This is a genomic window from Flavobacterium sp. Leaf82 (genome assembly GCF_001422725.1).
Classification (GTDB): Bacteria; Bacteroidota; Bacteroidia; order Flavobacteriales; family Flavobacteriaceae; genus Flavobacterium.
In genome coordinates this window covers 115,343-230,685 of sequence record NZ_LMMA01000033.1, presented here as the reverse complement: position 1 = coordinate 230,685, position 115,343 = coordinate 115,343, and the positions used below count along the sequence as shown (strand labels likewise).

Sequence of the window (115,343 nt, the reverse complement as noted above, 5' to 3'; positions counted from 1 at the left end):
ATATCGCCATAATTCAATTGCTGTAAACACAATTAAATAAAAGTGATAGTTCCTGAACGTTATCAGGATAATAAAAAACAAATCAAGATACATATGAATAAATTACCATTAATTAACGGACAACAACACAGCTGGTCATCTATCGAAGTAAGTATTGCAGGTAACATCGTTACCGGAATTACAGCTGTAAACTATAGTGACTCAGTATCTAAAGAAAACCATTACGGTGCGGGAGATATGCCGGTACACAGAGGTAGAGGAAAATATGAAGCAAAAGCTTCGATTACTTTATACAACTATGAGGTTGAAGCAATTTTAGCAGCTTTACCAAAAGGACAAAGATTGCAGGATATCAATCCGTTTAGCATCATTGTTAGTTATTTAGACGACAGCAACGAAGTAATTACACATACGGTTAGAAACTGCGAATTCAACTCAAACAGCAGAGGAATTAGCCAGGGAGATACTAAAATTGCGGTTTCTTTTGACTTGATCTGTTCTCACGTTGAATGGAATTAATCAGCCGATAAATTCCTAAAATTATAATGCCCCTTTCCCTGTCTTAAAAGCCGACTTAAAAGAGAAACCCAATATTACATGCGTTATGCAAAAAAGGAGTTCAAAGAACATGATTATTGCCAGCAAACTTATTTTACAAGCTCTTTATTAGTCCGTTTTTAGGCAGGAACCTACTTCAAGAGGCTGTTTTGAGATTATTTAACTCAAAAAAAATAACTCAGGCAGCCTCTTTTTTTTAAAATACACTTACACAAAATCCAATTTCTTTAAATAAAAGTCAATCAGTTATTAAAACCGAAATGACATTTTATTTGTGTCCGGCACTATTATCTATCGCCATTGTTTTTAATAAATAATTTAAAAACAAAAGACATCACTAAATCAGACATCAATTTACTCAATCATACAACCAAAAATTAAGTCTAAAATGGAAATAAAAAACTCAAAATCAATAGATATTCTTGACGGAAACATTACTCAGGCACAATTAAACCAATGGAAATACAAACATAAAAAAGTAGTCAAACTTAGCATTGCAGATGATGACGAAACGACTTTGTTTGCCTATTTCAAAAAACCGGATATCGCCATTCGTTCTGCCGTATTGCAAGCTTCAAAAATGGATGAATTTAAAGCACTCGAAGTATTATTTAAAAATTGCTATTTGGGAGGTGATGGCAAAATTGAGCAAGAAGACGATTTACGCCTCAATATTACCACAGCATTCTCAGATCATATCCAGCCAAAACCTGTTAAAGTAGAAATACTATAAAAACACCTTTTTCTCTCCAGTAAAAACTATCCTAATGAGTACCAGAAAACATATTATAGAACTTGAAAATACCAGTGCTTCTGAAATGGCCCGTTTTAGACGAATTATGCTTGGTATTTGGCGTCAGCAGATCGAAGATGATAAAAATGCTGGTGAGATGGAGAAGTTTGTAAAAATGAATAATTCAGTAAAAAGAAAACCTCAGAAAAAAGTATCTAAAAAATCTTATAAAAATGATCTTTTTTATGTAGACGAAGATGGAAATATTACCAAAGTTGAAATTAATAAATCACGTTATATTACGGTAGTTTTATCTGGCAGAAAAAAAGTTTTATTATCAGATTTATATATTTCAGGAAGTACTTTTAGCTGGAATAACACTAATAGACAAATAGTAGCAAACATAGCTGGTTACTATGGTAAACAAGTAAATGTCAAAAACATTGGAGCCAATTATGATAGGAATGATAAAAGTCTGGCTTACACAGACAGCAAAAATAAAATATGGTTTCATCCAACTTCAAAAGGTGGGATAGATCCTGACTTTAATGATAAATACAATTTACAAAGTACTATTATTCACGAACATAACCATCAAAAAGAATTACAAGTAAAAACATATACGTATTCTGCACATGCTAAAGTTTATTTAAAACAATTTCAGCATCCTACTTTTAAAATGACAAGTAAAAGTTATTATGAAGGCCAAATGGGTAGTTTTATTAAATATTTGGATTATGCATCAGGACATGATGAAAAAGGTTGGGAAAATATACTAAAAAAATTTAATGACTTAAAAATTTTAGGAGGTTACCAGATTAAGTATCGGGAATCTGGAGGAACTCAATTATTTAATAATAAAGGAACTGAAGTTATATTTCAACCAGGGATGGCATTAGATGGTCCACATTAAATTAAGTTTATGAAAGGAAAGTTTAAATAATCCCTATTAAAATTCCGTTTTTCAAATCTGAAAGGCGGATTTTTTTTATAATTTATCTTCATTTTAAACCAGAAAACAAAACCAAAAACACCACAATATTACCCACTGAAACTACTGACTTACAACATGATAAAGCTTTTAAAACGCATTATTTTTGCGTATTTTTATACTATTATTAAAAGCACTTATTCCATTAAAATCAAATTTTAAAAAGGAACATTTACAGAATTTTTTTAAGAGATTTTTTTTATCACAAATAAATTTCAAAACACAAATAATCTTACCGAATACTAAAAATCCAGATTGTCTTCAAACAATCAGAAAAGCTTTTTATTCTCAAAATTTAAAATCATTAATACATATAAATATGGATCAAACAACAAAAAAACACATTGATTTGCTTCATCCTTCGGTTAGGGAAGAAGTTACTAAAATCATCGAGGAATGCGATCTTGCCTTAACAGGAAAAGCAAAAGTTCGCATTACGCAAGGACTTCGTTCTTTTCAGGAGCAAGAAGATCTTTATGCTTTTGGAAGAACAAAACCCGGAAAAAAAGTCACAAATGCAAAAGGCGGACAATCCATTCATAATTATGGATTTGCGGTAGACATTTGTTTAATTATAGATGGCAAAGTGGCTTCTTGGGATACAGCAAAAGACTGGGATAATGATCAAATCTCGGATTGGCAGGAATGTGTCAAAATTTTTGCTAAATATAATTGGAACTGGGGTGGCGACTGGAAAACTTTTAAGGATCTTCCGCATTTTGACAAAAAAGGATACAGCGACTGGAAAGTGCTAAGCAAGCTAAAACGCGACAAAAAAAACTATGTAATCTTATACAAATAATCAGATGAAATATTTAAAACTAAAACTCACTTTTTTAATTGCCATTTCTCTGGTAATTAGCTCTTGCACCTCAACCAGAACGGCGTTATTTGATCCTTATTCATATCAAAAAACAACTGAGATAAAAGTAGAAGCTTCTAAATTAATGAATAAAGCCAACACACCTTATAATACTCATAAAGAAGAAGTTGAAATTTTGCAACTTAACATCGAAAAATTGGTCGAATATGAAAAAAATAAGCCGAATAACGAAATCTCTTCTGAGATGTGGAAAATTCTAACCGATAAGGAAAAAAATCTTTTCGCTGGATTTTTCAAACGCTGGGAAATGAAAGGTTTTTTATCCCCGCTTTTTTTAGAAGAATCAAAAAAACAAGTTTTAGATGCTTTGGATTTGCTGATTCAATATGAAATCAAAAAAGACAAAGAGTCAAAAGATGCCCTTTTAGATTTAATAAACAGCAATACCTAAACTATGAATAACGAGCAACTTATAGAAGAGCTAAAAAGCAAATTGAAAACTATTATAACAAAAAGTTATAAAGACAACAAAGCTGAATTAGAAAAAGATCTCAATACGTTTTTAGAAACATCCAAGGAAAAACTGGAACGCTGGACGATTCTTTTCGCTTCCGGAAATCTGACCGAAGAAGAATTAGAATGGCTGTTAAAAAGTCAACTTGATTTAGTAGCATTACAAGCGCTTCAATCTACCGGAATTTCAAAAATAAAACTGAATACTTTAAAAAATAATATCATAAAAATAATTTTTAAAGTGATTATTGACCTGATTATTCCGGGCGTTTAATATCTGGTTTCCATGTTGAAAAAACAAAACAAAAACCGGAGTTAAAAAACTGAAATTCAATATAGTTATAACAATATTTAACTTACTGAAACTACTGATTCCTAATGCTTAAAATCTTGGTTAAAGGCAAATCATGGCGTATTTTTACAGTATCAAATAAAACATCATCTTTTGGGTATGGCGCGCAAATTCAAAGGAGATATTAATTAATAAAAACAACAAATAATAACGACATATGAAAGATTTTATCATAGATGAAGACTTGTTAATTACAAATGGAGATTTCGCCATTAAAGAGGCAGATCAGCAAAATATAGAACATCTATTGTTAAGCCAGAAAGGAAGTTATAAAGAGTTTCCTATTCTGGGAGTAGGAATAAAAAAATACATTAACAGTCCGGACGCAACCTCCAGGCTTAGACTAGAAAACGAAATAGATAAACAATTATCGTATGACAACTTTTATGTAAAAACATTAGATGTCAACGATTTACAAAACATTAAAATCGATGGGAACTATTAAACCACAAGAAAACCAAAACATTTTTGACATCTCTTTGCAAGAATACGGAAGTATCGAAAAAGTATTCGACCTTTTAGAAGATAATGATCAATTTAATATTACAGATGACATTTCTGTTTACGAAGATTTAAAAATAGGCAGAGAAGCCTTTAAAAAGGATATTGTCGAATATTATAATTCGAGAAACCTAAAACCCGCAACGGCTATTTCAGAAGAAGAGCAATATTTACTGGATAACTTCTCGGGAATTGATTACATGATTATTGAAGATGATTTTATCATTTATTAATAAATAATTTCTCCTTTAAATTTCTCCTTTTTAGAAATTTCTTAAAACCTAAACTACATCTCTGTAGTATTTACAAAAAAACATAAACAATTATCTATAAGCATATTACACATATCTTACAGGCTAATCTATATTAAAAAATTAAAATATGGCACGTACAATTGCTGAAATACAGAATGAAATTCTGATTGAGAAAGGAAAACAATCCTCTCTAAACGGCTTGACAGATTCCTTATCAAACTCAAAAACTGCGATTTGGAAACTTTGGATTAATATCGTCGCAACTGCGATTTGGGTTCACGAAAAAGTAGTAGAAAAAAATGCTTTGATTTCCAGGCCTCATACCTTAAACTGGTATCGCGAACAGGCTTTAAATTTTCATTACGGAATGCCTTTAGATCCGGATTCGAGTAACGGAATGTCGCTTGTCTGGAAAGACGGTTCGTATCAATTTGATACTACAGCGCTCTCTGAAGACGAAATTGAACAGGCAAAAATAATAAAACATTGTGCTGTAAGCGAAATTGACTTAGAAACAGTGCTTAGGCCCAATACCGATATAAAAGAAATTTTCTCTGATTATTTCCACAATAAAGTTGGGGTTGTTTTTATAAAAGTAGCAACTTTAAAAGAAGACAAAATCTCGAGAATCGATGTGCCAAATGAACTTTTTGCATTTAAGGAATACATCGCAAAAATTAAAGATGCAGGAAATCAGGTTTTTATTACATCTGATCAGGGTGATAATCTTAAATTAAGTTTGAATGTTTATATCGATCCCCTGACTATTTATATCAATCCAAAAGATATTGAATATTATCAGCTCAAAAGTTTAAGCAGGGATTTAAGTGATGAAGAACAAATCAAATTAGCCGCTTACGAATTAGCTTTATCAGAAGAACCATTAGATACAAGAAACGGTTCATTAATATTAGAAAGTGAAGTATTTCCGGTATTGGATGCAGCAAAAGATCATTTAAAAAACATTGAGTTTAATGGTGCTTTTGTAAAAACATATCTGGTTGATGCGGTTCAGAAAGCAGCGGGAGTTAAAATTCCGATACTGAAAAAGGTTGAAACTGCCTGGGCAACAAATCCTAGCGACGAGCCTGAAAATCTTAAAGACGTAACCAATATTGAATATTTTATTCCAAACGCAGGATATTTTGATATGGATAAACTTCAGGTTGAGGTAAACTACATTCCTTATACTTTCTACCGAGATAAACAATAGTCTAATATATATATACAATGAATAAATACACCGTTTTAAAATGGGAAAAGCTGTTGTTATGGCTCATCCCTCCTATTCTTAGAAAAAAAACACATTTTGACTGGCTCGATGTTTTACTGACTCCGCTTCATACCATTTACGAGGAAGTTCTTTATAAAATGCAACATACAGGTCAGGTCATTTATCTGGAAAAAGTACTAAACGAAACTTATAATCCAACTAAAAATTATAATCCTAATTTAAGTACAGAGCAAAAACGATCAGAGGAGTTAATTTATATAGACGAATCGGTCAAGCCTACTTTACAGTATGTATATCTGCATAAGGAATATTATGAGCCAAATGGTACTTTAATGATTCCGCAACTAAAAGTTTTTACATACGAAGAATATAAAAACAGAAACAACAAACCTGTTTATCTGGCTCATCGTGAAGATTATACCACAATAGCTTATGCCAATTTCAGAGTATTTATTCCGGAAAGCTTAATCGCAAATCAAACCATAATTGTCGAACCCCGCAAAGACGGATCTGTACAAACTGAAGCTATTAAAGTAGCAAATATCGAATACCACAATCTGCTTAACTTTTATAAACTGGCGGGAAAAAGTTATGAAAGCTACGCGTATAGATCAGAAAAAATAATATTACCACTGCCAATAAAATAGTTTAAAACAACAGACATTTAAATACATAAAAATGAAACAAGTAAATTTTAGTCATTCAGGAGGATTTCCTCTCGAGCAAGAAACTTTAGAAAGACTTCAAACCGCATACAGGTCTGAGTTATTTGAAGCTTTAAAAAGTCATTTAAGCATTACGACAAATGAAAATTATATCGTAGCCATGTCAACCGCAGATAAGCAAGGCTGGGCTGTTATACATCAATACGAAAAAGATCCTAAAGATGCTGATGCATTACTTGTATTACAGGGAATTTTATATCCTATTGCCAAAGGTGATTATACAGGTTATCTAAAAACCACAACAACAGGTGTAAATCTGGTATATGGAACCGGAATATCTCAAACTGCTTATTTTGATTATGAAGCAGAATACATTAGTGAATTTGATTATGTTAACGGGATTTCTGAAAATAGCGACGCATTAAGGATAGAATATTATGATTTGGCAAATTTTAAAATCGTAAAAGATATCCAGTCGATACAAGATGATATTGATACTATTAATCAAACTTATTTGCCTTTGGATGGCTCAAAGGCAATGAAAGGCGATCTGGATTTAGACATTTATCAATTGTCTAAATTAGATATAAAAGAAACACCTACAGCCAATGTAAGAGTTACAGATTTTAGATTGGGATCAAACTTAGGCAGAGCATTAGTAAACAATAACACAAAACTTACATTAAATTATAATTCAGATTGGCAAAATACTTCTATTGGAGGAAAAGTATACTTAGAGAATCTAAATACATCAAATTCTATTGGCTCTTTCTTAGCAATAGACAGCTCAAATCAAGTTACTAAAAACAACATGGTAATAGATTTACTGGATCGTATCACGGTCTTAGAAAGTAAAATTACAACGGCTACAGCTGTAGTCCCCCTAGGAATGATCGCTATTTGGGGCAAGCCGGCGCCGTTTCCTGAAGGCTGGGAAGAATATGTGCCTTTGAGAGGAAGAATGCCTGTTGGTTTTGACAGTAGTCAATCAGAGTTTAATAATTGGAATGCAAGAGATGGTGGAGCTAAAAATAAAACACTGACAAAAGAAAACATTCCTCAACTAGATATAACATTACCTATTTCTGAAAGCGATAACAGTGGAGGTGATGCTCGATATGTAAATGCTACAGATGTAGAAAATGCAGGTACAAAAAAATATTTAAATGCTGTAAATAACGGAAACATAGCTACAGCTATAAATATTCTAAGTCCTTACAGAGTTGTTCATTTCATAGAATATACGGGAGGATCCAGCGATACAATTCCACCAACAGCTCCAAATTTAATAGTATCAAATATAGGGGTTACAAATATAACTTTAGAATGGACGGCTTCAAGCGATAATGTAGGTGTTACTAATTATATTTTATATAGAAGCGGTGCTTTACCAATTCCGTTAGGCAACGTTCTTTCCTATGATGTTAACGGATTATCAACAGGAACATATTACAGTTTTTATATTACTGCACAAGACGCAGCCGGAAATATATCAACTTCCAATACTGTAAAAGAAACTACAAAGTCAATTGTAGAACCAACAACTCCGAATAATTTCACTGCTGCGTTAATAGGTGTTAATAGAATAGACCTTTCATGGACCATAAATACAAACAATAACATTGGGGTAGTTTATGAGATTTATAGAAAAGAGACTTTTCCTGATAAATTTGAACCAATTCATCAAACGACTGAAACATACTATTCTGATAGAGCCATAAACAGTGATTTAAATTACACCTATTACGTAGTAGTATTAGATGCTGATGGAAAACCCACTTCTCATACTACAAATGCCATTGAAGTAAAAGGAGACCCTAATATAAAAGATGAATAAAAAAATTAACCGATACTATTAACGTCTAGACTTTGGATTGAAAAATTCAAAAAAAATATCTAACAATCTTTTGGGGCTTAAAACCCCAAAAGATTATCTACCTAAATCACTAAACCCAAAAAAATATATATGAAAATTGTAAAATTTATTTTTACAGCTTTAGCACTGTTATGGCTTTTGATAACAATTCTAACAATGCTTCCAATAGCAATCTTATTACTTACAACCCGCTTTATTTCGAAAAAACATTACATAGAATGGATACTTTTTTTATTTGCATTAATTTGTTCGTTAGGCATTTATCCTATTTGTTTTATATATGCCGCAATCAAATGGAAAGGATTTTTAGGCTATTTAAGAAAAATTAGTTTATCCATTGACATAAGCGGAAACATGATAGGCGGAGCATTACTAAATGATAATTTTATTATGGAATCTTCAACAAATAAGTTTGGCGCTGTTCAGGAAACCATAAGCGATAATTTAGGCGAAAATGAAAGAGACAAAACACTATCGATTTTAGGAAAGAGATTTACCAACTTACTTGGCGTAATTGATTTTGATCATGCCCAAAAATCTATAATAGAAGATTAATAACCTACAAAAACCGATGATGCATAAAATTTCAGAATACTCAAACGAAATGAAACTATTGCTTTACGGAATTTTTATTTACTTAGAAATGGATATAGAAATTGTTAAAGTACTGTTTTACCTGATGGTAATTGATACTTTTTTAGGCATTATCAAAACCATAGTATTAAGTAACGCTTTTAGTTTTAAAAAATTGGCTTTGGGATTTGTATCCAAATTAGCCGTATTGTTAATTCCTACTGCATTGGCATTAATGAGTATAGGACTCAATTACAACTTTAAATGGTTTGTAACCGTAGTAATGGACTTATTAATAGTGAGTGACGGAATTTCGATAATCAGCAATATTATTGCAATAAAGACAAAAAAAGAAGTAGAAAATTTCGACGCAATGACACTGATCCTCAAATCGATAAGAGATCGATTAATACAACTCTTTAAAAGACTTTTAATTACGATAGATCCAAAATTTCATATAGAAAAATAAAAAAAAACGGGAAGGTATTTTAATATCTTCCCGTTTTTTATACACTAATTAAAATAATACAAATTAAGAAACCAAATATTGTAACATAATGTGTTTTTAAACCGCTACATTTGAAGAATAATAATTTAAAAATTTCATTATGAATACTTTAAATAACAAAAACAATGTTTCAAGTGCCAGAACATCCGATAAAAAAGCAATAACAAAATCGATTTCATCGAGGGCAAATGAAAAGAACAGCATTGAAATAAATAAAAGCAAACAAAATCTAAACACCTTATAAAACGAATTCTCTATTTCATAAACGCTAAAAAAAGCCTGTAAATATTAATCTTACAGGCTTTTTTATTTTTTATATATTTAGATCCAAGTATTAGAATCAATCCGGATTTGCCAGTATTTTATACAACTCAGCATTCGAAATATAAAACTGATTCTCGATACTAATCTGAGAAAGTTTTGCACTAACCAGATTATTTTCGCGTGAATTGATCAGGAAAATAGAACTTTCGCCAAACGAAAATAGTTTTTCTTCTGAATTTAGCATCGTCATATAATCTTTGACCAGATTATCTATAACCGCTTTTTGTCTTTTTAGTGATGCAATTTCAGTTTGCTGTGCTTTGATTTTGTTTTTAAGCTCCAGTCTCTGCTGATCGATATCAAACTTTAAATCCTGAATTTTCAATTTTGCCAGTTTCAAACCTCCGCGTTCCTTTCTTAGAAAAATTGGAATACTAAAATCAATATTAAACTTGTAATCATCGGCATTAAAAGAATCAAAATAAGAGGGCTCAGAAATATAATTGTATCCCACGTTTATCTTTGGCAGCAATGAATTTGCTTTTAACTGTCGGTTAATTTCAAGCATAGACATTTTAGTTTCCAGAGCCTGAATTTTAGGATGTGTTTCCAATGTTTCTGAATTTACCATCATTGCTGAGGTTTTTAGCGTTTCTTCAAGTGTCTGAATTAAATTTTGTTCCGGTTTTACATTATCTTCCAATTCAACCGGAACACTTTCGATCCATAAATAATTAGAAAGATTAAGTTTAGCTTTTGCCAGTTTCAGATTTCCGTTTTCTACATTCAGTTCCCTGTTTCTAACCGTAATTCCGGCTTCGACGCTATCTATTGCAGGAGAATCTCCATATTCTATCAGCTTTTTTACACCTGCAAAACGCGTACTGGCAAACCCCAGATAACTTTTATAAAGTTCTGCTTCGTTGTAACTTTTTCTCCATTCAAAATAAGCTTCGCTCGCTTTGTACAAAACTTCGATTGCTCGTAGTTTTCGCTGCGCGTCACTTAATTTTATCTGCAATTTTCCTTCTCTGACATCAGCCATTCGCTGGTTGATAAACATTCCCTGACCTAAGGCAACGTTAACTCCCAAAGAAGTTAATCCTGCTTCAGGAGTACGATTTTGTGGGTTATAATATTGTCCGTCCGTTTGGTCAAAACCCGCTTTAATTTCGACACCATACCAGGTTGGAATCTTAAAACTGCTGTTTAATAACGAATAATATTCAGTTCCTTTAAACTCTTTTTTATTATAATCTACTTCAATTTTTGGATCAAATCCGCCACGTGCAGCCATAAGCATTGCCTGAGCGCTGCTTACTTCAAGATTGGCTTGTTTTACCAGCGGATGATACTTTTTTACATATCCCAAAAATTCGCTGTAACTTAATTCCTCTTTATTAAAATCCTGACTATAAGATGTAGAAAATCCAAATAGAAATAAAAAGGAAAACAATTTTACTATGTTTTTCATCTTATTTTTTCTCCTTTCCTTTTTCTTCTTTCGCTTCAGACTTGTAATAATTAGGCGGAAAACCATTTAAGTTACGCCATATTTCATACCAAACTGATACGGTTTCCAGCAAGGCAATACTTTGCGCACCGGCTCCTATGCTCAGTTCTTTTGGCCATTTTTCTTCTTTATTACCATCCGGGGCAATTAGAACCCTGTACTTTCCGTTGGCACTTATAAAGTTCTCGATAGCCACAACTTTACCTCCAAAAGTTCCGTACGACAATCCCGGCCATCCAGAAAATACAATTCTTGGCCATCCGTCAAACCAAACCCTAACTCCTGCACCACGATGTACCAGAGGAAGATCGATTGGATCCACATAAGTTTCTACCGCAATATCATAATCTGCAGGCATTATGCTAACTATTGGCGTTCCTTCTTTTATTGTTTCACCAAGACCGGTCAATAAAGCACGATTTATGTAGCCGCTTTGTGGTGCTGTAATATAATACATTCCATTTCGCATGCTATAATTTACATATTGGTTCTGTAATTTATTAACCTGGGCTTCCGTATCATATTGTGTACTTAAAGCGGTGAACTTATCACTTCTTGATTTCGAAATTTTCTCAGAGTATTCAGCCGTAATTCGGTTAATTTCAACTCTGGCATTTATAAGCTCATTTTTACTGCTTAACAATTTATTTTGCTGTGTGATGATATAAGCTTCAGATTCCTGCAGTTTTAGTTTTTTCTGCTCGACATCTGTAAGTGGTTTTAAACCTTCTTTGTTAAGTGCAGTCGAACGGGTAAATTGTGTTTGGGCGATTCTTAACTGCGTTTTAATCGCTTCAAGATCCATACTGTCACTTTTTATTTTCAGCTGGGCTTGCTTTATTTTATTCTGCGCCTGTTGCAGCTTTAATTCCCTTTCAGTATTTAGCGATTTTGCCTGAACATCCAGCGAACTTACTTTATCTCCATACGATTCAACAGCCATTTTTTTGGCATCGACCTGATCTTTCGTATTTCCTACCAAATTAGGATCCAGATAATCTTCTTTAGTTTCTGAAATAAAAAGAATCGTATCGCCTTTTTTTACATAATCACCTTCTTTTACAAACCATTTTTCGACTCTTCCTGCAATAGCATTATGAACCGTTTGTGGTCTTTGGTCCGGTTTTAAAGTCGTAACAGATCCGCTTCCTGAAATATTCTGAGTCCACGGAAGAAAAAGACAGGCAAAAGCAAATATTAAAAATCCGACAATAATCCTGTTTAAAATTTTATAGTGTGGTCTTCTGGCCACGCTGGTAATAGATTTGTATTGTCCGGGCGTTATAAGTATATTATTATCTTTAGATATGTTGAGCATGATTAAAGCTTTATGTCGTTAATAATTTTTCCATCATCAATCGTTATCATACGGTCGCATTTATTCTTCCAGATATCATTTTTAGAAGTAATAATTACCGTCCAGTTATTTTCTTCAGAAAGTAAAAAATCAACTATTTTATTCGAAGTCAGTTCGTCCATTTTATCAACAGGATCTTCCAGGAATAATATATTAGGTTTATGGACAATACTTCGCGCCAACAGAATTTTTTGAATATCTGATGCCGAAAGTTCACTTCCGCCCGGATGAATCTGATTTTCAAGTCCGTTAGGAAAAGTTTTGATATACGGCGTAAGACATACATTATCAAGCGCCCATTTTAGATCATCATTATTAATGGTTTGATTGCCAAATAGAATATTTTCTCTAATCGTACCCGCAAAAAGTGTATCACCCTGCAAAAATGTTCCCGCCTGTTCTCTGTAAGTATCTTCGTTAAGGCGGTTCATATAATTATCAGTAACATACATGTCACCACTTTCCGGTTCAAGCAAGCCTGAAAGTAAACGCAACAACGTACTTTTTCCTGCACCGTTTGTTCCTTTTAATATAATTTTCTCTCCCTGAGATATTTTAAGGTTGATGTTTTTAAGTGACTTTTTATTGTGATTAGGATAATTATAAGCAATGCTTTCTGTCTCGATATTAATTCCGGTATTGCTTACGGCTGAGGTTTGCGGAATACCAGAAATCTCCATATCTGTAACCTGACCAATTTTCTCTACCGAAGTCAGAACATCATAAAAAGATTCTAACCCAAAGATTATTTTTTCTACCGAATTGATCAGTAATACAATAACAATTTCTGCTGCCACAAACTGCCCAATGTTCATTTGATGGTGAATTACCAGAAAACCACCAATCGACAAAAGAGCAGCCGTAACAATAACTTTAAAAATAGTAAGCTGAATGTATTGCTTTTTCATTACCTGAAAATGCTTTTCACGATTATTTACATATTCGCTGGCATAACCGTCATTTCTATTTAAGGCATATTCGAACCCGCCTTTTCTACGGAAACTTTCGCGGTTACGTGCAATTTCCTGAATCCAGGCAGCAACTTTATATTTGAACTTAGATTCGTTAAGACTTGTTTCTAAACCATCTTTATACGAAAATTTAAAAATGATATATAAAATAACGATAAACAAAAGACCAATTACCGTAAAAAAGGAATGGTATAAAACCAATAAAATTATCCCCAGACCTACTTGCAAAAAAGCAGTACAAAAGTCTAAAAGCAGTTTTGCAGTTCCTTTTTGAACCATTAGCGTATCAAAAAATCGGTTGGCTTTTTCAGGCGCATATTCAGAATACATTTCTTTAAATTTAATTAAAGGCATTCTGTAAGCGAATTCAAATGAAGATCGCACAAAAATTCGCTGCTGCAGGTTTTCAACAATTCGGAGTTGTAAAATAGTCAGAACACCGCCAAAACCAACACCCACAGTTACCAGAAAAACCAGTACAACCCAGGAAACGCTGACTTGACCGCTTTGAATAAAATTAATAATCGCCTGAATTCCCAAAGGCAGAGAAAGATTTACAATACCGCCAAATGCGGCGTAAAATATAATTTGATATACGTCACGCTTATCAAGCGCAAGTAAATTAAAAAAACGTTTTAATGGTGTCATGAATTTATAGTATAAATACAAGATTAATATTAGACATTAATATACGGTAAATACCATACAAAGGATTATAGATTTTATCTACTCCTATCAAAATTAAGCATTTATAAAATAGTACGAGGTGGTCTTAAATGTATTTTTCCGTAAAATCCAAACGAAAAAACAGGGTTGCCAATATGGTTTTTCCCTTTTGAACTTATTAAAAAGTATAATGGCGTTATCGAAGCATGATGTGGAATTAAATAATCTAACAAAAAACTTCCTTTTGCCAGTTTTGCAGTTTTAGTGTCTTTAGTTTGATAGTCATCCAGTTCTTCGGGAATACCATCGCATTTGAAGATTTTTTTAAGCAAATTGCAGGTAATTCCCTTAACGGAATGCGTTTCTGAATTATCATTTATTATTCGGCTAACACTACTTGATATATTAATACTGCTCATTAGAAAGTAGCCAATTAGTAACACCTGAAGGCATTTACAAAAAAGACTATTTTTAATTTTATTCAGCATGATCAAAAGTTATATAATTAGATAAAATCAAAGAAAAAAAGGATTGTTTAATTCTATTTTTTGTTATAGAAAACCATCATGATTTTAAGTGATTCTTCTCTAAAAAATGTACAAGCGCGCAATTTAAATTTAAATTTTCGCTGCTACATTAGAATAACATTAGAATTTCAATACACTACATTAAAACACTTAATGTCAAAAAGTTACAAAACAATCAAGCGCCTCAATTCAGACTTTTTTTTAATTAATTACTTATTTATAAAAAAAAAGAGACAGTTTATAAAAACGATCTCTTTTAAAATCTAAAACTAAACGGAACATTTTTTATAAAAGCACAAACCTTCTTTACAAGTTAAATAAATGAAAAGGTCCGGTTTTTAATATTCACAAATTATATGTTTAAAAAACGGATTGTGAATGCTATTCTATTCAAAAAAAATAAAAACTTCAGGCTAAAATTAGTTTACAAAATCAAACTTATTTTCGAATATTTTTCCAATTACCGGAATTGGCTTTTTTTGCTCATTTGCAGCATTAATTATTCCGAAAATCCATAAAATTAAAATCGCATATCCCACATATGACAGAAAAAATAATGCAGGCACTATTGATACTACTACAGAAAGGATAATGTTTGTGATTAATGAAAGTAAAAAAATGCCGAAGCCTTGTTTTAAATGATAGATTACAAGATCGCTTTTTGGAGTTACATCTTTGCTTTTTACGAAGGCTACAATCCAGCCAATAATGGTGATGTAGCTCAGGATTGATAAGGTTTTGTTGTTCATGGTGCTTTTTATTTATATGCCCCAAAAATATACACTAACAAATAATCCGCCAATATAGACTTTGTCGTTAGCGACTTTAAATTGGTATTTGTTGCACTTGAGTACTTATCTTGTAATGTGCTTGTAAAAAATCACAATTCGTCTTTCATTAATTTAAAAAAATGTTCTTTTTTGCCTCTGGAAATGGGTACAACTGATTTATCGTTCATATGAATCATTCCTTCCCTCGAATAACTTAAAATGGCATTTACATTGATGAGGTGCGATTGGTGAACCCTAAAAAATACAGGCGGTAATAAAATGTCTTCATAATTTTTTAAAGGTTTAGAAACCATTATTTTCCTACCATCTTTGAGAAAAAAAGTAGTATATGACCCTGAAGTTTCACACCTGATGATTTGCTCTAATTTAACCACATACATCGCTTCGAGTGTAGGCAATACAATCCTGTCCGATGTTTTAGAAAGATTAGTATGCAGTTCGCTAATTTGTTCTTTTTCCAGCATTCTTGCCTTTAAAACAGCTATGCGATCGATTGCGGTTTTAAGTTCCTGCGCATCGATTGGTTTTAGCAAATAATCTACAGCGCTGTATTTAAAAGCATTTACGGCATGTTGTTCATAAGCTGTGGTAAAAATAAGATGAAAAGAATTGAAGGTAATTTGCTGTAAAACTTCAAATCCGGTTCCGTCCTTGAGCATAATGTCCATAAAAACCAAATCAGGTTTGAGCCTGTCTATCATTTTTTTAGCTTCTTCAACGCTTTCAGCATATCCAATGATTTGTATCGTATCTCCAGCTACCATTTCCAGCATAATCGATAAGGCTTCTCTCAGCCTGTTTTCGTCTTCAATAATTATCGTTTTATATATCATTATAGTATCGGGATATTTAAAATTACTATGCAACCCTGCCCGTCTGTCTCCGGATCACGCTCTTTTACCTGAAAACCTGCATCCGGATTTTCTTTTTGCATTTTACTCAGTCTTTCATTGGTAATAGTCGTCGAAAGTGATTGATGTGTATTATCCGTTTTTAGTTTTCTTGATGCCGTCAGCCCAATTCCGTTGTCCTTTATTGTACAAATTAAACTTTCCCGGGTTTCATCATATTTAAAATAAATTTCGATTAAACCTCTTGTATTATTTTCCATTGGTTTTAAACCATGTTCTACGGCATTTTCTATAAAAGGCTGAATCAGTAAAGGTGGTATCGATATATGGTTTTCTACCGTTTCATCACATTCAATACAATAATCAAAACCATTATTTAAACGGAGCTGCTGCAATTCGATATAATTTTTTAAGGTATTAATTTCTTCTTCCAGAGAGATTGTTTCTTTTCTGGATTGCTCTAAAACCTGCCGTGTTAACCTGGCAAATTTATTAAGATATGAAACTGCCGGAATGGTATCTTTTTGCAAAATCATACTTTGAATATTTCCCAAAGCATTAAAAATAAAATGCGGGTCCATTTGCGATCGCAGCAATCGGCGTTCGAGAGATAATCTTGCAGAGAGATTCTCGATTGTCTCCTTCTCCATAAGCTGCATTTTAAGTTCGCTGTTTGCCTGCTCCTGTTTTAAAAAATCTTCGCGATTTTGATAATACCGCTGGCGATAATAATAAGAACGATACATAAAAACCAGTCCAATTAATAATACTCCGGCAATAATATAGCCCAGTAATTTATTTTTTTGCTGCAATTCATTTTCAAGTTCGAGCTTTTTAATACGCTCTGCTTTTTGCGATGATTCGTATCTGGCATCGGCATTTTGCAACATCGATTGTGTTGATTCTTTATACTTTAACTGATTGTATTTTGTAAAAAGCGTATCATATGCATAATAAGCTTTAAAATCATTACGCTTGACAGAAACATCTTTTAAACAACTGTAAAAAGTAGCCAGAAGATAATTATCAGTATATGGCAAACTTTTTTGGTATTTGATTCCATCTGCAAATACAACTTCAGCCTGGGCATAATTTCCTTTTTGAGTCAGATAATATCCTTTAAGACCAATAGCGCTGCGGTAAATAATTTTGATATTATATTTTTTTGCAATGACAGTTGCTTTTTCAAGATTTTTAAGAAATTCTTTTTCGTTAAGAGGCTGCGGTCCTTTTGTATAAAGATCTGCCAGATTAATGTAGGCAACTCCAATATTACTTTTACTTACTATTTTTTTCTCATTTTTTTCGGCTATTGAAACCGTTTTTTCAAAAAAACCAACAGCTTTTTTCCAATCGGCCTCAGTACCAGTTTCCAGATTATCTGTCAGGTAACTTCCCAAGGCAAGCCTTGCATACATCTGACTTTCTGGATCGCCTGCTTTATTTGCATGCGCCATAGCTTCTCTGGCATATTTCCCGACTTTTGTAGGAGATGCAGGCGAAAAAAGATACGATATATCTGAGGCTATTTTAGCACACTGATCATGTGCATTAACTTTAGAAAATAATTTATACGCTTCTAATAAATAATTTAACGCCTGCGGTTTATCCTCTATATATGATTTTAAAGATCCCATGGCATAAGCAGCATAAGCGTTTGCCCTTATTTTATTTACTTTTTTCGAAAGATAATATGCCGTATCAGCATAATGAATATATTCTTTGAGATTAATCAAACGTCTTTGTGTCAATGCTAAATAAGCATAACAAATTATCTCATCTTCTTTACTGTTATTTTTTATAGCTAATGCAAGAGCTTTTTTCTGAATTTTTATACTAACGATGGTGTCATAAAAACGTTTATTGTAACCCTGACCCGCCATTTTTTCGATGGCAGAAATACTTTGTGCCTGACTATTTATTGTAAATAAGACTAAAAATAAAACCAGAATGAATAATCCTGTTTTCTTTTGTTTTGAGTGATCTATGGAGAAAATTTGGCGCATAAATAGAGTTAAATGTCGGCAAAATACAAATTGTGATCTGACTTACCAAACATTTTTACCCAGTTTATCACCACATAAAATACTTGATTACAACCATTTAAACAACAACCTTAAATACCATTTTTCATAATATATTTCATAATTAACCAAATAAAAATGTAAACGCACCATTTACCAATTCGCAATTGTTATTGGTTGAGGTATGAAGTAATCTTGCCTGAATAAATTAATTTAAAATCAATTTTATTATGAATAAGAAAAGTCTTTCATTACTACTAATTATCTTTTGTTTTATAACCGGATTTACTCACGCTCAGCAACTTGAAGAAAGACGTGTAAAAATAGAAATCACCTTAATAGAGGGCAATAAATCTATAACAGCAGTTGCGCGTACCGTTGCTTTTTCTTTTACCAGACCTACTGCTATTGCTGATGGTCCTCAAAAAAATTATTATTTGTCTATTGATTTTGAAAAACTAGATGTGAATCTATTACGTGCCTTTGCCAGGAACAAAAATGGTATTGACGGACAATTGACGATGGTTGATCTTAACGGAAAAACACCTTCGCGTAAATACGAATTTAAGGCTGCAACATTAGATGCTTTGAGCGATCAGTTAAATGGCGATTATTCGAGCACTTATTTTTCATTAAACTGCGCTTCATTAATAATCGATGGTGTAACAATCGAATAATCTAAGTATGACAGCGCTTAAATATTTTACCCAGGATAGAAATCGATATATTATGAAAAAGGAATATGTTTTTGGTTTCATTGTAAGTTTTGGGCTTGCAGCTATTGCTATTGCCGGAATCTGGATAAATGAGCTTAGTATTACCTGGATTTTGGGTATTTTATCTGTTCTTTGTTTTATTTCGATTTGGCTAAAACAGGTAATTATTGATCTTGATAAAAAAGAATTTGTTATCAAAAGCGGTCTTATTAATGCTCCCGTTCATATTCCGTTAAAAGATTTTCAAAATTTTGAACTCATCCGTACCAAACAATATTTAATAACTATAAATACTTCATTAAATATTTGTTACTTAAAAAATGGAGAAGAAAAATATGCTATTCTATCACAAGGTTTTACAAGCAGTAAGATGCAAAATATCGCAAATGAAATAGATGAAATATTAAGCAGTTATGAATATCCGGGAAAAATATAATCTAAAAGAAAGTGCCCATTCACTTTCGTTGCAGCCTACAAAACCATTGCAGAAATTATCGCAATGGTTTTTGGCAGGCATTCTTTTGGCTGCTATAATTTTACCATTGTTTAAGCAGTTTTTAAGCGAAGTATTATTTTATTCTATTTATATTTTATTAGGATATTGTATACTTCATAGTTTATATGATATTTTTATAAGAGCCAGGATTTGTTACATTTTTGATGCTGCAAACAATACTATTTTAAGAGTTAGTCCTCTAACTTTGAGAAAAAAAATAATGAAACTCGAAGAAGCCGTTATTTTTGTCAGTTCAGAAATGGGAAGCTGGCATTACAGTCTTGGCGCTAAAAAAAGCCACTTTATTAAAAGTTATGCCATAAGCGAAAATTTTAGTTCGGGAAAAAAAAGTGAAGAAAAGCAAACTCAATACGAAGATCAAATTCTTATAAAAATTACGAGATTAATAGAAACAGCTCAAATAATAAAACCCTAAAAAAATTATATGAAATTAAAAAACATCTTTATTTTATCCTTTTTAATGACATTATTTTATTCCTGCAATCTTATTAATGATACTCCTGACACGGTTTTTCAATTGGTTGGATTAAATGCAAATAAAATCCCCAGGAGTTTTGAACGTGTTTTTAAAGAGTATCGCGAACAAAAGATAAACGGAAAACTTAAAATTCCGGCAAGCGACAACAAAACCATGAAACCTGCAACTTGTGTCGAGGCTGTAAACTATTTTTATTCGAATACTTTTACGGCTGATATTGAGAAAATAAAAAAACTAAATGTTACAGATGATGCAAAACCTATTATTGCAGCCGGTTTAGAATTGTTTGAATATGCTCAGGAAATTCAGAAAAATGATTTTCCTAAAATAGCCAAAATGATCGATGATGGAAAAAGCGAAGAAGAAATTAATCTTGCTGCAAAAAATCTGGACGATACAAAAGGAATAGAACTAGATAAAAAACAGGAAAAAATGATGAAGTTGCTTTTGCCGTATGCCAATGAAAATGGAGTTGAGTACAAACAATTGTAATGCTACTTAATAAGCAGATTTTTTAGCATTAAAAGTAAAAACATTTAAAAGGTGATAGTAAAAAAACTATCACCTTTTTTGTTTTACAGCATTTTCAATCGCCCTTGTTTTTAGTAGTAATTTAGAAGAAAACAGCAATTGTATACCCAAAAAATGATAAAATATTTTTTTTCTTAACAAATTAAAACAGCATTTTTCTGTCAATATTCTTGTTTTTAATAATGATATTGATAGTTTTGCGTTTCATAAACAAACCTCAAATTTTACCTACAAAACCTATGAAAAAAATCCTTTATTACGTATTATCCTTTGTTATTCTCGCCAGCATATTTACCAGCTGCAGCGATGATGACTCAAAAGGCGACGGTTACAAACCAAACTATCTGGCTATTATTGATGCTACAAATTTACCGGCAGATAACAAGCCAATGACGATGTTTCAGGACGATGAAAGTGCATCAAAAATGTATGACAATAAAGACCGCTGGTTTCGCGTAAACCAACCGATGCAAATCCTTCAGAAAGGAAAAGATTCTGTACAGGTTTCTCTTTATTCTCCAGTTGGTCTAAGCGATGTAAAAGTCTATGCAAAATTAGCTAACTACGATAAGCGTTTTCTGATTTATGAGTTTTCTAAAATTCCTGCTTTTCACCGTTCTTTCCATCAACTTCCTTTAGTAGAAGGAAAACATGATTATATGTTAGAAAACGGAAAAACAGTTACTATCGATAAAATCGACGGTTTTTCTACCGGAGCAATAGAATTTTCTGTAGAATCAACAGATCCTTTGTTTGCTAAATTCAAAAAAATTAAATCGGCCAGATTAGTTCAGTTCAGCGATCAGTACCATAAAAACGAATATGGTAAATACCTGCCTATGAATCCTGTTTTGGCAAAAGAAGCGATTACGATGATTATCAATTTTTCTTATGCCATAAGTCATCCTATATATTACGATACTTTCATGAATTTTGACTTGTACAAAAGAGAACAGGCAGCCGCAGCAGGAACTGCAGTAAACGGTGCATTAAACTGGCACGGCAACGCTGATGATGCAGACGGAGTTTATGATTATTTTACCAAAGCACAAATCGATCAGGCATACAATACTTATATCGACAGCCGAAATTTGAATATGGCAATGGTTGGCGGAGATTCTGCCTGGGGAGGCGGTCCGCTGGCATCACAATGGGAATCTGGATATGTAACCGGACACTGGGTTGGCGAAATGTCGGTTTGGTCACACGAATACTCCCATCATAGTGGTTATAATCATAGCAGTAATTTAGCCAATAGCGGCGAAGGTGGCGGTCAGCAGGAAATGTTAACCAACTTTTATAAATACCTGATTCATTTAAATGATCTTCCATTTACGGATCCTGATGTATTAAAAGGGTATTCGAAAACGGGATATTTAACAGGGACTTATAAAAAGCCTGTATTTACTATAAATCCTAAAAATCCATTTTTAGTAAAATATAAAGAAGAAGGAAAATGGAAATAACCTACAGAACTATCATGAACAAAATACCGTTTTTATTATTATTACTTTGTCTGTTTACCAATTGCAGCAAAGACTCATCAGATGGAAATCCAACTACTTACGATTATTTATATCCAACAGACGAAGCTTCGATAACGGCTGCTCAAATTGGCAACGGAACGGGAACTTTAGATCCTAAGGGAATCACGATTGCGAACGAAAAATTATACGTAGCGAATGGCAATGTGCTTGAAGTTTTTAATGCTGTAACCCTGGCACATATTAAAACAATTACCGAATATAAAAAAGGAACAACTACAATTGCTTTAAGCGAAATTACGTCGGTTGCTGTTGATAATGGCAGGATTTATATTGGTAGTCGTGAGTCGAGACTTTTTGTTATTGACGAGAATACGAATGCCGGAATCAGCACTGTTGGTAACGGACAATGGTGGCAAACTTTTGTACACGTTTTTGGCGTTGTGGTAAAGGATGGATTAGTTTTCGTTAAAGAAAAAGAAACGTCGATTAAAGTTTTTGAAACTTCTCAAATTACGGAAACCAGCGAATGGAATTTAAAACCTATTGCGAAACTAAATACTTTAAACGGTTTTGATCAGGTTTATGCTCTGGATGTTGAAGCTGGAAATCTGGTTGTTGCAGGACGTGATGCAAAAAGCTATTTGTATTATGATATTGCTGGTATTAAGGCAAATGCGGCAGCTTCTCTTACTGAACCGTTAAAACCGGTTGTGTCTGTATTTGATGCTAAACCTATTGCAGTTTCTTTTAGTAAAGATTGGGCGGTTACGTCAGAAAATTTAGGAAGCACAAATTATTTACGCATATATCCTAAAGCTCAGTTTATGGCGCGCAACTTTACGGCAAGCTTAAATGTTTCTGATGTTTTGGGAGCAAATCCTTTTGGAAGCATTGTAAGCGTTGCACAACTTAACGATCGTTTATTTTTATCTGATAACACTAATAAAAAGATCAGAGTTCTTAAACTTAATAAAGCTACAATTGCTGAGCAGGATTAAATTAATCTAGTTTTATAATTCAATAATAAAAGGGAATAGTGTTTAGCTATTCCCTTTATTTTTTTTAGCACATATTCAGGGATTATACTTTTGTATTCGTGATGTACTTTGTCTGTTTCACGCAGACATACGGATTCGCTAAAGCGAAAACGCGGATTTAAACGGATTTTTTTATTTTGGATTTGAAGCTTAAGTAAACCCGACAGGTTTTAATCCCGAGGCTTCGGGACTGTCGGGTTTGTCTTGTGGATGTCTCGTCCTGAAAAAAATAATCTAAAAACCAATCAATTCATTTTAAATTTCTAATTTTAGAAAGTATATTTCAATACATTTTAGAAAACATATGCTAAAAAAATATAATGCTTTAATTATTTTTATTGCAATTGAAATCGCGATCGCATTAGTCAGTTTTAATACTCATATCAAAAATAATTCGACCTCATTATCAGTCTTCACAGCTCTGTTTTTGATTGTGACACCGGCATTATATTATATCACAAATAAAAAACAAACTGAATTTACTTTTTGGTTTATTTTTTATTCTGTTTTCAAGATTACTCCTTATATATTCGAAATGGAAAATAACTTTTTTCAAGTCGTTTTTCAATTTAAAATCTATTTAAATATCGCGTTTCTGATGTTTTTACTTTGGAAAGCTTTTCAATTTATTAGGGACTTTAGAAAAGCTGTAAAACAAAGTAATAATATCGAAGAAGATGAATATTCTATTATTTCGGATTCTTTAAAAAAATCAATTGCGTTTAAAAAAATGGGAAAAATGATCGCTTTTGAAGTTTGTTCTTTCTATTATTGTTTTATAAAATGGACAGGGAATAAAATGTCCGAAAGTAATTTTTCAGGTTATCGCGAAAGTGGTGTTAGTGCGCTTTATATTGGTTTAATGTTAGCTTCGGTTTTTGAAGCAATTGCTTTGCATGCTTATTTAATTTCACGAATCAGATTTGTCGCTATTGTTGTTCTGATTCTTCATGTGTATTTATTAATTAATTTGATTGGACATTTAAAAGCGATTTTTTTTAGAAGTCATCTTGTTTTGTCTCAAAAAATTGTAATTCGTTATGGGCTTTTCGATACTTTAGAAATACCAGTTGATTCAATTAAAAGCATACAAAAATTCGAAGGCGATTATGAAAAAAGCAATGATCTCGTAAAATTTGCATTGCTGGGTAAATTAGAACCGCATAATATTTCGATTGTATTAAAACAGAAAATTAAAGTTAGTTTACCTTTTGGCATTAAAAAAGAACCTGAAAAAATATTCCTTTATATCGATAATGCTGCAGATTTTCTTAAAACCGTTACTGATAGAATAGAAGAATTACAGAACTCTGATTCTATATCTCTGGAACTAAATAAAAGTAATAATGTTTTTGTTGTTTAAGATTTAGAAATCTAGCCAAATAAACCGATAATCTTATTTTTTTCATTTCGATCCCGAAGCTTCGGGATCGAAATGAAAATTATTGTGAATAAATTATAATACCAAAAAAAAAGACTGCCTTCTCAGACAGTCTTTTATATTCTTAAAACAAGAATGTATTATAACTTAATTTCTTTTGCAACGACTTCTCTTTTTTTCGCTAACTGATTTACTCTCCATATTAAAAGTACGGTAAAAGCGGTAATCACAGCAATTACATATCCTAGTATGTCATAATTTTCTAAAGGAGAAGATTTCGTTTTTTGATGTACAATAAATCCGGCACAAACTGCAGCTATTCCGCCTGCAATTTGTTGTAAAGACGAAGATATCGACATATAAGCACCACGATCTTCTAATCCTGGAATAGCAGTATTTAAAGTAGTTGCCGGAATCATTCGGCTCATGATTCCCATAAACAAAATCATATTGATCACTACGATTTCCCATAGCGGAATAGGATTTAAGTTGGTATAAATTAAAATCATAATCACAGAAATTATAGATCCTGCGGCAAACAATTTAAACTTACTTACTTTATCACTTAATTTTCCGATTAGAGGCATAATAAAAAGTACTGAAAGTCCGGTAAAGAAGAATACCATTGGCAATTCGAGCTGGCTTATTTTAATATTATTGACTAAAAAAGCACTCCCGAAAGGCTGCAACATAAAACCTCCTACAGACAAAAATGCAATCGAAGCAAAACCTATCTGGTATTGTTTGTTGCTTATTGTATGCCAAAGATGTACAAAAGGACTTTTATCTGACTGTACTTCTAAATGTTTGGTAATAGGCTGCATTTGTGTTATAATCGCTATAAGAATTAATACTCCCAGAGCGGCAATCATAATAAAAGCCGAATGCCATCCCCAGTGATTCGCAAAGTATAAACCAACGGGAATTCCTAAAATCTGACTTGTTGCAAAGGCCATTTGTATGAATCCCATAACGCGGCCTCTTTGATGAATGACGAATAAATCGGTTACGATTGCTAGTGAAACAGAGCCTATAACACCACCAAAAAGTCCGGTAACGATTCTTGCAATCAGCAGCATTAAATAACTTGATGACAATGCACAGAAAACCGTACCAATGATAAATCCTGTATAAAAGAAGATCAGCAATTTTTTGCGATCAAACCGATCTGCAAAACCTGCCGCGAGCAATCCCGAAATTCCGGCACTAAATGCATAAGCTGAAACGGCAAACCCAAAGTTTGACGTTGTCATATCAAGGGTTTTCATTAAGATATCTCCTAACGGAGAAATTACCATAAAATCAAGTATTACAGTAAACTGCAAAAGCGCCAGAATGGCAATAATGATTTTTTGGTGAGATGTAAAAGCGGGGCTTTCCCCTATTGTTTTTTCCATATAAACTGGTTATTTTTTATTAATTTAATTCCTGGCATTCGTGACCAAATTCGTTGATCATACCAATAATTGTTTCGGGTTTCAGTACATCCGAAACAACGCGAAGTACACAATCGACATCTTCATGATCGATACTCCATTGTTTTATATCAGAATGATCGTCGAGCGTTTTGCGCATCTCGCAAGCGGGATCGATAGTCTTGATATTCGTTTTAAAAACGTGTATTGAGTTTAATTCTGTTTCCATATTTTTTCATGGTGTTAAAGCTTTTATGGTTCGGCTAAAAGCTTCTTTCATAATTTCTTCGGTAAGCTTAAATGGCTTCCCTCCCATACTCTTACCTTCAGTATGCAAGTTCAAAAGTGTGTACAAAGGCCCGTAGGCAACAGCCCAAAAAGATTCAAAAGTCATCGGGACAAGCTCTTTGTTACGGAGTCCGTTATCGATAAAATCCTTCATAATCATTCTAAAATCTGCAAACTCTTTAATAGAATCAAGAATGGTTTCTGAATGGGGCGAATGTTTGACGATTTCAAAAAAAGCAACTTCCTTTGGGTATTTCATGGTAAACGCCGCGCGGTTTTCCCATTGCTTCCATAATCCTTCTTCAAACGACATTTCGGGCGAAAAGTCTTTTACTGTACCGGTAAAAAACTTGAGGGCAATTACGGCCCCTATTTTTTGTATTAAATCATCTTTGTCTTTGTAGTATATATATAAAGTCCCAACAGAAATCGAACAGGCTTTTGCCAGTTTGTTCATGCTGAAACCCTGAAATCCGTCTCGTACGATTTGATCTATGGCAGTCGCAATTACCAGTTTCTCTTTATCAACATCACGTATTCTCATTGCGTTTTTTTTGACAAAGATAAAATAATAAATGAATGAACATTCTTTTATTAATGTTTTTTTTAATTTATTTTAGGCAATAAACCTAACAGTCCAGAAGCCTCGGGATAAAAACCTATCGGGTTTGAAATTTGATTTTATGTAATCCTGGAGTGAAAAAAACATAGTAAACGGTTTCAACCGTTTGGACATAATATATTTTTGATATGTTATTATGATTCGTTTCCCGTGGTTGAAACCACGGGCTATGTTTGAAAATATGATGTAATTATGATGTGAATTTTAAATAGATGAAATTATTTTGTTTTGGATTATAACAAAATGTGTTATTTGATTTTGATAATGATTAATTCTTGATGTAGATATAATTCGTGAAAATTGGACGAAAATAGTATTATGAAAATCAGTGTCCTAGCCCCGATAGAAGTGGAAATCCTTTTGTGCTAGTCCCGATAGCTATCGGGAGGCACAAAAGATTGGAACGTATAGCGGGATTAGCTTCTGAAAAAAAAATATAAATAAAAAAAAACTCCTGCTCAAATGAACAGGAGTTTTAAAACAAATCTAATTTCTATTTCTAATCTACTTCTACTATTTTTATTTATGCTAAACCACGTGTTAACCAACCTCTTTTATTGGCTGTAACGATGGCGTAAGGTGTAATCCAGAATAAGGTAAAGGTGTAAAAAACGCTGTATGAATAGGCCCAAAGCGAATCAGACAAATTGTATCTTTTAGCGTAAAACAAAACAGGGAAACTCGATACGATTAAGATTCCTAAAAGTGTTGAACTTAAAAACAATAACGGATGCATGATGATAAAAAAGAACATAAAAAGCATGAACGGATATGCCATAACGATTTTTGTTGCTTGGTTCAACCATAAAAGTCGGGCACCAAATTTAGATTCTTTTCTAAAATCTGTAAACACATATTTTGCCATTGCGATGTTTTCACGCACATTACTTCTACTCCATCTAATAAACATTTTGTACAATCCTGTGTATTCTTCCGGAACGTTTGTCAATACATAAGCATTTCTTTGAAACAATACATGCTGACCTTGTTTCAGGATCATATTGGTCATCGCACGATCTTCGCCAATGTCTGATGGTTGTCCCATAAAAGTCTGGTTGATCCATTCGTCAAGACAAGCAAAAACAGCTGTTTTACGATATGCTGCCGCTGCTCCGGGAGTACAAAGTACAGATCCTAGTTTACTTTCGGCAGAACGCATGAATTCAAAACTCATTACAAAACTTACATTCAGCATTTTTGGTAAGATTGCTTTTTTGCTGTTCAAAACATGAACATTTCCTGCAACTGCTCCACATTTTTCGTCTACCACAAACGGGCTTACTAAATTACGTAACGTATCTTTTTTCACGATTGAATCACTATCAACCGTCACAAAAATTTCTCCTTTTCCTAATTCGAATCCACGGTATAAAGCGTGACGTTTTCCTGCATTTGCCGGTTGTTGAAAAATCGTTAGACGATCTCCTAATTTTATTTTGGCTTGTTGCATCCAGTACCAAGTATCATCTTTACTTCCGTCATCAACGGCTAATATTTCTAATTTATGTGCCGGGAAATCACTTTCTGCCAAACTCAATAAAGTATCCCAAACCAGTTTTCCCTCGTTATACGCAGGAACGATTACGGTAACGGTTGGCAACATTTCGTCAGAAACGGATTCGATTGGCTTGTATTTTATATATAAGTATGCGTTGTACAGGAAAACTCCTGTCTGAAAGAAAAACAAAATTCCTGCAACTATCAGGAACGGAAATCCCCAAGATGAGTTCATTCTGTCGATTTGAAACTGATCAAAGTCATCTTGCAAATAATATACAGAATATGCTCCGGCAAACATTAAGATAAAGGTACTCACCAGTACAAATAACCCAGACTTGCTTTTGGTGCGTTCGCTTATTTTTTTTGATGTTACATTGTCATTACTAATACGAAAAATGGAACTGTTTAAGGCTTGTTCGTTACTAAGATCTGATTTCGACGTATAAAATTGTTCTGTTGTTAAGGTTTCACTTTTCATATGACACTACTTTTGATTGCTTTGTATGGCTTTTATTTAATTTGTTTTCCTCCCGATGCGTAATTTTCTTTATCGAAAAGGAATTTACATTATCCCATTTTGCAAGCGTTGTGCCATTATCAGTTTTTACTGGTTTTGAGTTGTTTAGCTATTTTGAGTGTTTTTGATGTGTGTAATTATTATACGTTTTTAGGATACAGTATACAGTTTTTGTTGGGGTTTTGGAAGATTTTGGGTGGAGGTTTCGGTGTCTTTGAGTGTGACGAAGTTTAGTAAAAACGGTTTTTGGAGTTTATTATTGTAGTTGAAGGTTTTTATGGAATTTTAGACTTGATGGATAGCGAGCACTTGGAATTTGGAATTTTAAAATTTTGGAATTTATTTTTCTGGAGCTATTTCCAGCCATTCACTATATCTTTCCTTGCTAAAGGAGCAAGAAAAAGGATGCCGCTTCTGTCTGGGCTAGGAAACATTTTCACACATTTTGAAGAAGAAAAAGAAGAATTGAATGCAGATTCAGTTGTTCGGAAATTCCGAACAACTGAATCTGATGGTAAAAATTACCAAACTTTTTTTTTACAATACTGATGTTCAATATTTTGTACCGAACGCCGGCATCAAAGCATTTTCACTTCTATTGGGCTAGGAATTTTGAGATTATAGAACTTTTTTAAAATTCGAAAACTCAGGTATAAATACGCATTGTCTTGTTTTTAATTATTGGTATTCTTGTTGGAAATAATTTTAGGGGATTATGGTTTTCCGTAAAGAGATTAGTTTTTAAATAGTAATATTTGTTATAGATAAATGATTACAGATATGAAGCCTTCAATTTTACTTTATCGTCAATAACAAAATTGAAAGATCTATTCCATTTCATCTGAATTTAAAATTAGATAAAGAATTATAGATTAAAAAACATTAAAACAAGATGAAAGAATGCACTTATTTACTGAATCAACATTTTAATAGAATATTATCTTTCAATGAATTAAAGGATGTCACGGCTATTTATAATGACGCTATTAACAATACCAATTTTATAATTCCAGAACTTGACACATTAACTTTTATGCTTTGGGCAAAAAGAGAAAAAATAAATTTTGGTCCCTATCAAAATCTAACTTTTTTTGAAATTAGTAATCGGATTTATTCCGATTTGGTTCTATTAGAAGCCGCTGAAATATTGTTCAGCGAACATCAAATAAAAAGTATTCAATTAAAAATGAGTAATCATTCAGGTAGTGACTTAACAATTATCGATAAAGACAATAATCAAATCGATGGTGAAGCTTTTAATACCGCTCCTTCTTTCTTCCAGATAAAAATGAGAAATGAATTAAAAAAATTCAAAGACAAATCAGGAATTATCACTTTCAATAGTTCTGCATTAAATGATAGAAATAAAGTGTTTTTAGAAAGAAAAAAAATAGATTTCCCGAACATTTTGTTCATAGAATGTAATATTTAGAAAATAAAAAATAATGGATTACAAATCAACTATTAGCGACATCTTTAGTCCACGTAAAAATCTCTTTGCCGTACCAAATTATCAACGAGCTTATTCTTGGGAAAGAGACAAACAAGTAAAACAGTTTTTGACAGATTTAAAAGAACATCCCAAATCAGTAACACAATATCATTTGGGACATTTTCTATTTGAAGCTGATGAACACAATAAAAATAAGTTCTGGATAATTGACGGACAACAAAGACTAACAACTGTGGTTATATTTTTAAGCTGTGTATATAATAAACTTAAAGATTTAGAAGGCTACAAATCCATCGCTACAAACATTTATAATGAGTACTTGATAAATTCAGATGGTGAACAAAAATATTCAACAGTTAGTTATGATAATAATTTTTTTCAAAATCTTATCATAAGATCTGTAGATGATAAAGTCGATACCCGATCTCGTAAAAGAATACTAGAATCATTTGAATATTTTACTTTAGAATTTGAGAAAAAAGAGGTTTCTATTGAAAATATTATTCATTGGAAAGATTTACTCGAAACCGCTAAAATCACAACAGATTCTGTTTCTGACAAATCAGAAGCGACACAACTTTTTAGTTTTCAGAATGATCGAGGAAAAGATTTAACCGAATTAGAAAAATTAAAATCTTTTTTAATGTTTAATACTTACCTGGATTGTAATTTGTCTGGAAAGAAACCTGATAATGATATCGCTTACATTGAAAAAGAATTTGAAACTATATATCAGTCATTAGAATTAATAAAAATTGCTGATGAAGACCAAGTACTAAATTATCATACTATTGCTTTTATCTCTAATGATGATACTTCATTAGAAAGAGTAAAAAAAGCAATAAAAAAAGAAGATAATAAATCTGAATGGATAAAAGATTTTACAGTTGGATTAAAAAAGAGTTTTTTAAATGTTATTGAAATTCAGAAATCAAAAAATAAAGAAAGTCTATTAGGCGATATATTATATTTAGATCAGTATAACTCATTTCCTCTAGTTTTAAAATTATTTCACTATCATGAAATTTCCGAATTTAGAAAAATTCTTCGATTAGTCGAAATCATTCTTTTTAAGATGGAATATACGTTTGGTAACTATAGAACAAATAAAATCCATAATATAGCACTTCATTACAAGAATGATCTAATTTTATTAGAAAATGATTTAAGATACTATGCAAATCAAGGATTTAAGCATTATTGGAATTTTACAAGTGATTTTACAGGTCGCTTAGAAGCAAATTCTCATTATTTTAAACCAACACGATATCTATTATGGAAGTATGAGAATAAATTAAGACATGATTTTAAGGAACCTGTAATGAGCTATAATGATTTTGTCAACTCTTACGGTAAGAACAATCTTGAAAACACATTAGATCACTGGACACCTCAAAAACCTGAGGGCATTGAATATACTCAGGAATTTAAAGATAAATTCTTGAATAATATAGGTAATCTTGTTTTATCCACAAGAGGCAGAAACTCCAGCGACAGCAATAATTTACCTCATGATAGAGAAACAAACTCTGTACTAATTCAAAGGCAAAAATTAGAACCATTTAAAAATAACTGGACAGAATTAGAAATAAAAAATCGTCAAAAAGAAATTGTGGCTTTTGCAACGGATTATTGGAATCCAAATAGTATATAGAAATATAGCAACTTTAATAAATAAATATAAAACTAACCAGATTTTCAATGAATCAGAAATTAAAGTCTAGTTCTTTTATTTTTCAAAAATAATATCGATTCTAGTATATCTAATCATAAAAATAAAAACATGAGTTACAAAATTACTATTGAAGAGTTTGACAATGATATCACAAATTATATAGAAAAATTAAAAAATGATTTAAAAAATATTAAGTTCGATATAGAAAATAGTATTCGTTTTATAATTTCAGAGGAGTTAGATTGTAAAGACTTATTCACCTGTAAAAAGCAAAAAGGAGTTTATCTTTTCGAACTTAATTTGGACACTCCTAATTTAACAGGGACAAAAAGAGCAACGAAAATTAAAAATTTTGCAGAAGCTTGGTCTAAAAAAAAGAATGACTCTTTTTTTTCTTCAAGTGTGATAAAAAAGAGACTACAGTTAAGATCAAGCTTTGATGAACAGTGGTTGCCTTTGTATATAGGAAAAAATAAAGATATATACAGTAGAATAAAAGAGCATATTGACTTATGTCCAACTAAAAACACTTATGCAATGAAACTTAGACATCGTGCTAATTTGCATGGTTTAGAATTTAGAGTAACAGCTATAGAAATTGACGTATTAAATTATGATTTTATTGTTCCGCATATAGAACGTTCCTTGAGAGAAATATATCATCCTTTAATTGGAAAACAATAAAATTGAATAGATAAAGTTTAAACATCAAAATAAATTGCACCAAAAAAAAAGGCTCAACTATAAAAGTTGAGCTTTCGCATTTATTTAAAAGTTACGTATCTAAGACCTCGGCTTACCCAAATTCCTATCATACATAATAATAGTTCCTGCTACTGCCACATTTAAACTTTTTTCTGATTTAAATTTTACTAAATGATGGCATTTAGCCATTACTTTATGGGATAAGCCATGGTCTTCGGCTCCCAAAAGATAAACACAACGTCTTGGATGTTCGAAGGTCTCTAAATCGACCGCTTTTTCATCTAATTCAACTCCAACCAATCGCGCTCCTTTGGGCAGGTTTTCAAAAAAGGCGTCAAAAGTATCATAATGAAAATACGGAATTGCTTTTACTGCATCATGGGTATCACATGCTTGTTTGGCATATCGATTGCCTATGGTAAAGATAAAAGTAGCGCCTAAATTTTGAGCAGATCGCCATAAAACACCCAGATTTTCAGGCGTTTTACCATTTTGAATTCCTATCCCAAAATATTCATTTATAAAGTTATCATTCATACGGCAAAAGTACAAACTGTACGTACATAAGTCAATTTTTTATTGCGCAGAAACGAAGATCAAAATCCTATTCTTCATACATCTCCATCCACAATCTCGTCTCTTCCAAATCCAGTTCCTTCTCAATCTTCCTAAAAATCTCTTCGTTAACAGAACCTGATTTGTGCATTGATTCAAGTTTACCACGTTCAACATTTAGAAGATCAATTTGCAGTTTGGTGAAATCGTTAAAAATCTCGCCGCCCATTAGATTTCCTTTTCCGAAAAAGTTGGCTGGAAGTTCGGTTTTTTGGAGGCGGTTGAATTTTACTTCGTATTTGCTTTTTATGTTGTGAAGCAAGTCGTCGTTAAGTAACGAGAAATTATCTTCAATATGGGTAATGGTTTGAGAAACGATCACGTTTCTTATTTCGTATTCTTCGGCAAGGATCGAATATTTTTCTATTTTTAGTTTTTTGATTAACCACGGTAATGTCAATCCCTGAATCACTAAAGTCGAAAGGATCACACAAAATACCAGATAAATGATGAGGTTTCGTAACGGGAAAACTTCCGTTTTGTTCATCATTAGCGGAAGCGCCAATGCAGCCGCCATAGACACGACGCCACGCATTCCGGACCAGCCGAAAACAATCATATTCCGGAAATCGAATTCTTCCTGCAAACGGATTTTTTTACTGATTACTCTGGGTAGCAATGTTGCCGGAATCACCCATAAAAAACGCACCAAAATTACAACTAAACTGACCGATGCGCCCCAAATAAACAAAGACCAACCGGAGTAATCCCCAATTCCTAAAATGATTTGGCGCAACTGTAATCCGATTAAAATAAAGATCAATCCGTTTAGAATGTTGGTTAAAACACTCCAAATTGTTCCTGTCATGATTCGGCTTTCGTGCGTGAATATCGTTCCCGATCTCGCCGAAAGAAAAAGTCCTGTTGCCACTACGGCAAGAACTCCCGAAGCTTCAAAATGTTCAGCAATTAAATATGAAGCGAAAGGGGTTAATAAAGTTAAAGTTGCTTCGATAACTTCATCGCAAACAAACTTTTTATGTATAAAACTCATGATATATCCTACGCCTAAACCAATCGCGATTCCTAAAACCGACATTACAACAAAGTTCAGTCCGGCTTGCCAGAGTACAAAGTTTCCGGCGGTTATGGCAGTCAAAGCATATTTGTAAGCGACCAGACCACTGGCGTCATTTACCAGACTTTCGCCTTCAAGAATTGCAATTAATCGTGGGTGCAAACCCAAACCTTTTGTTATAGAAGTTGCCGAAACTGCATCAGGCGGCGAAACAATCGCGCCCAATAAAAAAGCTAACGACCAAGAGATATCATCAATTAACATATGGGCGGCAAAAGCTACAGCAACCGTGGTAAAAAGTACCAAACCTACAGCCGCCAAAGTAATTGGTCGGATCGTTTGTTTAAAATCAGACCAACTTGTGTACCAGGCGGCATGATATAAAAGCGGTGGTAAGAACACAATAAATACAACTTCAGGACTTAAAGCAATTACCGGAAGCCCCGGAATAATACTAATCACAACACCACAAAGAACCAATACAATTGGAATAGAGAAATTGTATTTTTTGCTGATAAGGCTCAAAAATGCAACCCCAAATAGTAACATGATAATGACGGTAATATTTTCCATTTATGATTATTTTGGTATTTCTGGTATGAGAGTACGAATATAATATTTTTAAATCTTTGCTAAAACTATGATTCTTTCTATTATTTCTTTTTTGCCGCTCCCGATAGCTATCGGGATAAAAAGATTAAAAAGATTTTTTACAGATAATTGTTTTTAAATTAATTTATTTCAAACTTGATCAAAGTTCTCTAAATACTATTTTTATGTTTAAACATCTTAGTTAAAAATGCATAATCATTTTAATCATTTAATCTCTGGCGAAAAAATCCTGAGCAGAATTAATACGAAATAAGCAAACTGTCTTTTAACCAAATTTTATCATACTTTCCATCATAAATATCCCAAAAAAAATTACATTTGACCCTTAAATTCATGCCTTAAATTATGATTCAGAAAAGAAATTTTATTGGTTTACTGACCTTATTAGCCGTCTTTTTTTACGCGCCTCTGACCTACTCTCAAACCACGCCTGAAAAAACAGAAACTGCAGCCGGGAAAACGGAAACGGAAACTGCACCAGCAAAAACAGAAAATCGTTCGAAACTATTTCAGGAAACAGTTACAGACAGTGATTACTTAATGTCTATTGAAAAGGCTGGAGAAGTTTTAGAATCGGCACATAATGATACGGAATTCGACGGGAACAGTCATCGTTTATTTGGAGAAATCAAAAGAACGCAAAGCAAACTTGATCTTATTTTAACGAGCTTAAAAGGGGCAAACCCGAATGTGCGCAACCAGCAAATGTATCGCATTGTCCTGAAAGAAATCGAACAGGAACTGAACGAACAAAATACGGCAATCAATTTACGTAATCAGACTCTTGAAAAAATCAAGTCCAGGGTAATTGATTTGCGCAAGGACAAAACCTTAATGGGACTTTTGAAGGATACGATTCGTCGCAAACAATTTAAAAGTGAATTTGCCAATCTTAAAAACAGATACCTGAGCACAGACAGTCTGATGACTAAAAATCAGAATATTTTAAATAAAAATAAAAGACTGACTGTTGAACGAAAAATAGCGGTATCGAATGCTTTAATCACTGTAGAAAGCAAACTGGAGCAATCCGGAATAAGCATGCTTAAAAAAGAATATCCTGCTTTATGGACTACAAACGATTCTACGGCGAAGAAAATAGTAGGCAAAAATATCAAAGCCAAAATCATTATCGAAGAAAATGTTGCCGCTTATTATTTAAGTTACAGAGCGGGCGGATTAATTTTTCTGATTTTATTAATGGGTTTATTGGGTTGGTATATTTCACGCAATCTGAAATATCTTAAAAATAACGGGCATGAAGAAAATCTATCTGAATTTAATTTCAAATATTTAAATCGTGGTATCATTATTCCCGTTGCTGTTATTGCGTTAAATATTGCTGTGGTCAGTAATTTATATGCTCCGGCAATGTTTATAGAGTTGATTCAGCTTGTGCTTTTGGGACTTATTACTTTTCTGTTTAAAAACAATTGGTCAAAAGTCGCAATGCGCAATTGGCTACTTCTTTTAGTGTTATTTTTTATACTTTGCTTTCTCGACTTATTTATTGCGGTTGGTTTTATACAGCGTTGTGCTTTTATTATCATCAATATTATGGGCGTTCGTTATGGATTTGTTCAAATAAAAACCCTGAAAGATCAGCTTTACTACAAAGGATTTTTTAAGTGGGCGACTATTATTTTTATAGGCCTGAATGTTCTGGCAATCCTTAATAATCTTTTTGGAAGAGTTTCTCTTGCCAATATGTTGAGCATTACTGCTTTTATATCACTTACTCAAATTGTTGCCCTAAGCGTACTTTTAAAAATAGTATTAGAGGTGATTCTTTTACAAATTTATACAACCCGTGTAAAACGCGGTATCGAAAAGATTTTTGATTATGAAAGCTTGTCTGAAACTCTCAAAAAACCTTTCATCATTGTTATTACTTATATGTGGGTTGTTGTAATTGCTGCCAATTTAAACATTTGGGAATCTTTACGAGCCGGTTTAACTTCATTATTAAGTCATCCGAATACAATAGGAAGCATCACTTTTACTTTAGGAAACATTGTATTGTTTTTTATTATTATTTGGGTTGCCCATTTATTACAGAATTATGTGGCGTACTTTTTTGGCGAAGTTGATGATGAAAACGAAGAAAACATCAATAAAAAACAACATTCTAAATTATTGATCACCAGACTTGTTGTTTTGATTTGCGGATATCTTTTGGCAGTTGCTGCTTCCGGAATGCCATTAGACAAACTGAGTATTTTGTTAGGAGCTTTGGGTGTTGGTGTTGGACTTGGACTTCAGAGTGTGGTTAATAACTTTGTTTCGGGTATTATCCTGATTTTTGATAAACCAATACAAATTGGCGACGTGATCAATATTAGTTCAGAATCCGGTCGTGTAAAATCAATGGGATTGCGTACTACCAAAATCAACTCGGCAAACGGGGCGGAAATCATTATACCAAATGGTAATTTATTATCTCAAAATATTACGAACTGGACGTATACTGATAATTTTAAACTGGTAGAAATTGCTGCAGAAATCAGTGGCGATATTATGCCAGAAGACATTAATGCCTTAATATTAGAATCTCTTGAAAGCATGGATTTAGTCAATAATGCTAAATCTCCGCAGATTTATTATACTGCAATTGCTGACGAAAAATTCAAATTGCAAATAAAATTCTGGTGCAGTATTTACCGTACCGAAGAAACTATTAGTATGGCGCGTCAGGTTCTTTTTAGTAATTTTAAAGCGAAAGGTTTGACCTTATCAACATAAAAAAATCAAATTAGCTTATATCTTAAATCCGTCACATTAATTTTTGACGGATTTTTTTTTGAAGTTAACCTCAGAAATAAACATGGCCGAAATAATCAGCATTCCTCCTATTAAGATTTGGCTGGTAAAATTTTCTCCAAGAATAAAAACTCCCGCAATAGTGGCAAACACAGGTTCGAATAAATAAGTAAGTGCAACTTTTTCTTCGCCCAAATAACGCTGTGCTACATTTTGAACTGCATACATAAAAGCCGTTGCAGGAATAGCAGTAAAAAAAATACCTGTCCAAAAACCGTCTGTTTCCGGAAACCAATTAGAATTAGTATCAAATAAAGCGAAAATCAAACATCCGAAAGCACATAAAAACAGCATCAATATTACGGCAGGCATTGGTTTTTGTTCTTTAGCATATTTTCCTACCTGAAGCACATAAAAAGCAAACCCAAAAGCACATGCCACAATTAGCAAATCACCGTAATTGAGCGATAATCCGTCTTTGACCACAATACTATAAAGTCCTGTGAGCGCCATAATACAGGCAATCCAAACTTTGTTTTCTATTTTCTTTTTGTACACTAAAAATTTCAATATGGGTATTAGCAATACATCTAATCCTGTAATAAATGCAGCATTTGAAACTGTGGTATATTGAAGTCCTATTGTTTGTAAAATTGTTCCGGCAAGAAGCGGAATACCAATTAGCAAGCTGATTTTTAATGTTTTTTTCGAAATAAATTGAAGTTGTCTGATAAAAACAATAGCCAGGCAAAGTGCCGCTATTAAGAATTTATAAAATAAAAATACGAATGGTGAACCAACGCCAATACCAACTTTTACAAATGTGAAGGAAATCCCCCAGAAAGCCGTTCCTGCAATGAGAAGCAGTAAATAAAAATGTTTTTTTTGCATGTCTATATAGTATTAATGAATTACATTAAACTATTAGAGTATGCACAAGGCAAAAGAAGTACAATAATCCCGATTTCTTCTCTAACGTTAGAAAATTGTATGTATGTTTCTTATCTGCGGCAAATATAAAAATAAATTTAGACAGTCAGGGCAAGGGTTTTAATACATTAACAATTGTTCTATTGCTTTAAATCGTTTTTTTAATTCTTCAAATTCACTTAAAAACCACTTTAAAAAAATCCTTAACCTTCTAATTTTAAAAACGATACACAAAAAATAAGGAATTATTGATTTCTACAGTAAAGCGTTAAATTTATCGGTATATTCCTGATTAATAGTAAGTAAATTAGTCCTATCTTAGCAGAATTAAATCGATTTTGGATTATACAACATCTCCTTTAACAGGGAAATAAATCTTAAATGAGAGCTGATTACAGATTAGAGAGCGATTTAATTTTCGAAAAAATAAAAAAATCACAATACAACAAATGATTAAACAGAATTACAATTTACTGCTGGCAGATGATGATGAAGATGATTGCGCTTTTTTTAAAGAAGCACTGGATGAACTGTCGCTTCCTGTATCTCTTGTAACTGTAAATGATGGCGTACAGCTTATGGATTTTCTAGCGGATCATTCAGCAGAAAATTTGCCGGACCTGCTTTTTCTGGATCTTAATATGCCTCGTAAAAATGGCTCTGAATGTTTGAAAGAAATTAAAGAAAACGAAGAATTAAAAAATCTTCCTGTTATTATTTTCTCTACTTCGCTGGATAATGAGATTGTTGACCTGATGTATAAAAAAGGGGCGACTTATTATATCCGTAAACCGGGCGAATTTTCTAAATTAAAAAAAGTAATCGAAAATGCTCTTACAACAGCATCTCAAAATAATTTTAAGCAACCTTTAAGAGAGCAATTTATCCTTCAACCCTAATTCGTTTCCAGAATGAGCTTAACAGATAATAATCATTATTTTCTATCCAATGGTGGCGAAATGGGTGAATTGATGCGTGCCAAAAACTGGAATGAAACTTCGTTAGGCGATCCTGAAAACTGGCCACAAAGTCTTAAAACCATGGTTGCTGTAGTGCTCAACAATCCGTTTGGGATGTATATTGCCTGGGGAGAAAACTACACCCAAATTTATAATGATGGGTTTCGCCCTATTTTGGGTTCAACCAAACATCCCGAAGCTTTAGGAATTAGTTCGAAAATTACGTTTGCAGAAGCATGGGACACTATTTCTCCTATGTTTAGTGATGTAATGCAAGGAGAATCTGTTAGTCACTCTGATTTAAAACTGGTATTAAACAGAAATGGTTTTGATGAAGAATGTTATTTCAATTTTTCATACAGTCCCATTAAAAAGGAAAATGGCGAAGTTGGCGGTATTTTCGTTACAGTTATAGAAACAACAGACAAAGTTCGAGCGACAGAAGCTCTTACAGAAAGTAATGCAAGATTTAGAAACAATATCATGCAAGCTCCTGTTGCCATGTGTGTTATGCGAGGAAAAGATCATGTTGTAGAAATTGCAAACGATGGAATGATTCAGTTATGGGGAGTCGAAGCCAGCGAAATCCTCAACAAACCTGTTTTTGATGCTTTACCGGAAACAAGAAATCAATATCTTGAAGATGTACTGAATAATGTATATGAAACCGGTATAAAATTTATTGCCAACGAACAACTTGTCAAATTGCCGCGAGGCGGAAAAATAGAAGATACGTATTTAAATTTTGTTTACGAAGCCCTGACAGAAACTGACGGAAGTATATCTGGTGTTGTAGGAATTGCAATAGAAGTTACTCCGCAGGTACTTTCTCGTTCTAAAATAGAAGAAAGCGAACAAAAAGTAAGAGAGTTGGTAGAAAACGCCCCTTTCCCGATCGCTTTATACGTTGGCAAAGAAATGACGGTAGAACTGGCAAATGATACTATTATAAAAATATGGGGAAAAGGGAATGATGTCATCGGGAAATCATTTAAAGATGTGGTTCCGGAACTCGATAATCAGTTGGTTTTTGAACAAATTACTGAAGTTTTAACCAGCGGAAAATCTTTTCATACACAAAATACTCCTTTGGATATTAATGTAGACGGACAAGTAGGCACTTATTATTTTAATTACAGTTTAACGCCAATATATGACGTAAACGGTAATGTATATGGCGTAATGAATACCGGAGTCGACTTGACGGATTTGAATTTAGCCAAGAAAAAAATAGAAGAAAGCGAACAAAATTTGCGAAGTATGGTATTGCAATCACCAATTGGTATTTGCGTACTGGATGCAGAAACTTTAATAGCCGAAATTGTCAATGACAGTTTTATCGAAGTTGCAGGAAAACCTTATGAAGAGATTGCCGGAAAAAACTATTGGGAACCTTTTGCTGAGGTAAAATCTGCTTATGAAGGTGCTTTGCAAAAAGTTGTTGACGAAGGAAATCCGTTTTTTGCAAATGAGGTCGCAATGAATCTCATTAGACATGGAAAAGAAGAAACTATCTATGTAACTTTTGTATATGCGCCGCTAAAAAATATTGAGGAAAAAGTAACCAAAATTGCTATTTGGGTACTCGATAATACGCCGCAGGTTATTGCAAGACAAAAAATTGAAGAAGCTGATAAACGTTTTAGAAACACCGTTAAGCAAGCGCCTGTAGGAATCACCATTATGCGTGGACCAAATCATGTGGTAGAAATGGCGAACGAAACGTACTTAAAATTAGTAGGTCGCGAAGAAAATAATTTTATTGGCAGACCTTTATTTGATTCTCTTCCTGAAGTAAAATCAACAGTTGGCGAACTTTTAGATACTGTTTATGCAACCGGAATTCCTTATCACGGAAACGAATTGCCTGTACCAATAAATAGAACCGGAACTCCGGAAATCTTTTATTTCGATTTTCTTTATCATCCGTTAAAGGAAGAAAATGGACAAATTTCAGGAATTATCGTTACCGTAACTGAGGTTACTGAAAAAGTTGAAGCCCGTAAAAAGACCGAAATAAACGAAGAAAGACTTAATATAATAGTCGAAGCAAGTGAATTGGGTACTTGGGAATTATATGTAAAAACAAAAGACTTGCAATATTCTAACCGATATCTGGAAATTGTTACCGGTTATAAAGGAGAAGAATATTTAACTCATGCCCAACTTCTTAGTCACGTTCATCCTGACGATTTACACATACGCGAAAAAGCTTTTAAGGAAGCCATTAATCTGGGAAATATTTACTACGAAGCGCGAGTAATATGGGACGATCAATCGATTCATTGGGTCGAAGCCAAAGGAAAAGTATTTTATGACTCAGAAAATAATCCTGAAAAATTACTGGGAACCGTCAGGGATATTACAGATGAAAAAAATCATCAGCAGGAACTTGAAGCCAGCGAAAAAAGATTTCGAAAACTGGTCATGGAATCTCCTGTTCCTAAAGCGATTTTAAAAGGCAAAGATATGGTGATCGAAATGGTCAACGGAGCACTTTTGAAAAATATCTGGAGAAAAAATGAAAGCGATGTTCAGGGCAAAAACATATTAGAAGTTTTTCCGGAACTCAAAAAACAAAAATACGCCAAACTCTTAAATCAGGTTTATACAACCGGAAATGTACATTCAGAATCTGAGTCTTTGTTTTATGTAAACCACGATAATAAGGAACATAAAATGTATATTGATTTTGAATATGCACCGCAACGAGAATTAGACGATACGATTTCAGGAATAAAAATGACCCTGATCGATGTAACCGAAAAAGTCGAAGCACGAAAAAAAATAGAAGAAAGCGAAAAGAAATTCCGTTCCCTGACCGAGAGTATTCCACAGCTTATCTGGGAAACTGACGAGAAAGGAAATGCATTATTTACTTCTGGTAAATGGTTAGAATATACTGGCGTAATTCCTGCTGGCGAAGCCGAATGGAAAGCCATGATTCATCCTGATGATTTTGAACAAAACACAAAAACCTGGAGCAATAGTTTAGCCACCGGAGAAGTTTATAAAACAGATGTAAGGGTTTTAAGAAAAGACGGAACCTATAGATGGCACGCCGTTATTGGTGAACCGGTTTTGAATAAAGACAACAAAATCATTAAATGGGTTGGTGCTTTTACGGATATTCAGACAGAAAAGGCATTTACACAAGAACTCGAAAAACAAGTTACCGCACGTACAAAAGAACTGGAGCAAAAAAATGTAGAACTGGAGCAAATGAACAAAGAACTACAATCGTTTGCTTATATTTCGAGTCACGATTTGCAGGAACCTTTGCGAAAAATTCAAACTTTTGCAACGCAAATTATCGAGAAAGAATCTGAGAATTTATCAGATTCAGGAAAAGATAAATTCCTGCGAATGCAAAATGCTGCGCAGCGAATGCAAACTCTTATAAATGATCTTCTCTCGTATTCGAGAACGAATATTCAGGAACGTAAATTTGAAAAAGTAGATCTTTCTGAAATTATCGATGCCGTAAAAGAAGATTTAAAAGAAGAACTCGAACAAAAAGAAGCGATAATCGAAACTGATAAAACCTGCGAAGTAAGTATTATTCCGTTTCAGTTTAGACAATTATTGTATAATCTTGCGAGTAATTCGATTAAATTTTCGAATCCTGATATTCGTACTGTAATAAAAATAAATTGTGAATTTGCAAAAGGCGAAGATTTAAACAATGAGCTTTTATCAAAAGATCTGGAGTATTGCCATATTAGTATCTCAGATAACGGTATTGGTTTTGAACCGCAATACAGCAAAAAAATATTTGAAGTTTTCCAGCGCTTACACGGAAAATTAGAATATACCGGAACAGGAATTGGACTTGCAATCGTAAAAAAAATTGTAGAAAACCATAACGGAGTTATCACCGCCACTGGCGAAAAAAATAAAGGAGCTACATTTAATATCTATATTCCTGTAGTTCAAAATTTAAACTAAAAAAAACGGAAATAACTTTTAGAAAGTCATTTCCGTTTTTACTTTTAATCCATAACATTAAAAGATCAATTTCTGATAGATATTATCTTGTATAAACAGTAATAACACCAGTAACTTTATCTTTTATTTTTAATTCTTTGTTAGTAAGATTCATGATATCACTTGTAGAACTTACAGCACCTACCGTAAGAGTTAAATCATTATGAGATCTTACATAAGTTCCAGTAGTTTCTGTCAATGCACAGTTTGTACCATCATAATCACCAATAACTGCAGCGTTGCTTAATCTTAGATCAAGGTAATCTCTGTTACAACCACTTGCGTTTTGAGGAGCGTCGATTAACACTTCTTGTCCGTTAATGATTGTTCCAGTTTGGCTTAAATTATATTTCCCCTGGATTGGTACAATTGTTTCTCCGTCGTTGTCATCGTTACTACAAGATGTTGCAAATAAACCGATGCTTAATAATACTGCGAATAATATTCTTTTAGTTTTCATGTGATTTCTTTTAAAAATTATTGTTTGATTTGTTTAAAATTATTTATGCTAAATTACTTTCAAAGTCGATGAATAATGTTCTATAATTTTCGATTTGATTTACATAATTTCACATAAGTTTAAAGAAATGCTTTACGAAATAACATTCCTGCAACAAATCCGGTAGTATTTATCTCAGAAAAGCATAATATGCAATATTTTCAACGAGACTTATATATAGGTAAAACTATCCTTTTACTCTTGTAGTAAGGATATATCAAAAGATTAGCGGGTTTTATAGAAACAAGTTGTTGGTTCTAATAATTAGGTCTGCTAAAAATTGTATTTTTACTTCATAAAGGCAGGCAAGGAATCTATTTAGATGATATCAAATTATTTTAACGGTATGGTACAATGCTAAATATGTTTTTTACACATCGCCGGATTACACTTAATTATTATCTTTGAATTATGAGCACACTTACAAAACCAAATCATATAGGGCGAAAAATCAGCCGTATTCGCGAACTTAGAGATATGAAGCAGGAAGCTTTGGCGCAAGCTTTAGGAATAAGCCAGCAAACAATATCTGCTATCGAAAATAGCGAAACCATAGAAGAAGAAAGACTTATTGAAATAGCAAAAGTATTGGGAGTAAACGTCGAAGCTCTTAAAAACTTCTCAGACGAAGCCGCGATTAATTATTTTAATAATTTCTACGATAATAGTAATAATAATAGCCAAGGTACTTTTGCAAATAATTGTACATTCAATTCCTTGGATAAGCTAATGGAATCAATTGAAGAAAACAGAAAACTTTACGAACGTTTATTACAAGCTGAAAAAGATAAACTGGAATATTTAGAAAAAGTATTAAACAGAAAATAATCTGTTGTAACTTATCAAAAAAAGGGCGAGACTTTATATAAAGTCTCGCCCTTTTTTATTGAAATAAATATTACTTAAATATTTATTTTTTTACATACTTATTTATGATATAATGCGTCACAGGTCGTAACGGACTATTATTTTCCGGATGTCTGCCATGAACGTTAAAAAAATCAATTCCGTTTGCTGTTTTAGCATACCAAATAATCGCTACTCCGTTTTTATCAAAATAAGTTGTGGTATCGCAAACTTTAATCTTTTTGAGATTAACGAGAGTTGGATCTAAAATTTCGATATTAGATGACTTGCCAACACCTTGTATTTTCAATTCACAATCTACAATTTCATAATGATCGCCAGACCATTGCATGCATTCCTTATTTGGAAAAGCAAAATAGATCACTACAAATCCTATAAATAAAAAAACTGAGGCAAATACAATGGCGTGTTTTATCGTTATTGGTGGAAATTTCTTTTTATGATTTCTTTCAATACTTGTATTTGCAAATGAATTTATTGTTGGCTGTCTTACTTCAATATCAGTTACTTTTTCTCTTGTTCTAAATATTGGAGTTTCATCTTCAATTCCTTTTTCCCTTCCTTTTTCTTTTTCCTTTTCATCAATAAATGTATCCAAAATTAATGAACTGTCAATTTTCTTCTTTTGTTCACTTTGTTCTCTTTCCGGACTTGAGAATCCTACTTCGTCTTCATCATCAACTTGAATTTCATCTTTAAATAACTCTTTAAGTCTAAATTTATTAAAAGGTCTTGCTTCAAAATCTACCAGAATTGCAGCCATATTTACTGCGTCAACATTTGCGGGATCACTTTCTCCTTTAAAATAATTATCAATAGGTCTGAATTTATCTATTTGTTCATCAAACTTATTTCTTTTATTCACATCAAAAGCTAGTCCTAATAAAGAACTAAAAACATTTAAATCATCTTGATTTCTGTTTTGCTGCTGAAATAACTCCCAACACAAATTACGAAGTCTTGCTCTCGTGGGACTACTCAAATAAAAAGAATGATCGCCTTTTTTTTCAATCTCATACTTCTTTTTAACAGCTATTTTATAATCTTCAAAAGTATTGTTTGGCATACGCTTGCGGAATTTTAAGGATTTCGTAATTGGATTTTCAAGGACTTCTACGGAATTCTCAGGACTTCAAAAAATACATCGGAATTCCCGGAATTCCCTATCAAAACAGGCTCATAAGCGTTGTTCCTTTGCTTCAGAATTAGTTCTTATTCGATATCGAATTAAAACAAAAATACAAAACTAGTTCAATTAAAAGTACGGAAAACCGTAAGACAAGATTTATCCGGGAAGTATAAATCAACCTCTTATAGTTCTACGCACTTCACTTCCCAAAACACGAAATGATTATTGCTTTAACAAGATCCGGATGAACTCCGGACGGCAATACTCATGCTTACTTTTAAAATTATAAAAACATGAAAAAGTTATTTATATTGGGAGCGTTTGCGCTATTGAGTACAACTGTTGTTTCTTGCACAGCTGATGAATACGATGAGGTTAAAAAAGAAGTTAAACCTACAGTACCAACATATGCCGATGGTCCCGGCGATGCTGTTATACCGATTCCACCACCAAAAAAACCAGACTAAGAATACTGGTTGATATATAATAAATTAGTAAATTCGGGGAAAGTAAGTTTTATGCTACGGTCCCCGTTTTTTTGTTTCCTTATTTTCCTGATTTTTCTTTCGTGCAAAGAAACAACGACTTCATCTATACACAAAAAAACAGTCTCAGAAGAAGGCTATAATTTAAGAGAAAAAGGAATCTCTAATCTGGAAAATAAAAACTTCAATAGTGCTTTTTATTATTTTAATAAATCAAAAATAGCATTCGAATCCACAAAAGACAGTAGTAATATTACATACAATCTTACTCAAATGGCTACCATTCAGCAAATAAATGGCGATTATTATGGCAGTAAAGAAACCCTGACCGAGGCATTACCTTATATTAAAAAGAAAGATATTTACAGTGCGGCTATTAATAATTTGTTCGGCATTGCAGATAAAGAACTTTCGTTATACAATGATGCCATTTTTTATTACAAAGAAGCTTTAAAAGATTGTACAGACGAAGCATCAAAACAATATCCGTTAAACAATATTGCCGTTGTATTTATTGAGCAAAAGAAATATGATGAGGCCATTAAAATTTTGGAGTCTATAGTAAACAAAAAACTTGCTGAAGAAAATTATTATATCAAAGCAAAAATTTTGGATAATTTAGGTTATGCTTATTTTAAAAAAGGGCTATCAGAAAAAGGACTTTTATTAATGCAAGATAGTTTTAACCTAAGAAACAAAATCGCCGATACGTATGGTAATATCGAAAGCAATATACATCTTGCAGAATATTACTCGAAAACAAATCCTGATAAATCTCATCAATATGCGAAAACGGCATATCAAATTGCTACAAAATTGCATAGTATTGATGAACGCCTGGAATCATTATCTTTTTTAATTTCGAATACATCCAGCATTCATACTACAGAATATGCTCAAAAATATGTTTATCTAAATGACAGTATTATTAAGATTAGAAATAACTTTAAAAATAAGTTTGCCAAAATAAAATACGATTCTAAAAAAGAAAAAGACGAAAACCAAAAACTGCGTTTAGAGAAAGCAGAAAATGAATTATCGCTTCAAGAAGCAAGATACCAAAGAATATTTTTAATAATTGGATTTATTGCTTTACTCTTTTTATCATTATATCTCAGAAAATATTACCAAAACCGAAACAGGATTGAGAAAATAAAAACTGCCTACGATACCGAAACCAGAATTGCGAAAGATATTCATGACGAGTTGGCAAATGATGTTTTTAATGCCATGACTTTTACGCAAACGCAATCTTTGACCAAAGAGGAAATAAAAGAAAACTTGCTACAAAAACTGAATCATATTTATACTCGCGTTCGCGGAATTTCGAGAGAAAACAATAGTATCGATACCGGAATAAATTATTCAGTCAATCTAAAAGAAATGCTTTCGACTTATAATAGCAGCAATACAAACGTGATTATTAATAATATCGAAAAAGTAAATTGGGAATTAGTAGACACTATTAAAAAGGTTACCATTCAGAGAATTTTACAAGAGTTAATGGTCAATATGAAGAAACATAGTCAGGCTTCGATCGTTGTTTTAAAGTTTGAAAGTAACGGGAAAATAGTTTTTATTGATTATACCGATAACGGAAAAGGTTGTGAAAAAGATCAAATTGTAAAAAATGGTTTGCAAAATATGGAAAACCGTATTTTATCCATAAAAGGAACTATTACTTTTGACACTGAACCAGAAAAAGGATTCAAAGTAAAAATAACACTGCCTAAATAAAAGCCTATGTTTAAAAAAGTAATAATAGCCGAAGATCTTGATGCTATCAGTTTAGGAATTGAGCAAGTTTTAAAAGATTTAAATATTGTTGAGTTTCAACATTCAAAGTATTGTGATGATGCGTTTTTGAAAATACGCGCAGCTATTAATAAAAATGAACCTTATGATTTATTGATTAGTGATCTTTCTTTCAAGACAGATCATCGAGAAGTAAAAATTACCAATGGTGACGAACTGGTTCAAAAAGTTCGGGAATTACAACCTGATATTAAAATCATTGCCTATTCTGTAGAAGATAAAAGTTACCGAATTAAATCTCTTTTTGATAATGCAGATATTGATGGTTTTGTATTAAAGGGTTTAACAAGTATCGAAGAATTAAAGAAAGCAATCAATCTCATTTCTACCTCTGAAGGAAAATATATTTCTCCCGAAGTTGCCTCTGCATTGCAGGAAAAAAGCAATTTCGAAATAGACGATCTCGATATTAAAATTTTAAAACATTTATCATCCGGAACGCCTCAAGACGAAATCATACAAATATTTAAAGACTTGGGTGTAAAACCCAATAGCAAAAGTGCTATGGAAAAAAGACTTTCGAAATTGAAAGATTTTTTTAAAGCAAATAATACCGTTCATTTGGTTTCTATCGTAAAAGATATGGGGATTATTTAAATCTCATTATCATAGAATTATAAATTTTAAAAGCTCCTTCGGGAGCTTTTTTTTATTGCCTGAATTTAAAAAATTGCTGATTATGGATTTCCGTAAAATACTGGTTTCAAATAGGTTTAAGTTTTAATTGTTAAAAATTCTAATATTAATAATAATTTAAAAACCTAAAAATTATGGAATACAAAGTAGTACCATTCGTAGCATCAATTGATGCAAAAAAAGAAAACTCAAATCATGTTGCTGAACAACTTGAAAGCTTGATAAAAAGTTTCACAAATCAAGGTTGGGAATATGTAAGATTAGAAAGTGTATCAACATTTGTTCATCCAGATAACGGCTGTTTTGGAATTGGAGCCCGCCCAGGTTACACAACAAATAATCAAATGGTTGTTTTTCAGAAAAGATGAAATATTTGATATTATTCATCATTCGATTGTATTGGAATTTTATCCCTCAATCTAAAAGGAGAAAATGCATTTTTAAAAAATCCTGTTCCAATTATGTTTTTGAAGTCACTCAAAAAGAAGGATTAATAAAGGGATTAAAAGCATTTCAATTTAGATATAAAAATTGCAGAGGAAACTTTCAAATTTTTAAAAATCCAATTAACAATCAGATACAAATGATTCTTCCTTCTCAATTAATTATTGACAGGGAAGAAATCGCAGATAGATTAATCAATTAAAACAATTATCCTACTATGAATGAATCAACTAACATGACTATCGAACTAAAAAGCCACTTTTTAAGATTATATCAAATGGCATTGTCTGATGATCAATTTGATGTTTTAGAACTTCAGATGCTATATCACTTTGCAGACGAACGCGGAATTCCGAGAGAGGAACTTGATAAGCTTTTTCTAAATCCTATTAGTACAGAGTTTATTGTACCGGAAAATTTAACTACCAAAATAGAATACTTGTACGATTTTACAAGAATCATTTGGGCAGATGGAAAGATTACGGATGATGAAGAAAATATGCTGAAAAAGTATTGCCGAAAATTTAATTTTTTGGATGAAAACATCAATGATTTATCCAGTTATCTTATTGATTGTGTTCAAAAAAATATTCAGAAAGAAGAAATTATTAGTCAATTAAATTCCTAAGTTATGAAACCACTATCACAACTATTCAGTTTAAAAAAAACAGAGGATTCTCAAATCAAAACTTTAGACGAAAATGAAGAAGACAGAGAACAAATCAGAATAACGTATTATCAAAGCGGATTTGCTGCATCGATAAAAGCAACCGGAAAACCAATTGTTCTAAAAGCGTGTCTGCAAAACTTATATATGAGTTTTGAAGATCAGTGCCGAAAACAAAAACTGGAGCAAGACAGATTAAAACAACCTTATAAGGAGGAACAGGAAAAAAACAGAACCGAGCTTAAAAAATCTGAAGCCGCAATAGGCATATACGAGAAAAAAGAACAGGATATTACGGATGAAATCGACCAGATCAAAAATGAAATTATCGAGGTAAAACGCAATCCTGATAAATACGGAATCGAAGACGGAAAGGGCTTAAAAGCACAATTTTATATTGGTTTATTTTTGTTGCTTCCTATAACGCTTTATGTATTGGTGTTTTACATTTCGGCATCTTATTCTGCTTTTTTCAAAGAATTTGCAAATGATAGTTTAACCGCTGCAATTTTTGATGCAAATGCGTTGACCAATTCTTTTAAGGCAAGCTGGCTTGAAGGTGTTTTGGTAATTACGATTCCGTTTGTATTTATGGGTTTAGGCTACGTAATACATATGGTGCAAAAAGGAAAAGGTATTAAAAACGTCTTCAGAATGATTGCCCTATTTGTTACAACATTTCTGTTTGATGCTCTTTTAGCATATCAAATCGAAAAGAAAATATATGAATTTAACAAAACTACAGATTCTGCACCTTATAATTTGAATATCGCATTGGGCGAAGCTGAGTTTTGGATGATCATATTTGCCGGATTTGTGGTTTATATTATCTGGGGACTTGTTTTTGATTTTGTGATGAAAGAATTTGAAAACATCGATAAAATCAGGGCATTTATTAGAGGTAAAAAAGAAAACCTTCTTGATCTCGAAAAACTAAAAACAGATTACATCAACAAGGTCAATGATTTTAAACAGCAAATAGTAACCATAACAGGAAAAATATCTGAATTACAATCTAAAATTGACGGTTTTGTGTTTCCTGTAAAAGAATATCTGCATTATCATCATCAATATAAAGAAGGATGGTTTCAGGCAATTAATACTGAAATTGCTTTACCTCACACCGAAAAAACGGAGTTATTACAAAATTGCGATCTTTTTTCAGAAGAACATTTAAGCAAATTAAACCTCATCGATCCTGATTTTCAACATTTGATTTATTCTAAAAATTAATAAGTATGAAAAACATTTTAACCGTAATAGCAATCTCATTATTGCTGGTTTCTACAGTTTCGTGCAAGAAGGATTCTGAAGAGAAAGAAGAAAAAGAAACGTTGGCAAAAAGTCCGGTTTCAGAAAATTACAACATCAGTATTCTCCTGGATTTATCGGATAGAATTAGTCTTCAAAAAAATCCTAACCCCACTATGGAATATTACCAAAGGGATTTGGGATATATAAAATCTGTTTCTGAAGCTTTTACGCAACATTTAAAATCAAAAAGAATAAGACAGATTGATGATAAAATGCAGTTGTTTTTTAATCCGGAACCTCTCGATCCGGCAATTAATACCATTGCTAAGGATTTGAGAATTACGATTGATAAAAATAATGCTTCAAAAAAATTATTGAATTCAATCAATTCAGATTATGCATCGAAGACATCAAAAATATACGAGTCGGCTATAAAAGACAACAAATATGTAGGATCAGATATATGGAGCTTTTTTGACAATAAAGTAAAAGACCAATGCATTGAAAATAAATATCGAAACATACTTGTTATACTCACTGACGGATATCTGTTTTATGAAAGTACGGTAATGAAAGAAGGAAATCGTACAACATACATCACTCCGGAACTCATTAGAAAAAATGGACTCAACACAAAAGACTGGGATAAAAAATTACAAGATCAGGATTTTGGTTTTATTAAAGCAAACGATGATTTATCGAATCTTGAAGTTCTGGTAATTGGTATTAACCCCAATAAAAACAATCCGTACGAAGAAAAAGTAATCCGTGAATATTGGACAAAATGGTTTACCGAAATGAAAATAAGCCATTTTGAAATTAAAAATGCTGATTTGCCATCAAATATGGAAAATATTATCAAGGATTTTATTCTAGACAAGGAATAAAAATCACATCAGTTTTATACGTTTAAAAGAGGAAATTAATGTCCTCTTTTTTCCATTTATAAAAATATTCAAAAAACTTTCTTTAAAACTTTCTGTTATTATGGATTTCCATAAAATACTGATTTGTATTGGTTTTACATTTGAAAAATAATTACTGGAAACTGTCATTTTTTTAAAATGACTAAAGGTAAAATCAAGTATTAATACGCATTTAAAAGAACATATTTCTAATTAGATTTAAGACCTGAATTCCTGTTACAATTATTTGTTACAGATACCAAAAAACACCAATTACAGATTTAAAATTTATTCTAAAAAGCCTATGCAAAAAAACTACTCTATTCTATTTTTATTACTTGTAACACTTTCCTGCAAAAGAGCTTCTGCTCCTCCTCTACCGCAAATTAATTCATTATATAAACAAGTAATTACGCCTGATGATCGTAAAACAATTACAGCAGAAGAAGCAAAAACGTATCATGTAAACACCACGTATCAATATGAATACAGAACCGGAAATCCGGGACATTATGAATATAATTATGATGTAAAAGGAATCAACATCAAAGGCGATTCGGTTTGCGGGAATATCAATGTACAGGGAAAATACGGTGCCGGAATTTTGATTGGCGATACTATTGCTGATGTTGAAATTAATACCGAATGGGTTTCATACGGCAAATTAAAAGCATGCGATAAAAATGGAAATGAATATCAATTAATTGTCAAATAAAAAACGTTATGAAATATACATTACTACTTCTATTTGTTTTTCTGACCTCTTTTCATCCACCGGAAACCAAAGTTTATATCTGCGGATCAACCGGTGCAAAAAAATATCATTTTAATGAAAATTGCCGCGGTTTATCGTCTTGTAATCACGGAACGGTAAAAACATCTCTTAAGCAAGCACAAGGTCTAGGACTCACACTTTGTGGTTGGGAAGATTGATTTTAAACTACTTATACTCATATTTTAGTTGCCATATTATAAAAATACAACTCACTTATTTACAAATAATTACTTTGTAAATAAGTGAGTTTTTTAATAAAAAAGAGATTCTTTTTATTATAATGCAATTATCACTCTCTTATATTTTAACAAAAATTTATCAGGTAAATTATTATATAAAATAAACACATATGCTAATTTTGTAAAATAATATTTACAAAAAGTGTTTTACAACAAAATAAATAGTGTCTTAGAAATCAAGAATAAAACAAGTTTTGTTTTACTCTTCAGTATTCTATTTCTATTCTTTTTATCTTTTAATTTGTTTCATGATAGTCAAAATTCTTTTTTATTAAAGGATAATTTCAAAAAAGAAACTGCAATAAATAAAACATTTCCTTTAGCAGACAGCGATATAAATGCTGCAATTTCTTTAGATGATTTAGATTTAGATAATCCCTTATTTATCTCTTATAAAACATTTCCTTCCCTACAAATTAATTCATTTGATAATCGCTCTTCAATCCTGAAAGAGCATCAGATTACAATACAATTTCACCTTCCTCTTTTCTTGCGTTATCATGCAATAAAAATCCCTTAGTTTTTTCTGTATTCGGTATTTGGTTCATCCAAAAACCTGAAAGTATTACCGTATTTCTTCCATTTAATAATCTTAAATAAAATAAACATGCACTTAACTCCCAGAGAAACCGAAAAATTAATGGTTTTCTTAGCTTCTGAAGTGGCTTTAAAAAGAAAAGCCCGCGGTCTGAAACTTAATTATCCAGAAAGTATTGCACTCATTACCGCTTATGTAATGGAAGGCGCAAGAGATGGCAACAGCGTAGCTGAACTTATGCAAAGCGGTGCCAAAGTTCTTACCCGCGACGACGTAATGCAAGGTGTTCCTGAAATGATTCATGACATACAGGTAGAAGCAACTTTTCCGGACGGAACAAAACTCGTAACCGTTCACAACCCAATTCGTTAATTTTTAAAAAACTCAAAATGATACCAGGAGAAACATTTATAAAAGAAGGCGACATTATCTTAAATGAAGGCAGGGAAACAACAAGTATACAAGTAGTTAACACAGGTGACCGCCCGATACAAATAGGATCTCATTTTCATTTTTTTGAAATAAACAAAGCCATGGAATTTGATCGTGAAAAAGCTTTTTGCATGCGTTTAAATATTCCTGCAGGAACTGCTGTTCGTTTTGAACCGGGAGAACACAAAGAAGTGAATCTGGTTAAAATTGGCGGTAATCGCAAAATCATAGGCCTTAATAATCTTGTAAACGGAGATGGAAATTCATCTCATAATAAAGAAATGGCGCTACAATTAGTTGACAAACTGAACTTTAAAAACATATCAAAATGAGCCTGAAAATAACCAGAGACAAATATGCCAATCTTGCCGGACCTACAGCAGGAGACAAAATAAGATTAGGTGATACCGATTTAATTATCGAAATCGAAAAAGATTATGCCGTATATGGCGATGAGGTAATTTTTGGCGGAGGAAAAACCGTTCGTGATGGTATGGGACAATCTACCACGACAGTAAGAGACCAAGGTTCATTAGACCTTTGTATTACCGGAGTTATTATCATTGATCACTGGGGAATCGTAAAAGCAGATGTTGGTGTTCGCGACGGTAAAATCGTAGGAATTGGTAAAGCCGGAAATCCTGATATTATGGATGGTGTAGATCCTAACCTGATTATAAGTGCCTCAACAGAGGTTCATGGCGGTAAAGGTTATATCCTGACTGCTGGCGGAATTGACACACATATCCATTTTATTTGTCCACAACAAATAGAAACGGCCTTGTATAGCGGTATTACCACAATGATTGGTGGAGGAACCGGACCTAACGACGGAACAAATGCTACCACCATAACTCCCGGAAAATGGAACCTTGAAAAAATGCTTCAGGCCGCAGAAGAATATCCAATGAATTTAGGATTTTTTGGTAAAGGAAACTGCTCTACCCAACAACCTTTAATAGAACAAATTGAAGCTGGTGCTCTTGGATTAAAAATTCACGAAGACTGGGGAGCAACACCTGCAGTTATTGATGCATCGCTAACTGTAGCAGATAAATATGATGTGCAAGTTGCTATACATACCGATACGCTTAACGAATCCGGGTTTTTAGAAGATACGATGAACGCTATTAATGGCAGGGTAATACATACTTTTCATACTGAAGGTGCCGGCGGCGGACATGCTCCGGATATTATAAAAGCGGCGATGTATAAGAATGTTTTGCCGGCATCGACAAATCCAACACGACCATATACTAAAAACACGATCGATGAACATTTAGACATGCTAATGGTTTGTCATCATTTAAGTAAAAATATCCCTGAAGATGTTGCCTTTGCAGATTCCAGAATTCGTCCTGAAACTATTGCTGCCGAAGATATTTTGCAGGATATGGGGGTTTTTAGTATCATGAGTTCAGATTCTCAAGCCATGGGACGCGTGGGAGAAGTAGTAACCAGAACCTGGCAAACTGCCAGTAAAATGCGCTCGCAAAGAGGATATCTGGAAACAGATACTGAAAATGATAATTTTCGTGTAAAAAGATACATTTCTAAATACACTATAAATCCTGCGATTGCTCACGGAATCTCTGATTATGTAGGATCTATCGAAATTGGTAAAATAGCCGATTTTGTACTGTGGAAACCTGCTTTATTTGGCGTAAAACCAGAAATAATCTACAAAGGCGGATTTATTGCAGCAGCAAAAATGGGAGATCCAAACGCTTCTATTCCAACACCTCAGCCTATCATTTACAGAAATATGTTTGGTGCACACGGAAAAGCTAAATATGGTACTTGTGCCACTTTTGTATCTCAGGTTTCTATCGAGAAAGGAATTGTTGAAGAATATGGTTTGAAAAAAATGGTGCTTCCGGTAAAAAACTGTCGTAACATCTCAAAAGAAAACATGATTCACAACAGCGGAACTCCGAATATCGAAGTAAATGCAGAGAATTATAAAGTATTTGTAGACGGTGAACATATTACTTGTGAGCCAGCAGACAAACTACCATTAGCCCAACTGTATTTCATGTTCTAAGAATTTAGATCAGGTGTCATTTAGAAAAAAATCATCATATGCTTATTAAAGAAATATTAGGTAATACTGTCCTGCAATCGTTAGGCGACCTAAAAATTGACCTATTAGAAATCGAATGGTATGAAGCTACAAAACGCATACAACGCAAAACCAGTAATGACGGGACAGATTTATCTATAAAATTCCTGAGAGAAGGACAGCGTTTGCATGACGGTGATATCCTTTTTAAGAATGATGAGAAATCAATCGTTGTACATATAAAACCTTGTGATACCATAGTGATTACCCCAAAAAACATGTTACAAATGGGAACTGTTTGTTATGAAATTGGCAATAAACATATGCCGCTTTTTATTCAGGGAGAACTTGTTTTAATGCCTTTTGAAATGCCCATGTTTCGATGGCTGGAAGCCGGAGGATATGAACCTGCAAAAGAAGAACATCAATTACTGAATATACTAAAATCTAACGTAGAACCTCACGGGCATTCAGGAAGCAATTCTTTATTTAGTAAAATAATCAATATCGCCTCAAAAAATGCTTAGTAAATTTTTAGGCAGCTTATTGCACATTTCAGATCCAACATTGCCTATAGGCGGATTTTCTCATTCGAATGGATTAGAAACCTATGTGCAGAATAATAAAGTAAATAATACCGCCACAGCAGAAATTTTTATTGAAAATATGTTGCAACACAACATCAAATTCAATGATGCTTCTTTTATGCGATTGGCATACGAAAAAACATTAAACAATGATTTGCAAGCCCTGATTCTTTTGGATCAGGAATGTACCGCATTTAAATCCCCCAGAGAAATGCGGGACGCCAGCCAAAAATTAGGGTTGCGATTCATTAAAATTTTTAGACGCCATAAAGAATTTGATCTCGCATTGCAATACGAGCAAAGTATCCATAATGGCGATGCAACAGGTCATTATGCCATTGCATTTGGAATGTATGCCTGCTTAATGGAGATTCCGATTGAAGAATCCCTGTTTGCTTTTTTTTACAATAGCTGTATCGGTATGATTACCAATAGTGTAAAGCTAGTGCCTTTAAGCCAGTTAGACGGTCAGGATATGATGTTCCGTTTTCAACCCAAAATTGCAAAATTAGCAGCAGAAACCCTTTGTCTGGACAAAAATCTGATCGGGATGTGCAGTATTGCATTCGACATACGCGCCATGCAGCATGAAAGGCTGTATTCGAGACTTTATATGTCTTAAAACAATAAAATAAACACTAAAATGGAAGAAAGAAAATATATAAAAATTGGTGTTGCCGGTCCTGTAGGATCCGGTAAAACTGCCCTTTTGGAAAGACTTTCCAGAAAAATGATGGATAGATATGATATTGGCGTAATTACCAATGACATCTATACTAAGGAAGATGCCGAATTCATGACCAAAAACAGTCTTTTGCCAAAAGAAAAAATCATAGGTGTAGAAACCGGTGGATGTCCGCATACTGCGATTCGCGAAGACGCAAGTATGAATCTTGAAGCTGTTGATGAACTCGCAAAAAGGTTCCCGAATATTGAACTTATTTTGATAGAAAGTGGCGGTGATAACCTTTCGGCAACTTTTAGTCCGGATCTGGCCGATGTGACAATTTTTGTGATTGATGTATCCGGAGGAGAAAAAATTCCAAGAAAAGGCGGTCCCGGAATTACACGTTCTGATCTTTTGCTGATTAACAAAATTGACTTAGCGCCAATGGTTGGTGCAAGTTTAGAAGTAATGGAAAATGATGCACGCAGAATGCGTCAGGGAAAACCATTTGTTTTTAGCAATTTAAGATCTGATGAAGGTCTGGAAAGCGTTATTGGCTGGATTAAAAAATATGCACTTTTAGAAGAAATAGAGGAGCCAAACTTATACCGTTAATGGATTCTAAACTTAATATCGTAACGGGCTGCAGAGACGGAAAATCATATTTGAAAGATGTTTTTGTAAGCCCTCCTTTTCGGGTTATTCCTGTGGGGCAATTAAAAAAAGATGGTGCCGCTTATTTGATGATAACAAGTTCATCTCCGGGAATTTTAAGCGGAGATCATTATTATATGGACATTCTGATTGAAGAGAATGCCCGTTTACAGCTTCTGTCACAATCATACCAGCGTTTATTTAATATGGATGATCATGCAACGCAAAATTTTACGGTCAAGATGCAACCTAATACTTCTTTTTTTTATGTGCCGCATCCAATTGTACCGCATGAAAACTCAACTTTTATAAGCACAAATACCATTTACATAGAAGACAATTGCGAGTTTATGATGGGAGAAATAATTACCTGTGGAAGAAAACACCATGGAGAAGTTTTTAAATACAATCATTTCCAGAATAAAACACAAGTCATACACAAACAAAAATTAATTTTTAAAGACAATATTTTATTACGTCCACAAGCAATTCCGTTGGATGCCATAGGTTCATTAGAAGAATTTACGCATCAGGGCACTTTGATATATTTAAATACAAAAAATCATAATACAGATGATTCCATAGAAGAAATTTTTGAAATGATGTCTCCCGAAAAGGATTTACAATTTGGTATTTCATCCCTTCAAAACGATGGTTTTGTGGTAAGAGTTTTAGGCAACGGAGGAGAACAAATTTTTGATTGCTTCCAGAAAATACAAGAAAAAATGTGGTGCGTTAAATCCAAAATAGTTTAATATGACAGAAACATTATGGGCATTATCGCTCACCGCAATTTCTATTAGTTCTATACATACAATGTCAGGGCCGGATCATTATTTGCCTTTTATCGTTTTATCGCGTTCCAGAAAATGGTCATCATTTAAAACCTACCTGCTAACCATTGTGTGTGGATTTGGTCACATCTTAAGTTCAGTTATTCTGGGACTTGTTGCAGTATTTTTAGGCTGGCAGATGAATAAGATAAGCTGGTTTCAGGATTTACGAGAAAACATTTCCGGATGGGCACTTTTAATCTTTGGTCTTGTTTATTTCATTTATGGTATTTGGCAAGCTTATAAAAACAAACCACACAAACATTTTGATGTTTTAGGCGAAGATGTATATGTATTTGAGCACAAACATGGCGAAATTGTTATGCCGGACAAAAGAGTTAAAGTAACTCCGTTAGTCCTTTTTGCCATTTTTGTAATGGGTCCAAGCGAACCCTTAATTCCGTTACTTTTCTTTTCCGGAACACATCGATCTGTAACTGAGATTACCGTTTTGATTAGTGTTTTTGCCATTTCTACTGTTGTTACAATGTTAATCATGGTCATGCTGGGGCGTTATGGATATAGTCTGATTAAAACAGAAAAATTAGAGCGTTATTCTAATGCTATAGGAGGTTTTGTAATTACGATTTGCGCTTTTGGAATGGTGTTTCTGGGTTGGTAAAACTAAAATCTGACTCAAATAAAATGTCTATCAAAAAAATAGATAAAACTTATAAATTAAATAAAATGAAAAAAATCAGAGAGCAAAAGTTCTCCCTTATCACTGAAGTTTTAAGAGGAATTGGACAAATAATGCTGCAGGAAAACAGTCTCACCGGCTTGTTTTTTACAATAGGTCTTTTTATGGGATCGCTATCAATGGGAATTGCAGTACTTTTTGCCGCTTTTACCGGTACTCTTACTGCCCGATTTTTAAAATACGATCAAAAAGAAATCACCATGGGATTGTACGGATTTAGTCCGGCATTAGTAGGTGTTGCCCTTATTTTTTTATTTAAAAATGAACTACTAATCTGGATCTGTATTTTTCTGGGATCGATAGCTGCAGCCGTGATTCAGCATTTTTTTATACAAAAAAAGATTGCCGTTTTCACCTTCCCTTTTATTCTTGTAACCTGGATATTAGTAACCTTACTCCATCAGTTTACTAATATAAGTCCATCTGATGCCTTTATGAATGTTCCTGATTTATCGAACATAGATAGTTTTACATCTGAAACAAACGGATTTGGCGAAGTGATTTTTCAGGCAAATATCTGGGCGGGACTTCTTTTCTTTATTGGCGTTTATATTAATTCTCCTATTGCTGCGTTATACGGTTTGCTGGGTTCTGCTATAAGTTCTGCAATTTCTTTTCACGGACACGAACCTATAAACGAAATTCATATGGGACTTTTTAGTTTTAATGCTGTTTTATGTTCTATCGTTTTTGCTGGAACCAAAAAAATAGACGGTATTTTAGTTGTGCTGTCTGTTGTAATTTGTGTAATTATTAATATTGGCTTAGTAAATGCAAAATTTGAAATTCTTCAAAATGCCGGCGGAGCTTTCACTTTACCTTTTGTAATTGCAACATGTATGGTATTACCTCTTAAAGACAGAAAGGACAAACTTGAAATCTTTTTAAAAAATATTACTGCTGAAAAAACAGCATCAAAAATTACTTAACATTTTAATAATCTTTACATTACGTTAAATTCATATCTGTTTTATTAATTTGAATAAAACTAAACGTTATGAAATTTTTCAACCTAAATTTTCTGGTTTCATTCAAAGAATGGCTTTTTTTAAGAGCTATGCAATCTTCTTTCCTTCATTAATAAATTATATAGAAAAGGAAATACTTATTTGAATGAATAAAATTGAGAACTCATTTTTGAACAAAGACCAATTTGGAGATGATTTCTTGTGGGGTGTTTCAACCGCCGCTTTCCAAATTGAAGGGGCTCATGATGCCGATGGAAAAGGTTCGTCTATCTGGGATGTTTTTACATCAAAAAAAGGAAAGATTAAGAACGGACATCATGCCCTAACTGCCTGCGATTTCTACAACTCTTACCAAAACGATATTGACTTAATGAAGGAATTGAATATTCCTAATTTTAGGTTTTCGATCAGTTGGTCCAGAATTATGCCTACCGGAATTCACCCCGTAAACCAAGCCGGAATAGAGTATTACAACAAAATTATCGATTCTTTATTAGCCTCCGGAATAGAACCCTGGATTACACTTTATCATTGGGATTTACCTAATGCTTTAGAAACAAAAGGCGGATGGACCAATCGGGAATCTGTTAAATGGTTTTCTGACTACGTAGAAGTTTGTGCACAACATTTTGGCGATCGAGTAAAAAACTGGATGGTTATCAACGAGCCTTCTGTTTTTACAGGAGCAGGATATTTTCTGGGTATTCATGCTCCGGGAAAAAAAGGGATAAGCAATTATCTTAAAGCCATGCATCATGTAACGTTATCAACGACAGCTGGAGCAAAAATTGTACGAAATCTAATTCCTGACGCGAATATAGGAACTACTTTTTCCTGCACTCATATTGAGCCGGCAACTCAAAGTCCTAAAGATATTGAAGCTGCAAAACGCGTAGATACTTTATTAAACAGAACTTTTATAGAGCCAATTTTAGGATTGGGTTATCCGCAAGCCGATTTGCCTGTGCTAAAAAAACTTAATAATTATATTTTAGAAGACGATCTTAATAATTTGTCTTTTGATTTTGACTTTATAGGCCTGCAATGTTACACGCGCGAAGTCGTAAAATCAGCAATGTTGATTCCGTATATTGGTGCCGAATTAGTAAGTGCCGAAAAAAGAAATGTGATCTCAACTGATATGGGATGGGAAGTTTATCCTCCTGCTCTTTATCATGTTCTTAAGAAATTCAACGAATATAAAGGCATCAAAAAAATAATCATTACTGAAAACGGTGCTGCATTTCCAGATACACTTTCAAACGGAAAAGTTTATGACATCAAGCGTACTCATTATATTCAGGATCATTTAGAACAAATTCTAAAAGCCCGAAATGATGGTTTAAATGTTGAAGGTTACTTTGTCTGGAGTCTTACTGATAACTTTGAATGGGCAGAAGGCTATAATGCCAGATTTGGGTTAATTCATGTAGATTTCGAAACACAACAAAGAACAATTAAACATTCAGGATTATGGTTTAAGGATTTTTTATCTTAAAACTGATTTCAAAAATATAAAAAGCCTTTCACGTTAAATTGTGAAAGGCTTTTCTATTTGAAATAAAATCTTTTATCAACGAAGTCTAAAATTATATTGTTGCTTTAAAATCCCAATATGAACCTTTCCATTTGTTTTCATGTAGGCTGTTACAAGAATGTATCTTTCTTCCGGATACTTTATCTCATAACTAAAGGTTGTATCCTTTACTTTAACCTGAAGCTGGTGTTTTCCATCATCTGATACTGGTAGTTCTGCCGTTTCATAACCAGGCATTGCATTTGTTGCTTTTAAAGTAATTTCCTGAACTTTCTTTTTATCCAGAAGTATTTCCAGCTTTAAGTTATCAAGTTTCTTATTCGTTGGCTGCTCAAACGAAACAACATACTTTTTACAACCAAAAGTGCATAAAACAATTAATAATAACAGGAACTTTTTCATAAAGAATATTTTTAAAACTGATAGTGACCAAGATCAAAATCTATTGTAATATTTTATAAATATAGATAATTTTATTACAATTCAACTTCTAAGGAAAAGCAAATTTTATAACTTTAAAATTAGTAATAACATCCGGAAAATTATACAAAAAAATATCCATTTAAAAGTAAAAAAAACGTGTATTTCCCTTGTTATCACTAGGTTTATTGGTTAATTTTACTTATCTTTATAGTATAAATAACTATAAATATATGCCGAAAAACAAACTTTTTAAACTCCTAAATTACACCTCAAAAATTTATTCTTTTTACTTCTTTAAGCATTTTATTTTTCAAAATGCTTCCCAATTTCATTTAGAAATTATTCGATCTCCCCTTTTTTCTGCGCAAAATATAAACACGCAGATAGTCCCAAAGCGAAAACTCCAATTTATACCATAATTATTTTTCCTTGCTATATCTTCTAAACTGTTTTTTTAGAAAATATAATTTTAAAATCAAACAAAAGATTTCCCGTTTCAGGATTCTCTTTCGACTCTTCATTTTCATTTTTCAAAAACCAAACGTAATTCTATGATTAATTTCTCCTTTTTCTGCGATTTGATTAGTTCTATTATTAATCTCAATTTATTAATTTCTTCAAGTTTACATTTTTAACTTTTTTTTATAGTTCAATCCAACTTTTTCAGAACTTTTTGCATCTATTATAATAGAGATCAGATTCGTTTTACATTCAAATAACAGGTTCTCACAGACCTAAATTACTATGCATTGTATTTTGTTTTAGGGAATTTTTAGGAATCTTGGGAAAACGCGGGAATTCTGGGAATCCCCTATCTACAAAGGGCTCAAAGCGCCTTTACTTTGCCAAAGAAATTAGTTCAGGTTTTGTCTGCAGACTAAAACATAAATATAAACTAGTTCAAATTAATAGTGTAAAAAACCGTAAGACCGAGTTTAATCGGGAAGTATAAACAACGTCTTACAGTTCTACACACTTTACTTCCCAAAAAAGCAATTTGGTATTGCCTCAATCAAGTTCTGGATCAAATCCGGACAGCAATACCTATGTCTAATTTCTAAATTAAATTAAAATGAAAAAACTAATACTATTAATCGCTTTTGCGTTATTGTTCACTATATTTTCTTGTACTCCGGATGAGTATGAAACTCAACCTAAACAAGAAATACAAAAAAATATTAATCCTATAAAATCAACTTATGCTGATGGTCCAGGCGATGGAGTTACACCACCGAAATTGCCACCACCTGCTTAGTAAATTTATATGTTTTTAGTATCTAATTTATTACTATTTTCGGGGAAAGTAAATTTATATGTTACGGTCCCCGTTTTTTTATTTTATTATACTTCTTTTCCTTTTTTCCTGTAAAGAAAAAAAGCATCTTAATACAAACAAAGAATCAATACGAAAAGAGGCATCTAGTTTACGAAATAAAGCCATTGAAAATTACAATAAACAAAATTTCAATACCTCTTTTTACCAGTTTTATAAATCAAAAAAACTTTATGAAACGTTAAAAGATAGTGCTAATATTGGTTATATACTTATTGAAATGGCGTCAATACAACAAGTTAATGGAGATTATTACGGTAGTAAGGAAACAGTAACCGAAGCACTACTTTATGTTAAAAAAAAGAGTATTTATACAGCTTCTATAAATAATATATTGGGTATAGCTGATAAGGAACTTACTCTTTATGATGACGCTATTTTTTACTATAAAGAATCTGCAAAAGAATATATCGATCCTATTGAAAAGCTAAACCCTTTAAGTAATATTGGACCAGTATATATTCAACTAAAAAAATACGACAAAGCAATTTCTCTTTTAGAATCTCTTTTAAGCAAAAAAATAGTAAAGGAGAAAGCTGACATACTTAGTGTATCCAGACTTTTGGATAACTTGGGTTATGCCTATTTTAAGAAAGGAATGGATGAAAAAGGATTTTATTTAATGAATAAAGCACTCCAGACCAGAAATAAACTTAAGGATTATTATGGAAGTATTGAAAGTTATCTACACCTTGCTGATTATTATGCTAAAAAAGATATTCAGAAGTCAAATGAAAATGCTCTAGCTGCTTACAATGCAGCCACAAAGCTAAATAGTGTTGACGAAAGATTAGAAGCATTACAAATTTTAATATCTAATGATCACAGTGCTAAAAATAGTACATATGTGCAAAGGTATTTTACTTTAAACGACAGTATTATTAAGGTTCGAAATAACTTTAAAAATAAGTTTGCTAAAATTAAATACGATTCTAAAAAAGAAAAAGATGAAAACGCAAAACTTCGCTTAGAAAAAGCAGAAAACCTTTTATCTCTTCAAAAAGACAAATATTTACGAATTGTTTTTGTAATTGTCTTTGTTTTTTTAGTGATTTTAATTGCAATTTTAATACGCTACTACAAGAATAAAAACAGAGCCATAGAATTTAAGACTTCCTATAACACTGAAACCCGAATTGCAAAAAAAATACACGATGAATTAGCAAACGATGTATTTCATGTCATCGCTTTTGCCGAATCTCAGCCGTTATCTAAAGAAAGTACCAAAGAGAATCTACTCCAAAAATTAGATGATATTTACGGACGTGTAAGAGGGATTTCGAGAGAGAACAATAAAATTGATACCGGAATAGACTTTACCAACAGGATAAAAGAAATGTTATCAACATATAATACCCCCGAAAGAAATATCATTGCAACTAATATAGAAAGTATAAACTGGGAAATTATTGATGATATAAAAAAGATTACCATTAGCCGTATTTTACAAGAATTAATGGTGAATATGAAGAAACACAGTAAAGCAAATTTGGTTCTTATAAAATTTGAAAGCGATCAAAAATCAATCTTAATAAACTATACTGATAATGGAAAGGGTTCCGAAAAAACTAAGATGGTAAAAAATGGTCTCCAAAACATGGAAAACCGTATTCAGGCTGTTAAAGGAACTATTGATTTTGACACAGAACCTGATAAAGGGTTTAAGGCAAAAATATCTATTCCTAAATAAATAAAAATTAAAGTTTAATATGTAGTACAAGAGTTTAATTCTTGACAAACAGACATAAAAAAGCCTTTCAAAAATTAAATCTTGAAAGGCTTTTTATCTACAAATTAACAGGCAATATTATTTCCAACCGCCGCCTAAGTCTCTATAAACATGGACAGCTGCATTTAGTTGTTCTTTTTTGGTATCTACCAGTTCTAATTTAGCTTCTAATGCATCACGTTGCGTCATTAAAACTTCGAAATAATCTACTCTGGCAGATTTAAACAAATCGTTAGACACATCAATAGATGTGTTTAAAGCGTCTACTTGTTTTGATTTAAGATCATATCCTTTTTGAAGATTTTCAATTTTAGAAAGCTGATTTGATACTTCTAAATAGGCATTTAAAACCGTACGATCATAGTTGTACAATGCCTGAAGTTGTCTTGCATTTGCACTTGCAAATTCGGCTTTGATTGCATTTCTATTGATCAATGGCGCAGCAAGATCTCCAGCTAACGAATACAAAATCGATTCCGGAAAAGTAAACAAATAAGACGGTTTAAAAGCCTGAACCCCAACTGCTGCAGAAATATCCAATGAAGGATAGAACTCAGAACGGGCTACTTTTACATCTAATTTTGCAGCTACTAATTCTAGTTCAGTTTGTTTAACATCCGGGCGATTTGCCAATAATTGTGACGGAATTCCTGAGCTAACAGCAGCTGGTAATAAACTCAAGAAATTGTTGCTATCTGTTCTCTTGATTTCCTGCGGATATCTACCTAACAAAAAGTTGATTTTATTTTCGGCTTCTTTTATCTTCTGAAGAATATCAAATTCAAGACTTTGTGAAGTTAAAACCTCAGCCTCAAATTTCTTAACTCCTAATTCTGTTGCTCTTGCAGCCTGCTTTTGAATTTTTACAATTTCTAAAGCATTGGTCTGCAATTTGATTGTTTGCTTTACAATATCCAACTGATTATCTAAAGCTAATAATTCATAATATGAATCAGCCACTTCGGCAATAAGGTTTGTAATTACAAAGTTTTTACCTTCAACCGTTGCTAAATATCTGTTTAAGGCCGCTTTTTTAGAATTGCGTAATTTTTTCCAGATATCCACTTCCCAATTGGCGTAAGCCGAAATAGTAAAATCGCCTAACGGATCCGGCGTTTCTACACCCGGTTTAATTTCTGTAGTAGCATCACCTGCACCCTGACTGGTATATCGACCCACTTTCTCTACTCCAGCTCCGGCACGAACGCCTACTGTTGGTAATAAAAGTCCTTTTTTTACACGAATATCATTCTTAGCGATTTCAATTTCCTGTAAAGTAATATTCAATTCCTGATTGTTCTTTAAAGCAACATCGATCAGGTCTACAAGGTTTTGATCTTTAAAATAATCTTTCCATTGTAAAGTTGAGGTATTATTGTTGGCATCCTGAGTTTGAGCAGTTGTGCCAAACGACTCAGGAACTGGTGTACTGGTTGTAGGTGCTGCCTCAGGCGCAGGGGCTTTACACCCCGCAACCGTAAGACATATAACTAACGCAATACCATATTGATATGATTTGAATTTATACATGATTGTTATCAATTTCTTCTGTTAATGGATTTTCTTCTTCATGTTTTACCAATTTATGTTTCTCTGCAATTTTGGCAAAAATGAAATATAAGCCAGGAATTACGAATACTCCACAAATAGTACCTATAAGCATACCTCCGGCAGCAGCAGTACCAATGGTTCTGTTACCAATTTTACCCGGACCTGTAGCAAAAGCAAGTGGCAATAATCCCGCAATAAAAGCAAATGAAGTCATCAAAATAGGACGAAACCTTGCTTTTGCTCCTTCCATTGCTGCTTCAAGTACTGATTTTCCTGCTGCATGTCGCTGTATCGCAAACTCTACAATAAGTACGGCATTTTTACCCAGTAAACCAATAAGCATTACCATTGCTACCTGAGCATAAATGTTGTTTTCTAATCCTGTTAATTTCAATAATAAGAAAGCTCCAAAAATACCTGCTGGTAAAGAAAGAATTACCGATAATGGTAAAATAAAACTTTCGTACTGAGCTGCTAATACAAGGTAAACGAATCCTAAACAAATTAAGAATACCCAAATCGCCTGATTACCCTGAGCAACCTCATCGGCAGAAATACCTGCCCAGTCAATATCATAACCTCTTGGTAATTTTTTGGCAGCAACTTCCTGAATCACTTTAATCGCTGTACCAGAACTATAACCTGCTGCTGCAGAACCACTAATTTGTGTAGAAGTGTACATATTATGTCTTGTAATTTCTGAAAGCCCGTATACTTTTTCTAATCTCATGAAAGCAGAAAAAGGAACCATTTCGTCACGATTGTTTTTTACATACAACTTTAAAATGTCATCTGGCTGCGCACGGTATTCCGGAGAAGCCTGAACGATTACTTTATAGTTGATTCCGTATTTAATAAAACTAATTTCGTAGTTACTACCTACAAGAGTTGACAACGTATTCATGGCGTTTTCGATAGAAACTCCTTTTTGCTGTGCCATATCGTTGTCTACTTTCATCATATATTGAGGAAAACTAGAGCTATAAAAACTAAACACGTTAGATAATTCCGGATGAGTATTTAACTCCTTCACAAAATCATTATTTACCTGCTCCATTTTTTTGTAATCATTAGAACCTGTTTTGTCTAACAAACGAAGCTCAAATCCTCCGGCAGCACCATATCCCGGTACAGCAGGCGGTTGGAAAAATTCGATATTAGCACCTGCAATATCTTTAGATTTTTCTTCCATTTCGGCCATAATCTCAAGAACAGAATGCTTTCTGTCACTCCAGTCTTTAAGGTTAACCAAACAAGTTCCTGAGTTAGAACCTGTACCTTCAGACAAAATTTCATAACCTGCTAGTGAAGAAACTGATTTTACTCCATCGATATGTTCTGCAATTTTTTGCAGTCTTTCTGCAATATTATTTGTTCTTTCTAATGATGAACCTGGCGGTGTTTGAATTACTGCATAAAACATACCCTGATCCTCATTTGGGATAAACCCGGAAGGAACAGAACTACTAATTAACCATGTTCCGGCACAAAACGCAAGAAGTGCAATAATGGTAACCGCTCTTCTGCTTACAATTTTAGCCAATAGATTTTGGTATTTACCTTGCGCTAAATTGAATTTATTGTTGAATCCGTCTATAAATACATTCACAGGAGTTTTCTTTTTAACCTCACCGTGATTGTTTTTTAACATCATCGCACAAAGCGCCGGTGTCAAAGTCAAAGCCACAATACCAGAAAGGATAATAGCTGTTGCCATAGTTACAGAAAACTGTCTGTAAAATACTCCAACAGGACCAGACATAAACGCAACCGGAATAAATACCGCTGCCATTAAGAAGGTAATCGCTATAATTGCTCCTGCAATTTCGTGCATCGCTTTTTTAGTCGCTTTTAGTGGCGAGAGATGCTCCTCTTCCATCTTGGCGTGAACCGCCTCGATTACCACAATGGCATCATCGACGACGACTCCAATTGCCAGAACTAAAGCAAATAATGTAATTAAGTTCAATGAAATATCAAAGAAAGTCATGAACACAAACGTTCCGATCAGGGATACTGGAACCGCAATTGCCGGAATAACCGTCGAACGCCAGTCTCCTAAGAAAAGGAATACTACTATACCTACCAGAATAAAAGCTTCTACAAGGGTATGAATTACTTTTTCTATAGAAGCATCAAGAAATTTAGAAACGTCATACGAAATTTCATAATCCATTCCTTTAGGGAATCTTTGCTTGATTTTTTCTAATTTAGCTTTTACCTCTTCGATAACCTGATTGGCATTACTACCAAACGATTGTTTTAATACAATAGCCGCAGAAGGTCTACCATTTAAGTTCGAATAAATATCGTACATCGAACTACCAAATTCTACTTTAGCAACATCTTTCAAACGTAAAAGTTCCCCGTTAGCGTTTGATTTTACTACGATATTCTCGTATTGTTCTTTTGTTGTAAAACGTCCTGAATATTTTAATACATATTCAAATGCCTGAGAACGTTTACCAGAACTTTCTCCTGTTTTACCAGGCGAAGCTTCTAAACTCTGACTTGATAATGCTTCCATTATTTCATCAGCAGAAATTTTATACGCCAGCATACGATCTGGTTTTAGCCAAATACGCATAGCATATTCACGTGTTCCTAAGATATCTCCTGAACCAATACCATTTACCCTTTTCAATTCAGAAAGTACGTTGATATCAGCATAGTTATACAAGAATTTCATATCGGTATTTTTGTCTGTACTGTAAAGATTCACGTACATCAACATACTCGGTACTTCTCGGGTAATTTTAATACCTTCTCTAATGACTAACGGAGGTAATTTATTGGTAACCGAAGCCACACGGTTTTGAACGTTGATCGCAGCCTGATTAGGATCTGTTCCTAAGTTGAAGACCACTTTGATCGTAGCTTCACCATCATTTCCGGCATCAGAAGCCATATATTTCATTCCGGGAACTCCATTCAAGGCTCTTTCCAAAGGAATTACAACGGCTTTGATCATTAATTCACCATTAGATCCTGGATAATCTGCGGTAACATTCACCATTGGTGGTGAGATTGTAGGGAATTGTGTAATAGGTAAGTTTAATACCGACAATACCCCTAAAAAGACAATTATAAGCGATATTACTATCGACAGTACAGGTCTTTGAATAAATTTATTAAACATTTTATATTTTTTTAATGATTAAACCAGTTAAATCTATTCTGCTTTTACGCGCAAATGATTCATTACCTCTTTTGGAGATTGGAACTCATATTTAATTTTGTCGTTCTCTCTTACTTTCTGAACTCCTTCAAGTAAAATTTTGTCATTTTGAGTAACTCCGCTTTTAACCACGTACAAATCAGGAATTTCACCTGTAATTGTAATTTCTCTGGAAGTTACTTTGTTGTTTTTATCGATAACAAAAAGATATTTTTTATCCTGAATTTCATAAGTTGCTTTTTGCGGAATTATGATCGCATTTTTAAGAGGCACTAACATTTTTACTTGTCCTGTTTCTCCATTTCTAAGCAATTTATCTGAGTTAGGGAATCTTGCTCTAAAAGCAATGTTTCCGGTTTCGTTATTAAATTCACTTTCGATAAGTTCTACTTTTCCTTGTTCTTTAAAAGTATCACCATTAGCCAAAACCAAGCTTACTTTATTATCAGCGCGGTCTTTAACATTGGTTTGATATTGTAAATATTCAGGTTCAGAAACGTTGAAGTAAGCAAACATTTGGCTATTGTCTGAAAGACTTGTCAATAGTTCACCTTCGTCAATCAAACTTCCTAATTTTAAAGGAATACGATCGATAGTTCCGTCAAACGGAGCTCTGATTTCTGTAAATGATAAATGAAGTTTTGCTAATGCAACCTCAGCTTTTGCTGATTGTAGTTTTGCCTGAGCAACACTTAATTCGTTTTTAGAAACGATATTTTTATCTGCCAGTAATTTTGAATTTTGCAATTCTATTTCTACAGATTTTTGTTCAGCCTGTGCCTTAAGCAATTCTGCCTGGTACATATTTGGCATAATTCTAAACAACAGTTGTCCTTTTTTTACAAACTGTCCTTCATCAACATAAATGTTTTGTAGAAATCCTTTTTCCTGAGCGCGGATTTCGATGTTACGTACAGATTTAATCTGAGAAACATATTCTTTTACAAACGAAGTATCGATTAGTACCGGATTTGTTGCGGTAAATTTTTCCACTTCTTCTTTTTCTTCTTTTTTAGTTGTACAACTAGTAAGGCACACTAGGCCAATTAAGCCTGTGAACAAGATAATTCTTTTCATGATTTAGTTTGGAAATTAAGCGATGAATGCTTGGAATACAGTGATTCCTTTAGATGAAAAAATGCATCAGGCAGCCTTAGTTATAACTTAACTTTCATATAAGAAGAAGTAGAAAAAATACATCAACAAGATATGCAGGATTACAACTTAGGTAACCGATGTATGCTGTTGAATCAAATTCTTAAAACCTGTTGGGTAATGTAAATAGGATTTGAGTTGCCACAGAATGGCACGAAGAATTTAAAACGATTGTAATTATTTACAATAGTCTGACTTGAAAAGGAAAGATACCAATTGTCAAGTAAACTGTAGTTTGTTGCAAAAAATTTATTCGTAAGTCCATCTTTAAGATCATCACTTCCAAGATATTCCTCTTCAAGATCTACATCAGCATCTTCGATTATAGAAGATCCCTGATCCTGATTGGTGAATTTTACTCGGTGCTTTTTCTCAAGAGTGTGTTGATGAAAGTTTTGTGGAGTACCAGCATTAAGATATTGACCTCCGCCAAGCAGAAGCAAATTCATGAATACTAAAAATACTATTAACTTTCTCATTTGGGTGCGAAAGTAATCAAAGTATCGAAACAAAAAAAGATTTTTTTATAAGCTTTAACATTTAATAAAAGCGAAAACGTTTTCATTATTTTATTAGAAACTAATAATATTAAATTCTTAATCTTTTATGCGAAAAAATCATAAAAAAAAGTCTACAAATCACAATTATATTAAAGATGAATTTAAAAAGGCACTAAAACAATTAAAATCGCAAATATTTGACGCTGTATAAGTTATTCAACAAATTCTATTAGGATTTCTATAGTAAAATTTCCATTATGGTAAATTCTTGTCCTGCTTTGTTAAAAATTTTGTGAGTATCAACCATCCCAAATTTTTCGTAGAATGTTTTTTTGTTGCTTCGGGCATTGCACCATACTTTTTTCAAATTCTTCTGTTTTGCAAGTTCCAAAATGTAAATTATTAGTTTTGAAGCGATTCCTTTTCCCTGAAAATCTTCTAAAGTTGCCAGTTTTCTAAACTGCATTTCATCATTTGTTATAAAACAGGAAACGATTGAAACCAATTTTTGCTGATCAAAAACGCCAAAATGCATTCCTAAATCATCTTCTTCTAACTGAACAAATTCAAAAGGCTGATTGGGCCACATTACTTCATGTCTGATCTGCCAGGTTTGCGAAGATTCAATCTCTCTAATTTCCATATGTTCTCTAATTTAAAGGATACAAATTTACTGGATTTAAAAATTAAATTCATTTTAAACCAACTTTTGCATTTAACTCATTATCAAAAACATGCAAAAAATAAATAAGATTAATCATTCTTTTTCGATTTATAATATTTATTTTTATGCTATCTAAAAACAAATCCAATTATGAAAAAATTCATTTTAGTAATATTATTATGTATTAGTGCAAATGGTTTTGCACAATTAATACAATTTGGACCTCAGGTTTCTTATAATATAACCTCTCCGCTTTCAGATGACTTTAGTTCAAAAAGCTCAGGAACCGGTATGGGGGTTGCAGGATTTGCGAGAGTTAATTTATTGCTGTTTTATGGTCAGGGTGAAATTGGTTATGCCAAATCAAAATTTAGCATTGCTCAAACGGGGATTGCAGAAACTGAATATGAGTTATCCGGAACTGATGCTACATTGATTATTGGTTTTAAAATAGTTCCGTTAGGAAAACTAGGAAATGTTCGCATTTTTGCCGGATACAACTGGAAAAGTTACTCAGATATTAAAGCAAATAATAATCTAAATTATATTGCTTTCGAAAAAAATAACAGCAGTATTCTGGGCGGAGTTGGTGTAGATTTATGGAAACTGACTTTGGATTACAGATATCTTGCCGGAGTTACGGATCTTGATCCTTCCGGAAGAAACTTAAAAACTGCTGCATCTAATATCTCACTTGGATTTAAATTTTTATAAAACTTCCTTTAACCTCATAAAAAAAGGGAATCAAATTTGATTCCCTTTTTTTATTATTTTACTTTAACATAAAATCGTTCTATATTATTGGTGACTATTTTCTCGACACCATCTTCTCCTGTCTTGCCTACATTGATTACGTGCAATTCATTTGCGGCATCATTTATTGCACAGTTCCAAACTGTACCGTCTGATAAGATAATATCAGAATATCCTGAATCTGACTGTTCTTTATTGTAGTAAACTAATTTCTCTGATTTTACCAATTTCTTTTCCTGCGTTTTCTTATTTTTCTCAAAAAATAAAATTTCGTTTTGCTTGATCTCGACTATTTCATCAAAATCTTTTGCTGTTGCAGTACTCGTTTGATTGGCTGCCCAAATTGGTTTATCACCAATCATTTTCCAGGTGCCTAAAGCCTGAGTCATTATGTTTTCTCTTAAAATTGTTTTTAGAGTATCTACTTTTTTAATAGATTCCTGACCTATTTCACTGTCAGGTTTAATTTTAGAAGCAACATAAAACAAATCAATAGCATTTTTAAAATCTGCTTTTTTATAAGAGGCTACGGCTAACTCATATCTGCTTTTTTGAAATGCAAGTTTCGAATTATTTTGTGCTACAGTTTTAAAAGCAATTAATAAAACAATAAAAAATAGTTTTCTTTTCATTAACAATGTTGTTTATATTTTGCAAACGTAGTTTTTTATTCTGAATATTAATTACGTTTTCCCACATTTGTTTTATTAATATAAAAAACCAGCTTATTTCAATAAAAAAAAGGAATCTATGTTATTAGACTCCTTTTTTTACGATATTCATTTTTTTAAAGATTTACAGACTACATTTAACTTGACAATAAACGCAGGATTTCCATCGCTTTTTCTGTGTCTTTTTTGCTCACAAAAATATGGTCATGATAAAAAGCAGCTACCACATTACAGCTTATTTCTTGCTCTGAAAGGGATTTCGAAAATGCAGCTGTTAGTCCCACCGCTTCTAACGACGAGTGAACTGTAAGAGTTATCCAGGACATTATTACAGAATAATCTAATTGTAATGTATCAGCAATTTCTTTTTTGAGGATTAATGTGATTGCTTCTTTTTCCTTAAAAAACATTTCAATATCAATTAAACTTATCCCTTCTAAATTTTCGACTTTACAAAAAACATAATCACCAGGATTATGTTCCGGTTTCATCGTTTTAAGTAATTGCTGCAAATCTTTTTCTCCTGACATTTTTATGAGTTTATTTTATTGCTAGAGTATTGTTCTCTGGCGTAGCATCCATAAAAATACCTCCATCAAGAGATATTTGTTTAATTTGCTTTTTGTTTTTTAATACAATCGTAGCTATTTTTTGGTTTGTTTCCCAAATTGCCGGAGTTTGATGTAATGTTTCTGTAGTATTATCTGAGTATGAAATAATAACATCAAACGGAATCGCAAAACCTCCTGTATTCTCTACGGAAACAACATTCTTATTTATACTTTTAACCGAAAGATCGATATAATTGTTGGTAAAAAACCAGTTATTAAAGAACCAATTCAGGTTTTTCCCTGAAGCTGTATTTATCGAATTAAAATAATCCCACGGAATTGGATGTTTGCCATTCCAGTTTTCCATGTATGCATGAAGTGATTTTTTGAACAAGTCGTCGCCAAGTAAATCTTTTAAGGCAAGATACGACAAAGAGGCTTTTCCGTAGGAGTTGTTTCCATAACCGGCATCAGAAACCTGAGACGACATCGAAATTATAGGCTGATCTTCTTCAGTCGATTTATCTTTGATATAGTTTTCGACCCTAAATTGCTTATAAAATTTATCTGCAGCTTCTTTACCATGTTCTGCAATCCCAATTAAATATTCGAAAGTAGTTGCCCAGCCTTCATCCATAAAAGCATAACGGGTTTCGTTGATTCCCATATAAAAAGGAAAATATGTATGTGCTACTTCATGATCCTGAACTAATTGTGCAAAAATAGGATCTCCCATTTGCGAATCGTTACACATCATTGGGTATTCCATATCTGCAAAACCCTGAAAAGCTGTCATTTTAGAAAACGGATACGGAACTCCCGGCCAACTATGCGAAAAGAAATCTAATGCATATTGGTTATTTTTTACCGAGTTTACAAAATCAGTTCCTTTTATATCATAAGCCGCCTGAACGCTTGCACGGCGATTTGTTTTTTTATCGACCACAACACTGCTTGCATCCCATAGATAATGATCACTTAAACCAAAACAAACATCAGATATATTTTTAGCTTCGAATTTCCAGACATTCCAATCATTTTGTTTCGTTACAACACCAGTTTTCAATTCCTGCTCATTTGCAATATGCAAAATTTCATCTGTATTATAGGACTTTTTCAAACGAGCCGAAAATTCTGGCTGTAAAACTTCATCCGGATTCAGTAAATCTCCGGTTGCATAAACCACATAATTTTTGGGCGCTTTTACCGAAAATGTGTAATCATTAAAATCATTATAAAACTCCTGACGGTCTGTGTGAGGCAATCTGTCCCAACCATTATAATCATCAAAAACACTAATGCGAGGATAACTATAGGCAACAAAAAAAGTAGTTTCATCAATCTGCCCTTCTCTTCCGCTTTCTTTAGACAAAGGATAATTCCAGTCGATATTAATCGTGACTTTAGAATTTGGCGGTACAGGTTTTTTCATTCTTATATTTCCTACCGTTCCCCATTTTCTTGCATCTTCTTTATAAACCTCGCCTGCAATTTTTAATGACGTAATTGTTAATCCATCACTTAAAAAATCATTGCTTACACTACCGCTTCTTGGCGAAGAAGGTTTATGCAGGTTATTTACAAAACGAATAGGCAAATTCTTTAAAGTATCCTTGCTGTTGTTTTCATAAACAATAGTTTCTGTTCCTGAAACAATTTTAGTTTTAGGATCTACAGCTATTTCCATAGTGTATTTACCATGATTCTGCCAGTAATTTTTCCCTGGTTTACCGTCAAGAGAACGTGTGCCTTTTGCATAAGCATTTTTTATATTTCTGGGCATATAAAGTTCCTGCGCAAAAGTATTTTGTGCCAAAAATAAAAAGGCAACAAATAAGAATTTAAATAGTGTTTTTTTCATAAGTGGTTTCAGAATTTTGATGATTTAAAATTGACTATACTACTTAGAGGCTTTTTTTAGTTTAAAGTTACATTTATTTGTAAAAATTAATTTCGAAAAGTCACAAAAGCACAAAGTTTTTCTGAATAGCCTTCAGTTTTAACTGGAGGAATACGTTTTAATTTTTTAAAGGCTTTGTTTGCGTTTATATTTCCATCCAACTAAAGCTGGAAGCTATTAATCTTAAAATTCAAAAAAAATTATCCCTTACGATTTTACGATAAAAAACTTAGAACCTTAGCAACTCAAAACCTCAGAACCTTTAAAAAAAATAAAAACCGTCTGATTCTAAAGAAAAAGACGGTATCTACAATTAATATATAACCTTGATCACTACAAAATATAATCGGTATTAATAAAATTAGATTCCTTGCTGTTTAGCAATTCCTGCAAAATTTCATTATTATAAGCGATATCTTTTGAAGCAACAAACGTACGAATGGAGAATGAGCGTAAAGCATCAGGAATACTTAAAGTTCCTACTGCCGAATCTTTACGACCGGTAAACGGAAAAGCATCCGGACCTCTCTGGCAAGAACTGTTGAGGTTTACTCTGCAAACTAAATTTACCAAAGCATCAATCAGCGGAGCAAGAGTTTTTATGTCTTTACCAAACAAACTTACTTGTTGTCCGTAATTTGACTCTGCCATATCTTCAAGAGGTTCATTAATATCTTTAAAAGAAATAACAGGTACAACAGGTCCAAATTGTTCTTCGTGATACACACGCATATTCTTATCTACAGGATATAAAACAGCTGGAAAAATATAATTTTCAGTATGTTTTCCTCCTTTTTCATTCAGGATTTTTGCGCCTTTGCTTGTAGCATCGTCAATCAATCCCTGAATGTAAGCTGGTTTATCACTTTCTGGCAGCGGCGTTAAAGAAGCTCCTTTTTCCCAAGGATTTCCAAATTGCAAACCATCTACTTTTTCAGAGAAACGTCTGTTAAACTCCTCTACAATAGATTCATGTACATAAAGCACTTTTAAAGCCGTACAACGTTGCCCGTTGAATGATAAAGTTCCTGCGATACATTCCTGAATTGCCAAATCTAAATCAGCGTCCGGTAAAATAATCGCCGGGTTTTTAGCTTCTAAACCTAAAATTAAACGTAATCTGTTTTTGTTTGGATGTTGATCCTGCAATGCAATCGCAGATTTACTGTTTCCGATTAACGCTAAAACATCAATTTTTCCTGATTTCATTATCGGGGAAGCCACTTCGCGACCTCTACCGTAAACAATATTGATAACCCCTTTAGGAAAACTGCTTCTAAACGCTTCTAATAATGGCGTGATACATAAAACTCCATGTTTTGCAGGTTTAAAAATTACTGTATTACCCATAATCAAAGCCGGAATCAACAACGAGAAAGTTTCATTAAGAGGATAATTGTAAGGTCCAAGACACAATACAACCCCAAGTGGTCCACGACGAATCATGGCGTTTACACCTTGTACTTTTTCAAAATGCGAACTACGACCGTTTAGTTCTTTATAACTATCGATTGTATCGTGAATATATTCTACGGTTCTGTCAAATTCTTTTTGCGAATCGCCAAGGTTTTTTCCAATTTCCCACATTAAAAGTTTCACCACTTCTTCGCGGGTTTCCTTCATTTGCTTTACGAAATTTTCCATGCATTTAATACGATCAACCACTTTCATGGTTGGCCATAATCCCTGACCTTTATTATAAGCGTCATTTGCTGCTTCAACAACTTCGGCAGCTTCTTTCTCTGCCATAAACGGAATTGATCCTAATAAAGTTGGCGTATATTTTTCTGTAGATGAAATGGTCGAAAACACAGGTGTGGTTTGTCCTGTCCATTGTTTTAATTCGCCATTTACAAGATAAGTATCTTGATTTATAAGGGTTTTAATCTGATATTCTTCAGGTATTAAACTCATAGTCTGGTAATTTATGTTTGGTTATTAATAGCATATTAAATGAAAAAAGAGGCTATTTTCGCCTCTTAATTTGTTTTATGGATTTATGGTTTCACCTTCCCAATCCAGGATTCCGCCAAGCAAATTATAGGCATTATTAATACCCAATTCGTTCATTACCTGACATGCTTTAGCGCTTCTGGCTCCAGAACGGCAATACACATAATAATTTTTATTTTTATCTAATTCTTCGATTTCATAAATAAAACCCTGACCTTTATTAATGTCAATGTTTACGGCATTCTCGATATAACCGTCATTAAATTCGTCTTCAGTTCTTACGTCCAGTATAACTGCATTCTCGTCAGCAGCAAGCTGATTAACCCAATCTTCTTGTGATAAATTCATAGTATCTGTTTTTTGTAAAATTACGACGTTTCTATTAATTAAAAACGTGCTAAATGCGATTTCGATTATTATTCTCAGAAAACGTTTTAGAGAAAGTATTATAATCAGTGAAATACAAATTTACTCACTATTTTTAAAAATACAGTCTATAAAATCGATAGAAAATAGGATTTTTTCATTTGCCTTTTTAAATCTTAAATATAGTTTTCTGATAATTTATACCATTCCAATCTGCTATCTTTGTAATAAATTGTGCATTTTAATTTTATTATGATAAAAAAAGTTAGCCACGAATTTCACAAATAAACACGAATTATTTTTTTATTGCCACAGATTAAATGATTTTGAGAATTTTTATCTTTGAAAAATTCACAACAAAATGATCACACTTTAATTAGTGAAAATTTGTGGAATTCGTGGCAAAAAAAACACAGGTAATAAATAAAATTATCTGTGTAAACCAGTTCAATCCGTAAAATCCGTGGGCTATTATTACCACAATTAATATATGCAAAACTCACTTAAAAATATATTTCCTAATTTCTCCAGTGAACTCATTTCGACGATTGAAGAAAACGGAAGCCTGCAAGATTTTGAAGCCGGAACAATCCTGATGCGAACCGGACAATACATAAAAAACACCGTTTTGATTACCAAAGGAAAAATCAAAATCTATCGCGAAGGCGAAGACGGCGGAGAATTTTTAATGTATTATTTACAACCCGGACAAGCGTGTGCTATTTCGATGATTTGCACTGCCAAAAGCGAGAAAAGCCAAATCATGGCAAAAGTAGTCGAAGATGTTTCTGTCATGATGATTCCGTTACAAATGATGGATAAATGGATGATGGAACACAGAACGTGGTACGAATTTGTAATAGAAACTTATAGAAGCCGATTTGAAGAAGTCCTGGAAGTAGTCGACAATATCGCTTTTCGATCTATGGACGAGCGTTTAGAATTCTACCTAAAAAGGCATTCTGAAGCCTGCGGATGTCAGGAAGTAAATTTATCACATCAGGAAATTGCAACCGAATTAAACACCTCAAGAGAAGTCGTTTCCAGATTACTCAAAAAAATGGAACAACGAGGTTTGGTGAAACTTAATAGAAACCAAATTGAACTTTTGAAGTAATTTATTCGCCCACGGATTTTACGGATGAAACGGGTTTGCGCGGGTTTATTTTTTATTAACCATTACGAGATTAAGAAAAATTAAGGCTAACTACTTAATTTCCTTGATTATAGATTAAGATAAAAAAGCTAAACTTAACTTTCTTAATATCTTAATGGTAAAGTTTAAATTTTAAAAGCAAAGTTTGTCTCATTGAGCGAAGTCGAAATGCTTTGTGGGTTCTCGACTTCGCTCGAACTGACAAATCTATTCGTGCAAATTAGTGAAATTAGTGTTTAGTAATTCTTATGTGATAAATGTTACTGAAGATTTCTTTTTATCCAAGCACCTTTGCATCAAAACAAATAGAATGGAATATTTAGGTTATTTTGCTTCGATAATCATCGGGATTTCGCTTGGCTTAATTGGCGGAGGCGGATCGATCTTAACCATTCCTATTTTAGTGTATTTATTTAAAGTAAATCCGGAGCAAGCAACCTCATATTCTTTATTTATTGTGGGATTAACGGCCATGTTTGGGAGTTACAGTCATTATAAAATGGGAAATCTAAAGCTGAAATCGGCATTGTATTTTGCCGTTCCTTCGGTAATTTCTATCTTGATTATTCGCGAAGTTATTTTTCCTCAAATTGCTTCTACCCTATTTTCGATTGCTTCTTATTCCGTATCCAAAGATTTTTTGATCATGATTATCTTTTCGGTATTAATGATTACCGCAGCAATCTCGATGATTAGAAAAAATAAACCCGAAATAAAAGCAACCGAAACCAATTATATTCAATTAAGCATAATTGGCTTCATCGTTGGGATCATAACCGGATTTCTAGGTGCCGGCGGAGGATTTCTCATTATTCCTGCCCTGCTTTTTTTCGCCAATTTACCTATGAAACAAGCAGTAGGAACATCATTATTAATCATCACCATTAATTCATCAATAGGTTTTGGCGGCGATTTATACATTGGCACACCCATAAATTATTCTTTTTTATTAGGCGTTTCGGCAATGGCATTATTAGGAATGATTATTGGGAGTCAGCTTTCTAAAAAAATAGACGGTACAAAACTAAAACCCATTTTTGGTTGGTTTGTTTTGGTGATGGGATTTTATATTATTACAAAAGAGGTTTTATTTTAGTTTTACTTGTAGACAAAAACTAAAAAATCCGTTTATTCCTGAGAGTAAACGGATTTGTATTTTTTGGGCGTTCCCTTCGGTCGGGCTATCCGCTAAATTCCAGATTAACAAAAACTACGGCAAAAAAGCCTTGTTTTTCTAAATCGGGAGATACCGCTTCTATCCCTAACGCAAATTTGCGTGAACTTAAGTCTTTTAGATTTCTATTTATTCAAAAGTTTTTCAAGATAAGCTACCTTTTCTTTTTCAGCCTGAACTAATTCTTTTTCGGCAAGAACCAAACGTTCGTAAAGTTCAACCATCTTATCCAAAGGATTAAAAGTAAAAATAGGTCCAGATGCACCTTGACCATTACTTGCGCTATTGTCGTAAAAATTATTAAAAAAATTAAAAACAGATTCTTCCGAAAAATTTTCAATTGCTTCTACTGTAACTCCAAGCGCTTTTGCAATTTCCACAAGTCTTTTAGTATCAATTTCTTCGCTTCCTTCGATGCTGGAAATAGTTTGTTGACTTATACCAATAGCTTCGGCAAGTATTTCTTGTTTCATTCCTCGAAGCTCTCTGATTCGGCTAATATTTCGTCCGATATGTTTTGGTTTTGTTGCTGTGCTCATAGTTCAAAGATATTTAAAATTCGGGAGAAAATTAGTAGTGTAGTAAAATACATCTCTTTTGTAAGATACATTTTACATGTTTCTATATAGAACAAAAATACAATTTTCCGGACAGGTTTCTATTACGAATCTAAAATGACAATATACAATTAATAACAAAGTTTCATTTCTACTAATAACAAAGTTTTATTTCTTCATAAATAGCTGAAATTTAAGATTATAAATTTTCAAAATCTCAAAAATGGGCTGAAAGCTCAAAATAACTAGCGTAGTGCATCGCACTACGAAATAAATTAACGATTAATATTGCCCTGAAAGGGCTAAAGCAAAATGACAATACAAATTCAAAACAATCTATAACTACCTTATAAACAACACATAAAACATGTTAGTTTTTTTTCTGTACGAGTAGGCTTTCGCCCTTTCAGGGCTTAAACTAACAATCTTTTTTATTCATAGTGCTTCGCACCATGCTGTTGCTTAGGCTCTTTCAGAGCTCGTTTTTAGCTCTTATTATTTTCAATTTGTACTATTAGAATTGTCTCCTGCTTTAAACAAATATATTTTGTATTTGGTTATAGCCTTAATATTTAAAAATAAAAAAACCGTTGGTTAAAACCAACGGCTATTCAATATTAAGCTATAAAATAATTCGTGAAAATTTGTGCAATTGCTTCGCCTGTTCACTATAGCTTGAGTTCCCATTTCTGATTTTTCCTTAATTCAAATAACAATTCATACAACTTTTTCAAACTGTAACTTCCTATTAAACCATTATCTACAATAGTTTTCACTTTGCCATTATCATATGTAATTTTCAATGTTGAACTTTGATTATCGTCTTGAGCTTCATCATATTCATTATTTAAACTTTCAAAATTCATATATTCTAATAGTTCCAAAATTTGCTGATAATTTTCTTCTTTTATTATAGATTTAAAAGTGCCTTCCCTATTGTTATTGAAAAAAGACGACATTTTCTTCATATTTTCTTTCTCTGTTCCAAAATTAAAACGTTCAGCAAAAAAAGTTGAATTTCTTTCTTTATCAATTACTAATGAAAATACTGGACAAGTTCCATAACAACCAGAAGCTGAAAATTCAATCTTTTCTATAAAATGTTTTACTGGTTTTTCATTATAATCAATAAATCCATCACATTTGTAAATTAATGTATGATCTTCTATATTATTCCCTTTATCACTTAATACCCCAATTTTACGATGATGAACTTTTATTAAAGTTTGATTTTTTTTCTTTATAATTTGCGGAATATAACATCCAGAACTTAGATTAAGACTATAAATTTTTACCAAATCTTGAGGGAAACACATCATCACTAAACATCTAAAATTACAGGATATAGTTCTAGATTCATCACAATTATAGTCATCTCCTATCATTACGATATCCATTAAAGAATTATTATCAAAATCTGCTTTATAATAATTTTTAGTAATTTTTAATGAATCTCCTATTCTTTTACAAATTAAGTCCATTTCGTAGTCGTACTTATCAGGATCAAAATCGTTTATTTTCTTTAATTCAAATTTTTTAAATCTTTCACTATTTGCATGAACATATTTTTCGATTTCGAATTTTGTATCTAAGAAATCACCGGATTGCTCAATCCCCTTATTTTGAGAATAACTGATAATAAAAACAAATTGTATTATTATAAAGATTATCTTTTTCATTTATTCATATGTTAAAAAATAATTCGTGAAAATTTGTGCAATTAGTGGCTAAAAAACTTAATGCTCCCCATACCCAACATCATCCATTTTACCATTAAAGACGCGATACTGAACAATTAGATAAATAATAACCAAAAACAAAGCGATAAAAAACCAACTCATTCCGGCATTCAATCCATATTCTCCCGCGGCTGTATTATAAATCGTTAATGATGGATTTACCTTATTGGTAGAAGGCAAAACATTGGGGAAAATCGAAACGGCGGTTGAAGCAAATCCTCCAACCAAAAATAAAGACGAGAATAAAAATCCTAAACCATCTTTTTGATACGAACGGACTTTGAATAATCCTAAAATTCCAACAAAAGTCATTAGAGGAAAAAACCAAAGAATAGGATTTTCGACAAAATTATGAAAGGGTTTTGGCTCGATAAAATGCCAGATTTGCAACGAAATAACAACCAAAACCAACAAAACAATATTCAGTTTAAAAACGATATTTTTAAGTTGCGGATTCAGTTCTGAATTGGTTTTAAAAATTATCCAGTTTGCACCATGAATCGTTAAAGCGACAACACTTACAATACCCAAGAAAAGGGTAAACCAATCTATAATCCCCAGTTCATTTGCTTGCGGACTAAAAGTTGGATTCCATAAAGGTAAAAAGAAATAATGTGCCTCTTGTGTCGAAACGCCGTTAGTTACCATTCCCAGATTTACACCGCGAACAATATTCCCTAAAGCAATCCCAAAGAATAATGCCAAAAGTAAACTTGCGATCCCAAAAGCTTTATCCCAAATGGCTTCCCACATTGGGTGATGCACTTGTCCGCGCATTTCTAAACCGATCGCACGGAAAATTAAAAGCCATAAAATCATAATTAGAGGCAAATAAAATCCGCTAAAAGAAGAAGCGTATAAAGTAGGGAACGCGAAAAATAAAACTCCTCCGGCAGCAATGATCCAAACTTCATTAGCATCCCAAAACGGACCAATCGCGCTTGTAATTGCCTTTTTATCTTTCTCGTTTTTAGCTAAAAATAAATGAATAATTCCTGCTCCAAAATCGTAACCGTCTAATACAATATAAACAGCCAGAATTCCCATTAAAACAACGTACCAAAAAAATTCCATAATTATATTTTTTCTGAATTCAGTTCAACATTATGAGGTCCTTTATTGATGATTTTTCCAATCAAAAGCAAAAACAACATTCCAAGTAAAAGATACAATCCTATAAATCCCAGTAAAGTAAACAAGGTATTTCCGGAAGAAACCGTTGGCGATGCGCCTGCTGTAGTTCGCATTAAATTATAAACCAGCCAGGGTTGTCTGCCTAATTCGGCTGTGTACCAGCCTGTGGTATTTGCGATATACGGAAATGGCATCATGAACATCAACGACCATAAAACCCATTTGGTTTCGAATAATTTCTTTCTAATCAACTGGAAAACGGCAAAAGCCATCAAACCTATAAATATGGTTCCAAGTCCTACCATTATATGATAGGCATAATACAAACCTGAAATATTAGTTGGATGCAGGTCTTCTTCAAACTGATCCAGACCTTTTATTTCTTCATGCCAGCTTCCGTAAGTCAGGAAACTCAGGATATTAGGAACGGCAATTTTATTGTCTAGTTTTTTGTCTTTTACATCGGGTTGCCCAATTAAAACAATTTCAGAACCTTTCTTTTCAGTATGAAAAATTCCTTCCATTGCAGCAAAAGTTACAGGTTGGTATTTCACTACATTTTTCGCCAATAAATCCCCTGTAGGAACGGCTACAATAACACTCGAAATCAACCCGAAGATTACACCTGTTTTTAAGAATAATTTCCCGAAAGCAACATTCTTTTTACTCAGGATATAAAAAGCTCCAATTCCGGCAACTACAAAAGAACTTGTCACTAAAGAAGCTGCCTGATTGTGCAAATATGAAGGCCATAACCACGGATTCAGAAATAAAGCTTTAAAATTCGTCAGAACAAATTTTCCGTTTTCAAGAATTTCATAACCAACAGGATTTTGCATCCACGAATGTGTCGCAATAATTAGGTATCCGCTTGCCCAGGAACCAATCATAATTAATAATCCGGTTACAAAATGCCATTTATGTCCAATTATTTTTTCTCCAAACAAAAAGATTCCAAGAAAAGAAGATTCTAAGAAAAAGGAGAACATTCCTTCCATTGCAAGGGTTTGTCCAATGATTCCGCCCGTTAATTCAGAGAACTTTGCCCAATTCGTTCCAAACTGAAACTCCATTGGGATTCCGGTTACAACGCCCATCGCAAAATTCAAGGCGAAGATTTTCATCCAGAAATGAGTGGCGTGATTGTATTGATCGTCTTTAGTTCGTAGGTATTTCCATTTAAAATAAACAATGATCAGCGAAAGACCCATTGTAAGTTGCGGAAAAAGATAATGAAAAGTAATTGTGAAGGCGAATTGCATTCGGTCATAAAAAAGCATTTCTTCCATAGTGGTATTTTATTTATGAAGTCCCACAAATTTACCCATTAAAACCCGAAATTCCTGCCTTTAAAAAAAGTTTATGACGTTATATTTGTTAAACTTTTCAACAATTTAGATGTGTAGATAACACTTATATTTAATTCTGATGCGCACAAAGTTTGTCATTTCGACGAACGAGAAATCTTAACGAGAGACTCGACAAAGATTGGGTTTACGTTGCGGAGTTACTTGCGAAGATTTCTCCTTCGTCGAAATGACAATATCGTAGATATATTGTACTTGGAGCTGTGTGTTTAAAAAACTATTATTTTTTCAAAATTCCTTTTGTCACACTTTCGTTTATTAATCCTTCGGCATAATTCCATAAAGTGGCAGAACCTTCTTTTATGATACTTTTTTTCTCGTAGACTTTATTATAAGGTACATCAAATTCTTTCCACGTTCCTCCGTTATTCGATGTGTTTTGCAATAAAGGTTCTAGTCTGTCCATTGATCTTGCAAACTTTGCTTCGTTGGTTTCTCCGGCTTCAAATTCTTCCCAAATAGCAATAAAATCCTGAGCTTGTTTTTCAGGAAGCAAACCAAAGATTCTATTCGCCGCTAATCTTTCTTCATCTGTATTATCGTGACTTTTTTTGGTGTCGTATATAAAGACATCTCCAGCATCGATTTCTACAATATCATGAATCAAAACCATTTTTACGACTTTTAAAACATCAATTGGTTCATTTGAATGTTCAGCCAGAACAATCGCCATTAAAGCCAAATGCCAGCTGTGTTCTGCATCATTTTCATTTCGGTCGCTATTAAACAATTTCGTTTTTCGCTGTATGTATTTAACTTTATCAATCTCTTTAATAAAAGCAATTTGATTCAATAAATCTTCTGTGTTCATATTCATAATTTTCGTCAGTTGTAAAATTACGTAGATTTTCTTTCTCACCATATAAGTGATATTGCAAAACCAACTATCTTTTTTAAACCATATAAGTTATATAAGTTCATTTTAGCCTTAAGCATATTAAACCAAATCTTAAATTTTCTTATATCACTTATATGGTAAAACCCGTTCATTTTGGTTTAATTTATATGCGTGCTTTTGAATTTCCTATGGGCTTTATATGGTAAAACCAACAAACTTTTTTTTACAGAAAAATCAAATTTGTGTAACATTAGTCACCTGTTTTAAGCAAAAAGTAGATTACCTTTGTAATCCCATATTTTTAGAATACGTATCATGAAAATAGAACAAATTTACACCGGATGCCTTGCGCAAGGTGCTTATTATATTACTTCAAACGGAGAAGCAGCGATTATTGATCCGCTTCGTGAAATTCAACCTTATTTAGACCGCTTAGAACGTGACGATGTGAAACTGAAATACATTTTTGAAACGCATTTTCACGCTGATTTTGTTTCCGGACATGTCGATTTAAGCAAAGAAACTCAGGCACCAATTGTTTACGGACCAAATGCGGCTTGCGAATTCGATTGTATTTCTGCTAAAGACGGACAAGAATTTAAAGTAGGAAACATTACGATCAAAGCCTTGCATACTCCGGGACATACCATGGAAAGTACGACTTATTTACTAATTGATGCAAATGGAAAAGATCACGCGATTTTCTCCGGAGACACTTTATTTATTGGCGATGTTGGCCGTCCGGATTTAGCTCAAAAAGCAGCCGGAATGACACAAGATCAATTGGCTGGGATTTTATACCATTCGTTAAGAGATAAAATCATGACTCTTGCTGATGATGTTATCGTTTATCCCGCGCATGGTGCAGGAAGCGCTTGCGGAAAAAACATGAGCAAAGAAACGGTTTCGACTATTGGTAATCAAAAAGCGACCAATTATGCTTTGCGCGCTAATATGACCGAAGCTGAATTTATCGAAGAAGTTACAGACGGATTATTGCCTCCGCCAGCTTATTTCAGTATGAATGTAGCGATGAACAAACAAGGTTATGAAAGCTTTGAATCGGTTTTGCATAACGGAATGAAAGCGATTGATGTAAAAGAATTTGAGGCTGTTGCCGAAGAAACCGGAGCATTAATTTTAGACACCAGAAAAAGTGCCGATTTCCACAAAGGATTTATTCCGCAATCTATTAATATCGGAATCAATGGCGATTTTGCGCCGTGGGTTGGGACTTTAATAGCAAATGTAAAACAACCTATTATATTAGTAACTGAATCCGGTCTTGAAGAAGAAACCGTAACGCGTTTAAGCCGTGTAGGTTTTGATGCTATTATTGGACATCTTGACGGAGGTTTTGAAGCTTGGCAAAAAGCAGGTTTTGAAGTGGATACAGTTAACAGAATTTCGGCAGAACAATTTGCAAACGAGTTTAAAATTGAAGAAGACAAAGTAATCGACATTCGTAAAGAAACCGAATACGAAGCTGAACATATCGATGATGCATATAGTAAACCTTTAGCTTATATCAATGACTGGGTAAAAGATATTAACCCAAACGAGCATTTTTATTTGCATTGTGCCGGAGGATATCGCAGTATGATTGCAGCTTCGATCTTGCAAGCTCGCGGTTTTAGAAACTTCACCGAAATTGATGGTGGTTTTGGAGCAATCGCAAAAACGAATATCCCAAAATCAGATTTTGTTTGTCAAAGTAAAGTATTAAAATAAATAAAGGCGCTGAGTTACTAAGGTTCTGAGGTTCTAAGATTTTTAGTCTTTAAACTTAAAACCACAAAAGAAGAAACCTTAGTAACTTAGAATCTTAGCACCTTAGAACCTTAAAAATATGCTAGAAATCATCAAAGAACCTTGGCCTTGGTATGTTGCAGGTCCGTTAATTGGATTAACAGTTCCTATTTTATTAATTATCGGAAACAAATCTTTCGGGATTAGTTCTTCGCTTCGTCATATTTGCGCGGCTTGTATTCCGGCAAATATTTCGTTTTTTAAATACGATTGGAAAAAAGAAAGCTGGAATTTATTCTTCGTTTTCGGAATTTTCCTTGGTGGAGTAATTGCGGCTTATTTCCTGGCAAATCCAAATCCGGTTGAAATTACGCCACAACTTTCTTATCAATTATCGACTTACGGAATCACCGATCATTCGGGTTTATTACCAAAAGAACTTTTCTCTTGGGAAAGTCTCTTTACACTTCGTGGTTTTATCATGATTGTCGTGGGTGGATTTTTAGTAGGTTTCGGAACCCGTTATGCTGGTGGTTGCACAAGCGGACACGCTATTATGGGAATTTCAAACTTACAATGGCCTTCATTAGTAGCTACAATCTGTTTTATGATTGGCGGTTTTATCATGGCAAACTTGATTTTACCTTATATACTTTCTCTTTAAGGAATTCTTTCACTTTAAAATTTCAAAAATGAATAATTTAGAAAATAAAAATACAGACACTGAAGGAATCAACGGAAGTCAAATTAAAGATTCAGGATTGTCAAACTTAAAATATCTTGTCGTTGGAATCTTTTTCGGGATTGTATTCGTAAAAGCCGAAATTGTAAGTTGGTTTCGTATACAGGAAATGTTTCAATTACAGTCTTTCTTTATGTATGGCGTAATTGGAAGTGCAGTTGCAGTGGGACTTATATCTGTTCAAATCATTAAAAAATTCAATATTAAAACCATTCAAGGCGAAAAAATCGAAATTCAGCCTAAAGTATTTAGCAAAGGGCAAATATATGGCGGATTATTATTCGGTTTTGGCTGGGCAATCACAGGAGCTTGTCCCGGACCGCTTTTTGCTCAAATTGGTACAGGAGTTACTGTAATTGTAATTACTTTAATAAGTGCTATTTTGGGAACTTGGTTTTACGGTTTAATAAAAGACAAACTACCTCATTAAGATTTAAAATATAAAAAATGAGCAACACAACAGAACAACTACTATTAAGAAAAGCGAATATTACGGACTTGCCAGTTATCTGGACCATCATACAAGATGCCATCGAACAAAGACGCCAGGAAGGAAGTTCGCAATGGCAAGACGGCTATCCTAACGAACTTAGCATTACCAACGATATAAATAACGGTTACGGATATGTATTTACAGAAAACGAAACCATTTTATCCTATTCTGCCATTATATTCGACAAAGAACCAGCTTACGAAGACATAGAAGGCAAATGGTTGACCAATGGAGATTATGGCGTTGTACATCGTGTAGCCGTATCAAAACTGGCAAAAGGAAAAGGAATTGCAACAAAACTCTTTAAAAGCATCGAAGGTTTATGTCTCGAAAAAAATATTCATAGCATAAAAGTAGACACCAATTTTGACAATGTGCCTATGCTTAAAATTTTAGACAAATTAAAGTATACTTATTGTGGCGAAGTATATTTTAGAGGATCAGCCAGAAAGGCATTCGAAAAAAAGCTAGCTTAAAATATACAATCTCAGGATTACAAATCAAACCCGACACGTTTCAAAACTCGTCGGGTTTTATTTTTAATCTAAATTCAGAAATCTAAAATCTAAAATTAAACTGGGCGTGCCACCATCGCAATAAAAGGGCAAAGTTACTGTGCGAATATACGCCCTTTTATCGCGATGCTGTCGGGCTATCCGCGCTACTTCGGTAGCTAGCTTCTATCCCTCACGCGCGCAAACGAAGAACCTCTTTCGAAAAAATCAGAAGTTTCGTTTTTCGAATTTTTATAAAAATACTATTTTGAGGCAATTATAACCTCTACTCCAATTTCTTCTAGTTTCGTTTTGGTTTCGATATCGATACCATCATCCGTAATCAAAACATCGATTTTATCCAGATTACAAATTTTACCAAAACCTCTAACATTCATTTTTGTAGAATCTACCAGTACAATCACCTTTTCTGCCAGTGAAATCATCACCTGATTCAGATGTGCTTCAGACGCATTCGAAGTACTTAAACCAAAATCCAAGTGAAGTCCGTCTGCTCCTAAAAACAATTTATTACACGAAAACTCTTTTAAAATTGCTTCAGAAATTGGTCCAATTACAGAATTTGAACTTTTACGAACATCACCACCCAACTGTATTGTATCTATATTTGTTTCTTTACTCAATTCTAAAGATACCTTTAAAGAAGGTGTAATCACGGTTAGTTTTTGAAATCCTGAAATGATTTGCGACAAATAATGAACATTAGATCCTGAACCTAATATAATGTTATCAAAATTATTAATATATTTTAAAGCCTCTTTTGCAATTTGCATTTTTTGCTCTACCTGAAGCCCCTCTTTATCACTTAAATCTCTTTCGAAAGCGTAAATAGGCTGTTTGCTTGCGCCACCATGAGTACGGTGCAGCAAGTTTTCATTTTCTAAAAAATTCAAATCCTTTCGTATTGTTACGGTTGAAACATTCAGAATTTCGCATAAATCCGCCACATTTACGTATCCGCTTTTATCGAGTTCTTTAAGTATCTCCTCTTGCCTTTTGTTTATAATAACCATAATAGCCTGATAATATTAAGATTTTTGAAGGTATAAATGTACGATAAAAAAATAATTCAAAAAAAACCTTATTTTATTACTTTAGTTTCGTTTAGTTTCGTTAATTTTGCTTTAAAGAAACAATAGACAAGAAAAAGAAACAAAAACAACACTATATGAAACGTTCAGAACAGTTATCGAAACTAAAAAGCACTGAAAAGTGGGATGTAATTGTAATAGGTGGTGGAGCAAGTGGTCTTGGAACTGCTCTTGACGCTGCAAGCAGAGGTTATAAAACAGTTTTGGTCGAAGCAGTAGATTTTGCAAAAGGAACTTCAAGCCGAAGCACAAAATTAGTTCATGGTGGCGTACGTTACTTAGAGCAAGGTGATGTACATTTAGTAAAAGAAGCCTTAAAAGAAAGAGGATTGATGGCAAAAAATGCCGGACATTTAGTTAAAAATCAATCTTTTGTTATTCCTAACTACAATTGGTGGGGTGGTTATTTTTACACCATTGGTTTAACCATTTACGATTTACTGGCGGGACGTTTAAGTTTAGGACGCTCAAAATATATTTCGAAAAGGAAAACAATCGAAATGCTTCCTAACGTGCAGGAAAAAGGTTTAACAAGCGGTGTTATTTATCATGACGGACAATTTGATGATTCACGTCTTGCCATAAATATTGCTCAAACTGCTGCCGAAAAAGGTGCTTGTATTGTAAACTACTGTAAAGTTGTTAACTTATTAAAAGACGACAACAATCAGGTTATTGGTGTTCAGGTATTAGATCAGGAAACAGGAGACAAATATGACTTAAAAGGATCTGCTATTATTAATGCAACTGGAGTTTTCACCAATGCAATAATGAAATTAAACGATACCGTTTACAAAAAATATATCGTACCAAGTCAGGGAATTCACTTGGTTTTCGATAAATCATTTTTACCGGGAGATCATGCTTTAATGATTCCTAAAACAAGCGACGGAAGAGTTTTATTCGCCGTGCCATGGCATAACCGAATTGTAGTAGGAACAACTGATACTTTAATTAAAAAACAAAGTTTAGAACCTATCGCTCTTGAAAGCGAAATTGAATTTGTACTGGAAACAGCACAACGCTTTTTAGCAAAAAAACCAACCAGAGCCGATGTTTTATCAGTTTACGCTGGTTTACGTCCTTTGGCAGCACCAAAGGAAGAAGGAAAAAGCACCAAAGAAGTTTCACGAAGCCATAAAATCATAGTTTCTGAAACTGGTTTGATCACCATTACTGGTGGAAAATGGACTACTTACAGAAAAATTGCCGAAGACATTATAGATAAAGCAATCAAAACACGTAAAATACCTGCAAAAGGTTGTAATACAGAACATCTTCCTATTCACGGAAATCAGCCTACAACTACTTTAGACAGAGAAAACCACCTATATATTTATGGTTCAGACATTCCTAAAATACATGAGTTACAACAAAATGAACCTGAACTAAAAGAAAAAGTACATCCTGATCACGAGTTTACCATGGCAGAAGTTGCCTGGGCGATTCGATACGAAATGGCCAGAACTGTAGATGATATTTTAGCAAGACGTGTTCGTTTATTATTCTTAGATGCAAGAGCTGCGGTTCAGTCTTCTGAAAAAATAGCAAGATTACTGGCTAAAGAACTAGGACATGATGAAGCGTGGATCGCTCAGGAAGTTTTAAATTTTAAAGAAATTTCAAAAGGATTTTTTCTATCAGAATTTCGATAAAACGATGCGAATTTCAATAACAGAACTTTATTAACTTAATTATACTATAAACCATGCAAGAAAAATTAATTTTAGCTCTAGACCAGGGAACCACTTCCTCCAGAGCTATTCTTTTTAATCACGAAGGAGAAATTGTAAGCCTATCACAGAAACCATTTAAGCAAATTTTCCCCAAGCCAGGTTGGGTAGAACACGATCCTAACGAAATCTGGTCTTCGCAGATAAGTACAGCTGCCGAAGTAATCGCAAAAGTTGGGATTTCAGGTCGCGAAATCGCAGCAATTGGAATCACCAATCAGCGTGAAACTACTATTGTTTGGGATAGAGAAACCAGCGAACCTATTTATAATGCAATCGTTTGGCAAGATCGAAGAACAGCAAAATTTTGTGACGAATTAAAAGCACAAGGTCATGCTGATATGATTCAGAAAAAAACAGGATTAATCCTTGATGCTTATTTCTCCGGAACAAAAGTAAAATGGATTCTTGATAATGTTCCCGGAGCACGTGAAAAAGCAGAACAAGGAAAACTATGTTTTGGAACTGTAGACACTTGGCTTATCTGGAAACTAACCCGTACCAAGTTATTCATGACTGACGTTTCTAATGCCAGCAGAACGTTATTATTCAACATTCATACTTTAGAATGGGACAATGAATTATTAGAATTATTTGATATCCCAAGAGCAATGCTTCCGGAAGTAAAACAAAGCAGTGAAATTTACGGAGAAACCTGCACTACTCTATTTGCAACAAAAATTCCTATTGCAGGAGTTGCTGGAGATCAGCAGGCTGCTCTTTTTGGCCAATTGTGTACGAGTTCAGGAATGGTAAAAAACACATACGGAACAGGTTGTTTTATGTTAATGAACACGGGAGAAAAACCAATTCAGTCTACAAACAATTTATTGACTACGATTGCCTGGAAAATTAACGGGAAAACGACTTATGCTTTAGAAGGAAGTGTTTTCGTAGGCGGAGCCGCAGTACAATGGTTAAGAGACGGAGCAAAAATGATTGATTCATCCGAAGAAATTGAAGCGCTTGCAGCTAGCGTTCCTGACAACGGAGGTGTATATTTTGTACCGGCATTAACCGGTTTAGGAGCTCCGTATTGGGATCAATATGCCAGAGGTGCGATTGTAGGTATAACAAGAGGAACCACAAATGCTCATATTGCCAGAGCAACTTTAGAAGGAATTGCTTATCAGGTAAATGATTTAGTGAAAGCGATGGAAGCTGATTTTGGCGACAAAGGAAAAGAACTTAGAGTTGACGGAGGCGCTGCTACCAATAATTTATTGATGCAATTTCAATCTGATATTTTTGGTTCTACTGTAACACGACCAAAAACACTTGAAACAACAGCTCTTGGTGCTGCTTATTTGGCAGGACTTGCTGTAGGATATTGGGCAAGCTTAGATGATTTGAAAGAGCAATGGTCTATAGACAAAGTATTTTCGCCAGAAATGGAAGAAAAACAAGTACATACACTTGTAAAAAACTGGGACAAAGCTGTTGGGCGCGCATCAAACTGGATTGAAGAATAACTAAAAACGAACGATATGACTCCTTTTATAGCAGAAATTTTAGGCACCATGGTGATGATTTTATTAGGAAATGGCGTTGTGGCAAACGTTAATCTTAAAGGTACAATTGGTAATAATTCAGGTTGGATAGTCGTTACCAGCGCATGGGCATTTGCCGTGTTTGTAGGTGTAACTATTGCAGGGCCCGTTAGCGGTGCACATTTAAACCCTGTAGTTACTCTTGGTTTAGCACTTATAGGAAAATTTAGTTGGGATTTAGTTCCTACCTATATATTAGGTGAAATGATTGGAGCAATGTTGGGTGCATTTTTAGTATGGTTGTCACATAAAGAGCATTTTGCAGCAACAGAAGATGAAGGCGCGAAACTTGCCTGTTTTTCTACAGGACCGGCCATCAAGAATAATTTATCTAATTTGATAAGCGAAGCAATTGCAACTTTTGTTTTGATATTTTCTATTTTCTACATTGCAGGTCCAAGCTTACAAATTGCAGCTGATACCAACGCAGTAATTGGTTTAGGAACCATAGGCGCACTGCCTGTTGCAATAGTTGTATGGGCAATTGGTCTTTCGTTAGGAGGTACGACCGGATATGCTATAAATCCCGCAAGAGATTTAGGACCACGAATTATGCATGCTATTTTACCCATAAAAGGAAGTAGCAACTGGGGATACGCCTGGATCCCGATTATAGGACCTATAATTGGAGCTTCTTTGGCTGCAGCATTATATCTCAGTCTTAATTAAAAACATCTTCTTTTAATCCATAAATTTTTATGAAAAATCTTTTTTTTTCTATGATAATCTTCATAGGACTAGCTGGCTATGCTCAAGAATCAACGCCGGAAAGTACGGCTAGTAAAGAACCAAGCCGATTAAATTTTAATGTTACGCTTGCAACAAGTCACCTTTGGAGAGGATTAATTATCAGTCCAAGTATGACGGCTATGGGAGATATTCATTATACCTTTGATAAAAACCGAAACTTTTCGGTTGGTGTTTGGGGCGGTAACAGTTTTGATGGTAAATATACTGAGGTAGATTATTACGTTCAGTACAAAAATAAAGGACTAACAATTGGTCTTTGGGATTTATTCAACACTACAAATGTTGAGCATCCGGAAGTTTTTAATTACGATAAAAACACTACGACTCACCTTATTGATTTAAGGACTTCGTATCGTTTTTCGCAGGAATTTCCGTTGCGAATCGAAGCTGATATTATTCTTTATGGAAACGACAAAGAGTTAAACTCTGATGCTAATTATAAAAACAGATATTCGACTTACGTAGAATTAGGATACCCTATTATAAAAAATGACGAAATAACGCTAGATGCTTATGTAGGAGCAGGATTCTCGCTTGACGGAAAAACAAATCTATATATAAAGGATCCGGATCGTAATTTTGGTATCGTAAATACTGGATTGAAAGCTTCTAAAGATATTTCGATATTTCAGTATAAACTTCCGGTTTTTGCAGGCATAATGTGGAATCCTGCTGAAAAATATACTCGTATGCAATTAGGAGTTTCATTATTCTAAAACTGAAACAAATTATTCTATTAAACCCGACACGCCTTTACAGCCTGTCGGGTTTCTTGTTTACGTGAGCCGAATGAGGGATAGAAGCTAACTGCCGAAGCAGTGCGGATAGCCCGACAGCATCCTGATAAGAGGGCGTATACGCGCAAAGTAATTTTGCCCTCTTGTCTGGATGGTGGCATGCCCCTATTATAATTTTAGATTTCTGATTTTAGATTTTAGATTTTAGATTCCTGCATCCTGATTCCTGATGAACCCGACAGGTTTTAAAAACCTGTCGGGTTAGTGCAGACTTTATTGAACATTTATTAAAGCTCTATTTCATCAAAGACAACATTGTTATTAAACAATCGTTAAATATTTATTAGACAATATTTTAAGTAAAAAATTGTACTATTTTTATACTAATTATATAGAGATTATCTATCTCGTTATTTCGCCTTCTTTGAATTAACAAAAAATTAACACGACATTTGTATATACAACTATTAAAAGATATACATTTGTATATACAAATTATACACTTACGACTATGACAATTGAAGAGGTTATAAAAAGTACAGTTAAGATGGATAATGCGAAAAAAGTTATTCTGAATATCATGTACACGCAAAACGTGATTCAGGATCATTTCAACGAGTTGATAAAACCGTATGATTTATCCGGAGAGCAATATAATGTGTTACGTATACTAAGAGGACAAAAAGGAAATCCTGCTAATATGTGTGTCATACAGGAACGTATGCTGGCTAAAACGAGTAATACAACCAGATTAGTTGACAAATTATTACTAAAGGATTTTGTTACACGAAATGTTTGTCCTGGTAACAGACGTAAAATTGAAGTTCTGATCACTCAAAAAGGATTAGACGTGTTAAAAGAATTAGATCCAAAAGTAGATGAACATGAGCGTTTGTTTGCTGAGAATATAAGTCCTGAAGAATTAGAATTATTAAATCAATTATTAGAAAAATACCGAACCCAACAAAATTAATATTTATGAGCACATTATTAGACAATCTAAACTGGAGATATGCAACAAAAAAGTTTGATGCGACTAAAAAAATCTCTTCAGCAGATTTAAATACTTTAAAAGAAGCTGTTAGATTAGCTGCTTCTTCATACGGATTACAACCTTATAAAGTTGTTATCGTAGAAAATCCAGAAATTAGAGAGCAATTAAAAGCTGCTGCTTACGGACAAACTCAAATTACAGATGCTTCTCAAATTTTTATTTTTGCTAACGACTTAAATGCCGGAGCAGAATCTGTAGATGCTTATATTAAAAATATCAGCGAAACAAGAGGAGTTCCTGTTGAGGCTTTAGGGGGATTTGCTGACATGATGAATGGAGTAATTTCAAATTTATCTCAAGATGCTAAAAATATCTGGACAGCAAAACAAACCTATATCGCTTTAGGAACACTATTAGCAGCTGCAGCTGAATTAAAAATCGATGCAACGCCAATGGAAGGATTTAATCCTGCAGCATTCAATGAAATCCTAGGTTTTGACAAACTTGGTTTAAACGCTTCAGTTATTGCTACTGTTGGTTACAGACATGATGAGGACGACGCTCAACATTACAAAAAAGTTAGAAAATCTCACGAAGAATTATTTATCACTATATAATTATTATTAATCTAAAATCAATTTTAAACAACATGAAAAATTTAAAAACAATTGCAATAGCATTATTCGTAGCAGCGGCTAGTATTTCAGTAAATGCTCAAACTAAAAAAATCGACGTAAAAGCATCTACTATCAAATGGGTAGGTAAAAAAGTAACTGGAGAACACTCTGGAACTGTAAACTTTAAAGACGGAGCTGTAGTTTTTAAAGGAAAAAAATTAACTGGTGGATCTTTCACTGTTGATATGACTTCTTTAACTTCTACTGATTTAACTGGAGAATACCAAGGAAAATTGAATGGTCACTTGAAAGCTGACGATTTCTTTGGAACTGATAAATTCCCAACTGCAAAATTAGTTTTCAAAACTATCGGAGCTAAAGCAACTGACGTATATACAGTTACTGCTGACTTAACTATCAAAGGAATTACTAAACCAGTAACTTTTGACATTACTGTAGCTGGAAACACTGCAACTACTGCTTTCAAAGTTGACAGAACTAAATACGATATCAAATACAACTCTGGTAACTTCTTCGAAAACTTAGGAGACAAAACTATCAATGACGATTTTGAATTAGCTGTAGCTTTAAAATTCTAATTTTAAGACTTACTAATTCTTAACAAGAAAACCCCAATAGTTCACTAACTATTGGGGTTTCTTTTTTTATTTATTTTCAAAAACATAACCTCCTTAACAATCACATAACGCTTTCGTAACAACATACAGGACTTTGATTAACATTCGGCTTCTAATTTTGGGGTAATTAAAAAACAAAACTAGAAATTCAAAATCATAGTTATGAAAACAAAAACATGTATTGTCATTATTACTCTTCTAAGCACTTTATTTATACAAGCTCAACAACCTAAAGGAATTATAGGTAACACGAACTGGATGGGCAACTGGACCAATTTTAAGCCAGCCAACACTGAATATAGCGAAGCTACAAACATTATTGCAGGAACAATTGATAAAGATACCAGATTAACAAAACGCAATACTTATCAATTAGTTGGAGTTGTTTATGTAACTAAAAATGCCGTTTTAACCATAGAACCGGGAACAGTTATTCGCGGCGACGATAAAACTTGTGGAACGCTTGTTATCACAAACGGTTCAAAAATTGTGGCCGAAGGTTTAGAAACTGATCCAATTGTTTTTACTTCAAACAAAGAAATTGCAGATAGAAAACCAGGAGATTGGGGCGGAATCATTATACTTGGAAAAGCGCCAATAAATACTATTGGTGGCGTACACACATTACCTTTTGATCTAGAACCAATGTTAAATCATTACGGGGGTCAGGATGCCGAAGATAATTCAGGAATTTTAAAATATGTTCGTATTGAGTATTCCGGTAGAAAATTAAGTGCTGCAAAGGAACTTAACGGACTTTCGTTAGCGGGTGTTGGCAGAAAAACAGTTTTGAGTAATATCCAGATTAGTTTTTCAAACGATGATTCTTTCGAATGTTATGGCGGAGATTTGAATATGAACAATCTTGTTTCTTACAGAACTACAGATGATGACTTCGATTTTACACAAGGAGCTCAGATTAATATAAATAACAGCATTGCTATTCGTCACCCATTTTCTTCTGATGTTTCAGGATCCAGATGTTTTGAAGTAGATTCTTATGATAAAATAGGAAATACGGATATGACTAAAAAATTGACTAAAATAAATGCCAGCAATATTACTTTGGTAAATTTAGAAGAAAATAACCAAGGCCTTGTTAGAGAATCTGTTTATGTAAGAGAAGACACTTTTTTTACTTTATCTAATAGTATTGTTTCCGGCTTTACTCCTTTTGCTTTGCTGGAAGGTAATATTGGAAATGGAGAAGCTAATCTAGCTAAAATCGCATTCAAAAACTTAATCATTAATAATTGTAATGGCGGAATTACGAGTGAAGCCGGAGGAGCTAATCCAACAATTCAGAAATATTATACTAATCCTGATTTTGAAATAAATTTTACCAGAATTAAAAATAGTGAATTGTTTGCAATGCCTAATATCAAAGGGAATCCTGATTTTAGAATGAACCAAAACAATACTTTGGCAATTGGAAATTAAGTATTTAAAAACATTTAACATTCAAATAATTTAACAAAATTGAATATAAATAAAAGATTTTTTTTACAATTTATGTATTGTAATTCAAATTACATTTATATATTTGTGAAATCAAAATAAGATATGAAAACAATAATAAACAATACTTGGTGGTGGAAGAATTTACGTCAAACGTCGTGAACTAAGCTTCCTATGGTATTGTAAAACTATAAAATATAAAAGGCTTGTCATCACGACAAGCCTTTTTTTTTGGCCAAAACTCAAGTGAAAAATATATTATAAATTAAAAAACAACATACTTTGAAACCATTTATACTCAACACACATTACAAACAAATTCTGGCAGATACGATTACGCCGGTAAGTACTTATTTTAAAATCAGAGATAAATTTCCAAATAGTCTATTATTAGAAAGTAGTGATTATCATGGCAATGACAATAGTTTCTCGTATATCTGCTGTAATCCGATTGCGACAATTAAAATTGAAAACGAAATTATCTCCAAAACTTTTCCTGACGGATCAACAGAGCAAATTGCCATTGATGCTTCGACAGATATCCCTGAGGTAATTCAGAAGTTTTCAAGCCAGTTTAAGTCAGAGAAAAATGATTTTAAATTCATCAACAATGGTTTATTTGGATATATTTCTTACGATGCGGTTCGCTATTTCGAGAAGGTTTCAATCGCTAAAAAAGATAGTGCAACTTTAATCCCAGATGTCTTTTATGCAGTTTACCAAAACATTATTGCTATTAATCACTTCAAAAATGAGGCATACATTTTTTGCCATAGTGTAGACGGAAGAAACAATATTGCCGAAATTGAGCAATTGCTACAATCCAGAAATATTGCCTCATATAAATTCACTAAAGAAGGCGAAGGTTTCTCTAACTTAACAGATGAAGAATTTAAACACAATGTGGCTTTAGCCAAAAAACACTGTTTCCGCGGAGACGTGTTTCAATTGGTATTATCACGTCGTTTTACACAAGGATTTAAAGGTGATGAATTCAACGTTTACAGAGCTTTAAGAAGTATAAATCCATCTCCTTATTTGTTCTTTTTTGATTATGGAGATTTCAAAATATTTGGGTCTTCGCCCGAAGCACAAATTATCGTAAAAAACAGAAAAGCCGAGATTCACCCAATCGCAGGAACTTTTAAAAGAACCGGAAATGATGAGCATGACGCAGTTTTGGCCAAACAACTTTCTGAAGATAAAAAAGAAAACAGCGAACACGTAATGTTAGTCGATTTGGCGAGAAACGATTTAAGTCGTAACGGACATGATGTAAATGTAGAGAAATACAGAGAAGTTCAGTTTTTCTCGCATGTAATTCACTTGGTTTCTAAAGTTACTGGACATTTACATGAAAAAGCTACAACAATGCAGGTTGTTGCAGACACTTTTCCGGCAGGAACTTTAAGCGGTGCTCCAAAACACAGAGCAATGCAATTGATAGAAGATTACGAAAAAACAAATCGTAATTTTTACGGCGGTGCAATTGGCTTCATGGATTTTGAAGGCAACTTTAATCACGCGATTATGATTCGAACTTTCCTTAGTAAAAACCATCAGTTACATTCTCAGGCAGGAGCAGGAATCGTAGCAAGTTCAGACGAAGAAAGCGAAATGCAGGAAGTGTATAATAAATTAAGAGCATTGAATACAGCACTTGAAATGGCGGAGAAGATTTAGTATTTAGTCACTCCCGATAGCTATCGGGATCAGTCGCAGTCGCAGGGACATAGAATGAGATGCAATATGTCTTCCGAGGTTGAAACCTCGGGCAAGGTTTAAAAAATAATCTATATAAACATAGCCGACGGTTTCAACCGTCGGAACAAAGATTAGCAAGATCTGAAACAATTAACAAACAAACCATAAAAACCACAAAACCATAAATCATGAAAAAAGCAATTTCAATTTTAGTTTTAATCATTACTATCACCTCTTGTAATTCGGAAAAAAAGGAAATCCCAATAGCTGGAACCTGGCGTTTGATATCAGCAGAAACAACAGAAAAAGATTCAACGTTCTCGACTTTCAATTCCAAAACAAAAATGATTAAAATTATAAACGATACTCATTTTGCTTTTTTCAATCATGATTTAAATAACGGAAAAGATTCGACAAATGCAGTATTCTTTGGCGGAGGCGGAAAATATACTTTGAAAGATAGTATTTATACAGAAAATCTCGAGTTTTTCAACAATCGTCAATGGGAAAATGGAAAATTTGAGTTTACAGTAAAAATTAAAAATGACACGCTAACTCAAAAAGGAATCGAAAAAGTAGAAAAATTAGGAATCGACCGCATTATTACAGAAAAATACGTTCGAGAAAAATAAAAAATAGTTTCAAGTTTCTGGTTTAAAGTTTCAAGTGTTGAAACCTGAAACAAAGAAAACTTGAAACCTGAAACAAAACAAAAGACATGAAAAAAATATTAGTTATAGACAATTACGATAGTTTCACTTATAATTTAGTACACTATTTAGAAGATTTAAATTGCGAAGTTACTGTTTACAGAAACGACGAATTCGAAATTGATGAAATCGCTTCTTTCGATAAAATACTACTTTCTCCAGGTCCTGGAATTCCGGATGAAGCAGGTTTGCTAAAAGCAGTAATCGCAAAATATGCACCAACAAAAAGTATTTTAGGCGTTTGTTTAGGACAACAAGCAATTGGAGAAGTTTTTGGAGGAACACTTTCAAACCTTGATAAAGTATATCACGGTGTTGCAACAAATGTAAAAACAGTAGTTTCAGACGAAATTTTGTTCGAAGGTTTAGGCAATGAATTCGAAGTTGGTCGTTACCATTCCTGGGTTGTTGACGCAGATTTACCCGAAGTTCTTGAAGCAACCTCAATAGATGAAAACGGACAAATTATGTCGCTAAGACACAAAACTTTTGATGTAAGAGGGGTTCAGTTTCATCCGGAAAGTGTTTTGACTCCAAAAGGAAAATTAATTTTAGAAAACTGGATCAATAGTTAGATGTTAGTCAAAAGTTTTAAAGTCGAAAGTCATAAAGTCCATATTATAGCTTATTCTTTCCTTCTTTAAAACAAAAAATATCTAATAACAAATATCACAAATCAGAAGACTTTAAGACCTTCGACTTTAGACTTTAAGACTCAAAAAAATGATAACTATTTCAGAAACTAAAGAAATCAACATTGAAGACATTTTGGTTTTATACAAAGCAAACGAATGGAGTTCAGCAAATAAACCAAACGAATTATATAATGCTCTTTTAAATTCAGAAACATTAATTACGGCTTGGGAAGAAAAGAAATTGGTGGGACTTGGCAATGCAATTTCTGATGGATTCTTAACGGTTTATTACCCGCATTTATTAGTGCTTCCGGAATATCAGGGAAAAGGAATTGGAAAATTGATCATGGATAAAATGCAGGAGAAATACAGTCACTTTCATATGCAAATGCTAACCGCCGACGGAAGATCTGTTGATTTCTATAAGAAAAATGGATTTGAAAGAGCCGGAAAAACAGAGCCCATGTGGATTTATCAGGGAGATGAACATTGAAAAAGTAAACGCAGTCGCAGTTTTTAGTCTCAGTTACAGTTTTCAGAAAAAAACTTAGTAACTCAGAACCTTAGCAACTTAGAACCTTAAAAAAAATGAAAAACATACTAAATAAATTAATCAACCACGAAGTACTTTCAAAAGAAGAAGCAAAAAACGTATTGATTAATATCTCAAGCGGAAGTTACAATCCAAGCCAAATTTCGGCATTTTTGACTGTTTTTATGATGCGAAGCATTACCATTGATGAACTTTCCGGATTTCGCGAAGCTTTATTAGAATTATGTGTTCGCGTTGATTTATCAGCTTACAATACAATCGATTTATGCGGAACTGGTGGTGACGGAAAAGACACTTTTAATATCTCGACTTTGGCATCGTTTATATCTGCCGGCGCAGGAATAAAAGTTGCAAAACACGGAAATTACGGTGTTTCTTCTATTTCAGGATCAAGTAATGTAATGGAAAAAATGGGAATTAAATTCAGCAATGATCCTTCATTTTTAGAAGAATGTATTGACAAAGCGGGAATTTGCGTTTTGCACGCTCCCCTATTCCACCCGGCAATGAAAAATGTTGGACCAATTCGTAAAGAATTAGCAGTAAAAACATTCTTTAATATGTTAGGACCAATGGTAAATCCGTCGTTTCCAAAAAATCAGCTAGTTGGTGTTTTCAATCTTGAATTAGCTAGGATGTATGCTTATTTATATCAAAATACCGATATTAACTTCACCATTTTACATTCGCTTGACGGATATGATGAAATCTCTTTAACTGGTCCAACCAAAACGATAACATCACACATGGAAGGAATGTTGAAACCAGAAGATTTTGGTGTTAGACTTTTATCTCAAAGCGAAATCGAAGGCGGAAAAACCATCGAAGAATCGGCTGATATCTTTATCAATATTTTATCCGGAAAAGGAACTGAAGCACAAAATAATGTGGTTTGTGCAAACGCGGCTATGGCAATTGCAACGGTTACAAAATGTTCTCCGCTAGAAGGATTTGAATTGGCAAAAGAAAGCTTATTCTCCGGAAAAGGACATCAAGCACTCAAAAAACTACAAGAGTTATCTCTTTAAAATTAAAAACTTAGTACCTCAGTACCTTAGAAACTTAGCACCTTAAAAATGAATATTTTAGATAAAATAATATTTGATAAACAAAGAGAAGTCGTTCTTAAAAAATCGATCATTCCGGTTTCACAATTGGAAAGTTCAGTATTTTTTGAAAGAGAAACCATTTCTTTAAGTCAAAAACTAAGAACAAGCTCAACCGGAATTATCGCTGAACATAAACGTCGTTCTCCGTCAAAATCAGTAATCAATCATAGTTTTACAGTTGAAGAAGTTGTAAAAGGCTATGAAAATGCAGGAGCATGCGGAATTTCGGTTTTAACGGACGGAAAATATTTTGGAGGTTCTCTTGATGATTTACTTTTGGCAAGAGCAAGCGTAAATATTCCGCTATTGCGAAAAGAATTTATTGTTGATGAATACCAAATTCTGGAAGCCAAAGCTTTTGGAGCCGATTTAATTTTATTAATCGCAGCGGTTTTAACTCGTGAAGAAATCAAATCATTATCTGAATTTGCAAAGAAACTAGGATTAGAAGTGCTATTGGAAGTTCACAATCAGGAAGAATTAGAAAAATCGATTATGCCAACTCTTGATATGATTGGTGTAAACAACAGAAACCTAAAAACTTTCGAAGTAAGCTTAGATTTCAGCAAACAACTAGCATCACAAATTCCGGATGATTTTGTAAAAGTTTCTGAAAGCGGAATCTCATCAATCGAAGCTATTTCTGAACTAAGACCTTATGGTTACAGTGGATTTTTAATTGGAGAAAACTTCATGAAAACCGACAACGCCGGTCAAGCTGCAACTGAATTTATTAGCCAGCTGTAATTTTAAGTTTGCCACGAATTACACAAATTAGCACGAATTGAATTAGTGAAAATTAGTGTAATTCGCGGCAAAAACTAAACACAAAGCTTTGCGAACTTAGCATTTATAAGCGCAAAAAAAATAAAAACTTAGCCCCTTTGCGGTAAAAAAATAAAAACAATGAAACTCAAAATTTGCGGCATGAAATATCCCGAAAACATTCTCGAAGTAGGAGCGCTCCTACCCGATTATATGGGATTTATTTTCTATGAGAAATCTGCCCGATATTTTACCGGAACGATTCCTGAACTTATAAAAACGATCAAAAAAACTGGTGTTTTTGTAAATGAATCTGTTGAGAATATCATAGAAAAAATAAAACAACACAATTTACAAGCGGTTCAGTTACACGGAGATGAATCTGTTGAATATTGTAAAGAATTAAAAAATAAAATCAGTAAGAAAGTCGAAATTATAAAAGTATTTTCAGTTGGGGACGATTTTGATTTTGAGGTTCTCAAACCGTTCGAAAATGTTTGTGATTATTTCCTGTTTGACACTAAAGGAAAATTACCGGGAGGAAACGGAACAACATTCGATTGGAAAATATTAAAAAATTATAAATCTGATAAACCCTTTTTCTTAAGCGGCGGTATTGGAATAGAAGAAATAGCAGCGATTAAAAATTTAAAATTACCTGTTTATGCTATTGATGTAAATAGTAAATTTGAAATCGAATCTGGATTAAAAAATAAAAATTTATTAACCAATTTCAAGCGAAAACTTGAAATTGTCAACCTTTAAAATTTCAAAAAATGAATTTTAACGTCAATGAAAAAGGATATTACGGAGAATTTGGAGGAGCTTACATTCCTGAAATGCTCTATCCAAATGTAGAAGAATTACGCCAGAATTATTTAAAAATAACAAGTGAGCCAGATTTTAAAGCCGAGTTTGACCAATTGCTAAAAGATTATGTTGGACGTCCTAGTCCGCTATATTTTGCCAAGCGATTATCTGAAAAATACAACACCAAAGTTTACTTAAAAAGAGAAGACTTAAACCATACCGGAGCACATAAAGTAAACAACACAATTGGGCAAATATTAGTTGCGAAACGTTTGGGCAAAAAGAGAATTATTGCCGAAACTGGCGCTGGTCAACACGGAGTTGCAACTGCAACGGTTTGTGCGCTTATGGGAATGGAATGTATTGTTTATATGGGCGAAATCGACATTGCGCGTCAGGCACCAAACGTAGCGCGTATGAAAATGCTGGGCGCTGAGGTTCGTCCCGCTCTTTCAGGTTCAAGAACGCTAAAAGATGCTACAAACGAAGCGATTAGAGATTGGATCAATAACCCAGTTGACACCCATTATATCATTGGATCTGCAATTGGACCGCATCCTTATCCGGATATGGTGACACGTTTTCAGAGTGTAATTTCTGAAGAAATAAAATGGCAGTTAAAGGAAAAAGAAGGACGAGAAAATCCTGATTATGTAGTTGCTTGTATTGGTGGCGGAAGTAATGCTGCAGGAACTTATTATCACTTTTTGCACGAACCAGAAGTTGGAATTATAGCTGTTGAAGCTGCCGGAAAAGGTGTTGACAGCGGTCATAGTGCCGCAACCAGCAAATTAGGAAAAGTAGGCGTTATTCACGGTTGTAAAACCCTTTTAATGCAAACTCCTGACGGGCAAATTACAGAGCCATATTCTATTTCTGCAGGTCTTGATTATCCCGGAGTTGGACCAATGCACGCACATTTGGCGCAAACTGGTCGTGGCGAATTTTTCTCTGTGACTGATGATGATGCTATGAATGCGGGTTTACAGCTTACAAAACTAGAAGGAATTATTCCGGCAATTGAGAGTGCACATGCTTTTGCAGTTTTAGATCAAAAGAAATTTAAACCAACAGATATTGTAGTAATCAGTCTTTCCGGTCGAGGCGACAAAGATTTAGACAATTATATCGATTATTTTAAATTATAAGATTAATTTGGGCGTTACCTGCGGTCCGGGCTATCCGCTAAATTCCCAATTAACAAAAACTACGGCTAAAAAGCCTTGTTTTTCTAAATCGGGAGATATCGCTTCTATCCCTAACGCAAAAAACAACAACGAGAAAGATAACAATTATGGAAAAATTATTTTCTTACGGAACATTAAGGTCAAAACAAATTCAAATGCAGCTTTTTAATAAAGTTCTGACTGGAACTCGTGACCAACTGCTGGGTTATAAACTAAAAAGTCTGCAAATTGAAGAAGAATTTGGAATGGCAGATTATGTTGTAGCTGTACCAAGCGCAGATTCTTCAGATCCTATACACGGCGTTGCTTTTGATATTTCGGCTACAGATTTAGCCAAAGTTGATATATTCGAATCTAATTCATACAAAAGAGTTCAGGTTACGTTAAAGTCCGGAGCTGTTGCATGGGTTTATATAGAAAATAAATAATTGAAGTAAAAATGATCTTAGCTGCTGCACAAACAAAACCAAAACGAGGAGATATTGAAGCTAATTTATTAGATCATTATCGCCTTATAGAATTGGCTGTGCAAAATAAAGCACAATTAATTGCATTTCCGGAAATGTCCCTTACAGGTTATGAAAGAGAAAATGCGCATCAATTGATTTTAAAAAAGGATGATTCAAGATTAGATCATTTAAAAAAATTGGCTGTCGAAAACAATATTGTAATTATTGCCGGTGCGCCAATTCAAATAGATTCAGAAATGTTTATTGGTGAATTTGTAATTTCTCCTGACAATTCAGTTGAAATCTATACGAAGCAATTTTTGCATGAAGGCGAAGACGAATTTTTCCAATCTTCATTCAATTATAATCCGATGATTACTATTGAAAACCAAAAAATTTCATTTGCCATTTGCGCTGATATCGATAATCACCTGCATCCGGAAAATGCCTGCAAAAGAGAAACTGATATTTACATTGCCAGCATTTTCTTTTCACCAAACGGAATTCCGAATGCGTATCGGGATTTACAGAATTATGCACAAAAACATAAAATGAATGTCTTGATGTCGAATTTCAGTGGCGAATCCTGGGGATATCCTTCGGCAGGACAAAGTGCTTTCTGGAATAACAAAGGAGAATTAATTGCACAAATGAATCATTCAGATTCCGGATTATTATTGATCGAAAATCAAAATGATAATTGGTCAGGTAAAATTGTAAATAATTAAAAAAACAATACCACAGATTTCACAGATTAAAACAAATTTTCAATAGTAATCAGTGAAAATCAATTAATCTGTGGCAAAACAAAACTTAACATACCTAACAGGTTTTGGAAACCTGACAGGAAATAAAAGATATTAAAATGAACAGAATAACTCAAAAATTACAAGAAGATAAAAAGATACTTTCTATCTATTTTTCTGCAGGATATCCTAATTTGAATGATACGGTTCAAATCATTCAGGATTTAGAAAAAAACGGCGTTGACTTAATCGAAATTGGTCTGCCTTTTAGTGATCCATTGGCAGATGGACCAACAATTCAGGCAAGTTCTACACAAGCGCTTCATAACGGAATGACGACTCAAATTCTTTTCGATCAGCTTAAGAACATCCGCGAAAGCGTAAAAATTCCGTTGATTATTATGGGATATTTCAATCCAATGTTGCAATACGGAGTGGAAGAATTTTGTAAAAAATGTGCCGAAATTGGTATAGATGGTTTAATTATTCCAGATTTACCGGTTGACGTTTATGCTGACGAATACAAAGCAATTTTTGAAAAATACGGATTAATCAATGTATTCCTGATTACACCACAAACTTCTGACGAACGTATTCGTTTTATCGACAGCGTTTCAAACGGATTTATTTATATGGTAAGTTCTGCAAGTGTTACTGGTTCTCAATCTGGTTTTGGAAACGTTCAGGAAGATTATTTCGAAAGAATTTCAAACATGAATCTTAAAAATCCACAAATTATTGGTTTTGGTATTTCGAACAAGGAAACTTTTAATCAGGCGACCAAATTTGCAAAAGGAGCTATTATTGGTAGTGCTTTTATTAAACATTTAAGTGAAAGCGGTTCTGGTAAAATTGAGCAGTTTGTGGGTGAGATTCGATAATTTATTTGATTCAGATTAAATAAATCAGACATGGGATTATCAAACATCAAAGAAAATACTATCGTTAAATACATTCGATAATATTCTTTTTCGTTCCCAATAAAAATAATTTGCTTACAGGAATAAATAAAATCACAACAGAAAAATAAGAGAGCTTATTGAAAGTATTCAGTAATTAAAATGTAATTTACACGGATTTTATAATTTTAAAAAAATCCGTGTATGCTGATATATTTTATAATTAATAAAAGAACATGTTTTCTTTTTATTCTCAATTTGGTATTTTACTCTCTTCAGGCACAGGAAAATAAACCTTTAAGAATTCCAACTAAGCAAGATACACTTAATGGTTCTATTACTCCGGAAAGAATTTGGTGGGATATTCAGTATTACGATTTAAGTATTAATCCTGATTATAATAATAAAACGATAACAGGAAAAAATGTAATTGAATATAACGTTACAAACAAAAAGCATTCTCCTCGAATGCAGATTGATTTAGTAAGTCCGCTTAAAATTGACAGTGTATTTCAAAAAGGTAAAAAAGTCGATTATACACAAGATCAGAATATTTGGTATTTGAAATTACCTCAAAATCAAACTTCCAAAAAAAATAAAATCACCATTTATTATTCCGGTAAGCCCACAGAATCTATTAAACCTCCTTGGGATGGTGGATTAGTTTGGGCAAAAGATTCCCTAAATCGTCCCTGGATTTCGGTTGCCTGTCAATATAAAGGCGCCAGTTTATGGTACCCCTGCAAAAACACGATGTATGATGAACCTGATAAAGGAGCCTCAATTTCTATTACAGTTCCTGATACGCTAATTGCGATTGCAAACGGACGCTTAAAAAACAAAATTAAAAATGCTAATAATACTTCAACGTATAGATGGGAAGTTAAAAACCCAATAAGCCATTATGCAATTTCATTTTATGTGGGTAAATATGTAAATATCAGCCAGGTTTATAATGGTAAAAAAGGAAAGCTAACTATGGATTACTGGGTTTTGGATTACAACAAACAGAAAGCTGAAAACCACATGATTCCTGAAGTGAATACAACAATGAAATCCTTAGAGCATTGGTATGGTCCCTACCCTTTTTATGAGGACGGATTTAAAATGGTCGATGCGCCTTATATTGGGATGGAGCATCAAAGCGCAATTGCCTATGGAAGTTCATACAAAAAAGGAACTAATAAAAAAGGCGGAGACATTTCTAATACTGGCTGGGGTAAAAAAACAGATAAAATTATTGTGCACGAAATGGCACATGAATGGTTTGGTAATAATATTACCGCAATTGATATTGCTGACAGATGGATTCAGGAAGGTTTTGCAGGTCTGGCAGAAGAGCTTGTTATTGCTGATATTTCAGGAAAACAGGCTGGAAATGAATTTATGGCAGGCAGATTTAGAACAATAGAAAACGATAAACCCATTATTGCACGATATGGAATAAATGAAGATGGAAGTCAGGATAATTATGTAAAAGGATGGGCAATTTTACACATGATTAAAACGATTATCAATGACGATTCAAAATTTCTGGAAATCTTAAACGGTTTAAATCGTACTTTCTATCACAAAGTTGTTACAACAAATGAAATTGAAAATTATATAAGTTCATCATCAGGAATTGATTTTAAATACTTGTTTGACCAATATCTACGAACTAAAAATATTCCTGTTTTTGAATATAAACTAAACAATGGCAATTTGATATATCGATATACAAACTGCAACGAAAAGTTTACTATGCCTATTAAAACAAACTGGACTAAAGACGTTTTGATCTATCCCACAACAACCTGGAAAACACTAAAGACTGATGAACAAATTGAAACGAATCCTTTAAAAATTGACATCAATTTTTATATAACCACCAGTAAAATCAACTAATCACGGTACAAATTAGATAAAAACAGCAGGCAAAATAACTACATGGTTTTCTGTTAAAATTATGTTAAAATAAAATTAAACAACTGTTTAAATTAAACGCTTGTTTAATTTTGTACCCGATTAGAAACAATACCATGTCAAACTTCGAATTTAACGATAAAAAAATTCAGATTCTTGAGGTTGCTGAAAAGCTATTTTCTGAAAAAGGATTTGAGGGTACATCTATACGGGATATCTCTAAACATGCAAAAATAAATATTGCAATGGTTTCGTATTATTTTGGTTCTAAAGAAAGGTTGCTTGAGGCTTTAATTATCTACAAAACATCAGATTTAAAATTACAACTTGAAAATTTATTACAGGAAAATCTCGAACCTATTGAAAAAGTCAATAAATTAATCGAAATTTACATTAATAGAATTAGCTGTAACAAAGGAATTTTCAGGGTTTTACATTTTGAACTGAACTCAAAAAACAGAGAAAAAAGCATGGCAGCTTTTACAGAATTAAAAAAAGGAAATTTAAAATCTGTTGAAAGTATTATTACGCAAGGTCAGTTAAAAGGTGTTTTCAGGAAAGACGTTATCATTCCGCTTATTACACCAACTATAATTGGAACCTTTTTTCACTTTCATATGAATAAACCTTTCTTCGAAGAATTATTGAATCTAAAAACAGACGCATTGTACAATGATTATATTAAAACCAGTCTTACAAAGCACATTCAACAAACTATAAAAGCTCTACTTGTTTATGAAAATTAATCAATTAATGCTCTTTGGGATTTTCTTTATTGGAATTTCGTCAATAGAAGCACAAGAAAAAACAAGTTTAACCTTAGACGAAGCCGTAAAAATGGCTTGGGAAAAAAGTAACGAAGTTACTCTTGCCACTACTAAGGTAAACACAAAAAAATACGAATCCCAGGAGGTTAGAAATAATCAATATCCTGATATTAAAGTTTCAGGACAATATCAACGCCTAACGAAAGCGTCGATTGATATGCCAAATCAGGGAGAAAGTGGATCTCTGGCTTCTCCGGACAGAGCAATGATTGGAATGGCAAATTTAAGTTTACCTCTTTTTGCAGGATTTAAAATTCAGAATAGCATCGACGCATATGATAACTTATATGAAGCCGAAAATGCTAATGCTGCTAAAACAAAAGAAGATGTTGCTTTAAGAGTTATTACTTATTATACTGCTTTATATAAGGCTCAAAAAACATTAGATGTTTTAAATGAAAATCAAAAAAGCGCTAAACAGCGTGTTACTGATTTTACTGAATTAGAGAAAAACGGAATCATTCCAAGAAATGATTTATTAAAATCACAATTATTAGTTTCAAAAACGCAGTTATCTATTGATGAGGCTAATAACAAACTTAATAATATCAACTTCTATCTTACTACTTTACTTAAACTGGATCCAAGCACAAAACTTCAGGTTAATGAAAGTGATTTCTTTAATTTGAAAACAAGTAATGCACCAACATCAGATTTGTTAGCACTTGAAAACAGAAAAGATTTGGAAGCAATTCGTTTTCAACAAAAAGCTTCAGAAGCAAATATTAAAGTGGCAAAAGCAGGATACTATCCTACGCTAGCGTTACTTGGTGGTTATACTGCTTTAGATCTTAAAGACATTATTACTGTAAAATATGCGATGAACTTTGGATTAGGTTTAACGTATGACATATCCGGAATCTACAAAAATAGTGCTCACGTCAGACAAGCTGAAAGCAGAGCTCTGGAAGTTAAAAATACAGAAGCCGTAATGACAGATCGTATTAAAGTTGAGGTTCAAAAATCTATTGAAGATTATGACTTGGCTATTAATCAAAGCGTAGTTTATGACGAAGCACTCCAACAAGCATCTGAAAATTACAGACTTGTAAAAGATAAATTTGACAATGGCCTAGCAGATACAAACGATTTGGTAGAAGCTGATGTTGAACAACTAAGCGCTAAAATCAATACTGCAGTGTCTAAAGCAACTATTATTCAAAAATATTACGAATTACTATCCGTATCAGGACAATTATCACAATCATTCAATCTTTCTAAAATATAATCGATAGCTCTCATGGAAAAGAAAAAAACAAATACTAAATTCATCATTATACTAACCGTTTTGGTTTTAGTAGGCGGAGCTTACGGAATAACCAAATACATGCACTCATTGGCTCATGAAGAAACAGATGATGCTCAAATCGAGAAAAAAATGAATCCAATTATTCCTAGAGTATCTGGATATATTAGCAAAGTGTATGTAAAAGATAATGATTTTGTAAAAAAAGGAGATACTTTATTTACTATCGATAAAAGAGATTACCAATTAAAGATTGATGAAGCTAATGCTGCTTTATTAGGTGCTGAAGGTCAATACGAAGCTGCAAAAGCAGATATTGGAAGTGCTAGTGCAAGTATTTCGGTTTCTGATGCTCAAATGAGATCTGCAACAGGTTCTATCGAAAGTGCAAAAATCAGATTGAGACAAATTACAAACGATTACAACCGTTACAATAATTTGTATAAAACCCACACAATTACAAAACAACAATATGAGCAAGCGTTATCTGCAAAAGATGAAGCCGAAAATCAAGTACGTGTTTTAGAGCAACAACAAAGAGCAAGTTCTTACCAAAAATCAGTAATTCAGTCAAAATCTAAAGTTTCTGACAAACAAACTGAAGTTGCTTCTGCAAATATCAAAAGAGCAAAAACAATGTTAGATGTTGCTCATTTAAATTTAACTTATACTGTTGTAACTGCAGCTATTGACGGTCAGGTTTCTAAAGTAGATATTCAGCCTGGACAATTAGTTCAACCTGGACAATCTTTATTTTATATCATCAACAATACTGAAGCTTGGGTTGTTGCAAACTTTAAAGAAACACAATTAAACAAAATGGTTGTGGGACAAAAAGTAAGCTTAAAAGTTGATGCTTATCCTAACTACGAATTCAAAGGTACATTAACTTCATTCTCTCCTGCTACAGGATCACGTTTTTCATTATTACCTCCTGATAACGCAACTGGTAACTTCGTAAAAACAATTCAGAGATTACCGGTAAAAATTAGTTTAGACGAATCAAACGATCCTGAAAAAGTAAAATTACTTAGACCAGGAATGAATGTTGACGTAGACGTACATTTAAAATAAAATAATGACAGCAGTACAAGGAGATGACGATTTAGTAGAATACGGTTATAGACGTGTAATCATTACGATTACTGCAGTACTTTGTGCACTGTTAGAAATTGTAGATACAACGATTGTAAACGTAGCACTAACTGACATGCGAGGTAGCCTTGGTGCTACTTTGACTGATGTGGCTTGGGTAATTACAGCATACGCAATTGCGAATGTTATTGTAATTCCGATGACGAGTTGGCTTTCGCAGCAATTTGGAAGACGTAACTATTTTGTGGCTTCTATCATAATATTTACAGTCTGCTCCTTTTTGTGTGGTAACGCCAGTAATATTTGGGAACTGGTCGCTTTTAGGTTTGTACAAGGTATGGGTGGTGGTGCCCTTCTTGTAACCGCCCAAACGATTATTACCGAAAGTTATCCTGTGGCAAAACGTGGTATGGCGCAAGCTATTTATGGAATGGGTGTAATTGTTGGTCCAACTTTAGGTCCGCCTTTGGGAGGATATTTAGTAGATAATTACTCTTGGCCTT

116 protein-coding genes (1 of these 116 cut by a window edge) are annotated in these 115,343 nt (G+C 33.2%); 83 read left to right on the top strand and 33 right to left on the bottom strand.

The window, feature by feature from the left end; genetic code table 11:
- The first annotated feature begins 93 nt into the window (after positions 1-93).
- From ASF10_RS19295 to ASF10_RS24270, 14 genes are all read left to right on the top strand, one after another.
- Positions 94-519: a hypothetical protein gene (locus tag ASF10_RS19295; RefSeq protein ID WP_035684757.1), complete on the top strand. Its 426-nt coding sequence runs from the start codon at positions 94-96 to the stop codon at positions 517-519.
- 427 nt (positions 520-946) lie between these two features.
- A complete protein-coding gene (locus ASF10_RS19290; RefSeq protein ID WP_056252837.1) occupies positions 947-1,291 on the top strand; it encodes a hypothetical protein in 345 nt (114 codons plus the stop codon).
- Positions 1,292-1,325: 34 nt separating this feature from the next.
- Positions 1,326-2,204 carry a hypothetical protein gene (locus tag ASF10_RS19285; RefSeq protein ID WP_056252834.1) on the top strand — a complete coding sequence of 293 codons (879 nt, stop codon included), beginning with the start codon at positions 1,326-1,328 and terminating at the stop codon, positions 2,202-2,204.
- Positions 2,205-2,601: 397 nt separating this feature from the next.
- Positions 2,602-3,084 (top strand): M15 family metallopeptidase, encoded by a 483-nt coding sequence (locus ASF10_RS19280; protein ID WP_056253041.1) that lies wholly within the window; start codon positions 2,602-2,604, stop codon positions 3,082-3,084.
- Between the two features lie 4 nt (positions 3,085-3,088).
- Entirely contained in the window at positions 3,089-3,556 is a 468-nt protein-coding gene (locus tag ASF10_RS19275; protein ID WP_056252830.1) for a hypothetical protein, read from the top strand.
- Between the two features lie 3 nt (positions 3,557-3,559).
- Entirely contained in the window at positions 3,560-3,892 is a 333-nt protein-coding gene (locus ASF10_RS19270; protein WP_056252827.1) for a hypothetical protein, read from the top strand.
- A gap of 235 nt (positions 3,893-4,127) precedes the next feature.
- Complete coding sequence (locus tag ASF10_RS19265) at positions 4,128-4,415, top strand: hypothetical protein (RefSeq protein WP_056252824.1); 288 nt, start codon at positions 4,128-4,130, stop codon at positions 4,413-4,415.
- Positions 4,402-4,704, top strand: coding sequence for a hypothetical protein (locus ASF10_RS19260; RefSeq protein WP_056252820.1), 303 nt, complete (start codon positions 4,402-4,404; stop codon positions 4,702-4,704). The genes ASF10_RS19265 and ASF10_RS19260 overlap by 14 nt, the downstream gene beginning before the upstream one ends.
- Before the next feature lie 148 nt (positions 4,705-4,852).
- Positions 4,853-5,938: a hypothetical protein gene (locus ASF10_RS19255; protein ID WP_056252817.1), complete on the top strand. Its 1,086-nt coding sequence runs from the start codon at positions 4,853-4,855 to the stop codon at positions 5,936-5,938.
- 17 nt (positions 5,939-5,955) lie between these two features.
- Positions 5,956-6,606, top strand: a complete 651-nt coding sequence (locus tag ASF10_RS19250; RefSeq protein WP_056252815.1) for a hypothetical protein — start codon at positions 5,956-5,958, stop codon at positions 6,604-6,606.
- Positions 6,607-6,637: 31 nt separating this feature from the next.
- Positions 6,638-8,461, top strand: coding sequence for a phage baseplate protein (locus ASF10_RS19245; protein WP_056252813.1), 1,824 nt, complete (start codon positions 6,638-6,640; stop codon positions 8,459-8,461).
- Positions 8,462-8,590: 129 nt separating this feature from the next.
- Positions 8,591-9,055 carry a hypothetical protein gene (locus tag ASF10_RS19240; RefSeq protein WP_056252809.1) on the top strand — a complete coding sequence of 155 codons (465 nt, stop codon included), beginning with the start codon at positions 8,591-8,593 and terminating at the stop codon, positions 9,053-9,055.
- Between the two features lie 16 nt (positions 9,056-9,071).
- Positions 9,072-9,542: a phage holin family protein gene (locus ASF10_RS19235; RefSeq protein ID WP_056252806.1), complete on the top strand. Its 471-nt coding sequence runs from the start codon at positions 9,072-9,074 to the stop codon at positions 9,540-9,542.
- A 139-nt stretch (positions 9,543-9,681) separates the two neighbouring features.
- Positions 9,682-9,825 (top strand): hypothetical protein, encoded by a 144-nt coding sequence (locus ASF10_RS24270; RefSeq protein ID WP_157849072.1) that lies wholly within the window; start codon positions 9,682-9,684, stop codon positions 9,823-9,825.
- A gap of 96 nt (positions 9,826-9,921) precedes the next feature.
- Here ASF10_RS24270 and ASF10_RS19230 read toward each other — a convergent pair whose 3' ends face one another.
- The 7 genes from ASF10_RS19230 to ASF10_RS19200 form a co-directional block, all read right to left on the bottom strand.
- Complete coding sequence (locus ASF10_RS19230; protein WP_056252803.1) at positions 9,922-11,319, bottom strand: TolC family protein; 1,398 nt, start codon at positions 11,317-11,319, stop codon at positions 9,922-9,924.
- A 1-nt stretch (position 11,320) separates the two neighbouring features.
- A complete protein-coding gene (locus ASF10_RS19225) occupies positions 11,321-12,676 on the bottom strand; it encodes an HlyD family secretion protein (protein ID WP_056252800.1) in 1,356 nt (451 codons plus the stop codon).
- 2 nt (positions 12,677-12,678) lie between these two features.
- A complete protein-coding gene (locus ASF10_RS19220; protein ID WP_056252797.1) occupies positions 12,679-14,334 on the bottom strand; it encodes a peptidase domain-containing ABC transporter in 1,656 nt (551 codons plus the stop codon).
- A 101-nt stretch (positions 14,335-14,435) separates the two neighbouring features.
- Positions 14,436-14,771: a hypothetical protein gene (locus ASF10_RS19215; protein ID WP_241774988.1), complete on the bottom strand. Its 336-nt coding sequence runs from the start codon at positions 14,769-14,771 to the stop codon at positions 14,436-14,438.
- 527 nt (positions 14,772-15,298) lie between these two features.
- A complete protein-coding gene (locus ASF10_RS19210; RefSeq protein WP_056252791.1) occupies positions 15,299-15,628 on the bottom strand; it encodes an import component protein in 330 nt (109 codons plus the stop codon).
- Positions 15,629-15,759: 131 nt separating this feature from the next.
- Positions 15,760-16,503, bottom strand: a complete 744-nt coding sequence (locus ASF10_RS19205) for a LytR/AlgR family response regulator transcription factor (protein ID WP_198529614.1) — start codon at positions 16,501-16,503, stop codon at positions 15,760-15,762.
- Positions 16,503-18,527: a sensor histidine kinase gene (locus tag ASF10_RS19200; protein ID WP_056252789.1), complete on the bottom strand. Its 2,025-nt coding sequence runs from the start codon at positions 18,525-18,527 to the stop codon at positions 16,503-16,505. Before ASF10_RS19200 ends, ASF10_RS19205 begins: the two co-directional genes overlap by 1 nt.
- 248 nt (positions 18,528-18,775) lie before the next feature.
- On the opposite strand from ASF10_RS19200, the gene ASF10_RS19195 reads away from it, so the two are divergent.
- From ASF10_RS19195 to ASF10_RS19165, 7 genes are all read left to right on the top strand, one after another.
- The gene (locus ASF10_RS19195; protein WP_056252786.1) at positions 18,776-19,222 is read left to right on the top strand and encodes a hypothetical protein; all 447 of its coding nucleotides are present in this window, start codon (positions 18,776-18,778) and stop codon (positions 19,220-19,222) included.
- 52 nt (positions 19,223-19,274) lie between these two features.
- Complete coding sequence (locus tag ASF10_RS19190) at positions 19,275-19,697, top strand: hypothetical protein (RefSeq protein WP_056252783.1); 423 nt, start codon at positions 19,275-19,277, stop codon at positions 19,695-19,697.
- Positions 19,675-20,193 carry a hypothetical protein gene (locus ASF10_RS19185; RefSeq protein WP_056252781.1) on the top strand — a complete coding sequence of 173 codons (519 nt, stop codon included), beginning with the start codon at positions 19,675-19,677 and terminating at the stop codon, positions 20,191-20,193. The genes ASF10_RS19190 and ASF10_RS19185 overlap by 23 nt, the downstream gene beginning before the upstream one ends.
- A 9-nt stretch (positions 20,194-20,202) precedes the next feature.
- Entirely contained in the window at positions 20,203-20,748 is a 546-nt protein-coding gene (locus ASF10_RS19180; protein WP_131726558.1) for a hypothetical protein, read from the top strand.
- Positions 20,749-21,026: 278 nt separating this feature from the next.
- Positions 21,027-22,253 carry a hypothetical protein gene (locus ASF10_RS19175; protein ID WP_056253035.1) on the top strand — a complete coding sequence of 409 codons (1,227 nt, stop codon included), beginning with the start codon at positions 21,027-21,029 and terminating at the stop codon, positions 22,251-22,253.
- Positions 22,244-23,272: a hypothetical protein gene (locus tag ASF10_RS19170; RefSeq protein WP_056252776.1), complete on the top strand. Its 1,029-nt coding sequence runs from the start codon at positions 22,244-22,246 to the stop codon at positions 23,270-23,272. The genes ASF10_RS19175 and ASF10_RS19170 overlap by 10 nt, the downstream gene beginning before the upstream one ends.
- A 637-nt stretch (positions 23,273-23,909) precedes the next feature.
- On the top strand, positions 23,910-24,674 hold the full coding sequence (locus tag ASF10_RS19165; RefSeq protein WP_131726557.1) for a hypothetical protein: 765 nt from the start codon (positions 23,910-23,912) through the stop codon (positions 24,672-24,674).
- A gap of 158 nt (positions 24,675-24,832) precedes the next feature.
- Here the strand turns inward: ASF10_RS19165 and ASF10_RS19160 are convergent, their stop codons facing one another.
- The 4 genes from ASF10_RS19160 to ASF10_RS19145 form a co-directional block, all read right to left on the bottom strand.
- On the bottom strand, positions 24,833-26,089 hold the full coding sequence (locus ASF10_RS19160) for an MFS transporter (protein ID WP_056252769.1): 1,257 nt from the start codon (positions 26,087-26,089) through the stop codon (positions 24,833-24,835).
- Between the two features lie 19 nt (positions 26,090-26,108).
- The gene (locus ASF10_RS19155) at positions 26,109-26,336 is read right to left on the bottom strand and encodes a hypothetical protein (RefSeq protein WP_056252766.1); all 228 of its coding nucleotides are present in this window, start codon (positions 26,334-26,336) and stop codon (positions 26,109-26,111) included.
- Positions 26,337-26,342: 6 nt separating this feature from the next.
- Positions 26,343-26,939 (bottom strand): TetR/AcrR family transcriptional regulator, encoded by a 597-nt coding sequence (locus ASF10_RS19150; RefSeq protein WP_056252764.1) that lies wholly within the window; start codon positions 26,937-26,939, stop codon positions 26,343-26,345.
- Between the two features lie 601 nt (positions 26,940-27,540).
- Positions 27,541-28,995, bottom strand: a complete 1,455-nt coding sequence (locus ASF10_RS19145) for a glycosyltransferase family 2 protein (protein WP_056252760.1) — start codon at positions 28,993-28,995, stop codon at positions 27,541-27,543.
- A gap of 285 nt (positions 28,996-29,280) precedes the next feature.
- Between ASF10_RS19145 and ASF10_RS19140 the strand changes: the two genes are divergently transcribed.
- The 4 genes from ASF10_RS19140 to ASF10_RS19125 all read left to right on the top strand — a co-directional run bounded on the left by ASF10_RS19140 (position 29,281) and on the right by ASF10_RS19125 (position 32,846).
- The gene (locus ASF10_RS19140) at positions 29,281-29,583 is read left to right on the top strand and encodes a hypothetical protein (RefSeq protein ID WP_056252758.1); all 303 of its coding nucleotides are present in this window, start codon (positions 29,281-29,283) and stop codon (positions 29,581-29,583) included.
- Positions 29,584-29,926: 343 nt separating this feature from the next.
- Positions 29,927-30,466 carry a hypothetical protein gene (locus tag ASF10_RS19135; RefSeq protein WP_056252754.1) on the top strand — a complete coding sequence of 180 codons (540 nt, stop codon included), beginning with the start codon at positions 29,927-29,929 and terminating at the stop codon, positions 30,464-30,466.
- Between the two features lie 13 nt (positions 30,467-30,479).
- Positions 30,480-32,141, top strand: a complete 1,662-nt coding sequence (locus tag ASF10_RS19130; protein WP_056252750.1) for a DUF262 domain-containing protein — start codon at positions 30,480-30,482, stop codon at positions 32,139-32,141.
- Positions 32,142-32,270: 129 nt separating this feature from the next.
- The gene (locus ASF10_RS19125) at positions 32,271-32,846 is read left to right on the top strand and encodes a hypothetical protein (RefSeq protein WP_056252748.1); all 576 of its coding nucleotides are present in this window, start codon (positions 32,271-32,273) and stop codon (positions 32,844-32,846) included.
- Between the two features lie 99 nt (positions 32,847-32,945).
- On the opposite strand, the gene ASF10_RS19120 is transcribed toward ASF10_RS19125, so the two are convergent.
- The gene (locus tag ASF10_RS19120) at positions 32,946-33,404 is read right to left on the bottom strand and encodes an RNA methyltransferase (RefSeq protein WP_056252745.1); all 459 of its coding nucleotides are present in this window, start codon (positions 33,402-33,404) and stop codon (positions 32,946-32,948) included.
- A gap of 67 nt (positions 33,405-33,471) precedes the next feature.
- Positions 33,472-35,073, bottom strand: a complete 1,602-nt coding sequence (locus tag ASF10_RS19115) for a Na+/H+ antiporter (protein ID WP_056252742.1) — start codon at positions 35,071-35,073, stop codon at positions 33,472-33,474.
- Positions 35,074-35,457: 384 nt separating this feature from the next.
- Between ASF10_RS19115 and ASF10_RS19110 the strand changes: the two genes are divergently transcribed.
- Positions 35,458-37,854 carry a mechanosensitive ion channel family protein gene (locus tag ASF10_RS19110; protein ID WP_056252739.1) on the top strand — a complete coding sequence of 799 codons (2,397 nt, stop codon included), beginning with the start codon at positions 35,458-35,460 and terminating at the stop codon, positions 37,852-37,854.
- Positions 37,855-37,890: 36 nt separating this feature from the next.
- Here the strand turns inward: ASF10_RS19110 and ASF10_RS19105 are convergent, their stop codons facing one another.
- Entirely contained in the window at positions 37,891-38,763 is an 873-nt protein-coding gene (locus tag ASF10_RS19105) for a DMT family transporter (RefSeq protein ID WP_056252738.1), read from the bottom strand.
- A 488-nt stretch (positions 38,764-39,251) separates the two neighbouring features.
- On the opposite strand from ASF10_RS19105, the gene ASF10_RS19100 reads away from it, so the two are divergent.
- A complete protein-coding gene (locus ASF10_RS19100; protein ID WP_056252735.1) occupies positions 39,252-39,701 on the top strand; it encodes a response regulator in 450 nt (149 codons plus the stop codon).
- 12 nt (positions 39,702-39,713) lie between these two features.
- A complete protein-coding gene (locus ASF10_RS19095) occupies positions 39,714-43,709 on the top strand; it encodes a PAS domain S-box protein (RefSeq protein ID WP_056252733.1) in 3,996 nt (1,331 codons plus the stop codon).
- 82 nt (positions 43,710-43,791) lie between these two features.
- Here the strand turns inward: ASF10_RS19095 and ASF10_RS19090 are convergent, their stop codons facing one another.
- Positions 43,792-44,208: a lipocalin family protein gene (locus ASF10_RS19090; RefSeq protein ID WP_056252731.1), complete on the bottom strand. Its 417-nt coding sequence runs from the start codon at positions 44,206-44,208 to the stop codon at positions 43,792-43,794.
- Between the two features lie 450 nt (positions 44,209-44,658).
- Between ASF10_RS19090 and ASF10_RS19085 the strand changes: the two genes are divergently transcribed.
- Positions 44,659-45,075, top strand: coding sequence for a helix-turn-helix domain-containing protein (locus ASF10_RS19085; protein WP_056252727.1), 417 nt, complete (start codon positions 44,659-44,661; stop codon positions 45,073-45,075).
- A gap of 82 nt (positions 45,076-45,157) precedes the next feature.
- Here ASF10_RS19085 and ASF10_RS24385 read toward each other — a convergent pair whose 3' ends face one another.
- A complete protein-coding gene (locus ASF10_RS24385; RefSeq protein ID WP_198529613.1) occupies positions 45,158-46,180 on the bottom strand; it encodes a hypothetical protein in 1,023 nt (340 codons plus the stop codon).
- Between the two features lie 356 nt (positions 46,181-46,536).
- On the opposite strand from ASF10_RS24385, the gene ASF10_RS24380 reads away from it, so the two are divergent.
- The 21 genes from ASF10_RS24380 (at position 46,537) to ASF10_RS18980 (ending at position 62,402) form a co-directional block, all read left to right on the top strand.
- Positions 46,537-46,710, top strand: coding sequence for a hypothetical protein (locus tag ASF10_RS24380; RefSeq protein ID WP_198529612.1), 174 nt, complete (start codon positions 46,537-46,539; stop codon positions 46,708-46,710).
- 51 nt (positions 46,711-46,761) lie between these two features.
- Positions 46,762-48,465 (top strand): tetratricopeptide repeat-containing sensor histidine kinase, encoded by a 1,704-nt coding sequence (locus ASF10_RS19075; protein WP_056252724.1) that lies wholly within the window; start codon positions 46,762-46,764, stop codon positions 48,463-48,465.
- A gap of 6 nt (positions 48,466-48,471) precedes the next feature.
- Positions 48,472-49,140 carry a response regulator gene (locus ASF10_RS19070; protein WP_056252721.1) on the top strand — a complete coding sequence of 223 codons (669 nt, stop codon included), beginning with the start codon at positions 48,472-48,474 and terminating at the stop codon, positions 49,138-49,140.
- Positions 49,141-49,313: 173 nt separating this feature from the next.
- The gene (locus ASF10_RS19065) at positions 49,314-49,547 is read left to right on the top strand and encodes a hypothetical protein (RefSeq protein ID WP_056252718.1); all 234 of its coding nucleotides are present in this window, start codon (positions 49,314-49,316) and stop codon (positions 49,545-49,547) included.
- Positions 49,544-49,825, top strand: a complete 282-nt coding sequence (yidD, locus tag ASF10_RS19060; RefSeq protein WP_056252714.1) for a membrane protein insertion efficiency factor YidD — start codon at positions 49,544-49,546, stop codon at positions 49,823-49,825. The genes ASF10_RS19065 and yidD overlap by 4 nt, the downstream gene beginning before the upstream one ends.
- 15 nt (positions 49,826-49,840) lie before the next feature.
- Positions 49,841-50,251, top strand: coding sequence for a hypothetical protein (locus tag ASF10_RS19055; RefSeq protein ID WP_056252713.1), 411 nt, complete (start codon positions 49,841-49,843; stop codon positions 50,249-50,251).
- Positions 50,252-50,254: 3 nt separating this feature from the next.
- Positions 50,255-51,523, top strand: a complete 1,269-nt coding sequence (locus ASF10_RS19050) for a hypothetical protein (RefSeq protein ID WP_056252710.1) — start codon at positions 50,255-50,257, stop codon at positions 51,521-51,523.
- A gap of 5 nt (positions 51,524-51,528) precedes the next feature.
- Complete coding sequence (locus ASF10_RS19045) at positions 51,529-52,431, top strand: hypothetical protein (RefSeq protein ID WP_056252707.1); 903 nt, start codon at positions 51,529-51,531, stop codon at positions 52,429-52,431.
- 322 nt (positions 52,432-52,753) lie between these two features.
- Positions 52,754-53,164 carry a hypothetical protein gene (locus tag ASF10_RS19040; RefSeq protein ID WP_056252704.1) on the top strand — a complete coding sequence of 137 codons (411 nt, stop codon included), beginning with the start codon at positions 52,754-52,756 and terminating at the stop codon, positions 53,162-53,164.
- A gap of 8 nt (positions 53,165-53,172) precedes the next feature.
- Positions 53,173-53,382 carry a hypothetical protein gene (locus ASF10_RS19035; protein ID WP_056252701.1) on the top strand — a complete coding sequence of 70 codons (210 nt, stop codon included), beginning with the start codon at positions 53,173-53,175 and terminating at the stop codon, positions 53,380-53,382.
- Positions 53,383-53,605: 223 nt separating this feature from the next.
- Positions 53,606-53,983: a hypothetical protein gene (locus ASF10_RS19030; protein ID WP_131726556.1), complete on the top strand. Its 378-nt coding sequence runs from the start codon at positions 53,606-53,608 to the stop codon at positions 53,981-53,983.
- 87 nt (positions 53,984-54,070) lie between these two features.
- Positions 54,071-54,373 (top strand): urease subunit gamma, encoded by a 303-nt coding sequence (gene ureA / locus ASF10_RS19025; protein ID WP_056252696.1) that lies wholly within the window; start codon positions 54,071-54,073, stop codon positions 54,371-54,373.
- Between the two features lie 17 nt (positions 54,374-54,390).
- Positions 54,391-54,765 carry an urease subunit beta gene (gene ureB / locus ASF10_RS19020; protein WP_056252693.1) on the top strand — a complete coding sequence of 125 codons (375 nt, stop codon included), beginning with the start codon at positions 54,391-54,393 and terminating at the stop codon, positions 54,763-54,765.
- Positions 54,762-56,477, top strand: a complete 1,716-nt coding sequence (gene ureC, locus ASF10_RS19015) for an urease subunit alpha (protein ID WP_056252690.1) — start codon at positions 54,762-54,764, stop codon at positions 56,475-56,477. Before ureB ends, ureC begins: the two co-directional genes overlap by 4 nt.
- A 38-nt stretch (positions 56,478-56,515) precedes the next feature.
- Complete coding sequence (ureE, locus tag ASF10_RS19010; RefSeq protein ID WP_056252687.1) at positions 56,516-57,022, top strand: urease accessory protein UreE; 507 nt, start codon at positions 56,516-56,518, stop codon at positions 57,020-57,022.
- The gene (locus ASF10_RS19005) at positions 57,015-57,704 is read left to right on the top strand and encodes an urease accessory protein UreF (protein WP_056252684.1); all 690 of its coding nucleotides are present in this window, start codon (positions 57,015-57,017) and stop codon (positions 57,702-57,704) included. Before ureE ends, ASF10_RS19005 begins: the two co-directional genes overlap by 8 nt.
- A 21-nt stretch (positions 57,705-57,725) precedes the next feature.
- Complete coding sequence (ureG, locus tag ASF10_RS19000; RefSeq protein WP_056252680.1) at positions 57,726-58,364, top strand: urease accessory protein UreG; 639 nt, start codon at positions 57,726-57,728, stop codon at positions 58,362-58,364.
- Positions 58,364-59,158 (top strand): urease accessory protein UreD, encoded by a 795-nt coding sequence (locus ASF10_RS18995; protein WP_056252678.1) that lies wholly within the window; start codon positions 58,364-58,366, stop codon positions 59,156-59,158. Before ureG ends, ASF10_RS18995 begins: the two co-directional genes overlap by 1 nt.
- Before the next feature lies 1 nt (position 59,159).
- Complete coding sequence (locus ASF10_RS18990) at positions 59,160-59,858, top strand: sulfite exporter TauE/SafE family protein (protein WP_056252673.1); 699 nt, start codon at positions 59,160-59,162, stop codon at positions 59,856-59,858.
- Between the two features lie 65 nt (positions 59,859-59,923).
- Positions 59,924-60,865 carry an urea transporter gene (locus tag ASF10_RS18985; RefSeq protein WP_056253033.1) on the top strand — a complete coding sequence of 314 codons (942 nt, stop codon included), beginning with the start codon at positions 59,924-59,926 and terminating at the stop codon, positions 60,863-60,865.
- Positions 60,866-61,049: 184 nt separating this feature from the next.
- Positions 61,050-62,402, top strand: coding sequence for a GH1 family beta-glucosidase (locus tag ASF10_RS18980; protein WP_056252672.1), 1,353 nt, complete (start codon positions 61,050-61,052; stop codon positions 62,400-62,402).
- 75 nt (positions 62,403-62,477) lie between these two features.
- Here the strand turns inward: ASF10_RS18980 and ASF10_RS18975 are convergent, their stop codons facing one another.
- Complete coding sequence (locus ASF10_RS18975) at positions 62,478-62,843, bottom strand: hypothetical protein (protein ID WP_056252669.1); 366 nt, start codon at positions 62,841-62,843, stop codon at positions 62,478-62,480.
- 1,093 nt (positions 62,844-63,936) lie between these two features.
- Between ASF10_RS18975 and ASF10_RS18970 the strand changes: the two genes are divergently transcribed.
- Both ASF10_RS18970 and ASF10_RS18965 read left to right on the top strand, forming a co-directional pair.
- The gene (locus ASF10_RS18970; protein ID WP_056252667.1) at positions 63,937-64,119 is read left to right on the top strand and encodes a hypothetical protein; all 183 of its coding nucleotides are present in this window, start codon (positions 63,937-63,939) and stop codon (positions 64,117-64,119) included.
- 298 nt (positions 64,120-64,417) lie between these two features.
- Positions 64,418-65,887, top strand: coding sequence for an ATP-binding protein (locus ASF10_RS18965; RefSeq protein ID WP_317039055.1), 1,470 nt, complete (start codon positions 64,418-64,420; stop codon positions 65,885-65,887).
- Between the two features lie 117 nt (positions 65,888-66,004).
- Here ASF10_RS18965 and ASF10_RS18960 read toward each other — a convergent pair whose 3' ends face one another.
- From ASF10_RS18960 to ASF10_RS18940, 5 genes are all read right to left on the bottom strand, one after another.
- Positions 66,005-67,456 carry a TolC family protein gene (locus tag ASF10_RS18960; protein WP_056252661.1) on the bottom strand — a complete coding sequence of 484 codons (1,452 nt, stop codon included), beginning with the start codon at positions 67,454-67,456 and terminating at the stop codon, positions 66,005-66,007.
- On the bottom strand, positions 67,449-70,616 hold the full coding sequence (locus ASF10_RS18955; RefSeq protein WP_056252658.1) for an efflux RND transporter permease subunit: 3,168 nt from the start codon (positions 70,614-70,616) through the stop codon (positions 67,449-67,451). The genes ASF10_RS18960 and ASF10_RS18955 overlap by 8 nt, the downstream gene beginning before the upstream one ends.
- Positions 70,617-70,649: 33 nt before the next feature.
- Positions 70,650-71,732, bottom strand: coding sequence for an efflux RND transporter periplasmic adaptor subunit (locus ASF10_RS18950; protein ID WP_056252654.1), 1,083 nt, complete (start codon positions 71,730-71,732; stop codon positions 70,650-70,652).
- A 173-nt stretch (positions 71,733-71,905) separates the two neighbouring features.
- Positions 71,906-72,289, bottom strand: a complete 384-nt coding sequence (locus tag ASF10_RS18945; protein ID WP_056252652.1) for a hypothetical protein — start codon at positions 72,287-72,289, stop codon at positions 71,906-71,908.
- Positions 72,290-72,548: 259 nt separating this feature from the next.
- Positions 72,549-72,953, bottom strand: coding sequence for a GNAT family N-acetyltransferase (locus ASF10_RS18940; RefSeq protein ID WP_056252649.1), 405 nt, complete (start codon positions 72,951-72,953; stop codon positions 72,549-72,551).
- Positions 72,954-73,124: 171 nt separating this feature from the next.
- On the opposite strand from ASF10_RS18940, the gene ASF10_RS18935 reads away from it, so the two are divergent.
- A complete protein-coding gene (locus tag ASF10_RS18935; protein WP_056252646.1) occupies positions 73,125-73,688 on the top strand; it encodes an outer membrane beta-barrel protein in 564 nt (187 codons plus the stop codon).
- A gap of 53 nt (positions 73,689-73,741) precedes the next feature.
- On the opposite strand, the gene ASF10_RS18930 is transcribed toward ASF10_RS18935, so the two are convergent.
- The 5 genes from ASF10_RS18930 to ASF10_RS18910 form a co-directional block, all read right to left on the bottom strand.
- On the bottom strand, positions 73,742-74,359 hold the full coding sequence (locus ASF10_RS18930) for a hypothetical protein (protein WP_056252644.1): 618 nt from the start codon (positions 74,357-74,359) through the stop codon (positions 73,742-73,744).
- Positions 74,360-74,535: 176 nt separating this feature from the next.
- Positions 74,536-74,928 carry an ACT domain-containing protein gene (locus ASF10_RS18925; RefSeq protein ID WP_056252641.1) on the bottom strand — a complete coding sequence of 131 codons (393 nt, stop codon included), beginning with the start codon at positions 74,926-74,928 and terminating at the stop codon, positions 74,536-74,538.
- Positions 74,929-74,938: 10 nt separating this feature from the next.
- Entirely contained in the window at positions 74,939-76,810 is a 1,872-nt protein-coding gene (locus tag ASF10_RS18920; RefSeq protein ID WP_056252639.1) for a M1 family metallopeptidase, read from the bottom strand.
- A gap of 372 nt (positions 76,811-77,182) precedes the next feature.
- A complete protein-coding gene (locus ASF10_RS18915) occupies positions 77,183-78,763 on the bottom strand; it encodes an NADP-dependent glyceraldehyde-3-phosphate dehydrogenase (RefSeq protein WP_056252636.1) in 1,581 nt (526 codons plus the stop codon).
- A 75-nt stretch (positions 78,764-78,838) separates the two neighbouring features.
- Complete coding sequence (locus ASF10_RS18910; RefSeq protein WP_055095772.1) at positions 78,839-79,150, bottom strand: rhodanese-like domain-containing protein; 312 nt, start codon at positions 79,148-79,150, stop codon at positions 78,839-78,841.
- Positions 79,151-79,658: 508 nt separating this feature from the next.
- Here ASF10_RS18910 and ASF10_RS18905 point away from each other — a divergent pair.
- Together ASF10_RS18905 and ASF10_RS18900 are read left to right on the top strand one after the other, a co-directional pair.
- Positions 79,659-80,285, top strand: coding sequence for a Crp/Fnr family transcriptional regulator (locus ASF10_RS18905; protein WP_056252633.1), 627 nt, complete (start codon positions 79,659-79,661; stop codon positions 80,283-80,285).
- A gap of 349 nt (positions 80,286-80,634) precedes the next feature.
- Positions 80,635-81,420: a sulfite exporter TauE/SafE family protein gene (locus tag ASF10_RS18900; protein ID WP_056252629.1), complete on the top strand. Its 786-nt coding sequence runs from the start codon at positions 80,635-80,637 to the stop codon at positions 81,418-81,420.
- Between the two features lie 203 nt (positions 81,421-81,623).
- Here ASF10_RS18900 and ASF10_RS18895 read toward each other — a convergent pair whose 3' ends face one another.
- The 5 genes from ASF10_RS18895 to ASF10_RS18875 form a co-directional block, all read right to left on the bottom strand.
- A complete protein-coding gene (locus ASF10_RS18895; protein WP_056252626.1) occupies positions 81,624-82,037 on the bottom strand; it encodes a helix-turn-helix domain-containing protein in 414 nt (137 codons plus the stop codon).
- A 686-nt stretch (positions 82,038-82,723) separates the two neighbouring features.
- The gene (locus ASF10_RS18890; protein ID WP_056252625.1) at positions 82,724-83,734 is read right to left on the bottom strand and encodes a DUF6438 domain-containing protein; all 1,011 of its coding nucleotides are present in this window, start codon (positions 83,732-83,734) and stop codon (positions 82,724-82,726) included.
- Positions 83,735-83,791: 57 nt separating this feature from the next.
- Positions 83,792-84,868 carry a cytochrome d ubiquinol oxidase subunit II gene (gene cydB, locus ASF10_RS18885; RefSeq protein ID WP_056252622.1) on the bottom strand — a complete coding sequence of 359 codons (1,077 nt, stop codon included), beginning with the start codon at positions 84,866-84,868 and terminating at the stop codon, positions 83,792-83,794.
- Between the two features lie 2 nt (positions 84,869-84,870).
- Positions 84,871-86,217, bottom strand: a complete 1,347-nt coding sequence (locus ASF10_RS18880) for a cytochrome ubiquinol oxidase subunit I (RefSeq protein ID WP_056252621.1) — start codon at positions 86,215-86,217, stop codon at positions 84,871-84,873.
- Between the two features lie 298 nt (positions 86,218-86,515).
- Positions 86,516-87,106: an HD domain-containing protein gene (locus ASF10_RS18875; protein WP_056253030.1), complete on the bottom strand. Its 591-nt coding sequence runs from the start codon at positions 87,104-87,106 to the stop codon at positions 86,516-86,518.
- Between the two features lie 342 nt (positions 87,107-87,448).
- Here ASF10_RS18875 and ASF10_RS18870 point away from each other — a divergent pair, with 342 nt between their 5' ends.
- The 4 genes from ASF10_RS18870 (at position 87,449) to ASF10_RS18855 (ending at position 90,593) form a co-directional block, all read left to right on the top strand.
- Positions 87,449-88,864: an MBL fold metallo-hydrolase gene (locus ASF10_RS18870; protein ID WP_056252617.1), complete on the top strand. Its 1,416-nt coding sequence runs from the start codon at positions 87,449-87,451 to the stop codon at positions 88,862-88,864.
- Positions 88,865-88,982: 118 nt separating this feature from the next.
- A complete protein-coding gene (locus ASF10_RS18865) occupies positions 88,983-89,546 on the top strand; it encodes a YeeE/YedE family protein (RefSeq protein ID WP_056252614.1) in 564 nt (187 codons plus the stop codon).
- Between the two features lie 28 nt (positions 89,547-89,574).
- A complete protein-coding gene (locus ASF10_RS18860) occupies positions 89,575-90,054 on the top strand; it encodes a DUF6691 family protein (RefSeq protein WP_056252611.1) in 480 nt (159 codons plus the stop codon).
- A gap of 17 nt (positions 90,055-90,071) precedes the next feature.
- Complete coding sequence (locus tag ASF10_RS18855; RefSeq protein WP_056252608.1) at positions 90,072-90,593, top strand: GNAT family N-acetyltransferase; 522 nt, start codon at positions 90,072-90,074, stop codon at positions 90,591-90,593.
- Between the two features lie 281 nt (positions 90,594-90,874).
- Here the strand turns inward: ASF10_RS18855 and ASF10_RS18850 are convergent, their stop codons facing one another.
- Positions 90,875-91,645, bottom strand: coding sequence for a DeoR/GlpR family DNA-binding transcription regulator (locus tag ASF10_RS18850; RefSeq protein ID WP_056252605.1), 771 nt, complete (start codon positions 91,643-91,645; stop codon positions 90,875-90,877).
- A 155-nt stretch (positions 91,646-91,800) separates the two neighbouring features.
- Between ASF10_RS18850 and ASF10_RS18845 the strand changes: the two genes are divergently transcribed.
- The 24 genes from ASF10_RS18845 to ASF10_RS18730 all read left to right on the top strand — a co-directional run.
- Positions 91,801-93,378, top strand: coding sequence for a glycerol-3-phosphate dehydrogenase/oxidase (locus ASF10_RS18845; RefSeq protein ID WP_056252600.1), 1,578 nt, complete (start codon positions 91,801-91,803; stop codon positions 93,376-93,378).
- A gap of 53 nt (positions 93,379-93,431) precedes the next feature.
- Complete coding sequence (glpK, locus tag ASF10_RS18840; protein WP_056252596.1) at positions 93,432-94,928, top strand: glycerol kinase GlpK; 1,497 nt, start codon at positions 93,432-93,434, stop codon at positions 94,926-94,928.
- Between the two features lie 15 nt (positions 94,929-94,943).
- Positions 94,944-95,675 carry an MIP/aquaporin family protein gene (locus ASF10_RS18835; protein WP_056252594.1) on the top strand — a complete coding sequence of 244 codons (732 nt, stop codon included), beginning with the start codon at positions 94,944-94,946 and terminating at the stop codon, positions 95,673-95,675.
- A gap of 50 nt (positions 95,676-95,725) precedes the next feature.
- Positions 95,726-96,472, top strand: coding sequence for a hypothetical protein (locus ASF10_RS18830; protein ID WP_241774987.1), 747 nt, complete (start codon positions 95,726-95,728; stop codon positions 96,470-96,472).
- A 532-nt stretch (positions 96,473-97,004) separates the two neighbouring features.
- Positions 97,005-97,466, top strand: a complete 462-nt coding sequence (locus tag ASF10_RS18825; RefSeq protein WP_056252588.1) for a MarR family winged helix-turn-helix transcriptional regulator — start codon at positions 97,005-97,007, stop codon at positions 97,464-97,466.
- A 5-nt stretch (positions 97,467-97,471) separates the two neighbouring features.
- Positions 97,472-98,104: an NAD(P)H-dependent oxidoreductase gene (locus tag ASF10_RS18820; RefSeq protein WP_056252585.1), complete on the top strand. Its 633-nt coding sequence runs from the start codon at positions 97,472-97,474 to the stop codon at positions 98,102-98,104.
- A 32-nt stretch (positions 98,105-98,136) separates the two neighbouring features.
- Positions 98,137-98,703 (top strand): YceI family protein, encoded by a 567-nt coding sequence (locus ASF10_RS18815; RefSeq protein WP_056252582.1) that lies wholly within the window; start codon positions 98,137-98,139, stop codon positions 98,701-98,703.
- Between the two features lie 201 nt (positions 98,704-98,904).
- On the top strand, positions 98,905-100,182 hold the full coding sequence (locus ASF10_RS18810; RefSeq protein ID WP_056252579.1) for a hypothetical protein: 1,278 nt from the start codon (positions 98,905-98,907) through the stop codon (positions 100,180-100,182).
- Positions 100,183-100,482: 300 nt separating this feature from the next.
- Positions 100,483-101,883, top strand: coding sequence for an anthranilate synthase component I family protein (locus ASF10_RS18805; protein ID WP_056252577.1), 1,401 nt, complete (start codon positions 100,483-100,485; stop codon positions 101,881-101,883).
- A gap of 209 nt (positions 101,884-102,092) precedes the next feature.
- Positions 102,093-102,536: a hypothetical protein gene (locus ASF10_RS18800; RefSeq protein ID WP_056252575.1), complete on the top strand. Its 444-nt coding sequence runs from the start codon at positions 102,093-102,095 to the stop codon at positions 102,534-102,536.
- 86 nt (positions 102,537-102,622) lie between these two features.
- Positions 102,623-103,189 carry an anthranilate synthase component II gene (locus ASF10_RS18795; RefSeq protein WP_056252572.1) on the top strand — a complete coding sequence of 189 codons (567 nt, stop codon included), beginning with the start codon at positions 102,623-102,625 and terminating at the stop codon, positions 103,187-103,189.
- 148 nt (positions 103,190-103,337) lie between these two features.
- Entirely contained in the window at positions 103,338-103,742 is a 405-nt protein-coding gene (locus tag ASF10_RS18790; protein WP_056252570.1) for a GNAT family N-acetyltransferase, read from the top strand.
- 95 nt (positions 103,743-103,837) lie between these two features.
- On the top strand, positions 103,838-104,830 hold the full coding sequence (trpD, locus tag ASF10_RS18785) for an anthranilate phosphoribosyltransferase (RefSeq protein WP_056252567.1): 993 nt from the start codon (positions 103,838-103,840) through the stop codon (positions 104,828-104,830).
- Positions 104,831-104,878: 48 nt separating this feature from the next.
- Positions 104,879-105,658 carry an indole-3-glycerol phosphate synthase TrpC gene (gene trpC, locus ASF10_RS18780; protein WP_056252565.1) on the top strand — a complete coding sequence of 260 codons (780 nt, stop codon included), beginning with the start codon at positions 104,879-104,881 and terminating at the stop codon, positions 105,656-105,658.
- Between the two features lie 159 nt (positions 105,659-105,817).
- A complete protein-coding gene (locus tag ASF10_RS18775; protein WP_056252564.1) occupies positions 105,818-106,441 on the top strand; it encodes a phosphoribosylanthranilate isomerase in 624 nt (207 codons plus the stop codon).
- Between the two features lie 11 nt (positions 106,442-106,452).
- Positions 106,453-107,634 carry a tryptophan synthase subunit beta gene (trpB, locus tag ASF10_RS18770; RefSeq protein ID WP_055095721.1) on the top strand — a complete coding sequence of 394 codons (1,182 nt, stop codon included), beginning with the start codon at positions 106,453-106,455 and terminating at the stop codon, positions 107,632-107,634.
- A gap of 146 nt (positions 107,635-107,780) precedes the next feature.
- Positions 107,781-108,101, top strand: a complete 321-nt coding sequence (locus ASF10_RS18765; RefSeq protein ID WP_056252561.1) for a gamma-glutamylcyclotransferase family protein — start codon at positions 107,781-107,783, stop codon at positions 108,099-108,101.
- An 11-nt stretch (positions 108,102-108,112) separates the two neighbouring features.
- A complete protein-coding gene (locus ASF10_RS18760; protein ID WP_056252557.1) occupies positions 108,113-108,850 on the top strand; it encodes a carbon-nitrogen hydrolase family protein in 738 nt (245 codons plus the stop codon).
- 137 nt (positions 108,851-108,987) lie between these two features.
- A complete protein-coding gene (gene trpA, locus ASF10_RS18755; RefSeq protein WP_056252552.1) occupies positions 108,988-109,749 on the top strand; it encodes a tryptophan synthase subunit alpha in 762 nt (253 codons plus the stop codon).
- Between the two features lie 222 nt (positions 109,750-109,971).
- Entirely contained in the window at positions 109,972-111,654 is a 1,683-nt protein-coding gene (locus ASF10_RS18750) for a M1 family metallopeptidase (RefSeq protein ID WP_056252549.1), read from the top strand.
- Positions 111,655-111,788: 134 nt separating this feature from the next.
- Positions 111,789-112,418: a TetR/AcrR family transcriptional regulator gene (locus tag ASF10_RS18745; protein WP_056252546.1), complete on the top strand. Its 630-nt coding sequence runs from the start codon at positions 111,789-111,791 to the stop codon at positions 112,416-112,418.
- On the top strand, positions 112,408-113,727 hold the full coding sequence (locus tag ASF10_RS18740; RefSeq protein ID WP_056252544.1) for a TolC family protein: 1,320 nt from the start codon (positions 112,408-112,410) through the stop codon (positions 113,725-113,727). The genes ASF10_RS18745 and ASF10_RS18740 overlap by 11 nt, the downstream gene beginning before the upstream one ends.
- Before the next feature lie 12 nt (positions 113,728-113,739).
- The gene (locus ASF10_RS18735; protein ID WP_056252541.1) at positions 113,740-114,819 is read left to right on the top strand and encodes an HlyD family secretion protein; all 1,080 of its coding nucleotides are present in this window, start codon (positions 113,740-113,742) and stop codon (positions 114,817-114,819) included.
- A gap of 4 nt (positions 114,820-114,823) precedes the next feature.
- On the top strand, positions 114,824-115,343 hold the 5' end (the start) of the coding sequence (locus ASF10_RS18730; RefSeq protein ID WP_056252536.1) for a DHA2 family efflux MFS transporter permease subunit. 1,067 nt of this gene lie beyond the right edge of the window; the window shows 520 of its 1,587 coding nt (coding positions 1-520); the start codon lies at positions 114,824-114,826; its stop codon lies beyond the right edge, outside the window.

Coding starts and splice junctions, on each gene's coding strand:
- ASF10_RS19295 (WP_035684757.1), top strand. CDS start 94: ATGAATAAATTACCATTAATTAACGGACAACAACACAGCTGGTCATCT.
- ASF10_RS19290 (WP_056252837.1), top strand. CDS start 947: ATGGAAATAAAAAACTCAAAATCAATAGATATTCTTGACGGAAACATT.
- ASF10_RS19285 (WP_056252834.1), top strand. CDS start 1,326: ATGAGTACCAGAAAACATATTATAGAACTTGAAAATACCAGTGCTTCT.
- ASF10_RS19280 (WP_056253041.1), top strand. CDS start 2,602: ATGGATCAAACAACAAAAAAACACATTGATTTGCTTCATCCTTCGGTT.
- ASF10_RS19275 (WP_056252830.1), top strand. CDS start 3,089: ATGAAATATTTAAAACTAAAACTCACTTTTTTAATTGCCATTTCTCTG.
- ASF10_RS19270 (WP_056252827.1), top strand. CDS start 3,560: ATGAATAACGAGCAACTTATAGAAGAGCTAAAAAGCAAATTGAAAACT.
- ASF10_RS19265 (WP_056252824.1), top strand. CDS start 4,128: ATGAAAGATTTTATCATAGATGAAGACTTGTTAATTACAAATGGAGAT.
- ASF10_RS19260 (WP_056252820.1), top strand. CDS start 4,402: ATGGGAACTATTAAACCACAAGAAAACCAAAACATTTTTGACATCTCT.
- ASF10_RS19255 (WP_056252817.1), top strand. CDS start 4,853: ATGGCACGTACAATTGCTGAAATACAGAATGAAATTCTGATTGAGAAA.
- ASF10_RS19250 (WP_056252815.1), top strand. CDS start 5,956: ATGAATAAATACACCGTTTTAAAATGGGAAAAGCTGTTGTTATGGCTC.
- ASF10_RS19245 (WP_056252813.1), top strand. CDS start 6,638: ATGAAACAAGTAAATTTTAGTCATTCAGGAGGATTTCCTCTCGAGCAA.
- ASF10_RS19240 (WP_056252809.1), top strand. CDS start 8,591: ATGAAAATTGTAAAATTTATTTTTACAGCTTTAGCACTGTTATGGCTT.
- ASF10_RS19235 (WP_056252806.1), top strand. CDS start 9,072: ATGATGCATAAAATTTCAGAATACTCAAACGAAATGAAACTATTGCTT.
- ASF10_RS24270 (WP_157849072.1), top strand. CDS start 9,682: ATGAATACTTTAAATAACAAAAACAATGTTTCAAGTGCCAGAACATCC.
- ASF10_RS19230 (WP_056252803.1), bottom strand. CDS start 11,319: ATGAAAAACATAGTAAAATTGTTTTCCTTTTTATTTCTATTTGGATTT.
- ASF10_RS19225 (WP_056252800.1), bottom strand. CDS start 12,676: ATGCTCAACATATCTAAAGATAATAATATACTTATAACGCCCGGACAA.
- ASF10_RS19220 (WP_056252797.1), bottom strand. CDS start 14,334: ATGACACCATTAAAACGTTTTTTTAATTTACTTGCGCTTGATAAGCGT.
- ASF10_RS19215 (WP_241774988.1), bottom strand. CDS start 14,771: ATGAGCAGTATTAATATATCAAGTAGTGTTAGCCGAATAATAAATGAT.
- ASF10_RS19210 (WP_056252791.1), bottom strand. CDS start 15,628: ATGAACAACAAAACCTTATCAATCCTGAGCTACATCACCATTATTGGC.
- ASF10_RS19205 (WP_198529614.1), bottom strand. CDS start 16,503: ATGATATATAAAACGATAATTATTGAAGACGAAAACAGGCTGAGAGAA.
- ASF10_RS19200 (WP_056252789.1), bottom strand. CDS start 18,527: ATGCGCCAAATTTTCTCCATAGATCACTCAAAACAAAAGAAAACAGGA.
- ASF10_RS19195 (WP_056252786.1), top strand. CDS start 18,776: ATGAATAAGAAAAGTCTTTCATTACTACTAATTATCTTTTGTTTTATA.
- ASF10_RS19190 (WP_056252783.1), top strand. CDS start 19,275: ATGAAAAAGGAATATGTTTTTGGTTTCATTGTAAGTTTTGGGCTTGCA.
- ASF10_RS19185 (WP_056252781.1), top strand. CDS start 19,675: ATGAATATCCGGGAAAAATATAATCTAAAAGAAAGTGCCCATTCACTT.
- ASF10_RS19180 (WP_131726558.1), top strand. CDS start 20,203: ATGAAATTAAAAAACATCTTTATTTTATCCTTTTTAATGACATTATTT.
- ASF10_RS19175 (WP_056253035.1), top strand. CDS start 21,027: ATGAAAAAAATCCTTTATTACGTATTATCCTTTGTTATTCTCGCCAGC.
- ASF10_RS19170 (WP_056252776.1), top strand. CDS start 22,244: ATGGAAATAACCTACAGAACTATCATGAACAAAATACCGTTTTTATTA.
- ASF10_RS19165 (WP_131726557.1), top strand. CDS start 23,910: ATGTTTTTACTTTGGAAAGCTTTTCAATTTATTAGGGACTTTAGAAAA.
- ASF10_RS19160 (WP_056252769.1), bottom strand. CDS start 26,089: ATGGAAAAAACAATAGGGGAAAGCCCCGCTTTTACATCTCACCAAAAA.
- ASF10_RS19155 (WP_056252766.1), bottom strand. CDS start 26,336: ATGGAAACAGAATTAAACTCAATACACGTTTTTAAAACGAATATCAAG.
- ASF10_RS19150 (WP_056252764.1), bottom strand. CDS start 26,939: ATGAGAATACGTGATGTTGATAAAGAGAAACTGGTAATTGCGACTGCC.
- ASF10_RS19145 (WP_056252760.1), bottom strand. CDS start 28,995: ATGAAAAGTGAAACCTTAACAACAGAACAATTTTATACGTCGAAATCA.
- ASF10_RS19135 (WP_056252754.1), top strand. CDS start 29,927: ATGAAAGAATGCACTTATTTACTGAATCAACATTTTAATAGAATATTA.
- ASF10_RS19130 (WP_056252750.1), top strand. CDS start 30,480: ATGGATTACAAATCAACTATTAGCGACATCTTTAGTCCACGTAAAAAT.
- ASF10_RS19125 (WP_056252748.1), top strand. CDS start 32,271: ATGAGTTACAAAATTACTATTGAAGAGTTTGACAATGATATCACAAAT.
- ASF10_RS19120 (WP_056252745.1), bottom strand. CDS start 33,404: ATGAATGATAACTTTATAAATGAATATTTTGGGATAGGAATTCAAAAT.
- ASF10_RS19115 (WP_056252742.1), bottom strand. CDS start 35,073: ATGGAAAATATTACCGTCATTATCATGTTACTATTTGGGGTTGCATTT.
- ASF10_RS19110 (WP_056252739.1), top strand. CDS start 35,458: ATGATTCAGAAAAGAAATTTTATTGGTTTACTGACCTTATTAGCCGTC.
- ASF10_RS19105 (WP_056252738.1), bottom strand. CDS start 38,763: ATGCAAAAAAAACATTTTTATTTACTGCTTCTCATTGCAGGAACGGCT.
- ASF10_RS19100 (WP_056252735.1), top strand. CDS start 39,252: ATGATTAAACAGAATTACAATTTACTGCTGGCAGATGATGATGAAGAT.
- ASF10_RS19095 (WP_056252733.1), top strand. CDS start 39,714: ATGAGCTTAACAGATAATAATCATTATTTTCTATCCAATGGTGGCGAA.
- ASF10_RS19090 (WP_056252731.1), bottom strand. CDS start 44,208: ATGAAAACTAAAAGAATATTATTCGCAGTATTATTAAGCATCGGTTTA.
- ASF10_RS19085 (WP_056252727.1), top strand. CDS start 44,659: ATGAGCACACTTACAAAACCAAATCATATAGGGCGAAAAATCAGCCGT.
- ASF10_RS24385 (WP_198529613.1), bottom strand. CDS start 46,180: ATGCCAAACAATACTTTTGAAGATTATAAAATAGCTGTTAAAAAGAAG.
- ASF10_RS24380 (WP_198529612.1), top strand. CDS start 46,537: ATGAAAAAGTTATTTATATTGGGAGCGTTTGCGCTATTGAGTACAACT.
- ASF10_RS19075 (WP_056252724.1), top strand. CDS start 46,762: ATGCTACGGTCCCCGTTTTTTTGTTTCCTTATTTTCCTGATTTTTCTT.
- ASF10_RS19070 (WP_056252721.1), top strand. CDS start 48,472: ATGTTTAAAAAAGTAATAATAGCCGAAGATCTTGATGCTATCAGTTTA.
- ASF10_RS19065 (WP_056252718.1), top strand. CDS start 49,314: ATGGAATACAAAGTAGTACCATTCGTAGCATCAATTGATGCAAAAAAA.
- yidD (WP_056252714.1), top strand. CDS start 49,544: ATGAAATATTTGATATTATTCATCATTCGATTGTATTGGAATTTTATC.
- ASF10_RS19055 (WP_056252713.1), top strand. CDS start 49,841: ATGAATGAATCAACTAACATGACTATCGAACTAAAAAGCCACTTTTTA.
- ASF10_RS19050 (WP_056252710.1), top strand. CDS start 50,255: ATGAAACCACTATCACAACTATTCAGTTTAAAAAAAACAGAGGATTCT.
- ASF10_RS19045 (WP_056252707.1), top strand. CDS start 51,529: ATGAAAAACATTTTAACCGTAATAGCAATCTCATTATTGCTGGTTTCT.
- ASF10_RS19040 (WP_056252704.1), top strand. CDS start 52,754: ATGCAAAAAAACTACTCTATTCTATTTTTATTACTTGTAACACTTTCC.
- ASF10_RS19035 (WP_056252701.1), top strand. CDS start 53,173: ATGAAATATACATTACTACTTCTATTTGTTTTTCTGACCTCTTTTCAT.
- ureA (WP_056252696.1), top strand. CDS start 54,071: ATGCACTTAACTCCCAGAGAAACCGAAAAATTAATGGTTTTCTTAGCT.
- ureB (WP_056252693.1), top strand. CDS start 54,391: ATGATACCAGGAGAAACATTTATAAAAGAAGGCGACATTATCTTAAAT.
- ureC (WP_056252690.1), top strand. CDS start 54,762: ATGAGCCTGAAAATAACCAGAGACAAATATGCCAATCTTGCCGGACCT.
- ureE (WP_056252687.1), top strand. CDS start 56,516: ATGCTTATTAAAGAAATATTAGGTAATACTGTCCTGCAATCGTTAGGC.
- ASF10_RS19005 (WP_056252684.1), top strand. CDS start 57,015: ATGCTTAGTAAATTTTTAGGCAGCTTATTGCACATTTCAGATCCAACA.
- ureG (WP_056252680.1), top strand. CDS start 57,726: ATGGAAGAAAGAAAATATATAAAAATTGGTGTTGCCGGTCCTGTAGGA.
- ASF10_RS18995 (WP_056252678.1), top strand. CDS start 58,364: ATGGATTCTAAACTTAATATCGTAACGGGCTGCAGAGACGGAAAATCA.
- ASF10_RS18990 (WP_056252673.1), top strand. CDS start 59,160: ATGACAGAAACATTATGGGCATTATCGCTCACCGCAATTTCTATTAGT.
- ASF10_RS18985 (WP_056253033.1), top strand. CDS start 59,924: ATGAAAAAAATCAGAGAGCAAAAGTTCTCCCTTATCACTGAAGTTTTA.
- ASF10_RS18980 (WP_056252672.1), top strand. CDS start 61,050: ATGAATAAAATTGAGAACTCATTTTTGAACAAAGACCAATTTGGAGAT.
- ASF10_RS18975 (WP_056252669.1), bottom strand. CDS start 62,843: ATGAAAAAGTTCCTGTTATTATTAATTGTTTTATGCACTTTTGGTTGT.
- ASF10_RS18970 (WP_056252667.1), top strand. CDS start 63,937: ATGAAAAAACTAATACTATTAATCGCTTTTGCGTTATTGTTCACTATA.
- ASF10_RS18965 (WP_317039055.1), top strand. CDS start 64,418: ATGGCGTCAATACAACAAGTTAATGGAGATTATTACGGTAGTAAGGAA.
- ASF10_RS18960 (WP_056252661.1), bottom strand. CDS start 67,456: ATGTATAAATTCAAATCATATCAATATGGTATTGCGTTAGTTATATGT.
- ASF10_RS18955 (WP_056252658.1), bottom strand. CDS start 70,616: ATGTTTAATAAATTTATTCAAAGACCTGTACTGTCGATAGTAATATCG.
- ASF10_RS18950 (WP_056252654.1), bottom strand. CDS start 71,732: ATGAAAAGAATTATCTTGTTCACAGGCTTAATTGGCCTAGTGTGCCTT.
- ASF10_RS18945 (WP_056252652.1), bottom strand. CDS start 72,289: ATGAGAAAGTTAATAGTATTTTTAGTATTCATGAATTTGCTTCTGCTT.
- ASF10_RS18940 (WP_056252649.1), bottom strand. CDS start 72,953: ATGGAAATTAGAGAGATTGAATCTTCGCAAACCTGGCAGATCAGACAT.
- ASF10_RS18935 (WP_056252646.1), top strand. CDS start 73,125: ATGAAAAAATTCATTTTAGTAATATTATTATGTATTAGTGCAAATGGT.
- ASF10_RS18930 (WP_056252644.1), bottom strand. CDS start 74,359: ATGAAAAGAAAACTATTTTTTATTGTTTTATTAATTGCTTTTAAAACT.
- ASF10_RS18925 (WP_056252641.1), bottom strand. CDS start 74,928: ATGTCAGGAGAAAAAGATTTGCAGCAATTACTTAAAACGATGAAACCG.
- ASF10_RS18920 (WP_056252639.1), bottom strand. CDS start 76,810: ATGAAAAAAACACTATTTAAATTCTTATTTGTTGCCTTTTTATTTTTG.
- ASF10_RS18915 (WP_056252636.1), bottom strand. CDS start 78,763: ATGAGTTTAATACCTGAAGAATATCAGATTAAAACCCTTATAAATCAA.
- ASF10_RS18910 (WP_055095772.1), bottom strand. CDS start 79,150: ATGAATTTATCACAAGAAGATTGGGTTAATCAGCTTGCTGCTGACGAG.
- ASF10_RS18905 (WP_056252633.1), top strand. CDS start 79,659: ATGCAAAACTCACTTAAAAATATATTTCCTAATTTCTCCAGTGAACTC.
- ASF10_RS18900 (WP_056252629.1), top strand. CDS start 80,635: ATGGAATATTTAGGTTATTTTGCTTCGATAATCATCGGGATTTCGCTT.
- ASF10_RS18895 (WP_056252626.1), bottom strand. CDS start 82,037: ATGAGCACAGCAACAAAACCAAAACATATCGGACGAAATATTAGCCGA.
- ASF10_RS18890 (WP_056252625.1), bottom strand. CDS start 83,734: ATGAAAAAGATAATCTTTATAATAATACAATTTGTTTTTATTATCAGT.
- cydB (WP_056252622.1), bottom strand. CDS start 84,868: ATGGAATTTTTTTGGTACGTTGTTTTAATGGGAATTCTGGCTGTTTAT.
- ASF10_RS18880 (WP_056252621.1), bottom strand. CDS start 86,217: ATGGAAGAAATGCTTTTTTATGACCGAATGCAATTCGCCTTCACAATT.
- ASF10_RS18875 (WP_056253030.1), bottom strand. CDS start 87,106: ATGAACACAGAAGATTTATTGAATCAAATTGCTTTTATTAAAGAGATT.
- ASF10_RS18870 (WP_056252617.1), top strand. CDS start 87,449: ATGAAAATAGAACAAATTTACACCGGATGCCTTGCGCAAGGTGCTTAT.
- ASF10_RS18865 (WP_056252614.1), top strand. CDS start 88,983: ATGCTAGAAATCATCAAAGAACCTTGGCCTTGGTATGTTGCAGGTCCG.
- ASF10_RS18860 (WP_056252611.1), top strand. CDS start 89,575: ATGAATAATTTAGAAAATAAAAATACAGACACTGAAGGAATCAACGGA.
- ASF10_RS18855 (WP_056252608.1), top strand. CDS start 90,072: ATGAGCAACACAACAGAACAACTACTATTAAGAAAAGCGAATATTACG.
- ASF10_RS18850 (WP_056252605.1), bottom strand. CDS start 91,645: ATGGTTATTATAAACAAAAGGCAAGAGGAGATACTTAAAGAACTCGAT.
- ASF10_RS18845 (WP_056252600.1), top strand. CDS start 91,801: ATGAAACGTTCAGAACAGTTATCGAAACTAAAAAGCACTGAAAAGTGG.
- glpK (WP_056252596.1), top strand. CDS start 93,432: ATGCAAGAAAAATTAATTTTAGCTCTAGACCAGGGAACCACTTCCTCC.
- ASF10_RS18835 (WP_056252594.1), top strand. CDS start 94,944: ATGACTCCTTTTATAGCAGAAATTTTAGGCACCATGGTGATGATTTTA.
- ASF10_RS18830 (WP_241774987.1), top strand. CDS start 95,726: ATGATAATCTTCATAGGACTAGCTGGCTATGCTCAAGAATCAACGCCG.
- ASF10_RS18825 (WP_056252588.1), top strand. CDS start 97,005: ATGACAATTGAAGAGGTTATAAAAAGTACAGTTAAGATGGATAATGCG.
- ASF10_RS18820 (WP_056252585.1), top strand. CDS start 97,472: ATGAGCACATTATTAGACAATCTAAACTGGAGATATGCAACAAAAAAG.
- ASF10_RS18815 (WP_056252582.1), top strand. CDS start 98,137: ATGAAAAATTTAAAAACAATTGCAATAGCATTATTCGTAGCAGCGGCT.
- ASF10_RS18810 (WP_056252579.1), top strand. CDS start 98,905: ATGAAAACAAAAACATGTATTGTCATTATTACTCTTCTAAGCACTTTA.
- ASF10_RS18800 (WP_056252575.1), top strand. CDS start 102,093: ATGAAAAAAGCAATTTCAATTTTAGTTTTAATCATTACTATCACCTCT.
- ASF10_RS18795 (WP_056252572.1), top strand. CDS start 102,623: ATGAAAAAAATATTAGTTATAGACAATTACGATAGTTTCACTTATAAT.
- ASF10_RS18790 (WP_056252570.1), top strand. CDS start 103,338: ATGATAACTATTTCAGAAACTAAAGAAATCAACATTGAAGACATTTTG.
- trpD (WP_056252567.1), top strand. CDS start 103,838: ATGAAAAACATACTAAATAAATTAATCAACCACGAAGTACTTTCAAAA.
- trpC (WP_056252565.1), top strand. CDS start 104,879: ATGAATATTTTAGATAAAATAATATTTGATAAACAAAGAGAAGTCGTT.
- ASF10_RS18775 (WP_056252564.1), top strand. CDS start 105,818: ATGAAACTCAAAATTTGCGGCATGAAATATCCCGAAAACATTCTCGAA.
- trpB (WP_055095721.1), top strand. CDS start 106,453: ATGAATTTTAACGTCAATGAAAAAGGATATTACGGAGAATTTGGAGGA.
- ASF10_RS18765 (WP_056252561.1), top strand. CDS start 107,781: ATGGAAAAATTATTTTCTTACGGAACATTAAGGTCAAAACAAATTCAA.
- ASF10_RS18760 (WP_056252557.1), top strand. CDS start 108,113: ATGATCTTAGCTGCTGCACAAACAAAACCAAAACGAGGAGATATTGAA.
- trpA (WP_056252552.1), top strand. CDS start 108,988: ATGAACAGAATAACTCAAAAATTACAAGAAGATAAAAAGATACTTTCT.
- ASF10_RS18750 (WP_056252549.1), top strand. CDS start 109,972: ATGCTGATATATTTTATAATTAATAAAAGAACATGTTTTCTTTTTATT.
- ASF10_RS18745 (WP_056252546.1), top strand. CDS start 111,789: ATGTCAAACTTCGAATTTAACGATAAAAAAATTCAGATTCTTGAGGTT.
- ASF10_RS18740 (WP_056252544.1), top strand. CDS start 112,408: ATGAAAATTAATCAATTAATGCTCTTTGGGATTTTCTTTATTGGAATT.
- ASF10_RS18735 (WP_056252541.1), top strand. CDS start 113,740: ATGGAAAAGAAAAAAACAAATACTAAATTCATCATTATACTAACCGTT.